This window comes from bacterium (assembly GCA_030693205.1).
Taxonomy (GTDB): domain Bacteria; phylum Patescibacteriota; class Minisyncoccia; order JAHIHE01; family JAHIHE01; genus JAHILZ01.
In genome coordinates, this window is record JAUYBG010000010.1 from 1 (window position 1) to 114,150 (window position 114,150).

Annotated in this window: 125 protein-coding genes, 6 tRNA genes, 2 rRNA genes and 1 pseudogene (1 of these 134 only partly in view); 110 read left to right on the top strand and 24 right to left on the bottom strand. The window is 39.7% G+C overall.

The genetic code is table 11. From position 1 onward, the window contains the following. The 60 genes and pseudogenes from radC to Q8N37_02100 form a co-directional block, all read left to right on the top strand. A partial coding sequence (radC, locus tag Q8N37_01805) for a DNA repair protein RadC (GenBank protein ID MDP3057238.1) occupies positions 1-1,851 on the top strand: 1,851 nt, incomplete at its 5' end. Positions 1,852-1,855: 4 nt separating this feature from the next. Beyond that, a complete protein-coding gene (locus Q8N37_01810) occupies positions 1,856-3,091 on the top strand; it encodes a hypothetical protein (protein MDP3057239.1) in 1,236 nt (411 codons plus the stop codon). Next, positions 3,076-3,531: a hypothetical protein gene (locus Q8N37_01815; protein MDP3057240.1), complete on the top strand. Its 456-nt coding sequence runs from the start codon at positions 3,076-3,078 to the stop codon at positions 3,529-3,531. Before Q8N37_01810 ends, Q8N37_01815 begins: the two co-directional genes overlap by 16 nt. A gap of 305 nt (positions 3,532-3,836) precedes the next feature. Then, positions 3,837-5,036 (top strand): elongation factor Tu, encoded by a 1,200-nt coding sequence (gene tuf, locus Q8N37_01820; protein MDP3057241.1) that lies wholly within the window; start codon positions 3,837-3,839, stop codon positions 5,034-5,036. Positions 5,037-5,140: 104 nt separating this feature from the next. Further along, the gene (rpsJ, locus tag Q8N37_01825) at positions 5,141-5,509 is read left to right on the top strand and encodes a 30S ribosomal protein S10 (GenBank protein ID MDP3057242.1); all 369 of its coding nucleotides are present in this window, start codon (positions 5,141-5,143) and stop codon (positions 5,507-5,509) included. A 202-nt stretch (positions 5,510-5,711) separates the two neighbouring features. After that, complete coding sequence (gene rplC / locus Q8N37_01830; GenBank protein ID MDP3057243.1) at positions 5,712-6,323, top strand: 50S ribosomal protein L3; 612 nt, start codon at positions 5,712-5,714, stop codon at positions 6,321-6,323. Positions 6,324-6,340: 17 nt separating this feature from the next. Next, positions 6,341-6,970 carry a 50S ribosomal protein L4 gene (rplD, locus tag Q8N37_01835; protein ID MDP3057244.1) on the top strand — a complete coding sequence of 210 codons (630 nt, stop codon included), beginning with the start codon at positions 6,341-6,343 and terminating at the stop codon, positions 6,968-6,970. 136 nt (positions 6,971-7,106) lie between these two features. Continuing rightward, a complete protein-coding gene (gene rplW / locus Q8N37_01840) occupies positions 7,107-7,385 on the top strand; it encodes a 50S ribosomal protein L23 (protein MDP3057245.1) in 279 nt (92 codons plus the stop codon). A 33-nt stretch (positions 7,386-7,418) separates the two neighbouring features. Further along, positions 7,419-8,243, top strand: a complete 825-nt coding sequence (rplB, locus tag Q8N37_01845; GenBank protein MDP3057246.1) for a 50S ribosomal protein L2 — start codon at positions 7,419-7,421, stop codon at positions 8,241-8,243. A gap of 10 nt (positions 8,244-8,253) precedes the next feature. Further along, positions 8,254-8,616, top strand: a complete 363-nt coding sequence (gene rpsS, locus Q8N37_01850; protein MDP3057247.1) for a 30S ribosomal protein S19 — start codon at positions 8,254-8,256, stop codon at positions 8,614-8,616. A gap of 34 nt (positions 8,617-8,650) precedes the next feature. Further along, positions 8,651-8,980: pseudogene (gene rplV / locus Q8N37_01855) on the top strand (50S ribosomal protein L22). Between the two features lie 135 nt (positions 8,981-9,115). Beyond that, entirely contained in the window at positions 9,116-9,808 is a 693-nt protein-coding gene (gene rpsC, locus Q8N37_01860) for a 30S ribosomal protein S3 (GenBank protein MDP3057248.1), read from the top strand. A gap of 26 nt (positions 9,809-9,834) precedes the next feature. Further along, positions 9,835-10,257: a 50S ribosomal protein L16 gene (rplP, locus tag Q8N37_01865; protein MDP3057249.1), complete on the top strand. Its 423-nt coding sequence runs from the start codon at positions 9,835-9,837 to the stop codon at positions 10,255-10,257. Positions 10,258-10,276: 19 nt separating this feature from the next. Further along, a complete protein-coding gene (gene rpmC / locus Q8N37_01870; GenBank protein ID MDP3057250.1) occupies positions 10,277-10,477 on the top strand; it encodes a 50S ribosomal protein L29 in 201 nt (66 codons plus the stop codon). A 41-nt stretch (positions 10,478-10,518) separates the two neighbouring features. Beyond that, entirely contained in the window at positions 10,519-10,806 is a 288-nt protein-coding gene (gene rpsQ, locus Q8N37_01875) for a 30S ribosomal protein S17 (protein ID MDP3057251.1), read from the top strand. A gap of 23 nt (positions 10,807-10,829) precedes the next feature. Continuing rightward, positions 10,830-11,198 carry a 50S ribosomal protein L14 gene (rplN, locus tag Q8N37_01880; protein ID MDP3057252.1) on the top strand — a complete coding sequence of 123 codons (369 nt, stop codon included), beginning with the start codon at positions 10,830-10,832 and terminating at the stop codon, positions 11,196-11,198. 22 nt (positions 11,199-11,220) lie between these two features. Beyond that, complete coding sequence (gene rplX / locus Q8N37_01885) at positions 11,221-11,529, top strand: 50S ribosomal protein L24 (GenBank protein ID MDP3057253.1); 309 nt, start codon at positions 11,221-11,223, stop codon at positions 11,527-11,529. Positions 11,530-11,555: 26 nt separating this feature from the next. Then, complete coding sequence (gene rplE, locus Q8N37_01890) at positions 11,556-12,098, top strand: 50S ribosomal protein L5 (GenBank protein MDP3057254.1); 543 nt, start codon at positions 11,556-11,558, stop codon at positions 12,096-12,098. A gap of 8 nt (positions 12,099-12,106) precedes the next feature. Then, positions 12,107-12,292 (top strand): type Z 30S ribosomal protein S14, encoded by a 186-nt coding sequence (locus tag Q8N37_01895; GenBank protein MDP3057255.1) that lies wholly within the window; start codon positions 12,107-12,109, stop codon positions 12,290-12,292. Positions 12,293-12,334: 42 nt separating this feature from the next. Further along, the gene (gene rpsH / locus Q8N37_01900) at positions 12,335-12,727 is read left to right on the top strand and encodes a 30S ribosomal protein S8 (protein ID MDP3057256.1); all 393 of its coding nucleotides are present in this window, start codon (positions 12,335-12,337) and stop codon (positions 12,725-12,727) included. Between the two features lie 18 nt (positions 12,728-12,745). Beyond that, positions 12,746-13,294 carry a 50S ribosomal protein L6 gene (rplF, locus tag Q8N37_01905; protein MDP3057257.1) on the top strand — a complete coding sequence of 183 codons (549 nt, stop codon included), beginning with the start codon at positions 12,746-12,748 and terminating at the stop codon, positions 13,292-13,294. Between the two features lie 34 nt (positions 13,295-13,328). Further along, on the top strand, positions 13,329-13,727 hold the full coding sequence (rplR, locus tag Q8N37_01910) for a 50S ribosomal protein L18 (protein MDP3057258.1): 399 nt from the start codon (positions 13,329-13,331) through the stop codon (positions 13,725-13,727). 137 nt (positions 13,728-13,864) lie between these two features. Next, positions 13,865-14,410, top strand: a complete 546-nt coding sequence (rpsE, locus tag Q8N37_01915) for a 30S ribosomal protein S5 (protein ID MDP3057259.1) — start codon at positions 13,865-13,867, stop codon at positions 14,408-14,410. A gap of 46 nt (positions 14,411-14,456) precedes the next feature. Then, on the top strand, positions 14,457-14,879 hold the full coding sequence (locus tag Q8N37_01920) for an uL15 family ribosomal protein (GenBank protein MDP3057260.1): 423 nt from the start codon (positions 14,457-14,459) through the stop codon (positions 14,877-14,879). A gap of 121 nt (positions 14,880-15,000) precedes the next feature. Continuing rightward, positions 15,001-16,272, top strand: coding sequence for a preprotein translocase subunit SecY (secY, locus tag Q8N37_01925; GenBank protein MDP3057261.1), 1,272 nt, complete (start codon positions 15,001-15,003; stop codon positions 16,270-16,272). A 91-nt stretch (positions 16,273-16,363) separates the two neighbouring features. Next, positions 16,364-17,035 carry a nucleoside monophosphate kinase gene (locus Q8N37_01930; protein ID MDP3057262.1) on the top strand — a complete coding sequence of 224 codons (672 nt, stop codon included), beginning with the start codon at positions 16,364-16,366 and terminating at the stop codon, positions 17,033-17,035. A gap of 1 nt (position 17,036) precedes the next feature. Beyond that, positions 17,037-17,681, top strand: a complete 645-nt coding sequence (locus Q8N37_01935) for a nucleoside monophosphate kinase (GenBank protein MDP3057263.1) — start codon at positions 17,037-17,039, stop codon at positions 17,679-17,681. Between the two features lie 94 nt (positions 17,682-17,775). Then, positions 17,776-18,549 (top strand): type I methionyl aminopeptidase, encoded by a 774-nt coding sequence (gene map / locus Q8N37_01940; protein MDP3057264.1) that lies wholly within the window; start codon positions 17,776-17,778, stop codon positions 18,547-18,549. A 53-nt stretch (positions 18,550-18,602) separates the two neighbouring features. Continuing rightward, a complete protein-coding gene (locus Q8N37_01945) occupies positions 18,603-18,980 on the top strand; it encodes a hypothetical protein (protein ID MDP3057265.1) in 378 nt (125 codons plus the stop codon). 96 nt (positions 18,981-19,076) lie between these two features. Continuing rightward, positions 19,077-19,790 (top strand): hypothetical protein, encoded by a 714-nt coding sequence (locus tag Q8N37_01950; protein ID MDP3057266.1) that lies wholly within the window; start codon positions 19,077-19,079, stop codon positions 19,788-19,790. Positions 19,791-19,903: 113 nt separating this feature from the next. Next, a complete protein-coding gene (locus tag Q8N37_01955; GenBank protein ID MDP3057267.1) occupies positions 19,904-20,107 on the top strand; it encodes a hypothetical protein in 204 nt (67 codons plus the stop codon). Between the two features lie 347 nt (positions 20,108-20,454). After that, on the top strand, positions 20,455-20,745 hold the full coding sequence (locus tag Q8N37_01960) for a hypothetical protein (protein MDP3057268.1): 291 nt from the start codon (positions 20,455-20,457) through the stop codon (positions 20,743-20,745). A gap of 8 nt (positions 20,746-20,753) precedes the next feature. Continuing rightward, positions 20,754-21,446: a hypothetical protein gene (locus tag Q8N37_01965; protein MDP3057269.1), complete on the top strand. Its 693-nt coding sequence runs from the start codon at positions 20,754-20,756 to the stop codon at positions 21,444-21,446. A gap of 5 nt (positions 21,447-21,451) precedes the next feature. After that, entirely contained in the window at positions 21,452-21,979 is a 528-nt protein-coding gene (locus Q8N37_01970) for a hypothetical protein (GenBank protein ID MDP3057270.1), read from the top strand. A gap of 21 nt (positions 21,980-22,000) precedes the next feature. After that, a complete protein-coding gene (locus Q8N37_01975) occupies positions 22,001-22,144 on the top strand; it encodes a hypothetical protein (protein MDP3057271.1) in 144 nt (47 codons plus the stop codon). Between the two features lie 23 nt (positions 22,145-22,167). Then, positions 22,168-23,211 (top strand): AI-2E family transporter, encoded by a 1,044-nt coding sequence (locus tag Q8N37_01980; GenBank protein MDP3057272.1) that lies wholly within the window; start codon positions 22,168-22,170, stop codon positions 23,209-23,211. Between the two features lie 304 nt (positions 23,212-23,515). After that, positions 23,516-26,251 carry a UPF0182 family protein gene (locus tag Q8N37_01985; GenBank protein ID MDP3057273.1) on the top strand — a complete coding sequence of 912 codons (2,736 nt, stop codon included), beginning with the start codon at positions 23,516-23,518 and terminating at the stop codon, positions 26,249-26,251. 68 nt (positions 26,252-26,319) lie between these two features. Beyond that, the gene (locus Q8N37_01990) at positions 26,320-27,780 is read left to right on the top strand and encodes a ribulose-bisphosphate carboxylase (GenBank protein MDP3057274.1); all 1,461 of its coding nucleotides are present in this window, start codon (positions 26,320-26,322) and stop codon (positions 27,778-27,780) included. A 206-nt stretch (positions 27,781-27,986) separates the two neighbouring features. Next, on the top strand, positions 27,987-29,033 hold the full coding sequence (locus tag Q8N37_01995) for a hypothetical protein (GenBank protein MDP3057275.1): 1,047 nt from the start codon (positions 27,987-27,989) through the stop codon (positions 29,031-29,033). A 499-nt stretch (positions 29,034-29,532) separates the two neighbouring features. Beyond that, positions 29,533-30,366, top strand: coding sequence for a restriction endonuclease (locus Q8N37_02000; GenBank protein ID MDP3057276.1), 834 nt, complete (start codon positions 29,533-29,535; stop codon positions 30,364-30,366). 15 nt (positions 30,367-30,381) lie between these two features. Then, complete coding sequence (locus Q8N37_02005) at positions 30,382-31,320, top strand: NAD(P)H-binding protein (GenBank protein MDP3057277.1); 939 nt, start codon at positions 30,382-30,384, stop codon at positions 31,318-31,320. Between the two features lie 10 nt (positions 31,321-31,330). Further along, positions 31,331-31,825, top strand: coding sequence for a DUF192 domain-containing protein (locus tag Q8N37_02010; protein ID MDP3057278.1), 495 nt, complete (start codon positions 31,331-31,333; stop codon positions 31,823-31,825). Positions 31,826-31,896: 71 nt separating this feature from the next. Continuing rightward, positions 31,897-32,298, top strand: a complete 402-nt coding sequence (gene ruvX, locus Q8N37_02015; GenBank protein MDP3057279.1) for a Holliday junction resolvase RuvX — start codon at positions 31,897-31,899, stop codon at positions 32,296-32,298. 135 nt (positions 32,299-32,433) lie between these two features. Beyond that, positions 32,434-33,183: a glycosyltransferase family 2 protein gene (locus tag Q8N37_02020; GenBank protein MDP3057280.1), complete on the top strand. Its 750-nt coding sequence runs from the start codon at positions 32,434-32,436 to the stop codon at positions 33,181-33,183. A gap of 84 nt (positions 33,184-33,267) precedes the next feature. Continuing rightward, positions 33,268-34,260 (top strand): galactose-1-phosphate uridylyltransferase, encoded by a 993-nt coding sequence (gene galT, locus Q8N37_02025; protein ID MDP3057281.1) that lies wholly within the window; start codon positions 33,268-33,270, stop codon positions 34,258-34,260. A 137-nt stretch (positions 34,261-34,397) separates the two neighbouring features. Continuing rightward, on the top strand, positions 34,398-35,165 hold the full coding sequence (gene tpiA, locus Q8N37_02030; protein ID MDP3057282.1) for a triose-phosphate isomerase: 768 nt from the start codon (positions 34,398-34,400) through the stop codon (positions 35,163-35,165). 103 nt (positions 35,166-35,268) lie between these two features. Continuing rightward, on the top strand, positions 35,269-36,129 hold the full coding sequence (locus tag Q8N37_02035) for a class II fructose-bisphosphate aldolase (protein ID MDP3057283.1): 861 nt from the start codon (positions 35,269-35,271) through the stop codon (positions 36,127-36,129). A 34-nt stretch (positions 36,130-36,163) separates the two neighbouring features. After that, a complete protein-coding gene (locus Q8N37_02040; GenBank protein ID MDP3057284.1) occupies positions 36,164-36,601 on the top strand; it encodes a hypothetical protein in 438 nt (145 codons plus the stop codon). A gap of 33 nt (positions 36,602-36,634) precedes the next feature. Further along, positions 36,635-37,306, top strand: coding sequence for a hypothetical protein (locus tag Q8N37_02045; GenBank protein ID MDP3057285.1), 672 nt, complete (start codon positions 36,635-36,637; stop codon positions 37,304-37,306). Between the two features lie 763 nt (positions 37,307-38,069). Then, positions 38,070-41,663, top strand: a 23S ribosomal RNA gene (locus Q8N37_02050). 234 nt (positions 41,664-41,897) lie between these two features. After that, positions 41,898-42,239 (top strand): hypothetical protein, encoded by a 342-nt coding sequence (locus tag Q8N37_02055; GenBank protein ID MDP3057286.1) that lies wholly within the window; start codon positions 41,898-41,900, stop codon positions 42,237-42,239. Positions 42,240-42,364: 125 nt separating this feature from the next. Next, positions 42,365-42,477, top strand: a 5S ribosomal RNA gene (gene rrf / locus Q8N37_02060). A gap of 282 nt (positions 42,478-42,759) precedes the next feature. Next, positions 42,760-43,248 (top strand): hypothetical protein, encoded by a 489-nt coding sequence (locus Q8N37_02065; GenBank protein ID MDP3057287.1) that lies wholly within the window; start codon positions 42,760-42,762, stop codon positions 43,246-43,248. A gap of 192 nt (positions 43,249-43,440) precedes the next feature. Then, positions 43,441-44,055, top strand: coding sequence for a hypothetical protein (locus Q8N37_02070; GenBank protein ID MDP3057288.1), 615 nt, complete (start codon positions 43,441-43,443; stop codon positions 44,053-44,055). Between the two features lie 433 nt (positions 44,056-44,488). Continuing rightward, positions 44,489-44,740 carry a hypothetical protein gene (locus Q8N37_02075; GenBank protein MDP3057289.1) on the top strand — a complete coding sequence of 84 codons (252 nt, stop codon included), beginning with the start codon at positions 44,489-44,491 and terminating at the stop codon, positions 44,738-44,740. 261 nt (positions 44,741-45,001) lie between these two features. Next, on the top strand, positions 45,002-45,856 hold the full coding sequence (locus tag Q8N37_02080) for a hypothetical protein (GenBank protein ID MDP3057290.1): 855 nt from the start codon (positions 45,002-45,004) through the stop codon (positions 45,854-45,856). A gap of 30 nt (positions 45,857-45,886) precedes the next feature. Then, positions 45,887-47,008, top strand: a complete 1,122-nt coding sequence (gene rodA, locus Q8N37_02085; protein MDP3057291.1) for a rod shape-determining protein RodA — start codon at positions 45,887-45,889, stop codon at positions 47,006-47,008. 213 nt (positions 47,009-47,221) lie between these two features. Beyond that, the gene (locus Q8N37_02090) at positions 47,222-47,551 is read left to right on the top strand and encodes a hypothetical protein (GenBank protein ID MDP3057292.1); all 330 of its coding nucleotides are present in this window, start codon (positions 47,222-47,224) and stop codon (positions 47,549-47,551) included. Positions 47,552-47,593: 42 nt separating this feature from the next. After that, positions 47,594-48,304: a 50S ribosomal protein L25 gene (locus Q8N37_02095; protein MDP3057293.1), complete on the top strand. Its 711-nt coding sequence runs from the start codon at positions 47,594-47,596 to the stop codon at positions 48,302-48,304. 13 nt (positions 48,305-48,317) lie between these two features. Further along, positions 48,318-49,673 (top strand): lytic murein transglycosylase, encoded by a 1,356-nt coding sequence (locus Q8N37_02100; GenBank protein ID MDP3057294.1) that lies wholly within the window; start codon positions 48,318-48,320, stop codon positions 49,671-49,673. A gap of 117 nt (positions 49,674-49,790) precedes the next feature. Here Q8N37_02100 and Q8N37_02105 read toward each other — a convergent pair whose 3' ends face one another. The 3 genes from Q8N37_02105 to prfA all read right to left on the bottom strand — a co-directional run bounded on the left by Q8N37_02105 (position 49,791) and on the right by prfA (position 52,611). After that, positions 49,791-50,369: a hypothetical protein gene (locus Q8N37_02105; GenBank protein ID MDP3057295.1), complete on the bottom strand. Its 579-nt coding sequence runs from the start codon at positions 50,367-50,369 to the stop codon at positions 49,791-49,793. A gap of 39 nt (positions 50,370-50,408) precedes the next feature. Then, the gene (gene prmC, locus Q8N37_02110; GenBank protein ID MDP3057296.1) at positions 50,409-51,344 is read right to left on the bottom strand and encodes a peptide chain release factor N(5)-glutamine methyltransferase; all 936 of its coding nucleotides are present in this window, start codon (positions 51,342-51,344) and stop codon (positions 50,409-50,411) included. A gap of 202 nt (positions 51,345-51,546) precedes the next feature. Further along, positions 51,547-52,611 (bottom strand): peptide chain release factor 1, encoded by a 1,065-nt coding sequence (prfA, locus tag Q8N37_02115; GenBank protein ID MDP3057297.1) that lies wholly within the window; start codon positions 52,609-52,611, stop codon positions 51,547-51,549. A gap of 312 nt (positions 52,612-52,923) precedes the next feature. On the opposite strand from prfA, the gene Q8N37_02120 reads away from it, so the two are divergent. From Q8N37_02120 to Q8N37_02130, 3 genes are read left to right on the top strand one after another with little or no spacing between them, the layout of a single operon-like run. After that, positions 52,924-53,367, top strand: coding sequence for a hypothetical protein (locus tag Q8N37_02120; protein MDP3057298.1), 444 nt, complete (start codon positions 52,924-52,926; stop codon positions 53,365-53,367). A 6-nt stretch (positions 53,368-53,373) separates the two neighbouring features. Beyond that, positions 53,374-53,967: a hypothetical protein gene (locus tag Q8N37_02125; GenBank protein ID MDP3057299.1), complete on the top strand. Its 594-nt coding sequence runs from the start codon at positions 53,374-53,376 to the stop codon at positions 53,965-53,967. A gap of 20 nt (positions 53,968-53,987) precedes the next feature. Then, the gene (locus tag Q8N37_02130) at positions 53,988-54,821 is read left to right on the top strand and encodes a Bro-N domain-containing protein (protein MDP3057300.1); all 834 of its coding nucleotides are present in this window, start codon (positions 53,988-53,990) and stop codon (positions 54,819-54,821) included. Positions 54,822-54,882: 61 nt separating this feature from the next. On the opposite strand, the gene rpmE is transcribed toward Q8N37_02130, so the two are convergent. Beyond that, positions 54,883-55,200 carry a 50S ribosomal protein L31 gene (gene rpmE, locus Q8N37_02135; protein ID MDP3057301.1) on the bottom strand — a complete coding sequence of 106 codons (318 nt, stop codon included), beginning with the start codon at positions 55,198-55,200 and terminating at the stop codon, positions 54,883-54,885. Positions 55,201-55,420: 220 nt separating this feature from the next. Between rpmE and rpsB the strand changes: the two genes are divergently transcribed. From rpsB to gatB, 28 genes are all read left to right on the top strand, one after another. After that, the gene (gene rpsB / locus Q8N37_02140; protein MDP3057302.1) at positions 55,421-56,092 is read left to right on the top strand and encodes a 30S ribosomal protein S2; all 672 of its coding nucleotides are present in this window, start codon (positions 55,421-55,423) and stop codon (positions 56,090-56,092) included. 112 nt (positions 56,093-56,204) lie between these two features. Beyond that, a complete protein-coding gene (gene tsf, locus Q8N37_02145; GenBank protein ID MDP3057303.1) occupies positions 56,205-56,795 on the top strand; it encodes an elongation factor Ts in 591 nt (196 codons plus the stop codon). A gap of 56 nt (positions 56,796-56,851) precedes the next feature. Further along, positions 56,852-57,667 (top strand): regulatory iron-sulfur-containing complex subunit RicT, encoded by an 816-nt coding sequence (gene ricT / locus Q8N37_02150; protein ID MDP3057304.1) that lies wholly within the window; start codon positions 56,852-56,854, stop codon positions 57,665-57,667. 8 nt (positions 57,668-57,675) lie between these two features. Further along, positions 57,676-58,404: a hypothetical protein gene (locus Q8N37_02155; protein MDP3057305.1), complete on the top strand. Its 729-nt coding sequence runs from the start codon at positions 57,676-57,678 to the stop codon at positions 58,402-58,404. Positions 58,405-58,545: 141 nt separating this feature from the next. After that, a tRNA-Thr gene (locus tag Q8N37_02160) sits at positions 58,546-58,617 on the top strand. Positions 58,618-58,619: 2 nt separating this feature from the next. Further along, positions 58,620-58,702 (top strand) — tRNA-Tyr (locus Q8N37_02165). Between the two features lie 33 nt (positions 58,703-58,735). After that, positions 58,736-58,808: transfer RNA gene (locus Q8N37_02170), tRNA-Thr, on the top strand. Positions 58,809-59,082: 274 nt separating this feature from the next. Further along, positions 59,083-59,601 carry a hypothetical protein gene (locus Q8N37_02175; GenBank protein MDP3057306.1) on the top strand — a complete coding sequence of 173 codons (519 nt, stop codon included), beginning with the start codon at positions 59,083-59,085 and terminating at the stop codon, positions 59,599-59,601. Positions 59,602-59,617: 16 nt separating this feature from the next. Further along, positions 59,618-59,773, top strand: coding sequence for a 50S ribosomal protein L33 (gene rpmG, locus Q8N37_02180; GenBank protein ID MDP3057307.1), 156 nt, complete (start codon positions 59,618-59,620; stop codon positions 59,771-59,773). Between the two features lie 37 nt (positions 59,774-59,810). After that, positions 59,811-59,881, top strand: a tRNA-Trp gene (locus Q8N37_02185). Positions 59,882-59,983: 102 nt separating this feature from the next. Beyond that, positions 59,984-60,703, top strand: coding sequence for a polyprenyl diphosphate synthase (uppS, locus tag Q8N37_02190; GenBank protein ID MDP3057308.1), 720 nt, complete (start codon positions 59,984-59,986; stop codon positions 60,701-60,703). Continuing rightward, positions 60,672-61,346 carry a protein-L-isoaspartate O-methyltransferase gene (gene pcm / locus Q8N37_02195; GenBank protein ID MDP3057309.1) on the top strand — a complete coding sequence of 225 codons (675 nt, stop codon included), beginning with the start codon at positions 60,672-60,674 and terminating at the stop codon, positions 61,344-61,346. The genes uppS and pcm overlap by 32 nt, the downstream gene beginning before the upstream one ends. Positions 61,347-61,373: 27 nt before the next feature. Beyond that, complete coding sequence (mltG, locus tag Q8N37_02200) at positions 61,374-62,405, top strand: endolytic transglycosylase MltG (GenBank protein MDP3057310.1); 1,032 nt, start codon at positions 61,374-61,376, stop codon at positions 62,403-62,405. Between the two features lie 14 nt (positions 62,406-62,419). After that, positions 62,420-63,061 (top strand): MFS transporter, encoded by a 642-nt coding sequence (locus tag Q8N37_02205; protein MDP3057311.1) that lies wholly within the window; start codon positions 62,420-62,422, stop codon positions 63,059-63,061. 172 nt (positions 63,062-63,233) lie between these two features. Then, on the top strand, positions 63,234-63,431 hold the full coding sequence (gene secE, locus Q8N37_02210) for a preprotein translocase subunit SecE (protein ID MDP3057312.1): 198 nt from the start codon (positions 63,234-63,236) through the stop codon (positions 63,429-63,431). 1 nt (position 63,432) lies between these two features. After that, the gene (gene nusG, locus Q8N37_02215) at positions 63,433-63,975 is read left to right on the top strand and encodes a transcription termination/antitermination protein NusG (GenBank protein ID MDP3057313.1); all 543 of its coding nucleotides are present in this window, start codon (positions 63,433-63,435) and stop codon (positions 63,973-63,975) included. Between the two features lie 9 nt (positions 63,976-63,984). Then, positions 63,985-64,413, top strand: coding sequence for a 50S ribosomal protein L11 (gene rplK / locus Q8N37_02220; GenBank protein MDP3057314.1), 429 nt, complete (start codon positions 63,985-63,987; stop codon positions 64,411-64,413). A 65-nt stretch (positions 64,414-64,478) separates the two neighbouring features. Continuing rightward, on the top strand, positions 64,479-65,171 hold the full coding sequence (rplA, locus tag Q8N37_02225) for a 50S ribosomal protein L1 (GenBank protein MDP3057315.1): 693 nt from the start codon (positions 64,479-64,481) through the stop codon (positions 65,169-65,171). Between the two features lie 18 nt (positions 65,172-65,189). After that, a complete protein-coding gene (locus tag Q8N37_02230; GenBank protein MDP3057316.1) occupies positions 65,190-65,585 on the top strand; it encodes a DUF4430 domain-containing protein in 396 nt (131 codons plus the stop codon). Between the two features lie 270 nt (positions 65,586-65,855). Next, the gene (locus Q8N37_02235; protein MDP3057317.1) at positions 65,856-66,521 is read left to right on the top strand and encodes a hypothetical protein; all 666 of its coding nucleotides are present in this window, start codon (positions 65,856-65,858) and stop codon (positions 66,519-66,521) included. Positions 66,522-66,601: 80 nt separating this feature from the next. Further along, positions 66,602-67,141 (top strand): adenylyltransferase/cytidyltransferase family protein, encoded by a 540-nt coding sequence (locus Q8N37_02240; protein MDP3057318.1) that lies wholly within the window; start codon positions 66,602-66,604, stop codon positions 67,139-67,141. Positions 67,142-67,232: 91 nt separating this feature from the next. Then, positions 67,233-67,676: an HIT domain-containing protein gene (locus tag Q8N37_02245; protein MDP3057319.1), complete on the top strand. Its 444-nt coding sequence runs from the start codon at positions 67,233-67,235 to the stop codon at positions 67,674-67,676. 202 nt (positions 67,677-67,878) lie between these two features. After that, the gene (locus tag Q8N37_02250; GenBank protein ID MDP3057320.1) at positions 67,879-68,748 is read left to right on the top strand and encodes a deaminase; all 870 of its coding nucleotides are present in this window, start codon (positions 67,879-67,881) and stop codon (positions 68,746-68,748) included. Positions 68,749-68,791: 43 nt separating this feature from the next. Further along, positions 68,792-69,388 (top strand): hypothetical protein, encoded by a 597-nt coding sequence (locus Q8N37_02255; protein ID MDP3057321.1) that lies wholly within the window; start codon positions 68,792-68,794, stop codon positions 69,386-69,388. A 48-nt stretch (positions 69,389-69,436) separates the two neighbouring features. After that, complete coding sequence (locus Q8N37_02260; protein ID MDP3057322.1) at positions 69,437-69,949, top strand: NUDIX hydrolase; 513 nt, start codon at positions 69,437-69,439, stop codon at positions 69,947-69,949. Continuing rightward, positions 69,936-71,411 carry a thymidylate synthase gene (locus Q8N37_02265; protein ID MDP3057323.1) on the top strand — a complete coding sequence of 492 codons (1,476 nt, stop codon included), beginning with the start codon at positions 69,936-69,938 and terminating at the stop codon, positions 71,409-71,411. The genes Q8N37_02260 and Q8N37_02265 overlap by 14 nt, the downstream gene beginning before the upstream one ends. A gap of 101 nt (positions 71,412-71,512) precedes the next feature. Continuing rightward, entirely contained in the window at positions 71,513-72,094 is a 582-nt protein-coding gene (locus Q8N37_02270; protein ID MDP3057324.1) for a hemerythrin domain-containing protein, read from the top strand. Between the two features lie 9 nt (positions 72,095-72,103). Beyond that, positions 72,104-73,660: an Asp-tRNA(Asn)/Glu-tRNA(Gln) amidotransferase subunit GatB gene (gene gatB / locus Q8N37_02275; protein MDP3057325.1), complete on the top strand. Its 1,557-nt coding sequence runs from the start codon at positions 72,104-72,106 to the stop codon at positions 73,658-73,660. Here gatB and miaA read toward each other — a convergent pair. Next, the gene (gene miaA, locus Q8N37_02280; protein ID MDP3057326.1) at positions 73,657-74,664 is read right to left on the bottom strand and encodes a tRNA (adenosine(37)-N6)-dimethylallyltransferase MiaA; all 1,008 of its coding nucleotides are present in this window, start codon (positions 74,662-74,664) and stop codon (positions 73,657-73,659) included. The two genes, gatB and miaA, sit on opposite strands and share 4 nt — an antisense overlap. Positions 74,665-74,705: 41 nt before the next feature. Between miaA and Q8N37_02285 the strand changes: the two genes are divergently transcribed. After that, complete coding sequence (locus Q8N37_02285; GenBank protein MDP3057327.1) at positions 74,706-74,984, top strand: hypothetical protein; 279 nt, start codon at positions 74,706-74,708, stop codon at positions 74,982-74,984. Positions 74,985-75,013: 29 nt separating this feature from the next. On the opposite strand, the gene Q8N37_02290 is transcribed toward Q8N37_02285, so the two are convergent. The 5 genes from Q8N37_02290 to Q8N37_02310 all read right to left on the bottom strand — a co-directional run bounded on the left by Q8N37_02290 (position 75,014) and on the right by Q8N37_02310 (position 85,424). Next, on the bottom strand, positions 75,014-76,474 hold the full coding sequence (locus tag Q8N37_02290; protein ID MDP3057328.1) for a MiaB/RimO family radical SAM methylthiotransferase: 1,461 nt from the start codon (positions 76,472-76,474) through the stop codon (positions 75,014-75,016). A gap of 172 nt (positions 76,475-76,646) precedes the next feature. Further along, positions 76,647-78,152 (bottom strand): DUF5667 domain-containing protein, encoded by a 1,506-nt coding sequence (locus tag Q8N37_02295; GenBank protein MDP3057329.1) that lies wholly within the window; start codon positions 78,150-78,152, stop codon positions 76,647-76,649. Between the two features lie 111 nt (positions 78,153-78,263). Further along, entirely contained in the window at positions 78,264-79,709 is a 1,446-nt protein-coding gene (locus Q8N37_02300) for a phospholipid carrier-dependent glycosyltransferase (protein MDP3057330.1), read from the bottom strand. 1 nt (position 79,710) lies between these two features. Beyond that, the gene (gene thrS, locus Q8N37_02305) at positions 79,711-81,486 is read right to left on the bottom strand and encodes a threonine--tRNA ligase (protein MDP3057331.1); all 1,776 of its coding nucleotides are present in this window, start codon (positions 81,484-81,486) and stop codon (positions 79,711-79,713) included. Between the two features lie 392 nt (positions 81,487-81,878). After that, positions 81,879-85,424: a DNA polymerase III subunit alpha gene (locus Q8N37_02310; GenBank protein ID MDP3057332.1), complete on the bottom strand. Its 3,546-nt coding sequence runs from the start codon at positions 85,422-85,424 to the stop codon at positions 81,879-81,881. Positions 85,425-85,658: 234 nt separating this feature from the next. Between Q8N37_02310 and Q8N37_02315 the strand changes: the two genes are divergently transcribed. Then, positions 85,659-85,979 (top strand): hypothetical protein, encoded by a 321-nt coding sequence (locus tag Q8N37_02315; GenBank protein ID MDP3057333.1) that lies wholly within the window; start codon positions 85,659-85,661, stop codon positions 85,977-85,979. Next, positions 85,979-86,236: a hypothetical protein gene (locus tag Q8N37_02320; GenBank protein MDP3057334.1), complete on the top strand. Its 258-nt coding sequence runs from the start codon at positions 85,979-85,981 to the stop codon at positions 86,234-86,236. The genes Q8N37_02315 and Q8N37_02320 overlap by 1 nt, the downstream gene beginning before the upstream one ends. 150 nt (positions 86,237-86,386) lie before the next feature. Here the strand turns inward: Q8N37_02320 and Q8N37_02325 are convergent, their stop codons facing one another. Further along, a complete protein-coding gene (locus Q8N37_02325) occupies positions 86,387-87,139 on the bottom strand; it encodes a PrsW family intramembrane metalloprotease (GenBank protein ID MDP3057335.1) in 753 nt (250 codons plus the stop codon). 210 nt (positions 87,140-87,349) lie between these two features. Between Q8N37_02325 and Q8N37_02330 the strand changes: the two genes are divergently transcribed. Genes Q8N37_02330 through Q8N37_02340 form a run of 3 tightly spaced genes read left to right on the top strand, consistent with a single transcriptional unit; the run spans position 87,350 to position 93,427 of the window. Next, positions 87,350-91,969 carry an Ig-like domain-containing protein gene (locus tag Q8N37_02330; protein MDP3057336.1) on the top strand — a complete coding sequence of 1,540 codons (4,620 nt, stop codon included), beginning with the start codon at positions 87,350-87,352 and terminating at the stop codon, positions 91,967-91,969. A 33-nt stretch (positions 91,970-92,002) separates the two neighbouring features. After that, on the top strand, positions 92,003-92,626 hold the full coding sequence (locus Q8N37_02335) for an FN3 associated domain-containing protein (GenBank protein ID MDP3057337.1): 624 nt from the start codon (positions 92,003-92,005) through the stop codon (positions 92,624-92,626). 9 nt (positions 92,627-92,635) lie between these two features. Then, positions 92,636-93,427, top strand: coding sequence for a hypothetical protein (locus Q8N37_02340; GenBank protein ID MDP3057338.1), 792 nt, complete (start codon positions 92,636-92,638; stop codon positions 93,425-93,427). On the opposite strand, the gene Q8N37_02345 is transcribed toward Q8N37_02340, so the two are convergent. Further along, positions 93,393-93,794, bottom strand: coding sequence for a hypothetical protein (locus Q8N37_02345; GenBank protein ID MDP3057339.1), 402 nt, complete (start codon positions 93,792-93,794; stop codon positions 93,393-93,395). The genes Q8N37_02340 and Q8N37_02345 overlap by 35 nt on opposite strands. Positions 93,795-93,970: 176 nt before the next feature. Between Q8N37_02345 and Q8N37_02350 the strand changes: the two genes are divergently transcribed. The 3 genes from Q8N37_02350 (at position 93,971) to Q8N37_02360 (ending at position 96,574) form a co-directional block, all read left to right on the top strand. Next, positions 93,971-95,173 (top strand): S8 family peptidase, encoded by a 1,203-nt coding sequence (locus tag Q8N37_02350; GenBank protein ID MDP3057340.1) that lies wholly within the window; start codon positions 93,971-93,973, stop codon positions 95,171-95,173. 63 nt (positions 95,174-95,236) lie between these two features. Next, positions 95,237-95,491: a GIY-YIG nuclease family protein gene (locus Q8N37_02355; protein ID MDP3057341.1), complete on the top strand. Its 255-nt coding sequence runs from the start codon at positions 95,237-95,239 to the stop codon at positions 95,489-95,491. A 255-nt stretch (positions 95,492-95,746) separates the two neighbouring features. Beyond that, positions 95,747-96,574, top strand: coding sequence for a hypothetical protein (locus Q8N37_02360; protein ID MDP3057342.1), 828 nt, complete (start codon positions 95,747-95,749; stop codon positions 96,572-96,574). 62 nt (positions 96,575-96,636) lie between these two features. Here Q8N37_02360 and Q8N37_02365 read toward each other — a convergent pair whose 3' ends face one another. Next, positions 96,637-97,215: a PsbP-related protein gene (locus Q8N37_02365; protein ID MDP3057343.1), complete on the bottom strand. Its 579-nt coding sequence runs from the start codon at positions 97,213-97,215 to the stop codon at positions 96,637-96,639. Positions 97,216-97,557: 342 nt separating this feature from the next. Here Q8N37_02365 and Q8N37_02370 point away from each other — a divergent pair, with 342 nt between their 5' ends. The 8 genes from Q8N37_02370 (at position 97,558) to Q8N37_02405 (ending at position 105,813) form a co-directional block, all read left to right on the top strand. Next, positions 97,558-99,270: a NosD domain-containing protein gene (locus Q8N37_02370; GenBank protein ID MDP3057344.1), complete on the top strand. Its 1,713-nt coding sequence runs from the start codon at positions 97,558-97,560 to the stop codon at positions 99,268-99,270. Between the two features lie 193 nt (positions 99,271-99,463). Further along, positions 99,464-99,676 (top strand): hypothetical protein, encoded by a 213-nt coding sequence (locus Q8N37_02375; protein MDP3057345.1) that lies wholly within the window; start codon positions 99,464-99,466, stop codon positions 99,674-99,676. A 49-nt stretch (positions 99,677-99,725) separates the two neighbouring features. Further along, positions 99,726-100,796, top strand: a complete 1,071-nt coding sequence (locus Q8N37_02380; GenBank protein MDP3057346.1) for a polyprenyl synthetase family protein — start codon at positions 99,726-99,728, stop codon at positions 100,794-100,796. Between the two features lie 277 nt (positions 100,797-101,073). Then, on the top strand, positions 101,074-101,505 hold the full coding sequence (gene mraZ / locus Q8N37_02385) for a division/cell wall cluster transcriptional repressor MraZ (GenBank protein MDP3057347.1): 432 nt from the start codon (positions 101,074-101,076) through the stop codon (positions 101,503-101,505). Positions 101,506-101,536: 31 nt separating this feature from the next. Beyond that, positions 101,537-102,502: a 16S rRNA (cytosine(1402)-N(4))-methyltransferase RsmH gene (gene rsmH, locus Q8N37_02390; GenBank protein MDP3057348.1), complete on the top strand. Its 966-nt coding sequence runs from the start codon at positions 101,537-101,539 to the stop codon at positions 102,500-102,502. A gap of 18 nt (positions 102,503-102,520) precedes the next feature. Continuing rightward, the gene (locus Q8N37_02395) at positions 102,521-102,841 is read left to right on the top strand and encodes a hypothetical protein (protein ID MDP3057349.1); all 321 of its coding nucleotides are present in this window, start codon (positions 102,521-102,523) and stop codon (positions 102,839-102,841) included. 30 nt (positions 102,842-102,871) lie between these two features. Further along, on the top strand, positions 102,872-104,608 hold the full coding sequence (locus tag Q8N37_02400; GenBank protein MDP3057350.1) for a penicillin-binding protein 2: 1,737 nt from the start codon (positions 102,872-102,874) through the stop codon (positions 104,606-104,608). Positions 104,609-104,613: 5 nt separating this feature from the next. Beyond that, on the top strand, positions 104,614-105,813 hold the full coding sequence (locus Q8N37_02405; GenBank protein MDP3057351.1) for a hypothetical protein: 1,200 nt from the start codon (positions 104,614-104,616) through the stop codon (positions 105,811-105,813). Between the two features lie 23 nt (positions 105,814-105,836). On the opposite strand, the gene Q8N37_02410 is transcribed toward Q8N37_02405, so the two are convergent. Further along, entirely contained in the window at positions 105,837-106,889 is a 1,053-nt protein-coding gene (locus Q8N37_02410; protein MDP3057352.1) for a peptidoglycan bridge formation glycyltransferase FemA/FemB family protein, read from the bottom strand. Positions 106,890-106,957: 68 nt separating this feature from the next. Beyond that, positions 106,958-107,935 carry a peptidoglycan bridge formation glycyltransferase FemA/FemB family protein gene (locus Q8N37_02415; protein MDP3057353.1) on the bottom strand — a complete coding sequence of 326 codons (978 nt, stop codon included), beginning with the start codon at positions 107,933-107,935 and terminating at the stop codon, positions 106,958-106,960. Between the two features lie 157 nt (positions 107,936-108,092). On the opposite strand from Q8N37_02415, the gene Q8N37_02420 reads away from it, so the two are divergent. Beyond that, positions 108,093-108,164, top strand: a tRNA-Glu gene (locus Q8N37_02420). A 92-nt stretch (positions 108,165-108,256) separates the two neighbouring features. Then, positions 108,257-109,000, top strand: a complete 744-nt coding sequence (locus Q8N37_02425; protein ID MDP3057354.1) for a peptidylprolyl isomerase — start codon at positions 108,257-108,259, stop codon at positions 108,998-109,000. A gap of 105 nt (positions 109,001-109,105) precedes the next feature. Here the strand turns inward: Q8N37_02425 and Q8N37_02430 are convergent, their stop codons facing one another. The 9 genes from Q8N37_02430 to Q8N37_02470 all read right to left on the bottom strand — a co-directional run. Beyond that, the gene (locus Q8N37_02430) at positions 109,106-109,279 is read right to left on the bottom strand and encodes a hypothetical protein (protein MDP3057355.1); all 174 of its coding nucleotides are present in this window, start codon (positions 109,277-109,279) and stop codon (positions 109,106-109,108) included. Further along, positions 109,280-109,438 carry a hypothetical protein gene (locus tag Q8N37_02435; protein MDP3057356.1) on the bottom strand — a complete coding sequence of 53 codons (159 nt, stop codon included), beginning with the start codon at positions 109,436-109,438 and terminating at the stop codon, positions 109,280-109,282. It abuts the gene before it with no gap. A 70-nt stretch (positions 109,439-109,508) separates the two neighbouring features. After that, positions 109,509-110,501, bottom strand: a complete 993-nt coding sequence (locus tag Q8N37_02440) for an integrase core domain-containing protein (GenBank protein MDP3057357.1) — start codon at positions 110,499-110,501, stop codon at positions 109,509-109,511. A 133-nt stretch (positions 110,502-110,634) separates the two neighbouring features. Then, positions 110,635-111,048, bottom strand: a complete 414-nt coding sequence (locus tag Q8N37_02445; protein ID MDP3057358.1) for a hypothetical protein — start codon at positions 111,046-111,048, stop codon at positions 110,635-110,637. Between the two features lie 855 nt (positions 111,049-111,903). Continuing rightward, a complete protein-coding gene (locus tag Q8N37_02450) occupies positions 111,904-112,626 on the bottom strand; it encodes an RsmE family RNA methyltransferase (GenBank protein MDP3057359.1) in 723 nt (240 codons plus the stop codon). Between the two features lie 10 nt (positions 112,627-112,636). Further along, a complete protein-coding gene (locus Q8N37_02455) occupies positions 112,637-113,176 on the bottom strand; it encodes an ORF6N domain-containing protein (protein ID MDP3057360.1) in 540 nt (179 codons plus the stop codon). Between the two features lie 48 nt (positions 113,177-113,224). Then, a tRNA-Leu gene (locus Q8N37_02460) sits at positions 113,225-113,308 on the bottom strand. A gap of 102 nt (positions 113,309-113,410) precedes the next feature. Then, entirely contained in the window at positions 113,411-113,863 is a 453-nt protein-coding gene (locus tag Q8N37_02465; protein ID MDP3057361.1) for a dTDP-4-dehydrorhamnose 3,5-epimerase family protein, read from the bottom strand. A gap of 5 nt (positions 113,864-113,868) precedes the next feature. Further along, on the bottom strand, positions 113,869-114,150 hold the final stretch of the coding sequence (locus Q8N37_02470; protein MDP3057362.1) for a hypothetical protein. Its footprint extends 777 nt past the window's final position; 282 of the gene's 1,059 nt are visible here — the last part of the coding sequence; the start codon falls outside the window, past its right edge; the stop codon is at positions 113,869-113,871.

Consider the following 114,150-nt stretch of genomic DNA (forward strand, 5'->3'; position numbering starts at 1 on the left):
GAAAAAGGAGCTGATGCGTTATCCGATAGCGAACTTTTGGCTATTCTGCTTGGTAGTGGGATTAAAGGAACAAACGTAAAAGTTTTGTCGCAAAAGATTCTGAAAAAATTCGGGGATAATTTATTAAACGCTTCGGTTGACGATTTAATGCAAATTTCAGGAATCGGGCAAGCGAAAGCACTGCAAATTTCATCCGCAATTGCATTGACGAGGAGAATTTTTGACAAGCAAAATTCTTTGGACAATTTGATTTTATCAGCACAAGATACCATTGCTTTAGTTTCGGATTTGAAAGATAAAAAACAAGAACAGTTAGTTTGTCTTTATTTGAACGCACGCAATGCTTTGTTAAAAAAAGAAACAGTTTCAGTTGGAATATTGGATAAAAGTATTATTCATCCGCGAGAAATTTTTGCTCCTGGATTGGAACTGCGCGCTGCAGGCGTGATATTGGTTCATAATCATCCTTCCGGTGATTCAAACCCAAGCGAACAAGACAAACAAGTAGCTAAAAGAGTAATCGAGGCGGGACAATTGATGGGTATTAATGTTGTTGATTTTCTTATTATCGCAAAAAACGGAGCACATAGCATACTCGGCGAAATAAAAAAAACTGAATTGACAAACACGGAATATGTTGCCGATGGTTCGCAAGCTTCTTTGTTTGATTTGCTTGTTGATTATAATGTTAGTTATAAATTGGATATAGATTCTAAAGTAAGCATTGGGGATAAATCCGTTAAGGTTGAGGAAAATGGGTATTATTGGCATGGTGATCCAATTTATAAAAAAGGGACTTATGTTAGTAGCAATAATCCCGTTATTGTAGAACTTTTTTCCGGATGTGGTGGAACATCATTGGGATTTGAAATGGCGGGATATCATGTATTAGTTGGTTGTGATATTCATGGGCCTTCAATAGAAACGTTTTCAATAAATCATCCTAGAGCTTCTACGATTTTAGGTGATGTAAAAAAAGTTAATCCGAATAACATACTTGAGCTATTAAATGGTAGAGAGATCGATGTTTTAATAGCAGGAGTACCATGTCAAGGTTTTTCACTTAATAATCGAAAAAGGCATGTTGGAGATGAGCGAAATTTACTCTACAAAGAATTTATTCGCTTTGTTAAGACCCTAAAACCAAAAGCAATATTGCTTGAAAATGTTTCTGGTATGAAAAGTGCTGGTGATATCGTTAAAACAATCGAAAAAGAAATTAGCGAAGCTGGGAATATGACCGTAAAAAGCAAACTGTTATATGCCGCTGATTATGGTGTACCTCAAAAAAGAACAAGGCTTGTTTTTGTCGGTGTTCGAGGTAAAGAATTTGATTTTAATGATATTAAAAAAACACATGGACCTGGTACAAAAAATCCTTTTGTCACCGTCAAGGACGCGATAAGTGACTTACCTCGATTACAACCAGATGAGATAGCGGAAAAGTATACGAAGGAACCATCTAGTGAGTATCAAAGATTGATGAGGAAAAATTTACGAAGTAATCAATTGACTAATCATAAAGCACCAAATCACCCACAAGATACAATTGATAAAATAAGAAACACAAAGCCGGGGTTACCGATGTACCCTAAATTTAAGCAAAGAATAAGACTCGCATGGGATATACAAAGTCCAACTCAGGTTTCTGGTGGTATTAGGCCACAATTCCAATTCGGACATCCGTCAGATTCGAGAGGACTAACAATCAGAGAAAGGTGTAGATTACAAAGTTTCCCCGATCATTTTGTCGTAAGAGGGGGCATTGTTCAAGGCAGAGTACAAACAGGAAATGCCGTGCCGCCGTTTTTAGCGAAAGCGGTTGCTTTAGCATTAAAAAATTATTTATAAAATTATGAATTATAGAATTTGGTATAGTACGGAAAGTTTTGCAGATTACATAATTGGAAACACTAATTTACAGAGTAAATCTTTCACAAAAAAGAAGATGTACGAAAGTGACGCAAATAATGCAAAAAACTTTCATACAATGCCTGATCATATCAAAAAGATTCTTTATCTTGACGCTCCAGATATTATTATTGAGATTAACTTAGAACCGATTTTTTCCATAGAGGTGTCTACTGAGGCAGGAACTGGTCACAATGCATTTCAAAGATTCGCAAGATTAGCCGCTTCTGTGGAAAATAATGTACCAGCATTTTATATTTACCCAGAAGCAGCAATAATTACAAGACAAAATACTCCTCCGTCTTGGGATAAAATAAATCCGCTAGTTTTTAAAGCGTTAGATGATGTAATGTCTATTTATAAGATTCCAGCACTTTTGTATTACTTCCCGTCTGATTTTCGAGGAAATATTAACAATGCAGCGACATCGCCAAACTTACGCACAAAGGGATTGAGGTTTGATTTAAACCGTCAATTTGCAGGAAGTCCTGACAGTACAGACTCTGAAATGCAGAAAATGTTTTTAGCTATAAATGAAATTATTGAGGTTGTCGAAGATGACGGAGTTATAAATGGGCGTGAAAAATTGCTCAGCAAAAGAACACTTATAGATAGAAAGAATTTCATGCAAAATGAATATTCTAGTAAGGGTGGTAATACAAATATGTCGCCACTTTCCGCAACAGTCAAAATTCCCACTCAGTACCTGCTGAATTATTTATCAGATTTTGAAAATAGCGATTATCAAATAGGTGAATTATTGCGAAGTCGCCAAGAAACAATTGTTTACAAAATCGATGCCGCCTTTCGAGGCGACCCATATCCAGGTGCATTGGCAGCAATTGATTATTTGGCTTGTCGAGAAGGCAAATCTTTTGAAGAAAGGAAATATAATCTAGTGTTAGCATGGGGTGAATTTTCTATTGATGAACAAAATCAAACAATCGTACTTGGCGGCACTAAGAGTGATGTAAATGACTTTGTAGATGCTGTAAAAGCTAGTGAAAATAAAAACTTACTAACAAAAAATTACTCGGATTTATTAAGCTCGGAAATCCCTCGCTACTATATGCAAGTTAGATATGGTTCTACTTTTTCTAAAGTGAAACATGTAAGAGTATTCTCCTACTTTGCTGACGCAATCTTATTTCCTAATGGATCATTATGGAGAGACGCATAAGTGAAGAAAGTGTAACAAAAACAATTATTTCTTGGCTTGAGAAAAATGGCTGGAGCATTATCTGCTTTGATTTTCCACAAAGCGGAACAGGGAAAGTTTTGCATTCAAATAATCGTGCGGGGTTAAAAAATAAAGATTCAATAATTCCAGATATTGTTGCTATAAAAAATGGTGTCGTGATTTTTTGCGAAAATAAAGATAGGTTTTCTTTTTCCGACTTTCAGAAGGTAGAAAGTATAAAAAAAGAAAATAATTATTCGGACTCTATAAATAAACTCCTTTCGTCTTATCAATACACTTCTATTTACTACGGAATCGGTTTGCCAATTACCCCTCAAAATAGAGAAAAAATAAACGAAAGCAGGACACAAGTTGATTTTGTTATTGAATCTAATGGTGGCAATACAAGAGTTGATTATCAAATTAAAAATATTTTTTAATTTCCAATTTTTTCCTCCCGCCTCTTGCCAAAACTTTCCCTTTAGTGTATGATTAAAAAGTTGTTTCAGAAGAATCTGAATGTTTTGTTTTGACTCCGGGAAAAGATTGATTTTGGATGAAATTTTGAAGTGATTATTTCCTCAAAAACAACACAAAACTAGCCCATTTTTTTTATTTTGTCTGAAGCGAAACTGCGTATTTTTAGCGAAAATCGGGGTAGGGGCTTGACTAATTTCCGATACTGTTATAATATATTTAAATACAATATATAATTCATAATTATAAAACAAAATAATATAATACTATGGCAGAAAAATTTGAAAGAGTAAAACCGCACGTTAATGTCGGAACTATCGGACATGTTGATCACGGCAAGACCACTTTGACCGCGGCAATTTTAAAAAATTTGACAGCAGCTGGAATGAAAGCGCAAAACAAAGGCGTGGAAGATTTGGATAAGGCTCCGGAATCAAAAGAGCGCGGCATTACTATTGCCACCGCTCACGTGGAATATGAAACCAATGCCAGACACTATGCGCACGTGGATTGTCCGGGACACGCAGACTATATTAAAAATATGATTACAGGCGCCGCCCAAATGGACGGAGCGATTTTGGTTGTCAGCGCGGTTGACGGCCCGATGCCACAAACTCGAGAACACATTTTGTTAGCTTATCAGGTTGGTGTTCCTCAGGTTGTGGTCTTTTTGAATAAAGTTGACCAGGTGGACGACAAAGAATTGGTTGATCTGGTGGAAGAAGAAGTCCGGGAATTGCTCACAAAATATCATTTTGCCGGCGATAAAGTCCGATTTATCCGCGGATCCGCTTTGCAAGCTCTGGAACACAGCTGCGGCAAGATAGATTGCCCGAAATGCGGTCCGGTCATGGAATTAATGAAAGCTTTGGACGAATCTATTCCTGAACCGGTTCGAGATGTCGATAAGCCGTTATTGATGCCGATCGAAGATGTCTTTTCTATTGAAGGAAGAGGCACGGTCGTTACAGGAAGAATTGAAAGAGGCCGAGTGCATATTGGCGATGAAATCGAGATCGTTGGCTTGAAACCGACCACCAAGACTGTCGCTACCGGCATTGAAATGTTCAATAAATCCCTTGATGAAGGTTTGGCTGGCGATAACGCCGGAGTGCTTTTGCGCGGCACCAAAAAAGAAGATGTCGAGCGCGGACAAGTTTTGGCCAAGCCCGGATCGATCACTCCTCACACCGAATTTGAAGGCGAAGTTTATATTTTGACCAAAGAAGAAGGCGGACGACATACTCCATTTTTCAACGGCTACAGACCTCAATTCTATATCAGGACCACTGACGTCACTGGAGAAGCGACTTTGCCAAAAGGCACTGAAATGGTCATGCCTGGCGATACTGTCACAGTCACGGTGAAATTGATCTCCCCGGTCGCGCTGGAACAAGGAATGAGATTTGCGATTCGCGAAGGCGGACACACTGTCGGCGCCGGAGTAGTTACTAAAACAATCAAATAAGAGCTCAGCCCTGCACTAAAACTGCAGGGTTTAGAGTGTTTTTACGAGTGAAATCGTAATAATTAATAAAATAAAAAGAAAGTCTAAAAGATTTTTACATTAAAATGACAACGACTGCCAAGAAAGATTCTGGAATAATCAATTCCTCTACAACTAAAGACGAAGAAGTTAAGCCAAGAATTAGAATTAAAATTAGAGCTTACGACAGTAAGATCATTGATGAGTCCGCAAAATTGATTGCTGAAACTGCCTTGCGCGGAGGCGCCGAGATCAGAGGACCATTGCCGCTTCCGACCGAAAAGAAGAAATACACTGTCAATAAATCAACCTTCGTCCACAAGGATGCCAGAGAGCAGTTTGAGATCAGGGTTCACAAGAGATTGATCGATATTATCAATCCGACCCCGAGAATTATTGATTCATTGACGAATTTGTCCTTATCAGCCGGAGTGGATATCGAGATCAAGATGTAATGTTTAGAGAGCGGAGAGTGGAAGGTAGAAAGTAGCAGAGTAAAGAAATTTTAAAATTCAGTACGTGATGATTCAAGTCCCAGATTTTAATATAGATAGCGCGGGATACTGAATTGGTCAGAAGTTAAAGAAACCGAGATTACGGTTTGTGCATAACTTACGACTCGGTTTTTGTTTTTGAAAAAGCATATAATAATAACATATGGTAAAATTCATTTTAGGAAAAAAACTCGGAATGGCAAGAGTGTTTGAAAAATCAGGAAAATCTGTTCCAGTGACTGTATTGGAAGCGGGTCCTTGTGTCATTTCGCAAATTAAGACTGAAGCGAAAGACGGATACAATGCCGTGCAGATCGGATTTGGCAAAGAAAAGAAAGTTTCAAAACCGAAAGCCGGACTTTTAAAAGGTTCGCATCTGGCTAAACATTTGAGAGAATTCGTAACCAAAGATGTCGCTTCTTACAAAGTAGGTGATAAGATCGATGTTTCGATCTTTGCCGAGGGAGATATGGTAAAAGCCAGCGGCGTCACCAAAGCGAAAGGTTTTGCCGGCGTTATGAAAAGACATGGTTTTTCCGGCGGTCCCGCTTCTCACGGACAGAAACACAGCGCCAGAGAAAGAGGCTCAGTCGGTCCGAGGTTTCCGGAACACGTCGTCAAGGGAGTCCGAATGCCGGGTCGGATGGGCGGAGTGCGCTCGACAGTCATCAATTTGCCGGTATTATCGATTGACAAAGAAAATAATTTGATCGCTCTGAAAGGCGCGATTCCGGGCAACAAAGGAGCTTTGATCGAAGTAGTCAGCATTAAATAGAACGGATAATTATACATATGATCAAGACTAATTTATATAATCAAGAGGGAAAGGTAGTGGGAGAAATGGATCTGCCTGAGAATATTTTTGGACTGAAACCCAAGAAAGACTTGATGCACGAAGCGGTGGTCGCTCAAGAGGCGAATAGCCGGATAAAATACGCTCACACCAAGACCCGCGGAGAAGTACGCGGAGGCGGAAAAAAGCCATTTGCCCAGAAACACACGGGACAAGCCAGACAAGGTTCGATCAGGTCTCCGATTTGGAGGCATGGCGGAATAACTTTCGGTCCTACCGCTGACGCTTCCTATGGGAAAAAGATCAATTTGAAAAAGAAAAGATTGGCGTTGCATATGGCTCTGGCTTCCAAGCTGAACGATAAAGTCTTGTATATTATTGACGATCTGCGCCTTGCCGATGCCAAGACAAAAACTTTCGCTAAGATCCTGAAAAATCTCGGCGTAGCCAAGACTGCTTTGATCGCGCTGCCCAAGACGGATAAAAATGTCTATTTGGCCAGCCGCAATATTCCCGGAATAAAATCTATCCTAATCGGATCTTTGAATATAGTGGACGTATTGCGATACAAGAACTTGATAATGCCGAAAGAATCGATAGCCGCAATCGAGAAAACATTTAAGATATAAAATTCATTAAAAGCATATGACAATTCTTGATAAAGTTAAAAACATCGCCAAAAAACCGGAAGCGGAAAAGGCTGCAAAAGTTGAAAAGAAAAACGCCGGAAAGGATTTTAAGAAGAACAAGATATCGAAAGATAAGATCAGCGCGATTATTTTTGAGCCGCTTTTCACGGAAAAAATTTCCAATTTGATGCCGTTGAATAAATATGCTTTCAAAGTGGCGAACGGAGCCAATAAGATTGAAGTGAAAAAAGCGATCGAAGGGCTTTATGAAGTGAATGTGACGAGCGTTAATATGATAAAAACCTCAGCTAAGCCGAAAAGAGTCGGAAGACGGGAAATGGTCAAGCCGGGATTTAAGAAAGCGATCGTGACGCTAAAAGCGGGCGAAAGCATCGAGCCGGCAAAGACCAAGTAAAAAGTTTTAAAATTTTATTCACAGAGAAAGAATATGGCAATAATAGAATATAAACCAACAACCGCCGGAAGAAGAGGCGCGTCAGTGGTAAAAAATGATTTCGTAACGACAGCCAGGCCTGAAAAATCCTTGACGCTTGGTCACGCAAAAAAATCAGGACGGGCCAAAGGCAAGATCTCGACGCGGCACAAGGGCGGCGGAGCAAAAAGATTGTACAGGATCATTGATTTCGGACAGGATAAGGTCAATATTCCGGCCCGGGTCGCTTCGATCGAATATGATCCGAACCGCTCGGCTTATATCGCGCTTTTGAATTACAAAGACGGCGAAAAAAGATATATTTTGGCCCCGGAAGGATTGAGAGCGAATGATGAAGTTATCGCTTCGGCCAATGCTCCGGTAAAAACCGGCAACAGATTGATTTTGAAAAATATTCCGGTTGGCACCAATATACACAACATCGAACTGACTCCGGGAAAAGGCGGGCAGATCGTCCGCACGGCAGGCGCTTTGGCCATAGTAAGAGCCAAGGAAGGCGGCTATGTGCATCTCGGTTTTCCTTCAGGCGAAATAAGAATGCTCTCGGAATTATGCTGGGCTTCGGTCGGACAGATAGGCAAGGCGGAATTTCGGATGAGAAATTTGGGAAAGGCCGGAAAATCCCGATGGCTGGGCAAACGCCCGGGCGTGCGAGGTTCGGCGATGAATCCGGTTGACCATCCGCACGGCGGAGGCGAAGGACGCCAGCCGATCGGTTTGAAGCATCCGAAAACTCCCTGGGGAAAGATCGCGATGGGAAAGAAAACTAGAAATAAGAAAAAATTATCAGAAAAATTTATTATTAAACACAGAAGATAAAATAATTTATATGTCAAGAAGCACTAAAAAAGGTCCTTTTGTGGACGAAAAATTGATAAAGAAGATCGAGAAGCTGAAGATCGGCGACAAGACGGTTATTAAGACTTGGAGCAGAGATTCGACGGTTATTCCTCAAATGATCGGTTTTACGTTTGGCGTGCATAACGGCAAGACGCACATTCCTGTGCTGGTGACGGAAGATATGGTAGGCCACAAATTGGGCGAATTTTCTCTGACGCGCAAGTTTAGCCGGCACGGCGGAAGAATGCAGAGAGAACTCGAAGCGGCTGCCAAGGCGGCTGAAGCGGCCAAAACCGCTCCGGCGGGCGCCGCAGCTCCGGCGGCCAAAGCTGCTGAACCGGTCAAGAAATAATAATTAAAGCAATATAAATTAGAAATTTTAAAATATGCCAGTAAAAGTTTACCTAAAAAATTTAAGAACAGCTCCCCGCAAAGTCCGGTTGGTTGCCGATCTCATCAGAGGATTAAGAGTTGATGAAGCGATGGAACAATTGAAATATATTCCCAAAAGAGCGGCTGTGCCTGTAATGAAACTCCTGGAATCGGCAGTGGCGGCGGCGGAGAATGATTTTAAAATGAAAAAAGAAGATCTGTTTATTTCAAAAATAACCGTTGATGACGGCGCGACCCTGAAAAGATCCATGCCGCACGCGATGGGCCGGGCTTTCCCGATATTGAAAAGAACGAGCACTGTCACTATCGAGCTCGATAAAAAAGCCGTAGAGCTGGAAGCGCTGGAAGAAAAAAAATCGGAAGAATCTCGGGAAGTTTTGGCAGGGGAAGCGAAAGAAGAAGCGCTGAAAAAAAGAAAAAGTAAAAAACAAGAATAATTAATCCATTTTAAACTTGCTATGGGACACAAAGTAAATCCGTTATTATTTAGACTAGGCTACACTGTCAATTGGACGAGCCGCTGGTTTGGCGACAAAAACTTTCCGGAACTTCTGAAAGAAGATTTTGGCATTCGAAAGATCCTTATGGAAAATTTGAAAAAAGCGGCAGTGGAAAAAATTATCATCGACAGGGCGTCTAACGTTGTCACGATCTCCATTCTTTCCGCGAGGCCCGGAGTCATAATCGGACGGGGCGGAACCGGCATCGAGGATCTGAGAAAAATGCTGAAAACGAAGCTTGGATTGAAAAAAGAAGTTAAACTTGATGTGCTCGAAGTGAAAGATCCGGAATCCAGCGCGGCGATCATCGGGCAGGAAATTGCCAGTCAGATCGAGCGGAGGATCGGCTGGAAAAGAGCCCTGAAAAGAATGCTGGAAACGGTAATCAGCAAAAAAGGAGTTCAGGGAATAAAGATCGCGATCTCCGGGCGGCTTGATGGGGCGGAAATGGGCAGGCGAGAATGGCTCGCCAAAGGAAAAATTCCCTTGCACACGCTTCGAAGCAATATTGATTTTACCAGAGCGACGGCTTTTACGACTTATGGCGCGGTAGGGATAAAAGTTTGGGTGTATAAGGGCGAAGTGTTTGACGAAAAAGCGGAGGCGAAAAAAAGCAAAAAAATAAATAGTACTTCTACTCCAATTAAATAGTTCAGTACAAGCAAATAAAACTAAATATGTTGATTCCAAAAAAAGTAAAACACAGAAAACAGCAAAAAGGCAGACGGAGATTTTCCGGCGTGGCCAGCCGCGGCACTGATCTGAATTTTGGCAGCTACGGAATTAAAGCTCTCGAGACTTCGTGGGTTTCCGCCAGGCAGCTCGAAGCGGTAAGAAGGGTTTTGACCAGATACACCAAGCGCGGCGGAAAAATATGGATCAGGGTTTTTCCCGATAAGCCGATAACGGTCAAAGGATCAGAAGTTCCGATGGGCGGAGGAAAAGGCTCTACTGATCATTTTGTGGTCGCTATCAAGCCAGGAAGAGTTTTGTTTGAGATCGACGGCGTAACCAGAGAGGAAGCCCGGGAATCGATGAGGCTTGCTTCGCACAAACTTCCCATTAAAGTGAAATTTATTGAAAAGCAGCACGCTAACTAATACTTTATAAACCAAGATCATGAAAGCCAAAGAATTAAAATTAAAAACAATCGAGGAATTAAAAAAGATCATTGCTGAAACGAGAGAAAATACTTTATCTTTGAATATGGAAAGAGCCAACAGGAAGCTGAAAAAAGTATCGCAGTTCAAGAAAAACAGGCAGTTGATCGCGAGAATTCTAACGATCATCGGAGAAAAAGAAAAAACAATAAAGCAATAATTTAAAAACAAGAGATTTAAAATTTCAATTTAAACAAAATCATGGAAAAAAAAGTCAATAAAACAATTTCTAAAGAAGGAAATGAAAAAAAGAAAAGTATCCGCCATTTGGTCGGAACAGTGGTCAGCGCCAAGATGCAGAAAACGGTAGTTGTGGCTGTTGATAAATTGAAATTGCATGAAAAGTATCGAAAGCAATATAAAGTAACCAAGAAATACAAGGCGCATGACGAGAAAGGCGAATACAAAGCCGGAGACAGGGTGATCATTCAGGAGACGAAGCCGATGAGCAAAGAAAAACGCTGGATAGTGATAGGTAAAGCAAAGTAATTTATAAATAAGACAATAGAAATATGATCCAAGTATTAACAAATTTAAAAGTTGCAGACAATAGCGGAGCCAAGATAATCCGATGTTTTAGGATTTTGGGCGGAACGCGCCACCGCTACGCCAAGATCGGCGATATTGTCGTTGCTTCGGTCAGGCAGGGAGATCCGAAAGGCGTGGTAAAAGAGCATGAAGTCGTGAAAGCGGTGATTGTCAGGCAGAAAAAAGCTTTGCGCCGGACAGACGGCACTTATATCAGATTTGACGACAACGCGGCAGTGATCATCGACGAGAACAAAGAACCCCGGGGATCGAGAATTTTTGGTCCGGTTGGAAGAGAATTGAAAGAAAAAGGCTTTAGTAAAATTATTTCCTTGGCTTCCGAGGTATTGTAATAAATTATATCCGAATAAAAATATGAAGATCAAAAAGAATGACAACGTATTGGTGATAAAAGGAAAAGACAGGAACAAGACCGGTAAGGTTGTTGGAATTTTGCCTGAAAAAGGAAAAGCTGTCGTCGGCGGATTGAATATGATCAAGCGCCACCAGAAGCCGAAAAGAAGCGGACAAAAAGGCCAGATTTTAAGCGTTGAAGCTCCTATAAGGATCGAGAATCTTATGGTGATCTGCCCGAAATGCGGCAAGCCGGCCAGAGTAGGATACAAGAAGCTGGAAAACGGAGAAAAAGTCAGGATTTGCAAAAAATGTAATCAAGAAATTTAAAATAAACCAGTTATCAGTTTAAATATATGTCAAGATTAAAAGAAAAATTTATAAAAGAAGTCATCCCGGCTATGAAAAAAGAGTTCGGTTATAAGAACGACATGGCTGTGCCGCGCATGAAAAAAGCGGTTATTAACGCCGGAGTAGGCAAGTCTTTAGATAATAAGAAGCTTTTGGATCAGATAGTGTTTGATATCGCCGCGATCACCGGACAGAAGCCCGTGTTGAAGCTGGCCAAAAAATCAATTTCGAGTTTTAAGATCAGAGAAGGAATTCCTGTTGGCGTGGCAGTGACGCTCAGAGGCGAAAAAATGTATGAATTTATCGACAAGCTTATCAATATCGCTTTGCCCCGGGTTCGTGATTTTCGCGGATTGCCGGACAATTCTTTTGATGGACGAGGCAATTTTTCCTTGGGAATTCGCGAGCATTATGTTTTTCCTGAAATTAACGCCGATGTGACCTCGAGTATTTTTGGATTGCAAGTGACGGTAGTGACCGACGCGAAAAGCGACAAAGAAGCAAAGAGTTTATTAATTCATTTGGGTTTTCCCATTAAAAAAGAGTAAAAAATATTATGCCAAGAAAAGCCTTAGTTGTAAAAGCATTAAAAAAACCTAAGTATATGACCCGCACGATCAGGCGCTGCTGGAAATGCGGACGCAAGCGCGCTTTTATGCGAGATTTTGGACTTTGCAGGATTTGCTTCAGGGAAATGGCTTCGATCGGAGAGATACCTGGCGTAAAAAAATCTTCGTGGTAATTTAAATATTAAGAGAATCAAATTTACATTTAATTATATATTATGACAGATCCAATAGCCGATTTATTAACAAGAATTAGAAACGCTCAACGCGCCGGTAAAGAAAAAACCGTAATTGAGCCCGCCTCCAACATAAAACTGGATATTTTAAAGATATTCAAAAAGGAAGGGTATTTGGAGAAAATCGGCGTAAAGAGCGTTGACAATAAATCTTTTGTTGAGGTTGGCTTGAAATATGTAAACAATAAGCCCGCTTTTTCCGGCGTGGTGCGAGTGAGCCGGCCCGGGCAAAGAGTTTATGTCAAGAAAGACAAGGTGCCGTATGTGCTTCAGGGATTCGGATTGGCGATCATTTCCACCTCCAAAGGATTGATGACTGACAAAGAAGCGCGAAAACAAGGACTGGGCGGAGAATTAATTTGTAAAATTTGGTAAAAATCTAATTAAAATATTATGTCTAAAATCGGTAAAAAACCAATTATTATTCCGGATGGCGTCACGGTAAAAGTGACCGGCAAGGAAGTTCACGTAAAGGGTTCGAAAGGCGAGCTGTCTTTGATAGTTGATGGCGCTATTAATATTGAAATGAAAGACAAAGAGATGGTTCTTTCCATCGGAGAAAGCACTAAAGAAAATAAATCAATTTGGGGAACTACCAGAATGCTGATCGCCAATATGATAAAGGGTGTCACGGAAGGTTTTGAAAAACGCCTCGAGATCCAGGGAATTGGTTTTAAAGCGGCTTTGCAAGGCAAGAACAAGGTAATTTTGAGTGTCGGATTTACGCACCCGGTGGAATTTACCGCGCCGGAAGGCGTGGAATTCAAACTTGAAAAGAATTTCATCATAGTTTCCGGCATTGATAAGCAAAAAGTCGGGCAGATCACGGCGGAGATAAGAGCTTCCAAGCCGCCTGAACCGTATTTGGGAAAAGGGATTCGCTATGTCGGCGAGGTTGTAAAGAGAAAAGCGGGAAAGAAAGTCGTATCAGCAGCGAAGTAAAATTAAAATTAAAAATTTAGAATTATTTAAGAATATGTCAAAAGAAAATGTAAGTTTTAAAAAATTGAAGAAAGACGCCCGCCATTTGAAAATAAGGGCAAAAATCAAAGGAACAGCCGAAGTTCCGAGATTGGCCGTGTTCAGAAGCAATGCTCATATTTACGCGCAATTGATCGATGACGAGAGCGGCAAGACTTTATTGAGCGTTTCGGACAAAGAAATAAAAACAGCTCGAGCTAAATCTTCCGGCAAGGACGATAAGGGTGAAAACGGCAGAAGGATCGCTGTCGCCAAGCAGGTGGGTTTATTGGCGGCCGAGAAAGCAAAAAAGGCCAAGATCGAGAAAGTTGTTTTCGACAGAGGCGGATTTAAATATCATGGAAGGATAAAATCAATTGCCGAAGGCGCCAGAGAAGGCGGAATGAAGTTCTAGACGGTAATTTATCAAGTTGGATAAAGTAAAATTTTATAAAAAAGTATTATTCATAAAAATTTCAAGAATTATGATTTATGATTAAAGATTTAAGAATAATTCGTAAATCATAAATCTTAAATCGTAAATCAAACAATATGGTTTTTAGAGACAAAAGAGAAAAAAGCGAATATGATCAAAAACTTCTGGAAGCTAGCCGCGTGGCTCGCGTGGTTAAAGGCGGAAAGCGCTTCAGTTTCAGGGCTTTGGTGATCATCGGAAACCGGAAAGGAAAAGTTGCAGTCGGAGTCGCTAAAGGCGCTGATCTTACCGATGCTACCCAGAAATCCGTGACCAATGCCAAAAAATCGATCATTGTCGTGCCGATTACGAATGGCAGCATTCCTCATGAAGTTTATCAGAAATATGGAGCAAGTATGGTTTTGATAAAACCGGCTCCCAAAGGAAGCGGTATTATTGCCGGCGGAGCGGTTCGCACGATTTTGGAATTAGCCGGAGTGGCAAATGCTTCCGGTAAAATACTCGGCTCTACTAATAAGCTGAATTGCGCGCGAGCGACAATAATCGCATTGGGAAAATTTAAGTCCAATACTCGCCCTGTCAATATGCAAGCCAAGAAAATCGCGGAAGCGCCGGCAAAAGAGGCAAAAGGCGTAACGGAAGAAAAAGCTAAAAGCAAATAATAAATAATATTATAGTTAAATTTTTGAGAAAGATAAGTTAAACTTTATGCAAATTCACGAACTTACATTAAGCAAAAAAAGAAAAAGAGGGCAAAGAGTCGGCCGAGGCGGCAAGCGCGGCATTTATTCAGGCCGCGGCAATAAAGGCCAAAAAGCCCGAACAAATCACCGATTGAAATTAAAGAGGATCGGCTCCGGTTTGGCGCGCCATGTGCCGAAATTAGGCGGGTTTGTCAGTCTTAGCCCCCGATCAACCGCAGTTGATATTAAGAGATTAGAGGAAAAATTTTCCAACGGCGAATTGGTCACTCCTGTTTCGCTGAAAGCCAAGGGGATCATTAAGTCCATTAAAAACCCCGTGAAAATCGTCGGAAATACCACACTTACTAAAAAATTTACAGTTAAAGATTGTCTGACAACCGTTTCTTCTAAAAAAAGCATAGAAAAAGCCGGGGGAATAATAAAATAATTATCAATTTTCAATTTACAATGAATTTTCAATGAAATAATTTTCAAACAAAAGGTTTAAAAATTAAAGAATTAAAAATTTAATAAAAATTAGAAATTAGAAATTGAAAATTTAAATCCATATGTTTGATAAAATTTTAAAGATTTTTCAAATAAAAGAGCTTCGCAATAAGATTCTGTATGTCCTGGGGATAATGATCGTTTTTCGGTTGGCTTCGCATTTTCCCGTACCGGGAGTCGATACTGAAAAATTGCGGGCTTTTTTTGAGAATAACCAGCTTTTTGGCTTGCTTAATTTATTTTCCGGAGGCGGACTTTCAAGCCTTTCAATCGTAATGCTTGGAGTGGGTCCGTATATCACCAGTTCCATTATTATGCAGCTTTTGACAATGATCTTCCCTTCTTTTAAGGAAATGTATCACGAGGGTGGAGAAGCGGGAAGGCAAAAATTTAATCAATATTCAAGAATTTTGACAGTGCCGTTGGCTTTGCTCCAGGGATATGGAATGATAAAATTATTTCAGAATCAGGGAGTTCTTGATATTATGAGCAATCAGACGATGATCTATACCTTGGTTGTGATTACCGCTGGAACAATATTTTTAATGTGGCTGGGAGAATTGATCACTGAACAAGGCATTGGAAATGGCATATCTTTGATAATTTTCGCCGGAATTGTTTCGCAAATGCCGGAAACAGCGATAGGGAAGCTTACTTTAATGGACGCGAGTCAGATCCCGGGATATATAATATTCTTGGTTTTTTCGGTATTAGTTGTCGCCAGCGTCGTTTTGGCCAACGAAGCCCAGAGAAATCTTCCCGTTTCTTACGCCAAAAGGGTGCGGGGCGGAAAAATGTACGGCGGGGTGAATACTTATTTGCCGCTGAAGGTAAATTCTGCCGGAATGATCCCGATAATTTTCGCGATGTCGATAATGCTTTTTCCCGGCATGATCGGTTCTTTTTTGGTTACATCCAAATATCCCGCGGTCGCATCCGCCGCCGTTTACATTGTTGCATTGTTTGAAAATCAAACTTTTTATGGAGCGATGTATTTTATCATGGTAGTGTTGTTCACATTTTTCTATACGGCGGTAGTTTTCGAACCGCATACGGTCAGCGAGAATTTGCAAAAACAAGGCGGTTTTATCCCGGGGATCAGGCCGGGAAATCCGACCAAGGAATATTTATCCTACGTGATCAACAGGATCACTTTGGCCGGCGCGGTTTTCTTGGGATTGATAGCGGTTTTGCCGTTTATCGGGCAAGCGTTCACGGGGGATACCAGCTTAGTATTGGGAGGCGCGGCGGTATTGATCGTCGTTGGCGTGGTGCTTGATACGGTCCGCCAGATCGAAGCGCAGATCGTAACCAAAGATTACGAACAGTATTAAACGCAAGTTCAATAAAACCGTAAAAATATAAAGTTTTTATCAGGTTATTTAAAATTTTAATTTTATAATCTTAGGGATTTTATAAAATCTTATGTCTCCATTTGTTATTACTATTATCGGTCCTCCGGGTTCGGGCAAGGGCACGCAAGGAAAAGTCGTTGCTCAAAAATATAATTTAAATCACATCGGTGTTGGAGATCTCGTAAGACAGTTGATCGTTCTTGATACGCCGCTAGGCAAAAAAGCAAAAGATAATTATGATAAAGGAGTTCCCCAGCCGGATGAAATTATTATTCAGGCTGTTAAGGAAAAAATAGAAAAAATGTCCGCGAGTCAGCGGAAAAAAGGTTTTCTTTTTGATACCTTTTTGTCTTTTAATCAGGCGAAAGCGTTCGATGAAGTTTTAAAAAATTATGATTTGCCGGGAAGTTTAGCTATTTATTTGAATATTAGCGCCGATACTGTCATTGAAAGAACCGAGAAACGGCTCATTTGTTCAAAATGCGGCGCTGTTTTTTTGTCCAAAGATCCGGCTTATAATACTGGGAAGTGTGACAAGTGCGGCGGGGATCTGATGGTCCGAAGCGATGATAAGCCCGAAGTGGTGCGTCGAAGGATTGAAGAATATAAATCAAGAATGCTGGATCTGAAAAAATATTATCAGGACAGAAAAAGGCTGATCGTCATTAATGGCGAGCCTGCAATTGAGGAAATTCACAAGGATATTATTAAAAAGATAAATGAATTTCACAAAACCAAATAATTTGATCATTTTAGGCCCTTCCGGCTCGGGCAAGGGAACTCAAGCTGAACTTTTAGCGCGGAAATTTGATCTGAAAATGGTGGATGGCGGAGAATATTTAAGAAGCATTCTGGCCTCAAAAAGCGGTGCTTTTAAAAAATTGGCGGAAAAAATGAACAAAGGCAATCTGGCTCCTACTGATATAATCAGAGATTGGATAAAGAAGCAGGTTTTCGGAAAACCTATCAGCCGCGGATTGATCTTTAGCGGACAGCCCAGGATGATCGGCGAGGCAAAACTGACATTGAAATGGTTTCGGGAAAGCAAGCGGGGAGTGCCAGTAGTGATCTTTTTAAAAGTTTCAGCGCGAGAAGTGCTGAAGCGTCTGGCAAAAAGATATATTTGCGAAAAATGCAAAAAAGTATATACTTTAAATGAATTTCCCAAGAAGCCTTGCGGAGCTTGCGGAGGAAAAATTATCAAGCGCGCCGACGATACGCCGAAATTGATACGGAACAGATTGGCATATTTTCGCGAACAGGTGGCGAAAACTTTGGAATTTTTTAAGAAAAAAGGAATTTTGATCGAGATAAACGGCGAGCAAGGAGTAGCTTTAGTAAATCGGGAAATACTAAAGAAAATTAGCGATCATTTCCGTCGTAATTAATTTGAAAGGTATGCAAGATTTATGATTAACGATTTAAGATTTATGAGTAAGGCTCGAACTATAGCCGTATTCTTAAATCATAAATCAAAATATCGTGATTTATATCAAAACTCCCCAAGAGATCGCTTTGATCCGTGAAGGCGGGAAAATCCTCGCGCAAATATTGGAGGATCTGGGTCAGTCGGTAAAGCCGGGAATGAAAACAATTGAACTGGATAGGCTTGCTGAAAGCCTTGTTTTTAAATATGGCGCGGCGGCGGCTTTTAAAAATTATAAGCCCGATTTTAATCATGACGGCCAGGGTGGTTTTCCGGCGAGCGTTTGCGTGTCGGTGAATGAAGAAGTGGTGCATGGAATTCCGGGAGAACGGGTGTTGCAGGAAGGCGATATCGTGAGTTTGGATATGGGAGTTTTGTACAAAGGTTATTTTACGGATGCGGCGATCACGGTTGGCGTGGGAAAAATTTCGCCAGAGGCCCAGAAATTAATCGCGGTGACAAAAAGATCCCTGGAGCTAGCGATTGAGAAAACCAAGATTGGCAATCATTTGGGCGATATCGGTTTCGCGGTGCAATCTTACGCGGAAAAAAACGGTTTTTCAATAGTGCGGGATCTGGTGGGGCATGGAGTGGGAAAATTTATCCACGAAGAGCCGGAGATCCCTAATTTTGGCAAGCCGGGCACGGGGTTAGAAATAAAAGAGGGAATGGTTTTGGCTTTTGAGCCGATGGTAAATGTTGGCGGTTATAAAGTTAAAACTCTGGTTGATGGCTGGACTTATACGACTTGCGATAAAAGTCTTTCGGCGCATTTCGAGCATACGGTGGCGGTGACGAAAAACGAAGCGGAAGTGCTGACGAGGCTATAATTTATTGACAAAAAACGCAACAATAGTTAAGCTATGGCTAGGAGGAATGATGAATGGCTGAAAATAATGGGAATTCGGAAAGGTGTTTAGGGCCGATACCCCACACTGAAAATATTGAAAAATTAAATTCAGCAATTGTCGCGCTTAACGGATGCCGCGGTAAAAAGCTTAAAAACGCGCTTGCCAAGGTCGAGGGATTCAGCGATATTCGTGTCGCCAAAGATATTGTCGTGTACGGTATCAAGTATTGGCGAACGATTTCTTTTCTAAAAAAAGAAGGAGATTGCGTAAATATTTCGATTCCCTACGATAATGGTTCCGGCTTGGAAAGGCCGATCGCTATTTTCAAAGACAGTATCGTCGGCATTGATACTGTTGAAGCGCTTGTCGGAAGAATTTCCGAAGAATTAACCAAAGAAAATCAAATTTAAGGGCATAAACCGCCCTTTATTTTTTTGCATTGACTTTTAGCCAAGTTATGTTTAGTATGTATTTAATCGATTGCTCTTTAAAGCAAGGAGGAAGAAATGAAAAGAATATGCTTAAAGGTAAAAAGTCTGCGGTTAGTTTCCCTTAAAAGCGATTTAGGGGAAGAAAAAACAGTACGGGCGACGCTAGAACTTGGTAATGCGCTTAATATCGCGGGCGTTCAAGCCGGATACGAAAAGGAAGGCGGATCATTCCATCAAAACTTGTCTATGGCATCGCTAAGATTGATGGACACCCCCTTTCTACACAGAAAAGAGAAAGAGAAAAACACGCCGTTGCATTTGCTTGAAGAGATCATATGCGAAGCAATTTGGTTTTTCTTCAAACAAAACGAGGTGCGAATGCGCGATCTATTGGGACAGAAATTAGACGATTTCGATCTCGAAGAGTTTTTTCCGGAATGGAATGATCGCGAATTGGCAATACCGGTTGAGTTTATCAAGCTGAGTAAGTTTGATTGCCGCCACCAAAACGGAGACGTAAGCGCTGACATTCAGCTCGGGCATCACTTTATCGTTTGGGGTGTAAAAATATATGACGGAAGGGGCGTTTTTGAACTTTTTGATGAAAACATCAGAAGCAGGGAATTAAGGAAAGTCATCCGTGAAATGATAAAAAGGAATGCGGAATTGCAAGAGCACGTCAAATATCTTTCCAAGCACGGAATTAGCGATATGGGCGAAGAAGTATTTATTGACAAAACCGAAGGGTGCGATCCCAAAAGCTTGCCGCCGCCAGTAAGCTTTTGTTGAAGAATTAAAATATAAAACCAGTTGAGCCTCAAACTCGCTGGTTATTTTTTTGTTTTTTTATTCTTGATTTAATGCCAAAAATGGCATAGAATCAATTAAAGTAATAGAATTTTATGATTCCTTATCAGACAAAAATTAAAAAACTTCCCGGCACAAGTTATAACGAACCAAGTGCAAGGGAAAATCCAAATAAAAGGAATGAGACCTTTTATCGTTTTGCCGGTTTAACCAAAGATAAGGAAATATTTTACGCGCAAGTCAAGGAAGATAAAAAGAACGGCAGAAAATATTTTATGTCTTGTTTCTCGCCCGAATAACCGTAATAAAAAAATCCCCCGCCCATGTGGAGTGTATAAACTCCTGGCCGAGGATCCTATAGTTAATATACTACTGACTAGGTACCTTGTCAATGGCTTGATAGCTTTCTGTGGATAAAATGCATCTTTTATAGCCCTGCCCGCCCTTTGGCGGGCTTGCTTTTAGCTTAAAAAGGGCATAGAATTAATTAAAGTGAATTAAAGGATTTTGGGGGTGAGAATTTGGGGTAAATATGCATAAAAGGAGGATAAAAGCCTCTTTTTTGTATCTTTTACTCTTGCGTAAAATTTATTTTAATATACAATTACTGTAAGCGTAAATCAATAAAACAGCCTGTTCTAAAAATATGAGTTTTATAGAAATTAATATAAATAATTCTTTTAATAAAAAAGAAAATCACGAAGTGGGAAAAAGTAGTATTCCTAATAAGTTTCCGATTCTAAATCAAAATTTTAACAAAGTGAATACTGAAACTAATTCTCTGAGTGCAGTTTCTGTTACAAACAGTGCTTCGAGCGAATTAGTTAATAATTGGTTGAAGGGTATAAAACCATCTATTATGAGAGATGTGCTTGTTGGAGCTACCAGTGCCACAATAGGTGCGATTATTACTTATTTAATTTTAGGTATCAAATAATTAAAAGTATGAAAAAAGAAATTAAAAAAATTCAAACAGCTATTTTTTATAAAAATTTCCAACTGGGAAATACCTACGATAAATCAAAAATTCTTCTAGAATTGAGAGAAAAAGTTGGAAGTATATTTGACGGCGAACCAATAATGTTTCCTATACCATTTGGTACGCCACCAGAAATTCCGAGAATTATTTTAAATAGTAAAGATGGAATTTATTCATGCCATGTAGCGTTAGATAGAACCTATGTTTTTTATAACGCAACCGAAAATTTAGAAAACATAGATAGAGTATTAAGTAAACAAAAGGATAATTCTTTAAAATTATTTGATTTTTTAAAATCTAAAAATTCTATTATAAATAGGGTTGGTTTTATAATAGAATTTGAAATTACGATAGATGATGAAAATGGATCTGAATATTTAAAGAAAGAATTTTTTTTAGATAGTAAATTTACAGATCCAAAAGAGTTAACATTTAGATATAATAAAGCGGATAAAACTAAAGGTGAGACAGGAATGAATAATTTAATTACAGTTTTAGGAAAAGCTGATAGAGTGGTAAAAGTACAGTTAGATATTAATAGTATTGCTGAAACAATGGATAACTCTGATTTTACAAAAGAAAATTTTACGGAAATTATTGATTATGCAATTATTAAAATCCCACCAATATTAGAAAAATTTCCAATTTTTGAATTATAAATTTTATGTCTAGGAATAATAAAAATAAACTTAAGCAAATTAAATCGGTTGAGACTGCGCAGGAAAATTTAGGTTCTTCTGCCGAAACACCAAAATCAGAAATGACTACTGTATTAGAATTAGCCTCATCGGTAAATAAACACGAAGAGAGAATTAAAAACTTGGAAAAGGATATAAATAATCCAGAATGGGTACAAAAATTAGTTCATTCACAATTATCCCAATCTCATATTATAAAGTTTATATTAATTATTTTTTTGATAATTTTATTATTCTCAACTCTTCTTTTTTATATTTTAATAATTTTTAAAATAAATAATTTGATTACCATTTTTGAGTATATTAAAAATGATAAAGTTTTAAATATTGATAGTAAATTAATGGATAGTTTTAATCAATTATTTTATGAAACAAAGATAACGGTTAATTTTATTGCTTACATTTTAGGAGGTATTACGACTGTTGGTATTTTGGGAATATTATTAAAAAAATTATTAGAAAAATTTATTGAAAATCTATCTATTAAAAAGTAATAATTAAATAAAACAATTTTTATGCAAACACAAAATCTAATCAAGCAAATTGAAAAAGCAAGAAATTCAAAGGTAATTACTTATATCACTAGCGATAGGCAGGGTCCGATTCAAACGCCTCAAGAGCAAGTAATGTGGCGGGTGGTCGGGCAGGGGTGGAAATAATTCGCGCATAAATAAATATCACCATGAATCGCCAAAAATCAGAACTTTATTTTTTACTTATTCTCCTTGCGGGAATCTTTATCCTCGCCTTTTTTATTTTCAGTCCTTTTCTCTATGCGTTGATCTTGGCAATTGTTTTTGCAATTGTTTTTGAATCACTGCATAAAAAATTACTTACTATGACGCGAGATAGAAAGAGCTTGTCGGCGTTTCTCGCTACTATCTCTGTTTTTACCGTTGTTGTTGCGCCTCTCGCGCTTTTAGGCATACAGATTTTTCAGGAAGCAACCGGGCTTTACTTTTCTCTCATTGAGAATGGCGGCGCAACCGATCTTTCTCGCATCGTGAATGACGCCATACAGAACCTTAAAAGATTTTCTCCTGTGCCGATAGAATTTTCCGTTGATGTTAATCAATATTTAAAGCAGGGATTAAGCTGGCTGCTCCAGCATCTTGGTCCGCTCTTTGCGAATATTGCTAAAGTAATGGTGGGCGTTTTTATATTTCTCATCGCTCTTTATTACTTGTTTAAAGATGGCTGCAAACTGAAAAGAGCTATCATCGCTTTAAGTCCTTTGCAAGACATTCACGATGAAGCGATTTTTAATAAACTTGCCTTGGTAATTAATTCCGTCGTCAAAGGGAGTCTCACGGTGGCGCTCGTTCAAGGCATACTGACCGCAGTCGGGTTTGCTATTTTCGGAGTTCCCAATGCGATTCTATGGGGCAGTGTTGCGGCAATAGCCGCGTTAATGCCCGGCATTGGAACATCGCTGGTGATCCTACCGGCTATTCTCTACTTATACTTTAGCGGAGAGACGCTTTTTGCGGCCGGTCTTTTTATTTGGGGAATGACAGCGGTGGGGCTTATTGATAATTTTTTAGGTCCTAAGCTGATTGGGCGCGGCACGCATTCGCACCCCTTAATTATTTTCCTCTCGGTCATTGGCGGCATTGGATTTTTTGGACCCATTGGTCTCTTGCTGGGACCTCTCACTATAAGCCTGCTTTTTGCCCTTTTGGATATTTATTCCTCTTTGACAAGGAAAGAAAAATCTATAATGTGAATCTACGATTAAAAAATATGCTTCCCGACAAACAAAGTAAAATTAAAAGAGTAATCTTTATCAGCATTATTATTTTGCTTCTTCTGTCACTTGTTTTGCCTTTAGCGGTTGGTTATTAAAAATAAGGATGAAAGCTGGAGAGGAAAACCGCCGGCGTAATTTTTATTGATTTATTAAAGAAACATTGCTATAATTGGCAGCGAGAGAGAAATGGAAAAAGCTACTGCTTTTACATTTCGAACGAGCGAACCAATTATATTGTATTCAGTTATATAATTGCTCTATAATTATTTAATATTAACCTATGAATATTTCAAAATACCTTATGCAGTTCTCCTTTGTCGGGATTTTTGCCACCTTTATCCTTTTCTCAAGCATTATCGCCTTAGTTACTGATTGGTGGTGGTTTTCTGAAGTGAGCCATACGCAAATTTTTATTAAATCTCTAACCGCTAAAATAGCGCTGTTTTCGGCAGCGGGGATTTTTACCGCCATTTTTTTGCTTGCCAACTTCTCTTTGGCGCTTCGCTCGAAAATTTCTTGGACAGCAATGTTGCCGGAGTCGTTGATCGGCCAGCCGGTGAATGTGGATAATCGCATTGTTAAAAGATCAGCCGTTATTTTTAGTTTGGCAATCGCGTTCTTTTTCGGACTGGTAGCCGCGGCTAATTGGCAGGATGTTTTAAAATTTATTTCCGGCGCGGCTTTTGGCTCGTCAGACCCCATCTTTAATAAAGACATCGGATTTTATATTTTTTCTCTTCCGGTCTTTCAGACGGGGTTAGGCCTAATAAAATTTCTCGTTTTGTTATCGCTCGCCGGCTGCGCGATCATATATTTTTTGCGGGGCAGCCTTAATGTTGCAAATTTGCGATTACTTAAGCAATTGCAAATTGAACGCGGGGCTAGAATCCATCTTGGCATCTTGCTTGTAATTTTTCTCGGAACCATTGCCGCCGGTGTCTATCTTTCCCGCTTCGAACTGCTCACAAGCCAAAGCGGCTTAGTTTTTGGCGCGATGTATACAGACACAACCGTGAGAATATTTATGCTTTGGATTTCAATAACTGCGGTGGCGCTTGCGGCAGTTTCGGCCGCCTTTTGGGCATGGAAAGGAAATTTGTCGCTGCTTGTCGGAGCAGTTTCTTTGTATGTTGTCGTAGGATTCGCCGGAGCGATAATTCCGTCTCTTGTTCAAAAACTGGCAGTTGCTCCCAATGAGCTCGTGAAAGAAACGCCGTTTATTAAGCATAATATCGCCGCTACCCGTCAGGGGTTTGCGCTTGATAAAATAGAGGAGCGGGAAATCTCGGGAGATAAACCCATCACCGCGGCTGATATCGCGAACAATAATCTCACGGTCAAAAATGTGCGGCTTTGGGATAGAAAACCCCTTCTGTCAACTTTTTCCCAGATACAAGAAATCAGAACCTATTACGAGTTTGCCGAAGTTGATAATGATCGTTATATCATAGACGGAGAAATTCGCCAGATCATGCTTTCTCCGCGCGAGCTCGCTTCAGCCAGTCTGCCGAATAGAAATTGGATTAACGAACGGCTCACCTTTACGCATGGATATGGCGTGGCGGCCGGACCGGTGAACCAAGTTACCCCAGAAGGCTTGCCGGTTTTGTTTGTTAAGGACTTGCCGCCCAAGTCGGATGTGAAAGAGCTTGAAATTACGCGTCCGGAAATCTACTTCGGCGAGCTTTCAAACGATTATGTCATTACCAAAACAAAATCCCGCGAGTTTGATTATCCCAAGGGCGAAGAAAATGTCTACGCGACATATGAGGGCAAGGGCGGGGTGGAGATAAACTCGTTTTTAAGGCGTGTCTTTTACGCAGTGAAATTCCAGTCGCTTAAACTGCTTTTGTCCAACGACATAACCAGCGAAAGCCGTATTTTGTATTACCGCACTATTGCCGAGAGGGTTGCCAAAATCGCCCCGTTTTTAGTATTTGATAGAGACCCCTATATTGTCATTGCCGACGGCAAGGTGTATTGGATCGTCGACGCCTATACCACGAGTGACCGTTATCCTTACTCGGAACCTATACGGTTAAATGGCGGAAAGATAAACTATATCAGAAACTCGGTAAAGGCGGTGGTTGACGCGTATAATGGCAGTGTTGTTTTCTATCAGGCGGATGCAGAGGATCCGATTATAAAAACATATGCCAATATTTTCCCCGGAACATTCAAACCAATGTCAGAAATGCCGGAGAGCTTGGTTTCTCATTTGCGTTACCCCGAAGATATTTTTACTCTGCAGACTGCCGCGTATTCGGTCTATCACATGGATGATCCGCAGATTTTTTACAACAAGGAAGATCAGTGGGAGATTCCGGCCATTGCGGCAGAAGGAGAAGGGGCGTCACGCGCAGGTGGAATTCCGCCGATGCAACCGAGGCATATTATCATGAAGTTGCCCGGAGATAAAAAAGAAGAATATGTTTTGATGTTGCCTTTTACTCCACGGGCAAAAGACAATTTGTCTGCATGGATAGTCGCTAGGAACGACGGAGAAAGCTACGGTAAATTGTTAGTCTATCGTTTTCCTAAGGACAAGCTCGTGTTCGGACCCAAACAGATCATAGGCCGAATTAATCAAGACTCCGAGATTAGCCAGCAGATCTCGCTTTGGAGCCAAGGCGGGTCGCAAGTAATCCAAGGTCCGCTTTTGGTCATCCCGATTGAAGAATCGCTTTTGTATGTGCGCCCGCTCTATCTCAAGGCTGAAGCCGGAAAAATTCCGGAGTTAAAACGAGTGGTGGTGGCGTATGAAAATAAAATTGCCATGGAAGAAACGCTGGAAGAAGGATTAGTGAAAATCTTTGGCAGCGGAGCGGGAGTACGACCACAGGGAACCGCGACAGCAAAACCATCCGCTTCAAGCAGAATACCATCTCAAGATATTCAGGAGCGCATACAAAGAGCATTGGGAACATATGAAGAGGCGCTTCGAGCGCAAAGGGATGGCGATTGGGCGCGCTATGGCGAAGCCATCAGACGATTGGGAGATATTCTTAAGCAATAAAAGATTATTAAGCCAAAAATGATAAACTAAAGTTATAGGTAATCCAAAAAGAGGGAATTATTATGATTATGCCAAACCTTAAGCAATTACTTAAAACGCTTAATCTAAAGCAACAAGCTTATGTAAATTTGAATTTGCCCGATTCTAAAAATGGAGAATATCTTCTTGCCGCTTTTCATTTAGTATCCGGGGGAAAGTTAAACATTCTGCAGGCGGCGGCGGAAATTGCCGCAGAATCTTCCACCGGCACAACTTTCAAAGTAAACACGGAAACTTCCTTTTCCAGAGAAATGAACGCGCTCGTTTATCAGCTTGATCTAAAAAGAAACCTTGTTTGGGTTGCCTATCCCTGGAGACTTTTTGACAGAAGAGGAAATGTGCAGAATATCTTAACCTATATTGCTGGAAATATTCTTGGAATGAAAGAAGTGAGCGCTTTAAAATTATTAGATGTCTGGTTCCCTCCGGCAATGCTTGAACAGTATGATGGTCCAAGCTATACTCTTGATGATATGCGAAAATATTTGAATGTCTATGGCAGGCCGATTTTAGGAACAATCATAAAACCCAAAATGGGATTAACCTCGGCGGAATACGCGGAAGCCGCTTATGATTTTTGGTCCGGTGGCGGAGATTTTGTCAAGAACGATGAGCCTCAGGCGGACCAGGACTTCTGTCCATACGATAAAATGGTAAAGCATGTAAAGGAAGCGATGGACAAAGCCGTCAAAGAAACCGGAAGGAAAAAAGTCCATTCGTTTAATGTTTCGGCGGCTGATTTTGACACAATGATCAAAAGGTGCGAGATGATTAGAAATGCCGGTTTTGAACCGGGAAGTTACGCGTTTTTAATTGATGGCATTACGGCGGGATGGATGGCAGTACAGACATTAAGAAGAAGATATCCCGATGTATTCATTCATTTTCACCGGGCGGGACACGGCGGTTATACCAGACCGGAAAACCCAATAGGATTTACAGTATTGGTTTTATCTAAATTTGCAAGATTGGCGGGAGCTTCAGGAATTCACACAGGAACAGCCGGCGTGGGAAAAATGAAAGGAAGTCCGGAAGAAGATGTTGTTGCCGCGCGCAATATTTTGCGTTTTAAAAGCAAAGGGCATTTCTTTGAACAAGAATGGGCGACAATACCCGAAACGGACAAAGATGCCATAAATCTTGTTCATAAAGATATTGCTCACAGGGTTATTTTAGAAGATGATAGCTGGAGAGGCATGAAGAAATGTTGCCCGATTATTTCCGGGGGTTTAGATCCGACATTGCTAAAGCCGTTTATTGATGTGATGGGAAATATAGATTTTATTACAACAATGGGCGCGGGATGCCACGCGCATCCAAAAGGAACCGCTGCCGGAGCAAAAGCATTAGTTCAAGCGTGCGAGGCCTATAAAAAAGGGATTGATATTAAAAAATATGCCAAAAAACACAAGGAACTGGCAGAAGCTATAAGGTTTTTCTCAAAGGGGAGAGAAGAAATAAAACAAGCAAGGAATACGGAAAGGAGTTAGTTTGGCAGTTATCCTTCTTCGGCCGATTATATCAAAAGTACCCTCCTAATTTTATAAAAAAATCGTGAAATGCCATCAGATTTGGCATGGATTATTTACAAATCCAAATACTGCATTATTTAGATTACATTCGTTAGAAGTTTTACCACCTACACTTCTGAGAACAGAAGAAATATTAAAAAAATAGAACAAAAAAAAATTTTAAAATTAATTCAAAAACAATTCTTATGCAAACACAAAACCTAATCAAGCAAATTGAGAAATCAAGAAATTCAAAAGTAATTACTTATATCACTAGTGACAGGCAGGGGCCGGTGAATGCCCGGATTGCCATGGATATAATTCCGATTGTCAGCGCGCAATTACGGAAGATCGGACGAGTGCCGAAGATAGATCTATTTTTATACAGCTCCGGCGGAGATACGATGGTGCCGTGGCGATTGGTTTCAATGATCCGCGAATATTGCGATACTTTTAGCGTTTTAATTCCTTATAAATCCCATAGCGCCGCGACAATGATCTCGCTCGGAGCGGATGAAATTGTAATGACGGATCTGGCGGAGCTCTCACCGATTGATCCTTCGACAGCCAATGTTTTTAATCCTACTGATCCGGCGAACCCGCAAAGCAAAATTCCCATTTCCGTGGAAGACGTGATGGCATATTTTGACCTCGCGAAAAGCAAGTTTGGCATCAAAAGCGATGCGGAACTGGCAAAAATATTCAATAAATTCGTGGAAGCCAATCCGCAAATTCATCCTCTCGCGCTTGGCAATGTCAACCGCATTCATAACTTGATCCGGATGCTGGCCAAAAGTTTATTGAAAAGCCACAAGAAAAGAATGACCGATAATGAGATTGCCACGATCGTGGATTATTTCACGGAGAAACTTTATTCCCATCAATATTTTATCGGCCGGCGCGAAGCGAAAGATGACTTGGGTTTGAAAAATGTCGTTAATGCCGACAGCGATCTCGCGAAATTGATGTCGGAACTTTACGAAGAATACAAAAAAGAAATGGGTTTGGGCGCGAACTGGAACGCCGAAGCGGAGCTGGGCGATGGCAGGGCGATAAATACTAAAACCTATAAACTGGCTTGCATTGAAAATACCGATGAATCGAATTATTTTGAGCTTATTTTGGAATACCGGAAAGGCCAGGTAAATATTGTCCAGCAAACTCCGCAAGGCCCGATCCAAGTGCCGCAAGAGCAGGTGATGTGGCGAGTAGTAGGGCAAGGGTGGAAATAAATTATAAGTTATCAAGTTATAAAGTAGAAAGTTATAAAGTTAAAAATAAGGTAAAAAATAGCCGGCGGAAAATTAAATTCGTCGGTTATTACGGTTTCTACATAAGGTATTCGGCGGAGCCGAAACTTATCGTAAAATACCCACCCTGATACCCCGCAGTAAAGCTGCGGGGTTGGGTTTATTTTTTTATAAAAAGAAAAAAGAAGGTTTTAAATTATTTAATTTAAATTGCCTTCTTTGCGAGTTTTGTTTTTTAATAAGGGTGCAGTGATTATAAATCGTCAGTAGGGATTGGGGAGTGGGGGTTAATGGGCTTCGTTGCCCTATAAAAAAAGTTTCTGAATATTCTATCTATGCTTGCCTTAATTGGCTTGCCTTACTGACGACAAATAAAGTATAAATTATTAATTGTTATTTGTCAAGAGAGGAACATTTATGTTAAGATGTAGTTATGAATAAAGATTGTTACGTGATTTTTGCAAAAACTAATCATAATTTTATGCCTAAAAAAATTTTTATCACCAATATTCAGGGCGAGAAAGAATTGTTTTCGCTCGGGAAAGTTTTCAGGAGCGCCAAAAGAGTGGGCGCTTCGGATCAGGAAGCGAAAAAAATTTCTACTGCTATCGAGCAAGGGGCGTATTCCGGAATGAAAACCACGGAGATTTTTACGAAAGTGAGAGAAATGCTCGAGAAAAAAGACTTGAAGGCAGTTATGCGGTTTAATCTCCGGGAAGCGATGAGAAAACTCGGTCCGACCGGGTATTCGTTTGAAAAATACGCGGGAGAGGTTTTCAAAAGCATGGGCTACAAGGTTAGTCTGAATTTATTTATTCCGGGAAAATGCGTGACCTACGAAATTGATTTTTTGGCGGAAAAAGACGATTTTATTTATATCGGCGAATGCAAATACCACAAATTGCCGGAAGGAAAAGTGGATCTGCAGATAGCTCTTGCCAATTGCGCGCGGTTTCATGATATATTGGCGGCGGGAAAATTCGAAGGCAAAAAAGTAAAATCTATCTTGGTCACGAATACGAAACTTACCACTGAAGCGATAAAATTTTCCGAATGCAAGGGCATAGATCTTTTGGGCTGGCGGTATCCGGCGGAGCAGGGCCTCGAGTACTTGATCGAAAGCAGGAATCTCTATCCACTGACCATTTTACCGTCATTTTCCGGAAGATTGTCGGAATCTCTCTCTGCCCAAAAAACAATGCTGGTAAAAAATATATTGGAAATGAAGGATGCCGATTTTCCAGAGAAAAAAGAATTTTACGCCGAGGGATTCGATGCTTTGGTAAAAGAGGCGGAGATTCTTTTAAAAAAGTAAAAAGAGAAAAAATATATGATCTTGATTGTCGGAGCGACTGGCTATATTGGCAGGCGCGTTTTGAAAATTTTAGCCGAGAAAAATATTCCTATCAGATGTTTGATAAGAAAACCCACTATTCAAAAATTGGATGTTCTTGGGCTTGTAAAAGCGGAAAATAAAAATATCAGTTATGTCACAGGCAACGCGTTGGATTATGATTCGCTTTTAGCGGCCACGAAAGGCGTGAAAATCGTTTATTATTTTATCCATCATATGGACAGCAGCATTTCCGGCGGAGGGGAGAGATTTGACAAACTTGATCGGCTGGCGGCGGAAAATATGGCGCGCGCTTGCCGCGAGAACAAAGTGCAGAGGATCATTTATCTTGGGGCAATATGCGACCCAAAAGAAAAATTATCTCTGCATCTTAAAAGCAGGAAAGAAGTGGAAGATATTATTTCCAAAAGCGGCGTTGATTATACGATTTTTCGGGCTTCGGTTATTATCGGACGCGGAGCGGCCGCATTTGATCTTATTGACAGTATGGTAAAAAAAATTCCCATTATCCCGATCATTGATTCGGATGCGACTAAAGTACAGCCGATATTTTATAAAGACGTGATAAAATATTTAGTCGATTGTCTTGATAAAAAAGCCACTATAAACAAGAGTTTTGATATTGGAGGCAAGGATGTTTTGAGTTATGAAGAAATTGTCAGACAATACGCGAAAGAATTAAAAATTAAAAGATATTATTTCAGAATTAAAGGAAATTGGCGCCGGCTTGTGGCCAAGGGTTTAAGCATTATATCTCCGGTTAACGCGAATGTGGTCTATTGGCTAACCGAATCTTTGCGCAACACTATGGTGGCGAATCCGGATGATGCGGAGAAATTAAAAAAGATCTTTGGTTTTGAGCCGCGGGGGTTCAAGGAAAGCATCGGAAAAATTTTAAATGAAATTTCCACATAAAAACTAGAACATGAGAAAATATTATAAATTTTTTATCGTAATAACATTGTTTTTTGCTGTCGTGATTTTATTTTTTGCGAGCTATAAACCGGCATTGGCTCCGGAAAATCCGGAAAGCGTTTTTAGAGAGCTGAAGATCAATGGAAAAATAATCAACGCGGAAATCGCGGATACGCCTGAAAAACAAGTCAGAGGGCTTTCCGGCAGAAAAAATCTTTCCGAAAATCAAGGCATGCTTTTTATTTTTAATACTTCCGATCATCATTCTTTTTGGATGAAAGATATGAATTTCAGTTTAGATTTTATTTGGATAAGCGGGGATGAAATTATGGAAATAACTCGAAATGTAAAACCGGAAGATTATCAGCCCGCTTCGACTTCGGCGAATCGAGGCGAGCCACCCAGATCACTTATTTCGAAAAGCAAAGTTGATAAAGTTTTAGAGGTTAATGCTGGTGTAGCGGACAGTTTAAGTATTAAAGAAGGGGATAAGATAAAATTTTAATTTAGATTTTCTCAGCCATATCATCAAAATTACGATTTGTCAAGCGCGGGTTAAAATGCTAAAATGAATTTATGTCTAAGATCCTAGCCATTGATTATGGAGAAAAAAGAGTGGGGCTGGCCACGGCCATTGAGGAGCTGAAAGTAGCTTTGCCTTTTGGCATTATTGAAAACAAAGGGTATCTTGATCTGGTGCCGGAAATTATGGAAATTTGCCGGAAAGAAATGGTAACTAGAATTGTAGTGGGTATTCCCGCGGGTTTAAGCGGAAAACCGACCGAGCAAACCATAAAAACCAAAAAATTTATTGAGATATTGAGGGAAAAAACAGGCATTCCGGTAGAGGAACAAAGTGAAATTTTCACTTCACACGAAGCGAGAGGCATATTCAAAGATGCCGGAGTCAAAAAGAAGAGAATTGATGAATCTGCGGCGGTTCTAATCCTGGCGGATTATCTGGAAAGGCGGGGATAACCCGCCTTTTATAGTTTTGATAAATGTGGTATAATAAGGCAGGATTTAAGATTTATGATTTACGAATATTTTTTTACTTTTTCTTAAATCTTAAATCATAAATCAAAAACATATTTTAATTAATTAAACCAGCTTATGGATAATGAAACCGATAATTTAAAAAACAGCGTTTATCTCTCTGTCATTGTTCCCGCCTATAATGAAGAAAGTCGAATTAAAAAAACATTAGAATCAATTGCCGCATTTTTATCGCGGCAAAATTATCTGGCAGAGGTTTTAGTGGTTTGCGACGGGTCTATCGATAAGACTGCCGAAATTTCAAAATTATTTTCTGAGAAAATTTATAATCTTAGAGTTATAGAGAATAAAGAAAATCACGGCAAGGGATATGTAACGAGGCAGGGCATGCTTGAGGCGCGCGGCGCGTTTCGTGTTTTTATGGATGCTGACAATGCCACTTCGCTGGATCAAGTTGACAGATTTTTACCTTTTTTTAAAGAAGGATACGATGTGGTGATCGGCGACAGAGATCTGAAAGAAAGCAAAATCGCGGTTCATCAATCGCGCCTTAAAGAGCTCCTGGGTGATTTTGGAAATTTTTTGATACAAATACTGGCAGTGCCCGGCATAGAGGATACCCAGTGCGGGTTCAAGGTTTTTAGCAAAAAAGCTTCCGAAGAAATATTTAAGAAGATGACCATCGATAGATGGGGCTTTGATATTGAAGCTTTGGCGCTGGCTCTCAAACTTGGCTATAAAATTAAAACTGTGCCGATTGTCTGGGTTAACGATCCTAATTCCAAAGTAAATTTTAGCGGGTATATTAATACTTTTGTGGAATTAGCCAGGATAAAATGGAATTTAATGACGGGAAAATATAACTAATTCAAGTGATTTAAGATTAAAGATTTACGATTTAAGAATAATCAAAGATTCATAAATCATAAATCATAATTCATAAATCTTTTTATGTCTTCTTTATCTGAAATTCGCCAGGATCTAGTTAGCGGCGCGTGGGTTGTGATCGCCACCGGACGCGCTAAACGCCCCGACGATTTTAAGAACAAAAAAGATCAAAAACCCAACGAAAACGGGGGCGAATGTTTTTTTTGCGATATGTCAAAACAGGCCAAACCGGTTTTGGTTTACGAAAAGTCGAAAGGGGACTGGACAGTAGCGGTCGTGCCCAATAAATACCCGGCTTTTGATTACTCGAAGAAACTGGATAGGCGGACCGAAGGGCCTTTTTCAGTAGTCAATGGCGTCGGATATCACGAAGTTATAATTACGCGAGATCACGCAAAGCACATTGCACTTATGAGCACGGTTCAGGTTATGGAAATAATAAACGCTTATCAGGAGCGATACTTGAATTTAATGAATAAGAGATTTGTGGATTATATTTCTATTTTTCACAATCATGGCAAAGAAGCGGGAGCGTCGGTCAATCATCCCCATTCGCAACTGATCGCTATGCCGGTCATTGATCCGGATGTTTACCGGAGCTTGAACGGCTCTGATAATTATTGGCATCAGAACAAAGAATGCGTTCATTGCGTAATGATCGATTGGGAAAAAGAAAATAAAAAAAGAGTTATATTTGAAAATAAAGATTTTATCGCGTTTTGTCCTTTTGCCTCGCGGAGCGCTTTTGAAGCGCGGATCTACCCCAAATTTCACGCGCCGTATTTTGAGAGAATTACTCCGGCCGGCAAGATCCAGCTTGCGGAAGCGCTAAGGATAGTTTTGGCAAAGATCAATATAGGGCTGGATAATCCGCCGTATAATTTTTTCTTGCATACCGCGCCTTGCGACGGCAAAGATTATCCTCATTATCATTGGCATTTTGAAATTATGCCGAAAACTTCCATTTGGGCCGGTTTTGAACTAAGCACCGGAATCGAAATTTCCACTATTGAGCCGGAAAAAGCGGCTGAGTTTTTAAGAGAGCAAAAAGTTTAGTAGATCAAAATCACTGCATTTGTCATTCCGAACTTGTTTCGGAATCTATAATAGTATCTGTAGCGCTCAATAGAATCAATAAAAATATAAACGAGTATTAAAGATCCTGAAATAAATTCAGGATGACAAAATAAATTATGACCGATCGAAAAATCATTATTGCCAATTGGAAAATGAATCCGGAAACTTTTAGCGAAGCCAGGGAGCTTTTTAATGCTATAAAAAAAGAAACGAGAAAGACGGAAAACGCGGAAGTGATCATTGCTTCTCCCGCGCTTTGGCTTCCGCAATTGAAGATCAATGATGGCGATAATATAAGCATTGGAGCGCAAAATATGCATTGGGAGGAAAAAGGCGCTTATACCGGAGAAATTTCCCCGGTAATGCTTAAAGACGCGATGGTGAAATACGTAATTGTCGGGCATTCGGAAAGAAGAATGTATTTTGGGGAAACTGACAATACGATAAACGCAAAAATTTTAGCGGCTTTTAAAAATAAACTGATACCGATCTTGTGCATTGGCGAAAAACTTGAAGAAAAAAACGAAGAAAAGACTCAGGATGTTATTAAAAAACAGATAAATGACGCTTTCGCCAATATTACGGAAAACGAAGTTGAGGCGAATAAAATTTTTATTGTTTATGAGCCGATTTGGGCGATAGGAAGCGGCTTAATTCCGACTTTTGATGATATTTTAAGCTCCAAATTGCTGATCAAAAAAATGCTTGCTGGTTTTTATAGCCGGCAGGTTGCCGATAAGGTTCCAATTTTATATGGAGGAAGCGTCAGCAGCCAGAACGCGAAGGATATTATCAATAAAGGCAATATGGATGGTTTGCTGGTAGGAGGATCAAGCATTAAAGCAAATGAGTTCATAAATATAATAAAAGCGGTGTCAAATTAAATAAAAATTAAAAGTGAAAAATTAAAAACGATAGATAAAAATTAAAAATTTTAGATTTTAAATTATCATTTTTAGTTTTTCGTTTTAAATTTTTCATTTATATATGTTTTTTCCCGCAAAAAAATTACTGCTTGATGCCAGGCGGCGCGGTTACGCGATTGGCGCTTTTAATACCGGAAATCTCGAAATAACTCAGGCAATAATCAATGCCGCAGTGGCGAAAAAATCGCCGATAATTATTAATGTCTCGGAAGCGGCCATTGAATACGCCGGACTCGATGCTATCGTTTCCATTATAAGATCTTTGGGCGCTGATAGAGAGGCGAAAAAAATACCGATGGCGATCCAGGTTGATCATGGAAAAAAGATCGAGAGATTTCCCGATTATATTAAAGCCGGATTTACCGCGCTGATGATGGATGCCTCAAGGCTTTCTTACGAAGAAAATGTTTCTTTGACCGCAAAGACGGTAAAATTGGCGCATAAACATAAAGTTAGCGCGCAAGGCGAGCTGGGCGCTGTGCCTTATAAAGGCGAAGAAGCGAAATTCAATGTTTGGGAAAAAGCGATGACTGATCCAGAGCAGGCGAAAGAATTCGTGAAAAAGACGGGAGTGGATTATCTGGCGGTGGCGATCGGCAATGCTCATGGTTTTTACAAAGAGCGGGAAGATCTGGATTTTATTCGTTTGAAAAAAATATTTCAGCTTGTCAAAATTCCTTTGGTGCTTCATGGCGCATCGGATTTTCCGGATATCAAGATAAAAGACGCAATTCGGAGAGGGGTGGCATTGTTCCATATCGATACGGATATACGAGTGGCTTTTAGTTTTGCCATAAAAGAATATTTGGGAAAAAATCCGGCCGAATACGATCCCAGGAAGATCTTGGCTTTTGCCAGGAAAAAAACCCAAGACGCGGTCGAGAAAAAAATGGAAGTTTTCGGCAGCGCGGGAAAAGCGTGATCTTTGGCGGATAATTTTATTAATGTAATTTTTTATGTTCTTCCTCGATTTTTTCCGCCGCTTGAAAGACAAGCACGGACAAAAAGTTTCATTTCTTATTTTAGTGTCTTTTCTGTTCGCTTTCGTGGTGGCGAGAGTATATGCTTTGGTTGCTGCGCCAATTTTGGAAATAGGAGGAGTTCATATTCATCATTTGAATTTTGGCATCAGTTTATTGGCCATTTCCGGTTTGCTTGGATTTTATTTCTCCAATTCCAGATGGCGGAATAAAATAATCACTTTATATGGTATTGGCCTGGGGCTCACATTCGATGAGTTTGGCATGTGGCTTCATCTGGAAGATCACTACTGGACGCGCGTCAGCTATGATGCGATTATAATTATTTCTCTTATTTTATTGAATGCCATATTTTTTGGCGAACGCTGGTTACGGATTTTGAAATATATTTTTTCCGGAGCAAAAAATAAATAATTTTATAAAAAAATTTGAGAGGGGGTGACGATAATGTTGGCTTATGAAAATATAAATATCGAAGTGGCAACCGCAATTTGGGATAAAATGGTCGCTTTTTTTCTTAATTTGGCGCTGGTTTTCGGAATAATAATTTTTGGTTGGATTATTGCGGTGATCGTCGGAAGAATTGTCCGTCAAATTCTAAAAGCTATCAACATTGACAGTCTTTTGGTTGCAAGCGGATTGAAAGAAAGGTTTGAAAAATCCGGCATAAAAATGAGCTTGGTCAGGATTGGCGAAGATGCGGCCAAATGGATAATAATTTTGCTGACCGTTACTATCGCGACTGAATCCGTTGGATTGGGACAGGTTTCAAGTTTTTTGAACAATATCCTGAATTATATTCCGAATATAATAATTGCGGTAATAATTTTGGGTATTGGCATTTTGATAGCGGAGTTTTCTTACCGAATTGTCAGCGGCAGCTTCAAGACCGCGGCGTTCGGTTCGCCGAAAATTTTTGGCGAAATGGCCAAATGGGCGATAATAATCTTTGCGCTTCTAATCGCGCTTGACCAATTGGGTTTGCAGCTGGAGTTTGTTAAGATCTTGTTTACCGGAATGGTGGCGATGATCGCTATTGCCGGAGGCATTGCTTTCGGTTTAGGCGGAAGAGATATGGCTAAGGGAATTTTAGAAAAAACCAGAGAGAGAATGAAGTAAGATTATCATAGCTTGTGTTGCGCGTTAAATTATGCCTGATAATAAAGGCGGAGTATTTTGTATTTTTTAGGTTATATTTTTAATGTGGATAACACGCGTAAAAATATTTTCTTAAACATTGTCTTGTAATATTAAGCAATTTCAATTCTTAACTATGTTTGGCAATCTATTGCGTTAGATAACCTCTTTTTAAAGATAGATACGCAAAATGCTTCTGCCTGCCAAAGGTCTTGACAAGGTTATTGGATATGCTAGTATATATGGGACTTGACAAGATAATTTGATGTGGTAATATAAATAGGCATTTAGAGAGAAAAACCATCATTAAACTAATTATTAGGGACAGAGACGGAAACTTTTATTTTATAAATTATTTTATGGAATATTTAACGACAACCTACCAGGAAAGGAAGCGCAAAAGTTAAACGTCATTATTTTAGTTTTATTAATTGCCCGCTTCCAAGAGAAAGACGGGTTTTTTAGTTAAAAAAAATAAATTTGTGTGAAAATTGCAGTACATTAAAAATAATGTATCGCAATTTCTACACAACAGTTTGGGTAGAAAGTTCGCTTACAATTTATATTTATTATAGTCTTAAATCGTCAAGAGGATATTTATTTGCTCTGATCTGCCAATTTGGCGGAACAATGCGGGTAAGATATTCTAAAGTAAACAACCCCGAACCAATCTGCCAGCGAGCAGATGCTACGGGGTAAAAATCTTCAAAACTAGTAATCGCTGATTGCTAGTTAAAGTAAAAATGAAAAACTCATACTAAGAGTATATGGTGGATGCCTTGACATAAAAAGTCGATGAAGGACGTGGTGTAACTACGAAAAGCCTCGGTGAGCCGTTAACAGGCCGTGACCCGGGGGTATCCGAATGGGGAAACCCTTCTGAGTAAACCTCAGAAATTATTATCTGAATTAAGTAGGGTAATAAAGAGAACCTAGGGAAGTGAAACATCTCAGTACCTAGAGGAAAAGAAAAAAATGTTAATATTGATAACGGTGGCAGACATTATTTATTTAATGCCTACATCGGTATCGGTATTATTTATTCCCTGAGTAGTGGCGAGCGAAATGGGAAAAGCCTAAACCTCTCGATGCGTGACATCGGAATTTTCAAGCACCAATTTTCAAGCACCAAACAAAATTTAAATAACCAAAATTCAAAACTCCAAACAAATTGGAATTTAGAAAATTGGGATTTGGAATTTGATTGGGATTTGGAATTTGGGATTTGGAGCTTCCGCTGTTGCGCAGCGGGTGGTGTTGCAAGGTGGGTGCGTTATCGGAGTAATCCGGTACAGAGCTAACTAAATGTAATTTGATTAGTCAAATGTTCCTGGAAAGGACGACCAAAGAGGGTGATAGTCCCGTAGATGAAAATCATTACATGCTCTGAGTATCTATTCTTAAGTACCATAGGGCCAGAGAAACCCTATGGGAATCCGGCAGTACTACTAACTTTGTCGCAAGACAAACTGCCAAGGCTAAATACTTTTTATGATCGATAGTGAACAAGTACCGTGAGGGAAAGGTGAAAAGTAGCCCGTTTAGGGCAGTGAAATAGAAACTGAAATCATATACTTACAACGAGTGGGAGCCTTGCTTCGGCAGGGTGACCGCGTGCTTTTTGCAGAACGAACCAACGAGTTTGCTAGGTATTGCAAGTCTAAGCTCTTCGGAGCGGAGGCGTAGTGAAAGCGAGGGTTAAATACCCGTTTAGCAATACTTACAAGACCCGAAACCAGGTGAGCTAGCCATGAGCAGGATGAACCTCAACGAAAGTTGAGGGGAGGTCCGAACCCATTAGCCGTGCAATACTATGGGATGACTTGTGGTTAGGGATGAAATTTCAATCGAACTTGGTAATAGCTGGTTCTCTCCGAAATAGCTATAGGGCTAGCGTCCTTTGTTCCACTTTGGGGGTAGAGCACTGAATGGACACGGCTGGACTTTTGTCTACCTTGTCCAAACAAACTCCGAATACCAAAGTGCCAGAGAAGGGCAGTCAGAACGTGAGGGCTAAGCTTCACGCTCAAAAGGGGAACAGCCCAGATCGTCGTCTAAGGTCCCTAAATCTATGCTAAGTGATTTTAAGGAAGTGAGGTTTCTTAAACAGCTAGGAAGTTGGCTTAGAAGCAGCCATCTTTTAAAGAGTGCGTAACAGCTCACTAGTCTACTGAAATCTTGCGCCGAAAATGTCCGGGGCTAAGCATAGTACCGAAGACACGGGTTGTCATGTCCTCCGGGATGTGGCAGCGGTAGGAGAGCGTTCCATACGCAGTGAAGTCTGAGCGCGAGTAAAGATGGAGTGTATGGAAGTGAGAATGTTGGTATGAGTAACATGAATTATGGTGAGAAACCATAACACCGAAAGCTTAAGGTTTCCTGGGCAACGAAAATCAACCCAGGGTTAGTCGGTCCTAAGGCGAGGTCGAAAGACGTAGTCGATGGATAGCTGGTTAATATTCCAGCACTACTATATGTCATGATATGGAAGGACGCAATGTGGGAGGTTGGGCACATTATTGGATTTGTGTCAATATCTTGTAGGCTGATTCGCGAGGCAAATCCCGTGGATCTTTGAAAGCAATTTCATAAAAGCCGAGAGATGTTGGAACTTCTGCCTAAGGGCGGGAGAACCTAACTGGGGTCATGTTGCCAAGAAAATTTTCTAATTTATCATATAGTAACCGTACCGCAATCCGACACAGGTGAGCAGGCATCAGCGTGCCAAGGTGTACGGGAGAACTCTTGTTAAGGAATTCGGCAAAACAACGGCCGTAACTTCGGGATAAGGCCTGCCTATCGCAAGATAGGCTGCAATAAAAGAAATCAGGGCGACTGTTTAACAAAAACACAGGTCTATGCTAACCCGCAAGGGGATGTATATGGGCCGACGCTTGTCCAGTGTCAGAACGTTAAGGTTGGAAGTGAAAGCTTTCGGCTGAAGCGCTGATGAACGACAGCGGTAACTATAACCGTTCTAAGGTAGTGGATTTACTTAAGGAAGTGAATTCACTAGGATTGGAACGGCTATAGGGAGAACAGTCAAGGAAAAAAAGTAGCTGCCCATTTCTGTAAAAAGAAATGTCCATTTGGCCATATGCTGGAAACTCTGGTGAATCTGATGTTACTATGGTATAATACGCACATAGACAATATGAGAAAATATTATGCCGAGTAAAAATACATTCAGTGCAGACAATCAGCAGGAAAGGCCAGAAATATTATAATATTTCTGGAATCCTCAGAGATCAAACGCCAAAACCATTGATAGAAAGATGGTAAGATATGACCCTATCTCTATGGCGACATAGAGGGATATCAACAAATATCCATTTCGTTTAATGACGGAATAAAAACAAATGAGCGAAATTCCTTGTCACTTAATTAGTGACGTGCATGAATAGCGGAACGACCCTGGTACTGTCTCAACAAGTGACCCGGTGAAATCGCATTAACAGTGAAGATGCTGTTTACCTGCAGCTAGACGAAAAGACCCTATGAAGCTTTACTATAACTTGGTATTGAGCCAAATTTTGAAATGCTTAGAATAGGTGGGAGACTTCGATCCTTAATCTCCGGATTAAGGGGAGTCGCAATATGAAATACCACTCTTTTTACAATTTTGTTCTAACCTCATACCGTAATCCGGTATAGGAACAGTGCCTGGCGGGTAGTTTGACTGGGGCGGTTGCCTCCTAAAAAGTAACGGAGGCGTTTAAAGGTCGGCTAGGCGCGGATGGAAATCGCGCTGATAGCGCAAAAGCATAAGCCGGCTTTACTGTGAGACTGACGGGTCGAACAGTTGCGAAAGCAGAATTTAGTGATCCGATGTGTCCATGTAGGTGGCACAAAGCTCAACGGATAAAAGCTACTCTAGGGATAACAGGCTAGTCCAGTCCAAGCGTCCATAGCGACGACTGGGTTCGGCACCTCGATGTCGGCTCATCGCATCCTGGGGGTGAAGAAGCTCCCAAGGGTTTGGCTGTTCGCCAACTAAAGCGGTACGTGAGCTGGGTTCAAACCGTCGTGAGACAGGTTGGACTCCTATCTACTGCAGGCGTAGATACTTGCGAGAACTCTTTTCTAGTACGAGAGGACCGAAAAGAACGAACCTCTGGTGCACCAATTGTCATGCCAATGGCATAGTTGGGTAGCTAAGTTCGGACGAGATAAACGCTGAAAGCATATAAGCGTGAAACTCATCTCAAGATTAGGTATCATAGATTCCAGAGAGATGATCTGGTAAAATTCTGTCGCAAGACAGAACTGATAGGGTGCAGGTGTAAGTGTAGCAATACATTCAGCCGAGCACTACTAATGAATCATTGGAGTTTTTCATAACTTACTTTAACCGGCAATTAGCGGGTGTTATGAGAAGATAATGTTTATGATTGATTTGAATACTATATAAATATAAATTTAAGGGAATACGAATTTTAGGTATTTACCCCGTTAAATAAAATTTTAATAAATTTTGGATTGTTTTTTTTACAATTCATTTAATAGGGGTTGACATTTTATAAAATTAGTGATATTGTTATTCAGTAAATCATTAATATATAAAAATAAAATCATGGATTCAGAAAAATTTGTTCCAGAAGAAGCAAAAGAGGAATATAGAACAATTAAAATTGGTGGAAAAGAAGTTAAAATTAAAAAACCAAAAAGACCAGAAGTTGTAGAAGCGGAAGAAAAAGAACAAGGTGAGCCTTCAGAAACAGAGGTTATACCGGAGCCAGGTTGGGAAAACTATGGAAAAGATACAGCGAAGCGATTGAGTGATGAAGTTTCAGATTCGGCAGGAGAGCGTCTTATTGATTTTGATAAGTTGGATGATAACAAAGATAACGAAAAAACTCCTAAGACGGCAAAAGAAGCGATTGAATTATTAAAGAAAAGCAAAGAAGCAAAATAAGATTTGTTTTAAAATTATTTCATTGAAAATTGATTGTAAATTGAAAATTGAGATTTGTCTGGCTATGCCAGATCCCGCGTAGCGGGAAAAATTAACAACCTCAGTCCTAAAGGACTGGAATTTGCCCCGGTGCTATAATGGCGGTAATGTACCACCTCTTCCCATTCCGAACAGAGTCGTGAAAGTTACCAGCGCCGATGGTAGTTGGTTTACCAGCGAGAGTAGGCCAGTGCCGGGGCATTATCACTAAACCCCACCGAAAGGTGGGGTTTTTGCTTGCCCCACACCAATTCTTTAGTTAAAATTCACATAAAAAAATAAAGCAAGCCGGAGGCGATTCCGCGAGAACATTTTTTGTTTATAAATAAACTCTATTCGGAATTTGGTGCAGGGTGCATGGAGCTTGACTTTTTTCTATAATAAGATAAGATTATTAAACGATTGAAAAATCGTCAGGAGGAATAAAAATGAACAATAAGGAGGTGTTGTTTTGAGCTGTTCTTCTTCACACGCAAGAGATGTGAAACAAAAGCTAGATCTGGATTTACCTTTTCCAATAGGCGCACATTGGCAATCATACAAAAAAGATCAAGCGAAAAAGGATGAAGATGTCAACAATAGGATATTTGTCGTTTACTCTATAAGTACAGAACGATTATCCGATATTAAAGACTTGACTAGAAAGCGAGATGGTAAATATGGGCGAAAAGCGCATTTAATAGTTGTTCTAAAAATAAACAAAATTGGTTTAGGAAATATTTTGCAAGCAATTATTTTTGTGAAATCAGTTATTTTAGTCAAAGACATTGAATGGGTTGATGTTGGTGAAAAGATATTGAGATGTCTCGCTGATACTTTAAATAGCGCAGAAAAATCCGATTATGGCATTAAAAAATGGCATTTCAACAAGGATAATATAATCCTTGTTGCCCCATCAAAACTTATTCAGCATAATATTACTGAAAAAATAAAAGAATGTATGCAAAAAATCGCGTCGAATGGTAAATAATATTTAGAAGGGAAAAATCCCTTTTTTTTTGCTCAAGAAGAAAGAAATCGCCCCATTTTTTTATAGATCAATATTTCAGCGTTTTTCTTTGACAAATTTTTATATATCGAGTAATATAAAATCAATGGAGGAATGAACCCTTCAATTTTTTAAAAAAAGAGGTGAAAGAAATTGAGGAAGGACGAAAATTTTGTGGACTACGGAAAGTATCTTAAGTGCAGTATACCCAGATTTTGGAGAATACTTCAGGAGGAAAGAGTTAAGGGAACGATAAAGACTTGGCATCATGTATTTACCGGAAAATTAAAAAAAGGGGCATGGACGAAAAGAAACTGGAGTAAAAATCGGCTTGAGGAAGAGTTTAAAGATCACGGACTGGATATGGATGAGGGCGCGTATTTAGCCGCTTCAATACACTGTGTTCTTAATCAATTGCTTCGTAATAGTTCTCCGCCGGCAATTTTTGCAAACTTAAATTGTATTTTTGACAGTACATTTATTGATCGGAGTACGAAGGAATATTTTACGAAACTTGTATTGTATGTTGTGGAAGAGAAATTAGAACGGCGGATTCTGAATAGAGAATACCTCAGTCTGGAAAAAATAAATGAATTTGTTGAAAGCGTAAGCCGAAAATCTCTTGTGATCCATATGGATGTTAACGATGGTAACAAAAGAAATACTGAATATATAATGTCTTTATTCAACGTAACAAGAGAAGATATTGTCCATTTTCTTAATAGGAACTTTCTTCCAAAAGACTGGCCAAAATACCCCGAAGAATTATGGGACTTATATTTGCGATAAGTCCTTTTTTTATTCACCCCTTGACAAAATCCTATAGTGTGCTATACTGGATAGTCATGAATTAACTATGCAAAAGGCGTACATTTCAACAGCAGTTGATCCGCCGCAGGGGCGGAAAAACTCATATAAGAGGAGAGACATTAATTTTGGCTTACCCTTCGATAAAACTCAGGGCAAGTTTAAAGCAAAATTAGGCTGTTAACTAAAGGCGTACAGTCTGATATTCAGTAATTAATGAGTAAAATCGCTTTTAAGCGTATTAGGCATATATTATATTGATGGGCAGTTAAGAGATTTCCTCAAAATTGTAATTATTTATGAGATTGGGGTTATCTTTCAACTGCCTATTATTTTTTTCAAGTCTATATTTTTTGTAGATTTGGAAAAGCTTCTGAATCAAAGATTCGGAGGTGGAAAATAAAAGGTGATCAAAATGGACATAATAGAATGGGTTCTTGGAGCCGGACCAAAATGGAATATGCTTTTTGGCATAATTGTGGCTCTGCTCGGAGCATATGTGGCGATAAATGCCACAACAAGCTCGGTGAATTTATTCACCAAGGGGATAGATCAAGTGATAGGGTTGGCTATCGTAGGGCTCGGTTGCGCATATGCCGTAATATGGCATTACGAACAGCGCGAACAGCGCCAAGCTGCCAGACCAATAACGTCAAGCAGCCGCTAATCCCGCCAATCATTGATCCATTTCTTCTTTTTTTCTAAACCGTAACAGCAGTTATGCAGAATCTTGCCGTAGAGCAGAGATAAAAAGTTGGGGTTTAGAAAAAGGAAGAAAAATATTTCGGATAAAAATTTTTTAATCATCAAAACCTTTAGAAAAAACAATTATTTAAAGGTTTTTTTGATGTTCGATAATTTTTTGCTTTATGGAAGTATATTTGCTATAATTCAAACAAAGATATTTTTTATCATTAACCTTTTATATATGACCTTTTTTGGCAGAATTTTTCGCAAATTATTGTTTGGAGGAGTTTTTTTGTTTTTTATCGCCGGATCTTCGTACTATATTTATCAGGTATATTTTCCTACTTTGCCAAGCTGTAGCGATAATATTCAAAACCAGGATGAGGCCGGTGTTGATTGCGGCGGAATATGCGAAAACGAATGCCCTCCGTCTCCTCCGCCAGCCGATACCAAACCGATCGATGTGGCTTGGACCAGAGTGATCAATAGCGATGTCGGCGCGTATGACTTAGTGGCGAAAATAATCAATCCCAATTTATATTGGGGTGTTGCCGAGTTTAAGTATGATTTTATCGCGCGAGACAGCAATGGTACTGTGGTAATTGAACGAAGCGGAACGTCGTATCTTCTTCCCAATGGTTACGATTATTTAATCATTCCTTCCGTAAAAACAGATAAAATTCCCGTAAATCCGGCGGAATTGAATATTATAAAAGAAGGCCAGAAATGGGCCAGTGTCAGTTCGGTCTATAATAATTTATCGCTGTCGCTTCCTTTCAGGGGAAAAACATATACCGCCAAAGGCGAGAATGGTCTTCCTGTGGTTTCCGCAATTTTGACCAACGCCACCACTTTTGATTTTGATAAAATTGATATTAAGGTCGTTCTTTTTGACGAAAACAATGAACCGATGGGGGTGAATGTTTCGGATCGCCGAACAATGCGTTCCGGGGAAGAACAGAGTTTACGTTTATTTTGGAATACCGCGTTTCAAAAAGAAGTTTTTAATCAGGATTTTAAAGCCACGACAAACGTATTTGATTCGCAGAATTTCATGAGCCGTTTTGGCACCGGCGAAAAAATTCGCGAGTATTGATAATTCAAGGCTTTGAAAAATTTATTTAATATGAACATAGGATCTATAAAAAACATAGACTGGTTTTTGTGCGCTCTGGTGATTATATTGGTTGTTTTCGGGCTGGCGGCTATTTATTCTACCTCTTTTGACAGCGCGAAAATCGTAAATTTCGAAAAGCAGGCAATTTTTTCCGTTATCGGCTTTATTTTAATGGCGGCAATTATTTTAACGGTGGATTACCGGATGCTGAGGATCTATAGCGGAATTCTGTATTTGGGAGCGGTGTTATTCTTAATTTTAATAATCGCGACCGCTTCCAGTATCAGGGGAGTTTATAGCTGGTTTGATTTTGGAAGTTTTAGCCTTCAGCCGACGGAATTCATTAAAATAATTTTAGTGGTAAGTCTGGCTAAATATTTTTCAACCAGGGATATCGGCGATTTCAAACACGTGATCATTTCCAGCATTTACGCCGGGATTTTTATAATACTTATTGTCTTGCAGCCTGACGTAGGAATGGCGGCGATTTTTGTGATCATATGGGTTTCAATGAGTGTGGCTGCCGGATTAAAATTCAGGCATTTTGTTATTTTGGCACTGGCATTGATAATTTCGGGAGCTTTTTCCTGGGGTTACGTTTTTAAGGATTATCAAAAAGACCGCATCTTTATTTTTATAGATCCTTACAAAGATCCCCAGAAGAGAGGATACAATATTATCCAGTCAAAGATCGCGATCGGATCCGGAGGCTTATTGGGAAAAGGATTCGGCCGCGGCACTCAGAGCCAGCTTAATTTTTTGCCGGAAAAATATTCTGATTTTATTTTTGCGGCCTTGGCCGAGGAATCCGGATTTTTGGGAGTGACAATGCTTTTTATAATTTTTGCTTTTATTTTCCGGCAAATATTTTCCGTGATCAAAAAGATCAACGACTCTTTCGGCAAGTTATTGATCTTCGGCAGCGGGGTGATGATCTTCAGCGGTTTTTTCATAAACATAGCTTCAAACCTCGGCCTTTTGCCCGTGACGGGGATTCCTTTGCCTTTCATAAGCTACGGAGGAAGCTCTCTAGTCGCCACTTTGATGACCATAGGGCTGATCCAGAGCGTGATTGTCAGAAATGAAGAATCATACAAAATCAAAGACGATATAATTGACAGCTATCACTAAAAGTGTTAACATATTAATTACAAGCCGTCTAAAGATTGATTAAAGGGTTTTTAAAGCGGCTTTTCGTGATTTTAGCTATTTAGGTCTATTTTACCCCAGTCGCCAATTACCCGATATTTAAGCGAGTTAATCGGAACAATCATTTTGAAAAATACGTTTGAATGTCTTGAATATTGAATTATGGCAACGGGGTAAACGTAATACAAAAATATTATGGAAAGATTTTATCCTAATTTAGATTTAAAATTTTTCGCCAATTGTCCTCTTTGCAATAAGCAGTATAATCCCAAGGAAATAAGGATTATAGACAAAAAAGAAGGGCTAATCGTCCTATATTTTATTTGCTCGCACTGTAAAAGCGCTGTTATATCTTCCATTAGCGCCGGAGCTTTGGGAATAATGGCGGTTAGCATGATCACGGATCTAAGCGCGGCGGAAGTCGACATGATCAAGAGCGAAGAGACAATATCGTCAGATGATATTCTGGCCATTTATAATTCTTTTAAAAATCGATCAGTCAAGCAAAATTCACAGAAATTATAAAAACCCCGATCAATATTGATTAATAATAATTAAAAACATCATATGGAAAATTTTGTCCTGGAGGCGACATCAAGGGATGTCAAAAGTAAAAGCAAGAAATCAGCGAACAAGGAAAAAGTAATACCGGCGGTTGTTTATGGGCATGGTTTGAAAACCCAGTCAATAACGATTCCTCTCGTTAGTTTTGAAAAGATCTTTAAGAAAGCCGGAACTAATACCATTGTTTCGCTTAAACTGGATTCTGATAAAAAACAGGTTTTGATTTATGATTATCAGCAAGACCCGGTCAGCGATCAATTTATCCATGTGGATTTTTATGCCATCAAGATGGATGAAAAGATCGAAGCGACTATTCCATTGAAGTTTATCGGAATATCTCTCGCGGTTAAAGATAAAGGCGGAGTGCTGGTCAAGAACATGGAAGATGTCAAGGTCAAATGTTTGCCCGCGGATCTGCCTCACGAAATAGAAGTGGATCTGTCCGTTTTGAATTCATTTGAAGACAGGATCAGGATTTCAGACCTGAAGATCGGAGCCGGAGTGGAAATCCTGGTTGATGACAAGAAGCAGGTTGTGGCCAACGCGATTTTACCCAAAGAAGAAAAAGAAGAAGAAGTGGCAGGCAAGCCCGAGGAAAACGTCCAGGCGGTGGAAGGGATCAAGCCCAAGGAAGGTGAAGTCGTCGCGGAAGGCAGCAAGAAAGAGAAGAAGGAAGGGCAAAGAGAGGTCAAAAAAGAGCCAAAGAAGAAATAAATTAGCGAGTTTTATGTTAAAAAAATATTTTTTTTATATATTTTTTAGCAGATTAAACAAAAAAGTAATTGCAAGCGCCGCAATCGCTTTTTTGTTTTTGTTTTTTTCGGTTTCAGCGCCAGCAGCAAAAGGCGCGACCACTGCCGAGCAGCAAGCCGCGCTTGATGATAAGAAAGCCCAGCTCGAAGAGCAAATTGCCAACTTAAGAAAAGAAATAGAAAATTACAAGGTGGATATCGGCCAGAAAGAAAGCGAGAAAAAAACCATTACCAAAGAAGTAAATCTATTGACCAAAAAAATTAACGCTTTAAAGCTGGAGATCAACAGCACGGAAATCGAGATCGAGAAGATCGGCTATGACATCAAATCAACGGAAGAAAAAATATCAGCTAACGAGCAAAATCTGGCCAAACAAAAAGAATTTTTAAAAGAATTAATACGTTCGATCTATATGTCGCAAGATAAATCGCTGGTGGAAGTTTTATTGGGATATAGCCAGCTGTCTGATTTTTTAAGCGAGTTTCACAGGCTGGAAAAGATCAATGGTAATGTCAAAAATACGATCGAAAGCATTAAGCTTGCCAAGCAAGAATTGGAAAAAGACAAAGGAGAACTGCTTGACGTGCAGGAAGAGAAAAATAATTTATTGGTTTTGAGGGAGAATCAAAAACAGGATGTGCAAGTTAATAAAAACGAGAGGCAGCAGATTTTAAATTTGACGGTTAAGGAACAAAAAGCGCTTCAAGAGCAGCTTTCCAAAGGCGAAAAATTATTACCGGCGATGATCGCTCAATTAAGGTCTTTGCAAATTGCCGGGCAGGTGATCAACGCTGATACGGCTATTGCGGTGGCAAAATTTATTTCAAGCGTTACAGGAGTAAGAGCGGCTTTTGTTCTTGGCGTTTTAAAAGTTGAGACGAATTTGGGATCCAATCTAGGCAGCGGTTATTATAAGACGGATATGAGCCCGAAGCAGCATCCGACTTTTTTGGAAATAATAAATGAACTTGGTTTGCCGGATAACGTGCCGGTAAGCAGGAAGCCGGTAGGTTATACGGGCTGGGGAGGAGCCATGGGGCCGGCGCAAATGATGCCGACGACCTGGCTTGGCTATAAGTCGGGAGTTACGGCCATTACAGGGAATAACCCTCCTAATCCCTGGAATATTAGCGATGCGGTAGCTGCTATGGCTTTATATGTTTTAAAAACTCCGGGAGTCATTAATCACGATTATAATGCCGAATATGAAGCGGCGGCGAGATATTTTGCCGGAAGCAACTGGAAAAAGTATACTTGGTATGCTCAGAATTCCAGCGGAACGGGAGTTATGGATTGGGCGGCAAGATACGAGGAATTGCTGAAAGGATAAAATATAGATTAAAATATTTACAATCTAAAAGCCCTGCTTTTTTGCAGGGCTTTTAGATTGTTTTTTCCTCCATAAAGTTTTATTTTTAGAGAGTGCGTTGCATATTTAAATTTTATTTTAATTTAAATTTTTTACCAAGGGAACATATTTTGACAAATTTTCAATTTGTTTTTGATTCAATCCTTTCGCTTTTTCAATGCCTTGTTTGATCAAGTCGTTGCTGAATTCCACTTTTTCGCCTACCGCCAATACCTTGCTTCCAATTTTCTTTTTTAGATAATCTTCGGCGTAAATTTTTTGTTCGGCGCTTAAATTTTCTTGAGTGCTTCCCAAATATTCTTTAACCGCTCTTCTGGCCAAATGGGTGACTCCTTCTGATTTTGCCGCGATTTGCACGCTGGCGTTTTCATTTGTGCTGGCAATTGTTGCATCCGATTTTTTAGCTTGCGCCGTATTATCCGCGTTCTTTTCGGTGGTTTGAGTTTTTTCTTCCGGTTTATTTTGTTCGGATTCTTTGGATTGTTCCGCCTGCGGAGTCGGGGTTGGGGTTGCTTTGTTTTCCGTGGAAGATTTGTTGTCGGACCATGAAGAGTTCAGGGCGATAGCCAGGATTATTACCCCGACTATCAGTAAGCGCCAGTTTTGTTCGATAGTTTTAGTCAGAGTTGCAATTATTCCTTCTTTTTCTTCGCTCATTTATTTTCACCGCCTTTCTGTTTAGTTTTTTTAATTATTTCAAGCATCAATTTTAATTTTAGCGATTCTGTTTAATCCGCGCAAATCTTTTATAACAGTAATTTTATGTTTTGGCAAGTATTTTTTAGCTGAATTTTTTATTGCCGGAATTTGCCGCGGGTCGGATTCTAGGTAAATTTTGGCGTTTTTCGCCAGATATTCAGGTGATTGGCGGAAAAAATCTGTAAAACATTTTAATCCATCAGCGCCGGCCAGCAAAGCATTTTTTGGTTCATACTTGATTGTGTAAAATTCCGGCGATTGCCCGCTGTTTTTAAGACGCTTGTAATAATCTTTTCTTACATAGGGTAAATTAGCCAGTAAAAAATCTATTTTTGTGTTTTTCGGCAGCGCCTTCAGTAGATTGCCTTTTTTAAAAATAATATTTTTTTCACAATTATGATTTTTGGCGTTTTTTCTGGCTATGCGTAAAGCAGAAGAGGAAATATCAGTGGCGTAAATTTTTGCGTTTTCGATCTGTCCCGCATTTTTTAGGCTTTTTGCGATTGCGATAGCGATCGCGCCGGATCCGGTGCCAATATCCACGATTGTGGTCTTTTTCATTTTGGCGGTTTCAACGAGAATTTCTTTCAGGCTTTCTTCGACCATTATTTCGGTTTCTGGCCGGGGGATAAGGACGTTTTTATCGACATGAAATTCCAAGCCAAAAAATTCCTTTTTTCCGATTATATAAGCGATAGGTTCAAATTTTCCGCGGCGCTTGATAAAGCTATTAAATTTAATTTCTTGCGGTTTAGAAAGAGCGTAGTCGTTGTGTGCATAGAGCCAAGTCCGGTCGTTTCTGAATGATTTTGGCTTATTTTTGGATTTATTTAAGGTATATAACAGCAGTATTTCCGCATCAAGAGAGGATAATGTGACATTTTTATCGTTCAGTATTTTGGTGCCGATTTGGAGTGATTCTTTGATGGTCATTTTTAAATTTTTCAATATTCAACAATAATCTAACTTTTTAAAAATCAACCCGCAGGCAACTAACAAAGCATTCTTTATTATAAAATGTTTAAGTCGCTGAGGACTGAGTGAGGTTAGTAATAACAAACAACTTGAATAAAAGTAACTTCCGAACGTATTTTTAAGAAGTTAGATTATTGTTATTTCCTTCGGCGATTTAATCTTACTTTTTCTTTTCCAGTTCTTTTCTCAAAGCATCAACAATATTTTCAATATGCCCTTCCAGGATTTTGTCGAGATCTTGCCAGCTTTGCTTGATGCGGTGATCGGTGACTCGATTTTGGGCGAAATTGTAGGTTCGGATCTTTTCACTGCGGTCGGCCGTGCCGATCTGCTCTTTTCTCATCGCCCGATCCTCAATTTCTTTTTTTTCTATTTCCGCGGCAAGCAGACGGCTTCGCAAAACATTCAGAGCTTTTTCTTTGTTCTTGTGCTGGGATTTCTCGTCCTGGCATTTCACTACCAGTCCGGTGGGCAAGTGAGTAACTCTAATGGCGGATTCGGTTTTATTGACGTTTTGTCCGCCCGGACCGCCGGAACGGAATACGTCGAATTTCAAATCTTGAGGCCGGATGACGACATCGGCTTCTTCGGCGTGCGGCAAAACCGCCACCGAAGCGGTGGAAGTATGGATTCGACCGGCTTTTTCAGTGGTGGGAATGCGCTGAACGCGATGAACTCCGCTTTCGTATTTCATATAGCGATAGACATTTTCGCCGTTGATTTCAAAAGTGACGTCTTTGAATCCACCGCTGGCCGAAGCGCTGGAATCGATCAATATCGGCTGCCAGCCGTTTTTTTCGGCATATTTGGTGTACATTCGGAATAAGTCAGCGGCAAAAAGCGCCGCTTCTTCGCCGCCGGTACCGGCTCGGATCTCGACGATGGTGTCTCGGCTGTCGCGTGGGTCAGGCGGATTGATTTCGTCGGTCACTTCCGGTTCTAATTTATTTAGTTCTTTTTGAAGTTTTTTCAACTCGTCTTCGGTCATTTTGATCAGGTCGTTGTCTTTTTCGGTTTTCAGGATTTCTTCGTTTTCTCGGATTTCGGTTTTGACTTTGGCCAATCGTTCCATTTTTTTGATAGTTTCAGTGAGTTTTTTTTGTTTTTTCATCAGTTTCTGGGTTCTCTGGATATCAGAAAAAATCTCAGGGTTGCTGAGTTCAACGGTTAATTTCTCGTATTCTGTTTTGAAGTTTTTTAAGACTTCGTCGTATTGAACTTCCATGGTATTTTTGATTTGTGCGATACTTGTTTGTCATTGCGAGGAGCCGAAGCGACGAAGCAATCTAAATTTAAGATTTGAGATTGCCACGCTCCTTTTAGTCGCTCGCAATGACAGACGAGGGCTTTTTAGCGCAAAAAATAGCATTGAATATTTCGTTGTTCTATGCTATGTTTAATAGCGACAAGTAGTATTGTTATATCATAATTTGGCGAGGAAGACAAGTTTAAATGATATATAAAGATATTTTCGCATAATGACGAGTTAGGCGAAATTCATTTTTGGCCTAAACAAAATAATAAATAACTAAACACTATGATTATCATTCACATCCTAATATCAATAGTATTCTACTTTATTTTAATGTATCTAAGCATAAATCTGTTAGGGCTGCTCGCGAGAGGATTCTTTACCAATCCAGAAATCGATAAATTAAAAACTGAAACTAAACATGATTTTATTAAAGAGGAAATTAAAAAATCTGAACGTGCCGATAAATTGCTTAATGTAATCGCGTTTTTGGCAATTATTGGTTATCTTTATGCCACATTTCATTTTTGGAATATAGGAGTTACTGCTGTTGCATTAGTATTGATGTTAGTAAGACTCCCTGCTTTGCTTTGGGAAATAAAAACAGGGCAACATCTTAATCGTGTTGCTTCAGCTTTATCGATGCCCAAAAACGCTTTATATTACATCACCACTTTTTTAACTTTCGCAGCCCTACCAGCTTTATATTATTCCTTGTATCGTTTTTAAAATAAAATGATAATTTATTACAATAGTAAAGAAGAAAAATTACTTAAACAGCTCGAAAAAATGCACAGCAGTTCACAAAAAATTAACCTTAACAATTCTATTGGTGAACTTAAATGTATTTTACTAGATAAGCCACATTATTTAACGAGTGTTCAAGTGAACAGGGACGGACTGCTCGGTTCATTAAGAAGGATTGAATGCGCTTATCGTTGGTGTGAAAAAGCGCCGTTAAATTACGAAGGATCTGACAAAAGAGAAGCGTTAACATTAGTTTTTTTTCATAATTCAAAATGTTTCATAGAAATTTTAAAAAAGTGTTTTATAAAATTTAGTTCAAATAAAAAAAATAAAAAAGTATTTCATGAAATTACAACAATAAGAGATCTTTTTGCTCATTCATACGAAAAAGATTTTTTTGGAAAGAAAACTTTTATAAGAATTAATATTAATCATCAGTTTAACAAAGGTCTTTTTGAGTTAGAAGTTTTTAATTTTGATACTTCAAAAAAAATATATGGGATATTTTTTTCTCTTTCAGTTTTTTTATCAGAGATAGAGGAATTAGTTAAAGAATTAATTAATCATATAAAGAAAAATTAGATGAGTTAATAAAGTCTATTATGAACATAAAAACCCAAACCGCAAAAATCGCGATTTTTCAAAAAAAAGAAATTCGTAAAGTTATTTATAAAAACGAATGGTGGTTTGTAATTACTGATATTATTGTAGCGTTGACTGATTCTATTCAGCCGGAAGGATATATAAAAGATATGCGCCGCCGAGACGAAGAACTTTCCAAAGGGTGGGGGCAAATTGCCACCCCCCTTAAGATACTTACAAAAGGCGGTTTGCAAAATATGAATTGCGCCAATACTGAAGGTATTTTCCGCATAATTCAATCAATTCCTTCCCCTAAAGCCGAGCCATTCAAGCGTTGGCTGGCCAGAGTCGGTTATGAACGGGTAAAAGAAATCGAAGATCCGGAACTGGCCACCAAAAGAACCCGCGCGCTTTATAAAGCCAAAGGATATTCCAATGCATGGATCGAGAAAAGAATGCGCGGCATCGAAGTCCGCGAAACTTTGACCGATGAATGGAACAAGCGGGGCGTAAAAGAAGGGCAGGAATACGCGATTTTAACCGCTGAAATTTCCCAAGCGGCTTTTGGAATGACGCCAAGCGAATACCAGAAATTCAAAGGCTTAAAAAGAGAGAATTTGCGGGATCATATGGATGATTTGGAATTGATATTTACCATGCTTGGCGAAGCTTCAACCACTGAAATCGCCAAGAATAAAAACGCTCAAGGTTTTGTCGAAAATAAAGTTGCCGCCATAAAAGGTGGAAGCGTGGCTGGCAAAGCGCGAAAAGATTTGGAGAAAAAAAGCGGCAAAAAAGTTTCAACTAAAGAAAATTATTTATTAAAAGCGGAAGATAAAAAAAGATTAAAATAAACCAAAACAAAAATCGAGGTTTAACCCTCGATTTTAAAATATCTATATAAATTTTATGCGGTTAGACTTTCGCTTCAGTAACCGGTTCGGTTTTAGCTTTCGCAACTTCCGGTTTTTTAGCTTCAACTTTTTCAGCTTTCTTGCCGGTTTTTGCTTTTTTGGCTTTCGCTACTTTTGGTTTTTTCTTAGCCATTAATTTCTGGAATCTTTCAACTCGTCCGGTAGTATCAATGAGTTTCTTCTTGCCGGTATAGAACGGATGGCAAGATGAGCAAATTTCCACCAAAAGTTCCGGTTTGGTCGACATGGTTTCGAAGCTCGCTCCGCAAGCGCATTTTGCTATTGATTTGATATACTTAGGATGAATTTTCGGTTTCATAGAAATAGGTCTTAATTTAAATAGATTATAACAATAAAAGCATTCTAGCACGGAATAAGATTCTTGACAAGAGGGAGGTGATAAGCTATTATATGTATATTGTAAATTATTAATTTTTAACGATTAACCCATAGCTTAGATACGATATAGCTATTTTCATATACTATATGTACTATCCTGAAATACAGCGATAGAAAGGGTGGGTAGAAAGAAAAAACTTATGGAAATGTTAAAAGCGGGAGTTCATTTTGGACACAAGACTACGAAATGGAGTCCGAAAATGGCGCCTTTTATTTTTGGCGTGAGAAACGATACTCATATTATCGATTTGGAAAAAACCATTATTAAGCTCAATGAAGCTCTGGTTTTTGTCAAAAAACTTGCAAAAAACAACGGCGTAATTATTTTTGTGGGAACAAAAAAGCAGGCAAAAGCCTATATCAAAGAAGTTGCCATAAAGGCGAATATGCCTTATGTTGCTGACCGCTGGATCGGCGGCTTGTTGACCAATTTTTCGATAATTTCCAAACAGATCAGGCTAATGGAGCAATTGGAAGCGGATATGAAAAGCGGCGCTTTGGATAAATATACCAAGAAAGAAAGAGTGATGATAGAAAAGAAAATAAAAAAATTAAACCAGAAATTCGGCGGATTGAGATTGCTCAAGAAATTGCCGGACGCGGTATTTGTGACCGATATCAACGAAGACAGGATTGCGGTCAATGAAGCGAGGGATAAAAATATTCCGATCATTGCCTTGGCTGATACAAACGTGGATCCCGGTTTAGTAACTTATCCGATCCCGGCCAATGACGACGCGCTGAGTTCGATCAAAGTGATCGTGAATAAGATCGTGGAAGAATATGAAGCCAACAAGCCGGCAAAAAAGTAAAATAAATTTTACGGATATTTTTTGATTTAAGATTTACGATTTAAGATTTACGAATGAATGAATTAATTATATTCATAAATTATAAATCATATTTCATAAATCGTTTACAATCATGGAAGACGCAAAAAAATTAAAAGAATTAAGAGCGGAGACGGGCGCGAGCATTTTGGATTGCCGAAACGTGCTCTCGGAAATGAAAGGCGATATGGAAAAAGCGAAAAAGATCCTGGCTGAAAAAGGAAAGAGCAAGATCGGCAAAAAAGCCGGACGCGCGACGGGAGAAGGCGTGATCACTTCGTATATTCACAGCAACAAAAAGATCGGGGCTCTGGTGGAGCTTAGTTGTGAGACCGATTTTGTGGCTAACAATGAACAGTTCTTGCAATTGGCTCATGATATCGCGATGCATATTGCCGCGTCCGAACCTCTGTGCGTGGATAATCCGGAAGCGGATCCCGCGATCGCCAAGATGATCGAGGAAGAAAGAAAAAAAGCCATGGAAGAATTCAAAAGCAAGCCTAAGGCAATGATCGAGAATATTGTCGCCGGAAAGATCAAGAAATTTTCTGACAGCATAACCTTGGTCAAGCAACCATATATCAAAGATCCGGAAAAAACGATCGGCGATCTTCTCGGAGAAGCGATAGCGAAATTGGGAGAGAATGTCAAAGTCAAAAGATTTTGCAAATTCAAAATTGATTAAATAGATTTAATGATTTCGAGAAAGGCGATTACCCTTTATCGGGTTATTTGTTTTTTATGATCGGACGAATTAAAATATATCCTTGGGAAAAAGAGATCGAGATCGATTTGGGCAATTGCAATCTGAAAAAAGGCGATTACGTGATCATTAAGAACGCTGAAACGGAAGATGAAATGGAGGCGGTGCAGATCTTGGACGCGAAAGAAAGCGCGGATAGCGCTTCGAGACTGTCGAAATCAGCCGTTATGGTTAAAATTGCGGCCGCCAGCGATATTAGCGCGGTGAACAATTATAATTCAAAAAAAGAGGAAGCGCTGAACTTTGCCAAAAAACAAGCGAAAAAAAATGATCTGGACATCAAATTTATCGATGTTCAGTATAATTATGACGGTTCGCGGATCACGTTCGGATTTGTCGCTTCGCAAAGAATTGATTTCAGGGAGCTGGTGAAATCTCTCTCAAGGCATTTTCAGAAATCGATCAAGATGGTGCAGGTCGGATCTCGCGACGAAGCCAGGAATTTCGGAGGAGTGGGCGGATGCGGAAGGCGATTATGCTGCGCGAGTTTTTTGAAAAAAATAGAAAGTGTCACTCTGAATGACGCGAAAATTCAGCGCATGGATCAGCGCGGCTCGGCTCGGCTCAGCGGGATTTGTGGAAGGTTGAAGTGCTGTCTGGCCTTTGAATCGAAAACCTACGAAGAGCTGAACGCGAGTATGCCTTTTATGAACAAAGAAGTGGAAACGAGAAAAGGCAAAGGAAAAGTGGTCGATATCTATGTTCTTGAGAAGAGAGTAAAAGTTCTACATGCCGACGGCACTTATGATTTTTTTGAAATCGACGAGGTCAAATTAATTGAAAAAAAGAAGTAATTTAGCTTATGATCTACGATGTTTTTTTGCCATTTATAATAATTTTTTCTATTTTCAGCATCATCATAATTTTGGCGCGGAAAATACCGGATATTTCTCTGGAGACCGAACCGAAAAAAGACTGGCTTAGCGAGAAAGCGAAAAAGCAGCACAGAACGACGGTTATATTCTGCCGGGCGCTGTCGATCTCAGAAAAAACTTTGAGGCAATTGAGAATACATATTCTGAAGCTGGACGCTAAAATTTTCAGCTTGATCCAGTATTTGCGAAAAAAATCCGCGAAAAAACTGGAAGACCTCAATACGCTGTCCTATAAAACTTTCACTCCTGCGGTTGAGAAGAAGGCGGATAAGCCTCAATTTTCGCCGAAGCCGGCAGTTCAAGTCGTCGAAAGGGATATTTTGCCGGTAGCTCCGGCGCAGGCAGCACCTCTTGTCGTTAAAACTTCAGTTCCGCCGAAAAATACGTCGAAAACCGATAAGGCGCTCGGATACGCTAATAAGATCTCAGCAAAACTTCAGTATAAAATAGAGGAAAGAAAGCTGTTGCATATTATCGCCAAGAGCCCTAAAAATGCCGAAAACTATAAAAAACTGGGGATGCTTTATTATAAGAATGAAAATTATCTAGATACTGAAGCGGCTTTTATCGAATATTTAAAATTAAATCCTTCCGATGGTGAAATCAGGAAAATAATGGAAAAAGTTGCTCATAAAAATAGGGAAAAAAAATCTTGATCTCGGTTTGAATGTTTGTGTTTATGCCGATGTAGCTTCCTCCTTCGCTTGGATATTAATCCGAGCTTCGGAAGGATAAGCAGTGAAATTAATAAAATTATTAGCACTTCGTAGCTCTGGTTATTACCAGAGAGAAGTAGTGCCGATGTAGCTCAGTGGTAGAGCAACTGTTTTGTAAACAGTAGGTCGTCGGTTCAAATCCGACCATCGGCTCCGGGCGGATACCGAAGTAGTCAAACGGGGCAGACTGTAAATCTGCTGACCTAGGTCTTCGATGGTGCAAATCCATCTCCGCCCACAGATAGATTTTGGTTATTGAAAGCATAGTAGTGCCGTTGTAGCTCAGTTGGCAGAGCAATTCCTTGGTAAGGAGTAGGTCTCGGGTTCGAGTCCCGACAACGGCTCAAGAAAATACTGCCTTCCGGGGCAGTATTTAAAATTTATGGCAATCTTTAAAACGGACGAAAAGTCATTGATGAATTCGAAATAAGCTAAGATAAGGGAAAATATGGAATTTGCCGCGTAACCCTTGATAAAATATTTAGTTTGTGGTAAAGTTAAGATAATAATAGCTATTGAACAAAACTCTTAATGGGCGGCGCCAAAGAGGGTTTTCTGTTTTGGCATAGAAAATTTAAAAAAGGAAAATGCACACCGCGAATCGTTCCAAATAATTTAATGAAGAACTTTTTAATAAAAATTATCGCAGTTTCAATTATTGGATCTTTGGCGGGAGGGTCGCTGTTTTATCTTTGGAAAAATAAATACGCATTTTCCAAAGATCAGATCATAATCGAAGAAGACCTGAGCAATAAAATTGAAAAAAAAGATTCGCAAAAAATGGAAGACGACAAGAAAATTTCCGACGGAATAGCCGCGATAATCAATTATGTGGAAAAGAATATTAACAAGATTTCTCCTGAAAAGCCGGCCAGCGGATTAACTTGGCGTTCCGTGAAAATTTGGTTTATCGATGATAAGAATTTTTATGTGGATTACAATGATGAAGTACTGAATGCCAGAAGAGTCTTGATGTCCCAATCAGTTTCGGGACCGGCGGCGGAGTATAAGGTTCTGGGATTTTTTATTCCGGGGGAAAATGGCTGGATATTGAAATCAGGCAAAGATATCGGAGGGGCGACATCTCTTAAATTATACGAGAAGAACGAGACAAGCAGCGAATGGATAATTAAATAATTATTAAATAAAGATTATGTCACAAGAAAGACTAACAAAGATGAAATGCACGGTTTGCAAAAAAATCGGATATTTTACTTTTAAAAGCAAAGAAGCGGCGAAAGAAAAATTAGAATTGAACAAGTTCTGCAAATTTTGCCGAAAACATACTCCGCACAAAGAATCCAAGTAATTTCGTTTGGCGCTAAAAAGGTTTACGCAACCTTTTTAGGAGTGTAATTCAGTGGCAGAATGCCGGTCTCCAAAACCGGATACGGGGGTTCGATTCCCTCCACTCCTGCTAGAAAAAAAAGGGGGGGGGTGAGGGAGAGAACTGGGAAAGGGATCGGCAAACCAAGAAGATAATTTTTTATCAACTAAATAGCGCGGTCTAATTAAATATATGGCAGAGAAATTAAAAAATATTCCAAACCATATTGCTTTTATACCTGATGGCAACCGCCGATGGGCCGCGAATCATATGATGGAAGTTTGGAAAGGGCACGATAAAGGAACTTCAGTCGTTAAAGAGATGATCAAAGAAGCGGTCAGGATGAAAATTCCACATTTTTCTTTTTGGGGTTCTTCTCTGGACAATATTGCCAAGCGCTCAAAAGAAGAAGTTTCATATTTGTTTAAAATATTTAAAAATAATTTTACAGACCTGGCAAAAGACAAAGACATCCATCAGAACAAGATCAGGGTGAATGTTTTCGGCCGATGGCGTGAATTGTTTCCCGAAGATGTTAAGAAAGCGATTGAACACGCGATAGAGGTGACCAAAGAATACAATGAACATTTTTTTAATGTTTTTCTGGCATATAGCGGAATTGATGAAATGGAAGAGGCGGTCAGAAAAATATCGGAAGAAGCGATAAAAAATCCGAAAATAAAAATTACGGTTGAAACGATTAAAAACTATCTTTTTACCAGGCAATTGCCGAAGGTTGATTATTTGATACGAACCGGAGGAGATCCTCATTTGTCGGGGGGGTTTATGATGTGGGAAACTGCGGACACTCAGTTGTATTTTTTGGATAAATATTGGCCGGATTTTACGGTGGAAGATTTTCGCACGGCGATTGAGGAATATGGCAGGCGGCAAAGAAAATTTGGCGCATAAATATTTTAACGACCATATGAACTCATCAAAACAATTAATTGATGATCTGATCAATGAAGGGTATCTTATGACCCCGCGCATCATTGATGCGTTTAGAAAAATAGATCGCGCGGATTTCGTGCCGGAAGAATCAAAGTCGGAAGCTTATGTTAATGCCCCTTTGCCTATCGGATACGGACAGACGATCTCTCAGCCACTGACAGTGGCTTTTATGTTGGAATTGTTAAAACCGGAAAAAGGGGATAAAATACTGGATATCGGTTCGGGATCCGGCTGGCAGACCGCGCTTTTGGCCGAGATTGTGGGCGCAAGCGGCCAGGTATTCGGACTTGAGATCATCAAAGCGCTTAAAGAATTCGGGAAAAAAAACGTTGCCAAGTATGGTTTTATCGAAAAAGGAATCGCAAAGATCATTCCCGTTAATGGCTCCATAGGATTCGAAAAAGAAGCGCCTTTTGACAAGATCATCGTCGGAGCTATGTCATCCATCGCGCCCAAAACTTTTTTGGGGCAACTGAAGATCGGAGGCCGTCTCGTGATACCATACGCGGGGAGCGTGTGGCTTCTCGTAAAAAAATCGGAAAAAGAATTTGAAGAATATGAATATCCGGGATTCGTTTTTGTGCCGCTAGTTGCTAAGTAATTTAAGGATTTTGCTTTATTATTCATTATGTCTATACAGAAAATTAATTTTATTATAATAATTTTATTATTTGCTTCGGCGGCAATAACTGCCGGCATGTATTTTTATGTCGCGGATCAAGTTGAAAAGCCCGTCGAGAAAATAGGTTTTTACAGGAATTTTATAATTTCAACAGGCGAAAGCGCCAGGCAAATCGGCGAGAATTTAGCCAAGGAAGGCCTTATCAAAGATTCTTTTTATTTTAAATTCTATCTTTGGAAATCGGGACTGAAAAGTTCGATCAAGGCCGGCGAGTATAATTTGTCTTCGGCGATGAACATTCCCGGAATCGTGGATATCATTTCAAAAGGAAAAATTGTCGAGAAGGAAGCCACCGTTTTTATCCCTGAAGGGCTTACCAGCGCGGAAATAGAAGAAATTTTTGTTGAAAATGATTTATTAAAAAAAGGCCAGCTTGAAGAGGCTGTACAGGAAAAAAATTTAAAAAGGTATTATAAATATGATTTTTTGCTTGATAAGCCGAAAGGCGCGAGCTTGGAAGGATATCTTTTTCCCGATACTTACATTTTTTACAAAAAAACGACTTCGGAGGAAATTATCGAAAAAATCCTTAATAATTTTGACAAGAAAGTTGATTTGGAAATGCGAGCCGAAATAGCCAGGCAGGGCAAAACAATTTTTGAAGTCTTGACTCTCGCTTCGATCGTACAGGAAGAGGCCAACGGCGCCAGCGATATGAAGATTGTCGCGGGGATTTTTCAAAATCGCCTGGCTATGGGGAAAGCCCTGGAAGCCGATTCAACAATAAACTTTATTACCAAAAAGAATATGTCTCAGGCGCTTTATTCGGATCTGGAAATTTCTTCGCCGTATAATACTTACAAAAATATCGGATTGCCTCCGGGACCCATAGATAATCCCGGACTTGATGCGGTAAGAGCCGTAATTTGGCCGAAAAAGACTTCTTATCTGTATTTTTTGCACGCTCCGGACGGAAAGGCTTATTATGGCAATACTTATGAGGAACATTTAAAAAATCGGGCAAAATATCTTAATTAAAATAACGCGGAAAAATGCTTAAGTCGGTAAATAAAATTATTAAAGTTTTAGTGCTCGGAGACGCTTTTTTGAATAGCGGCTGGGGTTTGATAGCGCCTGTTTTTGCGATTTATATAATTCAAAATATCAAGGGAGGGGATATAATGGTGGCAGGTTTTGCCGCAGCGGTTTATTGGATCGTGAAAAGCATTATTCAGATGCCATTCGCGAAATATCTCGACAGGAACCATGGAGAAAAGGATGATTTTTATGCGGTATTTTTTGGCTTATTGCTGGTCAGCTTGGTTCCTTTGGGCTATATGGTTTCGACGCTGCCATGGCACATATACGCGTTTCAAATTTTGTACGCGATCGGGATGGCATTGGTGGTTCCTGCCTGGTTCGGGCTTTATACCAGGCATATTGATAAAGGGAAAGAAGCGTATGAATGGAGCGTTTATAGCACTTCTTTTGGTTTTATAGCGGGGATTTCCGGCGCTATTGGCGGAGTGATCGCGGCGGCGATCGGATTCAAGATTATTTTTTTACTGATCAGCTTTTTTACGATTATGGCGGCGACCATTTTTTATTCCCTTCGCGACGAGATCACAGCGGTTCATATTCATAATACCAGTGTAAAAGCGGTCGATGTGCCAGCTGAAAAATTGCGTTTTTAGGCTCTTAATTTATCATAAAACTCTTTATATTAAAGGTTGTTTGACAGGGTTGACATTAAATTGGCAATGAAGTATAATGGATTTAGATATAAAGTAAAACCCAAGCGAGGGTTTTTTAAAATCCCCCAGCTTTATAGTGGTTAGTTTGAGTCAGTAATGTAAAAAGAAACATATGAATATTATAGAAAAACCGATTAATTTTTTTAAGGAAGTAAAAATAGAGCTTACTAAAGTAACCTTTCTTTCAAGAGAGGACCTGATCAAGAATACCATGTCCGTTATTTTGGTCAGTATCGCATTTTCTATTTTTTTAGGCGGAGTGGATTATATTTTTATGTATTTAATCAAGACGTTTTTATTGAAAATTTAATATGTCAAAACAAGTACAACAAGGCAAGAATTGGTACGCGATCCATACTTATTCGGGTTATGAAGACAACGTGACGCGAAATTTAATGCAGCGCATTGAATCTATGGGTATGGAGGATAAGATCCTCAATGTATTAGTGCCAAAAGAAAAGAAGATAAAGATCAAAGCGGGAAAAAGAAAGATCATCGAAGAAAGAATTTTCCCCGGTTATGTTTTGGTGGAAATGATCGTCACCGATGATTCTTGGTACGTGGTTAGGAACACGCCGAATGTTACCGGATTTGTCGGTTCGGGCACGACTCCTACCGCGGTTTCGCCGGAAGAAATTGAAGTTATAAAAAAGAGAATGGGCGTTTCGGAACCTAAATACAAGATCGATGTGGCAAAAGACGATGCGGTAAAAATTGTCGATGGTCCTTTCAAGGGATTTGACGGCAAGGTAAGCGAAGTGGACGAAGAAAAAGGAAAGATAAAAGTTTTGGTTTCTATGTTTGGCAGAGAAACACCGATCGAATTAGACTTTTTACAAATTAAGAAAATATAAAATAAAAATATGGCAAAAGAAATAAAAACAAAAATCAAGCTTCAAATTCCGGCGATGAAAGCGACTCCGGCTCCTCCGGTTGGTCCGGCGCTCGGACAGCACGGGCTTAATATCCAGGATTTTTGCACGAAATTCAACGCCGCGACCAAAGCGATGGCCGGTGATATCGTTCCTGTTGAAATAACCGTTTTTGTCGACAAAACTTATACTTTTATTCTTAAAACCCCTCCGGCCGCCGAATTGCTCAAAAAAGCCGCGGGAATAGAAAAAGGTTCCGGCGAGCCTAATAAGAAAAAAGTCGGGAAAGTGACAAACGAACAGATCAGAGAAATAGCGGAGAAAAAAATGAAAGATCTGAATGCCAATGATATTGAAGCCGCGATGAAGATAATCAAAGGTACGGCGCGAAATATGGGAATAACAATTGCAGAAAAATAAATAATATATTAATTTAATTTGTGGGAGTTTTTTTAAAAAACGTTCGTACCACGAAAGGAAAAAATATGGCTCGATCAAAAAGATACAAAAAACTAGAGAGTAAAGTCGATAAAACGAAAATTTACGATATTGATGAAGCTTTCAAGGCTTTAAAAGATTTAGCCAGCGCTAAATTCGATGAAGCGGTTGAAGTTCATGTTAAATTGGGAATTGACGCTTCGAAAGCCGATCAAGCGATCAGAGGAATGGTCAGTTTGCCGAATGGAACGGGCAAGACAAAAAAAATCGCCGTATTCGCGGAAAGCGCGAAAGGCGAAGAGGCAAAAAAAGCCGGCGCTGATATAGTCGGCGGGGAAGATCTGATCGCGAAAATAAAACAAACGGGAAAGATCGAATTTGATATCGCGGTGGCCACTCCCGATATGATGAAAAAACTGGCTCCGATCGCCAAAATTTTGGGTCCCAAAGGCTTGATGCCTTCGCCGAAAACGGAAACCGTGACTATGGATATCGCGAAAGTTGTCGGCGAGCTTAAAAAAGGCAAAGCCGAATTTCGTTCCGATGATTCGGGAAACGTGCATATTTCTATCGGGAAGATATCTTTTGATCCGGCAAAACTCAGGGAAAATTTCATTGAATTCTTGAGTACTTTGAAAAATACCCGGCCTGCCGCCACCAAAGGCGAATTTATCAAGGGAGCGGCGATCTCGACCACTATGGGTCCGTCTTTAAAAGTTAATTTTTCAGTAAAAAAATAAACTTAAAATAAACCCATTATGTTTAAAATCAATTTAAAAAATGTTTTAAGGATTATATTGATAGGTTTGGGAATATTGCTGGTGATCATTGCTCTTGGAGTTATCAGCTCGAGAGTCGCAAGTAAGGATAGCAATATAAAAATTGAATACACGATTAGTGATACAAGCAGCACGACGGTTTTTGAAGCTTTAAAAAGCCATACTGAAAAGAATAAAATTGAATTAACATATAATTATAACTTTCCGAAGCTTGGCGTTCTGGTTGATAGTATTGTCGGAATAAAAAGCGGTACGGATAATAAATATTGGCAGTATTATGTCAATGATAAACTGGGCGAGGTGGCGGCGGATAAGAAGGAAATAAAAGCGGGCGATAAGGTGGAATGGAAATTTGAAAAAGTGCCGGAATTCTAATTTTGTTTAAAAATAGCTCTTAGGCAAATTTATTAAAACTAAATTTGTTTTTAAGCTGTTCTTAAATCGAGGCAAGGATAGCCGTGAATTGAGATATTGAGCGAGGAGAATCCAAATAAATGAGATTCGTTATCTTAATTTATGAATAGACTACAGATACTCGCATCTGAGGAAAATTTGAACCTTGAAAGGAAAGCGGTTGGATAATTATGCAATCAGGGAAAGCCATGAAACTGTGAGATAACAATATCCAACCGCCCATCTAATCTTATGAATAAATTAAACATAAAATATAGTTTAATCATTGGTTTGGGAATAATTATTTTTGGCGTGATTGCCAGATTTTTTTTGCTAAAATTCGTCGGTATTCCTAATTTTGAGATCATTACCGCGCTTACTTTGGTCAGCGCTGTTTTTTTGGGCCGGGCGTGGGGAATTGTCGTGCCGCTTTCGATCATTGCCATAACTGATGTTTTTATCGGCAATGGGCCGGTTATGGTCTTTACTTGGAGCGCATTCGCGATCATAGGGATTTTAGGAATGACATATAAGAAATATGAAACTCGATTTGTCATTGCGAGCGAATCGCCAGCAGGCGGTGAGTGCGGCAATCTCGTGCTTATAAAAAAAATCTTAGGATTGCTTCGTCGCTTCGCTTCTCGCAATGACAGTAAGAGAATCTTGGGACTGGCCGGAGTGGGAATTATTTCTTCGGTTTTTTTCTTTCTCTATACTAATTTCGGCTGGTGGCTGGTTTCCGGAATGTATCCGCATACTTTGGACGGATTGATCCAGTGCTATATTATGGGATTGCCATTTTTCAAGAATAATTTGATCGGAAATCTGATTTTCGTGCCAATGGCGAGCGGCGCGGCGATTTTAATCGGGAACCTAAAGACGAAGAGTTTTAAATTAAGCATGAAAAAGTTTAGCTAAAAATTGATTTGATTTTCCACTAAAATTTGCTATAATATTAAGACAGCAATGTCTTTTTTAAAACTTTAATATTAAAAACTATGGATAAATTCGACATGAGCTATAAGGTTATTACGGATTATAAAAAATTATCGGAAATAATCAATGCTTATAAAATTCTGGGTAAAAAGATAGTGTGCACGATTGGGTCTTGGGATATGCTGCATATCGGGCATTTACGGTATTTGCATAAGGCTAAAAGCGAAGGGGATATTTTGATCGTCGGCGCGGACAGCGACCGGGCGATCAAGCTTTACAAAAATAATCCTTTGAGGCCGGTGATCCCGGAAGACGAAAGAATGGAAATGTTGAGCTATCAGAATTTTGTGGATTATGTGACGCTTGTTGACGATGTGGACGATAAAGGCGCGTGGCAGATGAAACTTTTGAAAATGGCGCATCCGGATGTATTTGTGGCGGTTAAGGAAAGTTATCCGCCGAATCAGATCAAAGAGATCAAGAAATATGTCAAAACAATGAAAATTCTCAAGCGCCAGGCGGAAAAAACTTCCACCACGCTTATTATCGAGAGGACATTCAAAAAAAGACTGGAGTATGTTTTATCCAACGCTAAATTATAAGATATTTTGTCACCCTGAGCTTGTCGAAGGGTGATTAATTGCGTTTTTCATGGTTCGACAGGCTCACCATGACAGACAGTAAAGCCGTATTATGCTTAAAAAAGTTGTTGATCTGAGGTTCGCGAAAACCAAGGATTATCGGAAAACTCTGGAAACTATCCAGAAAAAAGGCAAGTGTCCGTTTTGTCCGGAAAATTTTATTTATCACAAAAACCCGATATTGAAAAAAAACGGCGATTGGCTGATTACCTTGAGCAGCTGGCCGTATAAGAATTCCGAATATCATTTTTTGATCATCAGTTTGCGGCATAAGGAAAAATTTAGCGCTCTTGAGCTGGCTGATTTTGGGAGCGTAATGAAGTTGGTAGTTTGGGCGGAGAAAAAATTTAAGATCAAGGGAGGGGGACTGGTTTTGCGTTTTGGCGATACGGCTTATACGGGTTCGACCGTCTGTCATTTGCATTTCCATTTAATCGTGCCAAAGTTAAACAAAAAAACCAAGCGGGCAAATGCGGTTTGGTTTCCGATAGGGTGAAATATTGTGTGTTAAATTTCGGCAGGATTAAATTTTTCTTAAAAGATGTTCGGCTGTGACAATAATTATTATACATTGATTTAAATTGCCTCACTCGAATTTTGGCGACATGAAACTTTAGATAAATTATTTTGTTAATATTGTCGCCAAAATGCGCTTTTTGCGAAAAATTTAATCCTGCCGAAACATTATTATTTACTATATGAAAAAATTTACAAATTCAATTTTAATTATCGGCGAGTTTTCGGTATTTCACAAAGGTTATGCCGATTTTTTGGCTGAAATGAGTCAGAATAAGCACAGTAAATTTTTTGTCGGGATTTTGGGGGATAATCTGATCAAATATCTGACCGCGCTTGAACCGGATATCAGGAAGGTTTCAGCGGAAGATGCCGAGCGGATAATAAATTCATTTTTAGGCGCGGAAAAATATTTTACGGTTGAAAAAGACAATTTCGCCGATATTATCAAGGAGATCAGCCCTGAAAAAATAATCATTTTAAAAGGCGACAAAAGCGAAAATTTCGCGGAAAAATATCTCGGAAATTATAAAGATATTATAGAATATTTTGATATTAGATTGCGATGGAAAGATTCGCGCGTTCAGGAATTTAAAAAAGAAGTTTCGGATATTCCTCCAAAAGAATTAGCGGAATATCAGGGCTTTATGACCGAAGCTCAAGCGGAAGCGGAAAAATCCAAATGCTGGTGGCGGCAAGTCGGGGCGGTGGCGGTAAAAGACGGAAAAGTGATATTTAAGGGATTCAACAGGATGATGCCCAATGACGATGAATGTTATAAAATCGGCTGTATTCGCGACCCTATCGCTCCAGGAAAAAGCCCGGAGATTTGCAGTGTTACTCATGCCGAGGCAACGATCATTTCTTTGGCGGCCAATGAAGGCGCGTCTTTGAAAGGCGCGACATTGTTTGTCACTCACTTTCCTTGTCCGGCTTGCGCGAAATTGGTAGCTTTGTCGGGGTTTAAAAAACTTGTCTATACCCGCGGTTCATCGGTTTTCGACGGGGAAAGAGTGATGGCCAGCGGGGGAGTTGACATAATTAAGATTTAGTATTAGTATTTTGATATAAGAGACCTTAAAAGTCTTTTTAAAATTGAATAAAAATAGAGGAGGAATAGAAACGAAAGAAAAGAAGATTATTAAAAATGGCATACTTGCAGATTCATCTATAATATATGGAAAAAAGATGAAATGGTTGCCGCTATTAGCTTATTTGTTTGCCAATATTTGTTTGGTAACAAAGTCTGGAGAAGTCATATTGGTTTTGACCGAAGAAAGGAAGAGTAAAAATATATACGTTATCCCAGGTGGAGAACTTTTATATTCATTATCGGAAACCTTTAAGACTGCGGTTATAAGAGAAGCCGGAAAAGAGGAAATGGGCATTAAGCTAAATTCTAAAAAGATAAAAATCTTTGATGCTCAAATAGGGTATCCGATAAAAGGCAGTCCCTATGAAGAAAAAGGCATAACTTCTGTGATAGTTTCGTATCTGTATTTTATTACAGACAAAGAACTTAAAAAGATCAGAATAAATGCTGTTCCGGAAAAAGGATGTGATATCGTAAAAGTTTTAGTGAAACCCGTACCAGACATTTTGCAAGATATTGAAGATGGAAAAATAAATGTATATCCTGCTTTAAAGGAAACATTAGCTAAACTGGATTTATTTTTTAGAGAAGGAAATTAACCCTTCTTTTTATTTGAAAAAAAATCTTAAATATGGTAAATTTAAGCAATGAAGAAGAATAACAAAAAACTGGAATTTCCGCCGCAAAAAACTTATTTTGTTGCTTCAATGGTATTGATAAACGAAGAAGGACAGCTTTTACTGACCAAAGAAAAAAATAATCGCAATATTTGGACTGTTCCGGGCGGGGAAGTTGATTATAAGGCAAAAGAGCAATTTTTGGACGCGGCTATCCGTGAAACGAAAGAGGAGGTTGATGTTTCGGTTGATCCTCGCGAAGCGCAATTGATCGATGTCAGGATCTCTTATGCCGAAGGAGATAATCCTTACAAAAAGCATAATATTTTTATTTTGATTGCGACTTGCATAGCGCATTTTTCCCCAAAGCAAAAAATAACGCTTAAAAGATCTTTTGACGCTTTGGAGCGTAAATATGACGTGAAAGATTTTATTTGGATCGCGCCGGAAGAGATCTCGAAGAAAAAAATAAAAGTGCATAAAAATTTTATCAAAACGATTCCGATAATCAACCAATGGATCGAAAAATATGGAAAAGGATAAGCAAAAAACAAAATTCGCTTGCGCCGGCGATATCGGCTGGCCGATATATTATTCGGATAGCCTGATCAAGGGTAATCCGGAAAGCGAAATTGGAATTACTACTCTTTGGACGCCGGCGAAATTAATCGCGGACAAGATCGACCCAAAGCTTTTTTCCGTGGTCGGTCAGCTCTATTCCAAGGAAGGCATAAATTTTATTTTGCGGAATATTCTGGCAAATCCGCGCATTCGCTATATAATTGTTTGCGGCACTGAACTTTCCGGATCCGGCAAAGCGCTGGTGGATTTTTTTGCCAAAGGCGTGGACAAAGACAATAATATTATCGGCAATGATTTTGCCGCGATCCATAAAGAAATTCCGCTTGAGGCGATCGAAATGGTGAGGAAAAATGTCAAATGCGAGAATCTTATTGGCGTCGCCGATGCGGAAAAGATCATCGAAAAGATCAAAAATTATAAGCCGGAAGGAAAACCTTTTTCCGAGCCGCAAACATTTCCTGAACCTAAAAATGATCTGGCGGTTTCTTTCCCCGGCGAAGATACCGTGTTTCCTATACGCCATAAATATATCGGCGGAGCGTGGCTTGAAATACTCAAGCATATCCAGCGCTTCGGTACGATCCGGAATAATTTTTATGGCGGCAGTGTGCGGGAAATTTTTAATATCGCGGCGGTCGTTACGGACGAGGATTCTTTCAATCCGAAAATATTTCCTTATATGCAAGTTTGCAAGAAAGAGATCGAGAAATATTGCCAGTATATTTTGAATGGCAATAAAGGGGATGAGGTTTATACTTATGGCGAGCGGCTTTGGAATTATAAGGGAATTAATCAAGTGGAAGACGTGATCATTCCATATTTAAAAAAATATCCGACTGATCGGGCGGCAGTGGCTATGATGTTTGATCTGGCGGTTGATCACAAGGCAAGCCGCGCGCCTTGTATGTGTATGGTGCAGGCCGCGACGCTCGGCGATAAATTGAATCTGACCGCGTATTTCCGAAGCCATGCGGTGTTTTCCGGTTGGGTGTTGAATGCGTTTGGCTTAAGGCGGTTGCAGAAATATATTGCCGATAAGCTAAATTTAAAAATTGGCACTTTGACCGTATTTTCCAATTGCGCGCATATTTACGATAATGAGTGGAGTGCGGCGGAAAAAATAGTCAAAGATCATGGCAATAATTTCGAGGTTATACTGGATCCGCGCGGATATTTTATGATCTCGTTGGATAAAAAAGAGATCGTGGCAAAACATTATTCGCCGGATGGAAGATTTTTGGAAGAATTCAGGCAGGACGGCATGATCCCAAAATCGGCGATGGCGCTGTATGCGAAGCTTGCCGCCGCCAATACTGTTTCCGTAATATCTCACGCTTTTGATCTTGGCGTAGAGCTGGAAAAAGCGGAATTCGCGATTAAATTGGGATTAGAATATTCGCAGGATAAAGAATTAAAATTTTAAACAAATCAATTTTATGAGCGCTTTAGGGGTTAGAAGCTTTGACAATTCTTCCGTTTAACGCTAACATTACTAGTAATATAATAATTTATAAATAATTTTTTATGACTAATTATAAGACCCAGAAGCCAACTGATATTTTAAAAAAAGACCACAAGATCATCAAGGATATTATTAAAGTGCTGGAGGCATGCGCCGGTTCGCTTGAGAAAGGCGGAAAATGCGATTTAGACATATTGAACGGCAGTATGAATTTGATCAAGAATTTTAATCATAAATATCATCGGCGGACGGAGGAGAGCGTTTTGTTTAAAATCGCTGAGAAAAAAGAAGCGCCTTGGAGCGGAGGAGATATCAGTTCGATAATCAGAGAGCACGAGGAAGGTGCGGAACAAGTGCGGCGTGTCGCGGATCTTCTCAGGGAATCGGTCGCGGCGGGCATTTTCAGTAAAAAATCGAAAAAGGCCGTAGTAAAAAATTTATATGCCTATAGCTCGCTTTTGGGCAGCCATCTTATGCAGGAAGAAAAAACCCTATATCCGGTGATCGAGAGCTTGCTGACCAATCAAGAGAAAAAAAATATTTTACAAAGCTTTGAAAGACTGGCGCAAGAAATGAAGGAAATTGGAGACAAAGAACGATACACAAATTCGATCAAAGAGTATAAAAAAAGATTAGCCATTTAATATTTATTTATGGTTTATAAACCTACTATCGGTTTGGAAATTCATGTTGAACTAAAAACAAACTCAAAAATGTTTTGCGGTTGCGCCAATAACGCGCTGGAAAAAAGGCCGAATTTTAATATTTGTCCTGTTTGCACCGGCCAGCCGGGAACTTTGCCCTTGGCAAATAAAAAAGCGATAGAGCTGGTGGTCAGGGCGGCTTTGGCTTTAAATTGTAATATAAATAAATTTTCAAAATTCGACCGAAAAAATTATTTTTATCCGGATCTGCCGAAAGGTTATCAGATCTCGCAATATGACAAGCCGTTGAGCAAAGAGGGATATCTTGATATTAATATCACAGATTATAATGGTGATATTAATAAATCCCAAATCCCAAATCCCAAATCCCAAATAAATTCTAAATTACAAACTGCAAAAGTTAAACGGGTGCGAATTACTAGAATACATCTGGAAGAAGATACGGGCAAATTATTGCATCCCGATAATGCCGATTATAGCTTGATCGATTATAATCGGGCCGGCGCTCCATTGATGGAATTGGTGACTGAGCCCGACATTGCTTCGTCCGGCGAAGCGAAGAAATTTTGCCAGGATCTTCAGCTGATCTTTCGTTATTTGGATATTTCCGACGCTGATATGGAAAAAGGGCAAATGCGCTGCGAGGTAAATATTTCTTTATCAGACAGCGATAAATTGGGAACAAAAGCGGAAATTAAAAATCTCAATTCTTTTAAAGCGGTGGAAAAATCCATTGAGTATGAGATTGTTCGCCAGAGAAAAGCGCTTACAAAAGGCGAAAAAATTGTTCAAGAAACTCGCGGTTGGGATGAAAACAAAGGCGTAACTTTTTCCCAGCGTGCCAAAGAAGAAGCTCATGATTATCGGTATTTTCCCGAACCCGATTTGCCGCCGATCGATTTTGAAAAAAACACAGTAGCCGATATTGAAGCGATAAGAAATCAGCTGCCGGAATTGCCGGAAATAAAAAGAAAAAGATTTTTTGAAGAATATAAATTGCCGGCCAGCGATATTGAAGTTTTGGTTTCAAATAAAAAATTCGCGGAATATTTCGAGGAAGCCGCTTCCGAATTGGATTCTTGGATCGAAGATAAAAATCTTCCAATAAAAGGCAAAGAGCATCTCCGAATGATCAAAATGGTCGTTAATTATTTGATTGGCGACATACAATATTTATTGGCGAATTCTAAAACGGAAATAGGTTCTATCAAGATCACGCCGGAAAATTTTGCGGAATTTGTCACTCTTGTTTTTGAAGGAAAAATTTCTTCAGCGGCGGCCAAGACGGTTTTGGCGGAAATGTTTGCCAATGGTTCGGATCCGTCGAATATTATTGAAGCAAAGGAGTTGGCGCAGGAAAGCGGGGAAGATTCTCTGGGCGCGGCGGCGGATGAAGCAATAAAAAATAACCCCGGTCCGGCGGGGGATTATAAGGCAGGCAAAACTCAGGCTTTGCAGTTTTTGGTGGGGCAGGTAATGAAGATCAGTAAAGGTAAGGCGAATCCCAAAATTGCAATGGAGTTGCTGAAGAAAAAATTGGGTTAATTATTTAAAAACCGTTTACAGGTTTTAACGATTTTGCTAAACCCGTTTTTGCTATCCGGTTTTACCCATTTTATTTTTTTATCTTTCTTGAACCAGGTCATTTGGCGCCGCACGTAATTATGCGTGGCAAATTTTATTAATTCTTTGGTTTTTTCGAGTGTAATTTCGCTTTTCAAATACATTCCGATTTCTCTGTATCCGATGCCGCTCATTGCCGGAAGCTTCCATGAATATTTTTTTGCCAGACTTTTTGTTTCATTGACCAATCCGGTTTTAAACATTTTTTCGACCCGATCGTCGATTTTTTTGTATAATTTTTCACGAGGAATATCAAGCCCAATTTGCAAACAATCAAAAAGCGGCGCGCCTTTTTCTTTTTGAGCGGAAAACGGTTTGCCGGTAGAGATGGCCACTTCCAGGGCGCGGATTATGCGTCTTTTGTTTTTTTTATCAATATTGATAAAAGCAGCTGTATCTAATTTTTTAAGTTGTTTTAGCAATACAACAAGGGATTTATTTTCTAATTTTTTTCGCAAAGATAAATTTGGTTTGACTTTTGGAATTTCAATATTATCCACTATCGATGAAATATAAAGTCCGGTTCCGCCGGTCAAGATCGGGATCTTTCCGCGGCGAGTAATATCGCGGATTATTTTTATAGCTAATTCTTTATATTTAGCAACAGAGAATTTCTCACCAGGTTCTATAATATCTATTAAATAATGCGGAGTTTTTCTAATTAAAATATATTTTAACTTTTTATTTTTTGATTTTTTGGCGAGTCTGCCGTTGAGGCGGATTAGTTTTTTGTCTTGTGGCATTTTAGCGGTTCCAATATTCATTTCTTTATAGATTTGGCGCGAATCTGCCGAAATGATCTCACTATTGAATTTTTTGGCCAATTTCAAAGCTAGTTCCGATTTTCCGGAAGCAGTGGGGCCGAGGATGATAATAAGAGGTTTTAGGGCTTCTTTGGCATTTAAATTTTTATTTTTAGTTGACATTTTGATTATAAAAGCTTATTTTATATACAGGAGGACAAAATATGAACGGAATGATTTTACCAACACTAATTGTTTTAAGTATATTTCTCGTTTTTCTTAATTTTTCGAAAAAAAACGAGGATATAATAAGCATAATATTGTATGGTATACTTGGTATTTTGAGTATGTATTGGCTTGCTCAAATAATTTATAGTGATTTGGGGATGCCGCATGAATGGTGGAAGGAGGCTGTAATATTGCCTGGTTTTATGATAGTTTTGATCGTTTGGTCGGCTATTGATGACTTTGGAATTATGCTTAAATTATTCAAGGCGTCATAGTGCTATTTGTTTCACATCTAGCACTTTTTTTATTCTACAAATTTTCCTTCCAGTCCCCAGGCGCTTGCCTGGGTTATTTTTATTTTAGCGAATTGGCCCACAGTAAGTTTGCCTTCCAAGGACTCCCCTTGGAAGTTTCCAAGGGGAGTCCTTGGAAGGGAGAGAATAGCAATCCTCACATTTTTAAAAGTTCTTGTTTTTCCGGCTGCAAATCCGCCATCCAATTTTTCTATTAAAACCTCAACTATTTTCCCGACATATTTTTTATTATTCGCGAGGGCGGTTTTTCTGAGAATGTCATTAAGAAATTCTTTGCGGCGTTTTTTTTCGGTAATTGGCACATTATCTTTCAGCTTTGCCGCGGCAGTGCCGGTGCGAGGGGAATATTGGGCTAAATAGGCCATGTCGTATTTTACGCTTCGCATGATTTTGGCGGTGTTGGCGAATTGCGCTTTGGTCTCTCCCGGGAATCCGACAATAATATCGGTGGAAATCGCGATTGGCGGATTCCAAACACTCGACTTGTCATTGCGAGCGTTAGCGAAGCAATCTCTTGTGCTATTCTTATGTTTTGAGATTGCTTCGTCGCTTTGCTCCTCGTAATGACGGAATTGGTATGTTTTTTTAATTTTATTTATTAATTTCAGATATTGCACGCTGGTATAGCGCCGGTTCATTTTTTCGAGGATTTTATCATCTCCGGCTTGGATCGGCAGATGCACATATTCGCAGATTTTTTTGGATTTTGCCATTATTCGGATCAATTCGTCGCTCATATCTTTCGGATGGCTGGTAAGGAAGCGGATCCAAAAATTGCCGGGAATAGCATTGATTAATTTTAAGAGCTGGGGAAAAGTAACGGGTTTTTTCTTATTCTCTATTGATTTATAAGAATTTACATTTTGCCCCAGTAGTGTGATTTCTTTATATCCTTTGCCGATCAATCTTTTCACTTCTTTGATTATTTCTTTTGCCGGCCGCGATATTTCCCGTCCCCGGGTATAAGGCACGGCGCAATAAGAGCAAAAATTATTGCAGCCGGTCATAATCGGAATATATGCGCTAAAATTGCTTTGGTATTGGGGATTGATCCTGAAATAATCGGTATAATCAAAAGCTTTGAATTCTTGTTCGCTCGCATCGGGGTTCAGGAGTTTGAGCAGTTTTTTAAGTTCGTCGTTCTTGGGACTGGTTAATTCTTTAATATCGATGATCAGGTCAAATTTATCTTTGAGTTTCTTTTTATCCGATTCAAGAAGGCAGCCGGTCAGAATAGTTTTGCCGGATTTATTTATTTTCCTGAAATTTATCAGTTGTCCGTATATTCTATTGATGGCGGATTGGCGGACAGAGCAGGAGTTTATTATAAGCAAATCGGCTTCATTGATATTTTTTGCCGGCATGATTTTTGCCAATTTCAAGATCGCCGCGATTCTTTCACTATCGCTTATATTCATCTGACATCCATATGTTATGATAAAATATTTCATAATATAAAGTAATAATAAGCCGCTTGCCTCGCGTCGATGAGCTTTGCGAGTCGAGGCGGGTAGGTAATGATATGATATTTCATAAGTTCATTTTAACATAGTTTTATTTATTTTCAATCCAAAAACCCGCTTTTGGCGGGCATTTGGATATTGATAAAGAAAGAACTTTTATTTAGTATAGATCTTTGGAGTCAGTGCCAGTTCCGGATATTGGACATTTGTCTACTTTTCTCCAATTAGCTGGCACATCGCAGGGTGTGGGAAATACTTTACAGATTCCTTCCGGACTGATTGCCGGTGTGATCACTTGAATACAGACTGCTGGTTTAGGAGTAATGCTTACAGTAGGTGGAATTTCCGGTATACTTATGTCCGGTGGGATTTTTGGTATGCCTGTAATAGGCGGAGTTTCACAAGTTCCTTTCCGAATTATTTCCATTCCGGCCGCTTTGGCAAAACACTCATTAGAATAAGTTTTACCGTTTTTACCGCAAACCGGATTCCATATCTCAATACAAGCGGGGCCAACATTCAAAACAGGAGGGGTATTTGGGGGAGTAACGCCTGTATCGGGAGTAATGATTCTATTGGGTGGAACCACCACATCGCCCGTGACTATACATATGGGTTGCGAAGGACAGCCTTTTATGTCCGGGCCAAAAACCACTCTTCCGTTTTTGCAAAAATCAGAGGCAACGCCCCAAGCCGCACAGCCGATTCGCCGCCCTTCCTCGTTTATTTTTTTTAAAATATCCGCTTTTCCCGCCTCCAGTTTTTCTTGCAGCCGGGGAGTCTCAACTGTCGCGGTTCCCGCTTTTATTCTCGCTTTCAAATTTTCCAATATTTCCAGTTGTGTTTTTTTGACGCCGGAAATTGTTCCGATATAGCCTTTAAATTTTTCCTGATCTTCCGGGCTCATTTTTTCCAGATCCCTCTGCAGTCTTTTCAGAGAATTTTCTTCGGCTTTTTGGATTGCTCCTCTTGCCTGTTCCGGTAATTTTTCTCCCAAATTTTTTAAAACTTCCAAATTTTTGAATTCTTTAAACTGGCTGCCTGCCTGTTTATCCAGGGCGCTATCAAGCTTTTCGGTTATTTTTTCCGGCCTGTCTTCCAATTTTTGCATTACGTTATTAAATCTTTCCAGCTGCGCGTCTTTTGCTTCTTTTATTTTTGCGAGCGCTTCCGATGGAACCTGGGTTTCCAATTTTTGAAGAAGTTTTTGGTGCAGGGCTTGCTGGCCGATGAATTTATTAAGGAAAGTTTCCACTTGAGGATTTTCTTTGGCTTTTTGATTTATTGCGTTGGCTGCTGTTTTCAGCTGTTCGGCTTCTTTTTGGTAATTTTCCGTTGCCTTTTTAATCGCTTCTTGGTTTTTATTTTGTTCGATCGTTTTTTTCAGTTCCAGTAATTTTTCATTGGCAAATTTCTCTTTTAGCTCAGTTTTGGCGATAGAGCTAAAAGTGAAAAAACTCTGGATTCCTCTTTGCCAGTTTTTTAGAAAATAAAATGAGCTATCCGGCAGAATTACTGGTTCGCTGATCCCCAGATCGCTTGCTTGTATATTTTCATCGAGATTCACGGCGGCTGCCGTTTCTGGCGCTGTTTCCTGGGCTAAGGCCGTCAATCCAAAAATAAAAATCATCGCTAAGCTTAAACCGAAGATTTTTAAACTTTTCATATTTTTTTATTGATTAATTATTTATAATTTATATTTTTATTGCTTTAATTTTAGTCTTTTTTAGAAACGCTGTCAATTTTTTCAATGCTAATTTTCATCTTGACCGTTCATTTAGCTCAAAAAATCAATTATTCCCATTTCAAATTTATCCAGTTCCGGCGTCATTGGCCAGCCATACGAAAGAGGGGTAAGAATGGCGAAGCTTATGGCGATTAAAATCAACAACGCGGCGAAAATCTCTTTGTCTTTTTGGTAAATTTTTTCCAGATAAATGCTTAAAAGCAGAATGGCAAACGTGGCCGAGAGCAGGTAATGATAAAGAAAAGCCACGCGTTTGACCCCGATGAAAGGCAGGATATTGGCAAAATACGCCAAAACCAGCAAATACATAAACGGTGTAATTTTTTGCCGTTCTTTTTTACTGACTATTAAAATCAAAGTCAGAGCGATCGCTCCAAACGCGAGCCCCCAGAGGACAGGATTTCCGAGAAAATAAATTTTTCCGATCTTTTGTCCATTGTCGGGAGTCGGCGCTTGATACCAATAATATATCGGTTTTTTATCAGAAGGCCATTCGTTCCATACACTGCTAAAAGGATGAGTGGCGGTCAGTCCGGCGCTGGCGCCGTACATTGTGGCATTTAACTCAATGAATTTTTCCCAAAAATTAAGCGGATCGGGAGTATCTTCTTTTCCGTTTTTGAGTTCGGACTGGAAAGGCGCGCTCATAAACGCGTCGCCCTGTCCGGACTTGGTCAGAAGATCGAAATGGATATAAAACGGGATCAAATAAATCAGGAATCCCGTCACGAAAATGATCACAATGCCGGCGATAGCTTCTTTGATTTTGATCATTATAGAAACGGCATGATTTTCCGGGCTTAGCCAATCGGACATTTTTCTGCTAATAATTTTAATCAATAAAATTGTTACAATAACGCCGATTGTCGCGAGTCCTGTCCATTTTATTGAAACAGTTAATCCGAAACTAACGCCGGTTAGCGCCAGAAAAGCAAACCATTTCTTGCTGAAGATTTTTTCTTTTTGATAAAGCAGGAAAAAGCAGAAAGTCAGGATCTCAAAAAACACGAGGAAGATATCAATAGCGATTATTTTTGATTGAACCAGGAAGGCGTTATCGAGTAGGATCAGCACTCCGGCGATCAGGGCAATCTGTCTTGAGCGGGTGGCAAGGTACGCGAACCACGAAAAAAGCAATACGAATAAACTTCCGAACAAAGCCGGCAGAAATCTTAAGGTGAAAAATAATTGCGAGTTTGCCGCTTCGCCGATTTTGTCAAAGTTAAACACAAGATCGAAATTCATTAATTTTGCCCAGCCGGCGATGATAAGCTTTCCCAGAGGCGGGTGGATGTCAAAATAATATTGGTGGTTGAAATAAGCCGCGGCAAATTTACCAAAGTATATTTCGTCAAAAATTGTCTGATTGGGGTAGGCGAGGAAGGCGAAATGAACAATGAAAGCCGATATTGCCAGAATAACGAATAGATAGTTTGTTCTGAGAAAATCTTTTAGCCAAATTATTGACAAATGCATATTATTTTTTTTCTTCGATTTCTTTTTTAATCATTTCAATGAACTTTTTAATTTCCAGAGTTTCGGTTTTTTTATCGCCGCGAGTCCGGACATTGACGGATTTGGATTCTATTTCTTTATCTCCAACCACAAGAAGATAGGGGATCTTTTGCATTTCTCCGGCGCGGACTTTTTTGCCAAGAGTTTCATTGGTTTCGTCAATTTCAACCCTTATGTCATTATTCAGAAGTTCTTTGTGGATTTTTTTGGCGTAATCCAGGTGTTTTTCAGTGGATATCGGAACGATTCGCGTTTGTACAGGCGCGAGCCAAGCGGGAAAAGCTCCAGCGGTCTGTTCGACCAAAAAAGCGAAGAATCTATCGAAAGAACCCATTATTGCACGGTGTATTATAACCGGTTTTTCTTTTTCACCTTTTTCATTGATAAAAGACAGATCAAACCTGTCGGGCGAATAGAAGTCTAATTGGCAAGTTGCTATCGAGTCTTCTTTTCTTGCCACATTTTTGATCTGGACGTCGATCTTTGGTCCGTAGAACGCCGCTTCTCCCACCGCTTCCACGAATTTTACTTTAAGTTTTTTTAAGACCGACCTTACTATTTCGGACGATTTCTCCCATAATTCTTTATTCTCGATATTGCCATATTTTTCTTTATTATTAAAGTCAGGGAGAGACAGCCTGAACCAATATCCTTCGATCCGGAAATCCTCGTAGACTTTTTGGAAAAGGGCGATTACTTTTTCCAATTCTTCTTTTACTTGCTTTTGAGCGCAATATATATGGGAATCGTTTTGTGAAAAACATCTTGCCCGGATCAGTCCGGTTAAGACGCCTGATCTTTCAAACCGGTGAAGCAAGCTGAAGTCGGATAATCTTAAAGGAAGGTCCTTATAACTTTTAAGCCCATGTTTGAAAATTATATGATGATGCGGACAATTCATCGGCTTCAGATAATATTTTTCTCCCTCGATGTCAATAGGACTGTACATGTCGTCTTTATAATGCGCAAGATGTCCTGAGGTTTTGTATAATCTTTCATGAGTTAAGGCGGGAGTATAAACGAAACTATATCCGTTTTTTTTCTCCAGCTCATACATATAATCTTCGAGCCTTTTTCTGATAAAAGCGCCTTTGGGAAGCCAGAGAGGAAGTCCTTTGCCGACTTCTTCAGAAATCATAAATAGATCCAGTTGTTCGGCTAATTTCCTGTGGTCTCTTTTTTCCGCTTCTTCCTGTTGTTTTAAATACTCTTGAAGAGCTTTTTTGTCCTGAAAAGCTACGCCGTAAATTCGCTGGAGCATTTTATTTTTTTCGTCTCCGCGCCAATAAGCGCCGGCGATTTTGGTGAGTTTGAAGCTGGTAGCGTCGATTTCGCCGGCAGAATCAATATGCGGCCCGCGGCAAAGATCCACGAAGTTTTCGGTTTTATATACGGTTACTTTCGGTTCTTTGGCCTCGGTTGCCAGTATTTCTATCTTATATTTTTGCATCGCCTTATTGAAATGAATAACCGCTTCTTCGTGTGAAATTTCTTGTCTTTCAAAAGGCAGGTTTTTATTGATTATTTTTCGCATTTTTTCCTCCAGTATCGGCAAATCTTCGGGGATCAAAGTTCGCGGCAGATCGAAATCATAATAAAATCCATTTTCGATATTCGGTCCTACGCCGAATTTCGCTTCCGGAAACATATCGAGAACGGCGGAAGCTAAGATATGCGCTAATGAGTGGCGTTTGATTTCAATATCATAATTTTTCTTATTTTCGTTGTTTTTGTTCATAGTATTTTTGTCATTCCGAGCGGAGCGAGGAATCTCTTGGGCTCAATAAAATAATAATAAGTCTAAGAGATTTCTCAGTCGTTGCTACTCCTTCGAAATGACAAATAAAATTAGCGATTTATTTAATAAAAAAAGCACTATTAATTTAGTACTTCAGGGCGTAAATAACTCATAACCAATGACCTATAACTGATAACAAATAAAAGTTATGGGTTATAAGTTTTTAGTTATTAGTTGTTTTGCGCGGTTCCACCTGTATTTATGGCTCGTGAATTGTCTAGAAACTTAGTCTGCCGATGAGGCAGGTTCCTTGCGGAAAAAGGCTTGGTAAGCCCTTCAATCGTTTCTAAATATATAATAGGAGATTTTAGGAAGCGTGTCAAATGTTGGCGCTATTCAATTCTAATATTCTCTTTTGCCACTATTTTTTCCAGCGTTTCTTGCAGCGCCGGCGTATAATTCACCGAATACGGCGTTTTGAGGGTTTTTGTTCCGCTAGCGGATTCAATATTGAGAATGACTTGATTGATTCCTTTTTCCGCGCCGGCAATCATATTTTTCAATTCAGTCATTTTTTCCTTATTCCAATCAGCGCTGATTTTGATGAAAATCTTTGGAGCGTTTGGAGGATTATATATTCCATCTCGATTGTTTGCTTGATCGCTGCCAGAAGAGCCATTGCCGCCCGAAGCAGTGTTGTCAGAATGGGATTTTAATTTTTCTTCAGTGATGATATTTGCCTCGTCCACCAAAATTTTTGTTTCATTGTCGCGAAAATTCACTTTGCCGGTTATGATGACGATATTATTTTCCGTCCAGACCAGCGGATTTTTGTCCAGAACTTTGGCAAAAACCACCGCTTCGGTTTTGCCGGTAAGGTCTTCTATTTCCGCGAAGACCATCAGGCGATTGGTTTTGGTCATAATTTTTTTGACACTATTGATGATCGCGCCGATCTTTACCGGAGATCCTTCGCTTTTGTGCTTTAGGTCTTTGATCGGAATTCCGATCTTTTTAAAATATTGGCTGTAGCGGGCGAGAGGGTGGCCGGAAACATACAAGCCCATTAATTCTTTTTCCCAGTTCAAATACGCCGTCTTATCGTCGGCGGTCAGTTCGCGGGAAGGCAAGTTCAAATGACTTACGGAAAAAGCGGCATCGCCGAAGAGGCTTGCTTGCATACTGCTTTTATTTTTGTGGAGTTCGTGGGAATATTCAAGGATTTTTTCAATATTTTCCACAATCGTATGGCGGGGCAGGAATTTATCGAAAGCTCCGGTTTTTGCCAGCGCTTCAATGGATTTCTTGTTTAATTCGTGAGGGTCAAGCCTTTCCAGAATGTCTTCGAAGTTTTTAAAAGCGCCATGAGCTTTTCGCTCCGCGACCAGATTTTCGACAAATTTTTCGCCGATATTTTTTATCGCCAAAAGTCCGAAGCGGATAGTTTTTTCGTCAATGTAAGTGAAGTTTTTCAAGCTTTCGTTGATATCGGGAGGCAAGACTTTTATGCCCATATTTTCGCATTCTTCCACGGCTTCGGCGATCTTTTCGGTATCATCGGATTCCGCAGTCATTACCGCCGCCATAAATTCCGCTGGGAAATTGGCTTTCATATAAGCGGTATAATAGGCGACATTGGCATAGCTCGCGGCATGGGCTTTATTGAATCCGTAAGCGGCAAAAGGCTCGATCAGAGTAAAAAGTTCCTGGGCTTTTTGCTTTGTCATTCCTCCGGCGATCGCTCCATCAGTGAATTTTATTTTTTGGCGCGCCATTTCCTCGGCGATTTTTTTGCCCATGGCTTTACGGAGCTTGTCGGCTTCTTCCCAAGTATAGCCGGCGATATTGATGGCGATAAGGAGCACGTCGTCTTGATAGGTGATGATTCCGTAAGACATGTCGAGAATACTTCTCATTCGCGGATCAAGCACTTTGATCAAAGTCGGGTTATGCTTTCTCGCGATGAATTCCGGAATGGAATTCATCGGGCCCGGGCGGAAAAGCGCTACCATGGCCATGATATCGAAAATAGTCGTGGGTTTTAATTCTTTGAGATAGCGCGTCATGCCGGATCCGGAAAGCTGAAAAACTCCCATAGTTTGGCCTTTGGTCAGGAGGTCGAATGTTTTTTTGTCGTCCATGGGAATAGCCTGAAAATCAACCGTGATGCCTTTGGTGCCTTTGACGATTTTTACCGCTTGTCCCAAGATCGACAGATTTCTTATTCCCAAAAAGTCCATTTTTACCAATCCCACTTCTTCCACGGCGCCCATTTCATATTGAGTGATCACTTTTTCTCCGCCAGGATCTTTTTGAAGCGGCAGGTAATCAGTCAGGTCGGTAGGCGAAATAACCACTCCGGCAGCGTGCACTGACGCGTGGCGCGCCACTCCTTCCAGTTTTTCCGCCAAATCCAGTATTTTTTTCACTTCCGGGTCGTTTTTGTAGGCGGCTCCGAGCGATGGCGTCATTTTTTTTGCCTGATCGATCGTCATAGTGGAGCCCTGGCTTCCCATCGGGATCATTTTGGCGATCGAGTCGGATTTGGTATAGGGAATGCCAAGCGCCCGGGCTACGTCTCGCACGGAAGCTCTCGCGGCCATGGTTCCAAAAGTGACAATTTGCGCGACTTTGTCTTTGCCGTATTTTTGGGTGACGTATTCAATTACTTTATCGCGCTTGTCATCGGCAAAGTCCATATCAATATCCGGAGGAGAGGGGCGAAAGGGATTCAAAAATCTTTCAAAAGGCAGATTGTATTTCAGGGGATTGATATTCGTGATCGCCAGGCAGTATGAGACAAAGCTTCCGGCAGCCGAACCTCTGGTGGTAGAAATTATTCCTTCCGTTCTTGACCAGTTGACGAAATCCGCCACAATGAGAAAATAAGCCGAATATTTTTTTTGGAAAACAATGCCTAATTCATACTCGATTCTTTCTATTTCTTTGGGGTCAACTTTTCCATGGAGAGCTTCGGGGAAAACATCTTCCGGTTTTACGGCAATATTATTTCTTCCAGCCAATCCTTCATAGGTTTTTCTTTTTAAATACTGATCGACAGTGTAATTTTCCGGCAAAGGAAAGGCGGGAAAATGCCGGGCGGTAAGTTCGATCGCGAGATCGCACATCGCGGCGATTTTTTCAGTATTTTCGATCGCTTCAGGCGTTTCTTTCATTGCTTCGATCATTTCTTCCGGCGTTTTGAAGGAAAAATCTTCTCCCAGCATGCTCATCCTGTCTTTTTCCGTGACTTTCCGGTTCATTTGGATGCAAAGCAGAGTATCCTGCGCTTCGGCGTCTTCTTTCAGCAAATAATGCGCGTCGTTTGTCGCTACCAGAGGAATATTCAATTTTTTGGAAATTTCAATCAGAGCTTTGTTGACTATCAGCTGTTCCGGCAGATTTGGATGGGGTTCAATTTCAAGATAAAAATTTTCATGGCCGAAAATATCTTCATATTCTCGGGCGAGTTTTTCGGCTTTTTCCCGGTCGTTGCCGAGAATTGCCTGGCCGATCTCGCCTTTAATGCAGGCGGAAAGGCCGATAATGCCTTTGGCATATTTTCTCAAAATTTCCTTGTCAATTCTGGGCTTATAATAAAATCCGTCCAAATGGGCAATGGAATTCAACTTGATCAGATTTTTGTAGCCTTCCTGGTTTTTGGCCAGAAGCACCAGATGATAGCGGATATCATCAACCCTCGGCTCTTTATCAGAGAGCTTTCTTTTGGCGACATAGCTTTCCATGCCGATTATCGGCTTAATGCCGGCGGCTGTGGCTTTTTTGTAAAATTCTATCGCGCCATACATTGAGCCGTGATCGGTGACGGCAAGGCTGGTCATTCCGAGTTTTTTGGCGCGTTCAATCAAAGGATCGATCTGGATCATCCCGTCAAGAAGGCTATAGTGAGAATGGACGTGTAAATGCGTGAATTTCATAGGGTTGTTTAGTACACCTATTCTAACAAAAAAACGGAATTAGGCAACCCCGTCGAATTTTAAAGAATAATATAATTTTAATTAAAAAATATTTTGTTTACTGTGTTAAAATTTTATTTAACGCGGTGGATAACTTTTTTTGACAGAATTCCGTGATTAATCTATTATTACTTTGCAAGCTTGACATTTTAGGGATATAGGCTATAATTTAAAGTCTAATACTAAATAAACATTATGCTTAATCAAATATTTCGCTTTATTTATCCGCCTCTCTCTTCATTTGAAATAAGAAGAAAATATAATATTCCTGATAAATTTAATTTAACCGTTGAATTAACTGTTGATGGCTTTTTTGTCTTAACTTCCGAGGAATTGCCCGGACTTATAACGGAAGCGAAAGACGGAAAAGAGCTTATTAAAATGTTCAACGATGCAGTGCTTACTTACTATGATGTTCCAAAACGCGAGGGCGATATTGCTTTTGAAAGATTAAACCTTGACGGCTATGGGACTTTTACCTTAAAAGCCGATAATCGAGTTAAACAAGAAGCATAATGGGCAAACTTGATTTTAATCGAGATCAATGTATTAGAGCATTGATAAAAATAGGATTTAGAGATGGAAATAATCGTCGTGGCAATCACGACAAATTTTTAATACCGAAACATCTTGAAGGCACCAGAAACCCCAGCCAACCTCCTTTTATTGTTGTCCCCAGAAGCAGACAATTGCATTGCCAATTCGCGATAATAAAAGAATTAAAGAAGCTTGGCGGTGAAGAACTGGCAGATAATTTTTTAAAAAACATTTAGAAAAAATTAATTTTGTCTTAATAAAAAAAGCGATTCAAAAAGGAGGATCGCCTTTTGTTTTATTGAAGATATTTATTTAAAATTCATCCTTCATTGTTTTAGCAGACTATTAAGAATACGGTGGGAACAGCATTAGTCCGCAAAAAATGATCAGCTGTTATTGAATTTTCGCGGCGAAATTCCCTGGAGAATTTTAAAATCTTTTGAAACAAAAACCGCGATGATCATCAGGGGAATGCTGAAATAGATCGCCGAGGTTTCTTTTGAAACGATGATAAAATAATTAAAAACGCCGTGCAAAATTATGGCAAAGGCGAAACCTTTGGCTATCAATAGACGCGGGTTTGCCGGGCATTGGTCGCGCTTGCAGAGCGAAAGAGCGTAATAGAATCCGATGATGGCTGACGCCAAAGTATGGAGAAAAGTGGCTCCAATAAAGCGAATTCCCAATATATAAAGAGGCAGAGCCGGGTCAAAGAAAAAAGCCGGCGAGAACAAAAGCATTACCATGATATTTTCCACTGCCGCGAATCCCAGAGCCGCGACGATCATATAGATCATCGCGTCTTCGGGCTCGTCGAAAACAGGATTATGCTTCATTGCCAGGCGCACGACCAGATATTTGAAAAATTCTTCTATTGCCGCGATGCCGATAAAAACAATCGCGAGATTTTTCGCGAAAGAGTTGAAGAAATCCGGCAAAGCTGAATTTAGAAAATTGAAAAATCCGATAGCTTGCCATTCAATGATGATCACCAAAGGCACGATGGCCATTCCGGCCAAGAATATCAGCAAAAGCCATTTTTTGGGCTCGGGATGGATATCTTTCCGCAAATAAAAAGCGAGCCAGACGATGCTGGGCAAAATTCCCAAAATAATCGCAAGAAAATAATTATATGGCATAAAATAATTTTAACTCCGCCAGTTGGCGGATTAACGCTTTAATATTTTAACATAAAAATTAACTAATGGACAATGAATTTGAAAAAATCTGGAAAAAATTCTTGACAAAAAATACCGTTGTGATAGTATTATTCACAAACAGTAAATTTAATAAATTATTAATAATTAACCTGCCTTCGCTGAAGCTTCGGCGAGGCAAGCAATAAAAATATGAATACCCCCCCCGTTAGTTTAAAGAATAAGGTTTACCGAATTTTTAAACAATCATTTTTTATTATTTTCGCCGCGGCATTTTTAATGGGCGGTTTTTTTGTTGCCGATAGCGCATTGGCAACTGGCGGAACGGTTTCGGTTATTGCGCAAAATTCGCAAGTAAACGTTTCAGCAGATGCCGTTAGCGGTTCAAGTGTCAGCGTAGGAACAATTACAATGACCGAAGGTAATAACGGAGCTTTTCAGTTGGGCACTATAACTTTGACGCCCCCGACAGGTTTTATATTTGATATAACGTCTATTGTAGACATTGAAATTATTGGCGATTCTTCTTTCGCTAATAATATTAATAATGCAGTAAGTGGAACGCATTTCTCAGCTTCTACCGTAGCATCTTTAATAAGTTTTAATATTATCGCGCCAAGCGCTAACAATAAAGCCGGCACATTGGTATGGTCAAATATAAAAGTAAAGCCGACATCTGGATCGCCTTTAGTTTCAGGTAGAATAACAATTGGCGGAACATCCGTGGCATCCCCTAACGCATATAATAATGTTTTTCCAATTTTATTAAATGAAGTTGCCGGTTATCCAAGTGTAAGTAATTCAACTTTTGTCTGCAATCCTACAGTGCAAGCTGCAGGCGGTATATCTACTTGTAATATCACAGTAAGAGATCAGTTTAATAATTCAATATCAAGTGCTTCAGTTCTACTTTCGTCTACTGGTTCGGGTAATAATTTTAGTACCAATCCAGCTTTGACCGACGCAAATGGCAATACTACGATAACTTTGGGATCAGGTACGGCAGAGACTAAGATTGTTACTGCAACTATTGACGGAAGTGTGATTCTACCGACGCAATTGATCATATTTTATGTTAGCACTCCAACCCAAGCACATATTGTTGCAATTCCAAATACTCAAGAAGCAAGTTTAAGTGGTAGCAGTGTTAATTTAACTATCAGTATTACTGATCAGCATGGTAATCCAGCCAATGATGGTATTGTGGTAAATGTCTCCGGTATTCCGAGCACGTTAGGTACCGTTACAGTTACTGGAAGTGGAAATACAGCAAGTGGTCAGGTAACACGTGTTTTAACTTTTAATAATAAAGGCGATATTACTTTGACAGTTAATATTTCATCTATAGGTAATCTTGCCTTGACTGGTGATAGTATTGTTCATTTTGTTGATACAATCAAACCGGTAATTACTATTATACTTCCAAATCCAGCCGAGGTTGAATATCGCGGCACGTATTCAGATGCGGGCGCTACAGCTTTTGATAATATAGATGGAAATATTACCAGCAGTATTATGGCTATCAATCTAGTTAACCCAAATACTATAAATGTAGTACCGAATTCGATTACAAAAATCGTTGGAGTTTATACGGTTACTTACAATGTTTCTGATAGCGTTCCAAACGCCGCTGATCCCGCAGTAAGAACCGTCAATGTATTGGACAGAATTGCTCCGATAATTACTTCCATCACTTCTGACGCTACGGCAGAAGGAGCTTTAAAAATTGGCAATACGATTACTTTTACTCTTACCCCAACTCCCGCAGAACCAGTTGCTACAGTAAGCGGTTCCTACAATGGACATTCTTTAACCTGGTCTACTGTTAATAGCGGGGTAACCTATACCGCAACTTATACTGTAATTGAGGGTGACACAGACCGAATTTCGCCATGGCAAATTACCGGCGTGATAATGACCGATGAAGCTGGCAACATAAGTGTTTCTGCAAACGGCACTGATGTAGTAAAGACGATTGATGCGAATACTCCTTCAATTCCGAGTGTGTTGGTTGCCGCTGGTCCGTACATCAACGCCGCAGAAGAATTGGCGGGATTTACGACGATGGTTTCTTACAACACGACACTTTCCAACGGCGCCAAAGCAGGCGACACGCTCGAGTTGTGGCTCAACGGTGCGCCGTTTATGATTGCGAAGACTGTCGTACTTTCAGCGAGCGACATTACTGCAGGTTCGTATAGTTTCACTATCATTACCGACGAGTTGGGCGCAGACGGCGTAAAGTTGCTGACCGCACGGCTCACGGATGTTGCAGGCAATGTGGGATTATGGAGTGCGTCTCTCGTTCTCACGCTCGACACAGGTATTCCGTCTGTACCCTCGGCACCGGATCTCGATGCGGCATCAGACCTTGGTCTATCAGATACCGACAATATTACCAACGACAACACGCCGTCCTTTAACGGCACGGCTGAAGCAGGTTCAACAGTGAAGCTCTACGATGGCGCAACTGAAATCGGAAACGGCACGGCAACGGGAGGAGGGGCGTGGAGCATCATTTCTACTCTTCTTGTGGACGGTGCACACACCATTACCGCGACCGCGACGGATGCCGCAGGCAACACGAGCGGTGCGTCTGAATCACTTTCTGTCACGATTGATACGGAACTTGTCGCGCTCTCCTTGACCTCCACTGCACCAAATCCGACAAAAGCATCTCCGATTTTGATAACCGCACAATTTACACAAGATGTAAACGGTTTTGAAGTTGGTGATATTGTCGTTACTAATGGAGCGGTTGGTACTTTTGTCAAAGTTAATGCTAGTACCTATCAGTTTGATGTAATACCCGCTGGACAAGGCGCGGTGACGGTCAATATCGCGGCAGGAGTCGCACATGATACAGCTGGCAACGGCAATACAGTAGCGACCGGACTCTCTCGCATCTACGACACGATAAACCCGACGGTTACATTGGTGGCGCTCTCTGATCTCGACGCGCTTGTGAAGCAAGGTGATACGCTAATAATCACGGCGACATTCAGCGAAGACATGGCGCTCTCGCCGGTGCCAACGATAGAACTTACTGGCACCAATACAGTTGCACCTGTCGCAATGACGCGCACTAGTGCGACCAACTACACTTACTCTCACACAGTCGGCGCCGGAGATGGTTTAGTAACTATCATTATTGCTGGTGGCACTGACCTTGCGACAAACACATTGATTATTAACTCCGCCACGACATTTACCGTAGACAATACCCTGCCGGTGATTGCGTCGAGCGATCCGATAAATACTGTTGCAAATGCGATAGGAGGCGCGACTGTTTTTTATACGACTCCGATTGCAACTGACCTTTATCCTGTAAATCCTGTAGTCACTTGTCTGCCTGCATCGGGTGCATTCTTTGTTCTTGGGAATACAATCGTAACCTGCAATGCAACTGACCAAGCGGGAAATATCGCAATTCCAATGACATTTAATGTTATGGTTAATCCTGACACAGTAACGCATATAATTTTGATTGCCTCACCGACGAGTTTAGCTTTCAGCCAGACAAGCTTAATCACTATTACGGGAAAAGATCAATACGATAATACAGTAACTAATAACGATTCAACCGTAATTGTTCTTTCCGCTGACGGTGGCGGAAGTCTTGGCGATACAATTTTAACTTTATCAGAAGGTGTGGCAACAACAAACCTTTCTAAAGATTCAGTTGGTATAGTTCACGTTACAGCATCCAGCGTTGGATTAAGTCCGCAAGCAGTGACAGTTACATTTACTAAAACCGATACCAGCAGTCCATATGTGGAAAGCCATACTCCAGTTAATGGAGCTACAGGCGTCGCTTTAAATATTCATCCGGTTTTAATATTTTCTGAACCACTAGACACTACCACAGTAAGTTCAGCCAATATTCAATTACGTAAATACAGTGATAATTCAGTGATACTAGCAAACGTTTCTCCTGCAGAGGGAGACAGACAGGTAATTATTACTCCAGCAAGTTCTTTGGATTTTAGCACCTCATACTACCTTGCAGTTTCAGCTGGCGTAACAGATAAAGTGGGCAATCCAGCAGTAGTGTTAGACAATAGCACCAAAGGCAATCATATGTTTACCACGCTAGTTGATAACACTGTTTTAGCGGTAACATATATTTCTGCGGTTGCAAACGCACACGGCTCAACAGGATTTGCCATAGCAAATAACACCTTTGAGGATGGCTGGGCGTGGATATTCTATATCACTGTCCCTACAAATGAGACTGCTTTCGCAATGAAATTTGCTGATTGGACAAGCGTTTTGCCAAATACAATTCCTGTTGCCAATAATGTCAGATATTCTTCAGTACAGGCGAGTAATGGTCCATTTGAAATTACCGAAGCAAATGAGCTTGGTGGATATCTAAATCTGACAGGCGATTTGTTCCCTGGAATTGCAGGCAGGCAAATTGAAATTTTAGTTGAAGCAAAAATACCGCTACTTTCGGCTGGAGGATCTTACTCAACAAGCTATGGCATACAAACAAATCCTGCAATTGCTCAAGCCACGGACGCAGAAAATGTCGCTGCCGCCCAAGCCGCTGTGACCGCACTGGCACAACCTTGGTCCCCAATCTATAATAATAATCGGAATATTATCACGGACCTGCAGGCGATAGTTGACGCAGTTTCAACCGGCGTAACAGTAACGATTAAAACAACCAATAACTCGCAAATTTCAATAGATGGTGCCATTGCATACCCGGGAGTGGCAGTTACCGGAAACGTAATATTTACCTTAACCAAAGGCACAGAAATTGTAGATCAGACAATTTCAGTGATTATTTATCCTCTCGGCTAATGGAGATTAAAAGTGTAACAAAAAACTACAATTATGAAAAATTTAATAAAAATTATATCTGTGATATTTCTGGCGTTGTTTTACGCGGTTAATTTTGCTTCAGCTTCAACAACAGGCGGTAATTTAAACACAGGAATAGACACGGGAATTGGTGGAACTGTTATTGTAAATCCAACTGCAAATGTGCCGTCTGGAATATATACATCGGTGCAATATGTCAGCTTGGCGGCAATAGGTTCTTTAAGCGTTTACTATACAACTAATGGAGATGCGCCCATTTGTTTAGCCTCAAGCATTTATTCAGCTCCGATAGTTATTTCCGCAACGTCAACCTTAGAAGCAATTGCTTGTTATGCAAATAGTATTACATCAAGTATCTCTTCGTTTCCTTATGTGATTAATTTGCCTACTACTCCCACGCCTAGCCCAACTCCCACGCCAGTACAGCAATCTTCAGGTGGCGGAGGAGGTTCATATACCCCTCCCCCAACATCCAAAACGGGCGACATTGATGGCAATGGCAAAGTTGATAAATATGATTTTGCTATGCTGATGGCATCTTGGGATCAAACCGGATCAAATTCATCTGATTTAAATCACGATAATAAAGTTGATAAATATGACTTCGCTTTATTAATGTTAAACTGGGGTAAATAAAACAAAAATATGAAAAACACCAAAACAAAAATTATATTATCAGCGATTATCTTTTTGTCAGTTGCCGGTTTTGCCGGAATAGTTGCCGCCGCGGGTTCTTCCGTGTATGTTTCCCCGGCAAGCTTGACCAAAACCGTCGGGGACATTTTTAGCGTGTCCGCAGGAGTTAGCACTTCGGGAAGCAAAGTTTGCGCTGTTGAGGGGAGATTAGTTTTTAACAATCTGTCTTGCCAAAGCATAACTGTGGACGGAAATGTCACTCCGCAATCTGTGCCTACTTGTTCAAATCCATATTTTTTAATTGGCGTGCCAAGCTGTTCAACAGCAGATAAGGTATTGTTTACAGTGTCAGCCAAGGCCGGAAGCGCCGGCACAGCCTCTATTAGCTTCACAGGCGTTGATATAATAGGCGAAGGTGTGTCAGTTGGCACAGCTTCGGTAAGTGGAAATTATACGATCAATGCTATTCTAACAGCAACCTTAACACCAGCGCCGACAACTGCGCCAAAAACCGCATCAACACCAACGCCCAAATCTATGCCCAAATCAACGGTCACGCCGACTTCTACGCCTACTCCGGTTTCAGACGAACAGCCTTCTGTATTAACTCCAACCCCGACTCCATTACCTCAAACAGTGTCAAACGAACAGCCTCCGAAACAATCTTCGTTCATGGCGGCAGTTAGTAGTGTCTTCACTCTGGGAACTGGAAATATCTGGGTAAGTCTTTTAATTCTATTGATCATCGGCGGTGTAATTTATTACTTTATTCGAAGAGAGCGCCGCAAGAACTTGGAGTAAACTCGTTATAAAAAACTCCCGCGATCAATATTGCGGGAGTTTTGATTTGTCGATAACCCCTTGCTTTTTTACGGAAAAGTAGTAAGCTATGTTTATTGTTGTACGCAACAAAAGGAGGTAATAAAGGTACGGCAATAAAACTAAAACATTCCTTGAGGCTTATGGCACTATTAAGCCTCGGTTTATTCTCACTAACATTAAATAATGTTGAAAAAGTTGAGAAAATACCCATTTCCGTATATCCTATTGTGGGATTATTAATTATGTATGGTATATATATTAACGGAAAAAAAAGTCCTGACACATGCGCTGAAAAAAAATAAATTTCAGCGCTGTTTTTTTTGCGATTAAAGATTTTTCTATACATATATAAAGATAATATAACTAAGCGGATATTGCAAAATATTTGATATTATAATCTTCCTGTGTTAGAATGAAAATATAATTGTTAAAATAATTTATTAATTAAATTTACCCCGGTTAAATAAATTGCTATGCAATTTAAAATTCTAGTGAATTTTATTTAACGGGGCAGGAAAAACTATGAAAAACAAAATCAAAGTTTTTATTGCCGGCGGTGCGGCAATAATCGCAATCCTTGGCTTAGTTTCGCCGATTTTCGCTTCACAGTCTAATAGTGAACCCTCGCAAAGAAAAATTGTAGTTTTCAAGCAAGGAGTTTTAAGCGAATCGGAGAAAGACGCTTTAGTTGATAATTCAGGCGGAGCAAGAATTAAAGATTTAAAATTAATCAATGGCAAGGCGGTTATTTTGTCTCCAAGAGCGGAAAAAGCCCTGGCAAAAAGACCGGAAGTTTTAAGAATTGACGACGATGCGGTGGTTGAAGCTTTAGTAAAAGGCGGTATTTCTGCCAAGCCTGCTCCTGCTAATCCTGCTGAAATTTTGCCTTGGGGAGTGGATAGAATTGACGCGGAAAAGGTTTGGAGCGCCACCACTGGCGATCCGATTAAAGTCGCAGTGCTTGATACGGGCATTGATATTTATCACCCTGACTTAAAAGCCAATTTAAAGGGAGGATTTAATACCATCAATCCTTTTAAAAGCTATAACGATGACAACGGACATGGCACTCATGTGGCGGGCATTATCGCAGCGGCGGACAATGAAATCGGCGTAATCGGCGTGGGACCAAAAATTGATCTTTATGCGGTTAAAGCGTTGGATCGCAATGGCTCCGGTTATCTTTCCGATATTATCGAAGGCCTTGATTGGGCGATTGCCAACGGCATGCAAGTGGTAAATATGAGTTTGGGAACAACGGCCGATGTGCAATCTTTTCGAGAAGCGGTGCAAAAAGCGAATGCCGCGGGAATTGTGCAGGTAGCGGCTGCGGGCAATAACGGAGTATCTGTAATTTATCCCGCCGCATATTCGGAAGTAATCGCCGTTTCGGCAACTGATAAGACGGATGTTGCCGCTTCTTGGTCTTCTCGCGGGCCGGAAGTTGATTTAGCCGCGCCGGGAGTTTCCATTTATTCAACCTACAAAGGCTCAACATATAAAACTTTAAGTGGTACTTCTATGGCTTCTCCTCATGTCGCTGGCGTCGCGGCCCTGGCTTTGACAACCTCAATTGGTACCTGGGATTTAGACGGTGACGGTGTTTGGGATCCGGTGGAAGTTCAGAATAAGTTGGAGCGAACCGCGGAAGATTTGGGCGCGGAGGGCAGAGATAATTTATACGGCGCAGGGCTGGTTGACGCGGAAGCGGCGGTATTAAGGTAAAACTAAATATGAAAATTAAGAAAATATTCACCCCGTTAAATAATTTTAAATTTTAAAATTCTCATGTATTATGTTTATGTGCTGTTAAGTGAAAAAGACAATAAAAAGTACATAGGTTATACTAAAAATTTAAAATTAAGATTTGAGCTTCACCAGAAAGGGAAAGTGGATTCTACTAAAGACAGGTGTCCTCTGAAATTAATTTATTATGAAGCCTGTTTAAGTCAACATGATGCGACACATCGTGAGAAATATTTAAAAACCTATCATGGGAGTATGTTTATAAAAAATCGGCTCAAATCTTATTTAACTGGGTAAAGAAAAATGAACATCCAAAAAATTCTATCCAATTTTATTTACCGCGGCTATGTTAGCAGTCCTGTTATATTTCGGTTATCGGTCGAAAAATAAAAAAGCCGAATCTATTAAAAAATAAATTTCAACGCTATTTTTTTGCGATTAAAAAGTTTCGCTATACATATATAAAGATAATATAATTAAGCGGATATTGCAAAATATTTGATATTATAATCTTCTTATGCTAAAATGAAATTATAATTGTTAAAATAATTTATGGCTGAAAATAAATTACCATCTATAAAATCACTTTTAATTTTTATCATTGTTTTGTTTGCCCTTATCGTAGCGCTGATTACGGCTATTAATTTTCCTGCGCTTAAAAATTATCCGCCGGTTGTTGTTCAGCCGACAGTAGCTCCAACAATTACGATGGCAGTTCCGACGCTCAAGCCGACAGTAACTTCTATTATTGAAGTAATGAAATGGATAACCTATAGAAATTCAGATATAAGCGTAGGGTTTAAATATTCAAGTACATTGGGAACACCTGAAATTTTCCAAACCGATAATACTAACAAAAAACCTGAGAATGTTTTTGCAGGAAAGAAAATCGATGTTTATTTTAAAGATGCAGACTATAATTGGTTTTCATTTGCAGCTTATACATCTGATTATCAAAGTTTTAAAGATTTCTTTATTTTTAGAGGTAGTGATGATATCAATACAGAATGTCCAAATCCGTTTATATATAACAATAAAGGCGAAGCTTGCAAGATAATAGAAGTCGCAGATAATAAGGTGATTTGGAAAAATTACTTTAATGAGGATGAGTGTTCTCCTGTCTTTGAAAGTCAAATATATTTTAATAATAAAAGTCAATCAATTTATAAAGGATTATCATTTACATTTAACTTAAAAGATGCTGAGAAAAAAGTCACCGATCTTTATAGTTGCATTGATGATAAAGCAACAGAACTGGCATATTTAGAGGCGGTTACTCAGTCAAAAAATATTATGGAAAGAAAAAATTTGTCTGAGAATGACTTACAGAGACTTGATATAATAGATGAAATTTTGGCCAGCTTTAAATTTATCAAATAAATAATTTAAAAAACAACCCGCAAAAGATTGTTTTTTTTATTTTAGTTAGATCGTTTTTTCTATTATTGTTTGTTTAAAAACTTGAATGTGGAAAGAATTTGTTTAAATTGTTCATCGTTTTTACCAACGGGTGCCGAAATTCGATATACATTATCATTTTTAAAGACAAAAACTACCTCAATATCTGTACCCATAGTTACTGGGTCGTGTAACAAAAAAGTTTCAGTTCCGGCAATGGTTATATCCTCTATTTTTTGATACGGAATATCATTTCGATCGTTTTCTGCTTTTCCCGTAACCCAATCATAAATATTTTTATTATTGCTTTTTATCGTTTTTATACTAAGAGGGTTGATAAAAGGAGAATCGAGGAAATCTTTATATTTTATGTCTGACCATTGTATCAAAGATATATCTGTTGAATTTATATCCCAGTGACTAGGATATTTAATTTCATATCCATAGTCTTCGTTCTTGTAACTCTTCAAATTTAATGTATCAATATTAGGAGTAATAATAGGCGTAGAGCTAGGAGTAGCTACTGGTGGTATTTTTTTTCCACTTTCATATACAGCATAAAATATTATGGCTAAAATTATTCCCACCAATAGTAAAGCTTTTGCAATAATAGTTAATTTCATATAAATTTTTATTTATTTATTTTAACATTATAAAGTTATCATAATTAATCTTTTAAGTCAAATTATTGCTTTGATAACTATGCGCGTAAATTATTGACAAATTAGCTAAGATATACTAATCTATATAGGTTCACTTTAAACAAAAAGTGATAGAAGGAAGCTAAAATGCACACTACAATCGAAAGACAAAAAACAAGGAATCTGATAGATTTCCAAGGTATCAACAGAGAAACAAAAAACAATATAGGAGAAAAGTGATCGGAAATGAAAGAAAAAATTAGAAATATATCGAGCGCATTGCTTACGTTTGGAATAATAGTGGTACTATTTTCTAGCGTAGTAATGGCAGCAGATAACACTTTCCAATACCCGCTTGATGTACCATGGAATCCATCCCGTAATTTTAGTGAATGGATAAATAACTGGGATGGAAATGGATCCAATGGTTACCATTTGGGTGTAGATATACCCGCAGATCCACTTATAAAAGTTAAAGCCGCTTCTGACGGTATTGTCATATTTGCCGGTCCAATGATAGGATACGGAAATGTAGTTATAATCAAACACCCAAATAGTGATGTAACTACTCTTTATGGCCATTTGGGCAAAAGTCTCAATGTAAGCAATAAAGATTCTATAAACAAAGGACAAATAATTGGATACATCGGAAACAGTTCAGAAAATGGTGGATGGTTGTTTACGCACTTACATTTTGGTATACGTAAAGGGCTAGACAAAACAACAGCTTTGATTTGCGGTAATTGGCCATATGTCGGGTACTCGCAACCATGTAAAAAATTTACTCATGAACAACAGGTTGACATGTGGTATAACCCATCAGAGTTTATTAAAGAACATCTTCAACCCCCAATCCCGCCAAAACAAAAACTCACAGTTCTCTCTCCCAATGGCGGAGAAAACTGGCCGGTTGGAAGCGAGCAAAAGATCCAGTGGAAGTTTACGGGAAAACAAACAACATCAGTAAAAATTGAACTTCAAAAAAGTTCTTCTTCCTTGTTCACTGAACTCATTGCTATATTTGTTCCAACAGACTATAACGGCGATGGTTCGTATCTTTGGACTATTCCTGCCACTCATGAGACAGGAACTGACTACAAGATAATTGTTACGAGCATAGAAAACTCAAAACGTACTGACACGAGCGATGGATATTTCACCATCAGCGCGCCAGCACCGCCTCCAACCCCCACCGAACCTGTGCATAATGTCAATAAAAATACTGACTACACATCTGTTCAGGGAGCCATAAACGATGCGAATATCGGAGATGAGATCGATGTTTACAGCGGCACGTATTATGAGAACGTGAATGTAAATAAGCAGTTAATACTGGAAGGAATTGGAAATCCTATCGTAGATGCCCATAGCAATGGAAGCGCGATCACGCTTTCCGCGAACGGAATTAGGCTGGAAGGATTTACTGCAATCAATGCCAGCTCTTCAGGAGCAGGAATCTGGATTGCTTCCAACAACAACACGCTGATTGAAAATAATGCCGGCCCGAATAATCACTTCGGTATCTATATGGCCTATTCCAACAATAATACATTGAACGGGAACAATGTAAACTCGAATAATTATCACGGCATTCTGATGGAAGGCGGAAACAATAACAACACATTGATCGGTAATAATATCAGTTCAAACAATATTGATGGCATCTTCCTGTATTCTTCCGGCAACAACACTTTGACTGGCAACAATGTATCGGATAACCACCGTAACGGCATTTATATATGGTATTCCAGCAACAATAACACAGTGAACGGCAACAGCGCCTCGAATAATAGTTATGGGATCGTTTTGGAAGCTTCTATCTACAACAAAGTTTACCAAAATAATCTTGTTAGCAATAGCTATAATGGTTATGATTCAAGCATCGACAATCAATGGGACAATGGCACAGTAGGCAACTATTACAGCGATTATACAGGCATAGACCTGAACGGCGACGGTATAGGTGATACTCCATATCCAATACCCGGAGGCAGCAGCAGAGACAGATACCCGCTGATGAATAAATGGCAAAACTAGAAATTAGCAGAGGTGAAAAATAAAAAACCAATTAGTAAAACCAATAAAAATAAACATTTAAGAAGCTGAATTAAAAGAACATTAATTTCGGCTTATTTTTTTGCTTAAAAAGCTAAAACAGGAAAATATGGATTTTGGCTTTTTTGGTTTTTGGGTGTATAATATAAGAAATAAGTTTTAATATTATCAAATCATGCCCCAAGAAGATCCGGATAAAAAACCGCCGATGAAGCCGGAAGAACTTAATACGATTTTGATTATCGGAGGAATTTTATTTTTGTATATTGTTCCTACGATCATTTTGATGATCTTTCACGCCGGAGCCAGAGAATATCTGGTGGCGTTCACTATATTTATGATCTTGGGAATGATCTTTTGGCACGCGGGAGCCGTACTTAGAGACTAGAAGCGTTTTGTATTTTATGGTTAAATCCATTTTTTTGTTTTTTTAATTTATGATCATTGAGCAAGAATTAAAAAATTTTAAAACTGTTTTTGATAAAGAAATGGAAAAATTTTTGGACTTGAAAATTGTTCAAGCCAAAAAAATATCGCCGGAGGCTTCTGGTGCGGTTCAAAATCTTAAAAATTATGTTTTAGGTTCCGGCAAAAGGATCAGGCCGGCGTTAATGTATTACGCATATTTAGCTTTGGGCGGGAAAAACAAAAAAGAAGCCTTGAGGCTGGCTATGGCATCGGAATTTATCCATGCTTTTTTAATTATCCATGACGATGTTATAGATAGGGATGATTTCAGAAGAGGAATGCCGTCGATCCATTGTATTTATAAAAAAATAGCTCTAAAAGATCATTATTCCGTCAGCGCGCCGCATTATGGGAATTCGCAGGCGATCTCTATCGGCGATATGTGTTTTAGCTTTGTCGGCGAGATTATTTCTCAAAGCAAATTTAATCGCGGCATTAAAGATAAGTTATTAAAAAAAATAAGCGATATTGTATTCAATACGACGATAGGGCAATTCCACGATGTATTCGCGGCGGCGGTGAAAAATGGAATTGACGAGAAGCACGTGTTGACGATTTTGGAATATAAAACAGCCCGCTATACCGTAGAAGGCCCGCTTCATTTGGGAGCGATAATGGCTGGCGCCAGCGGCAGAGTCTTAAAAAGTTTAAGCGATTTTTCAATTCCTCTGGGAATCGCTTTCCAGATCCAAGATGATATTCTTGGTGTTTTCGGATCAAGCCAAGAGACGGGAAAACCGGTTGGCGCCGATATTCGGGAAGGCAAAAAAACATTATTGATCGTCAGAGCGCTGGAGCAGGCAAGCGCGAACCAGAAAAAAGATCTGCATCTTGCCTTGGGAAACGATAAGGCTGGCAGAGAACAGATTGAGAGAGCAAGAAAAATTATTATTGATATCGGGTCTCTCGAATATTCAAAAAGATCCGCGGAAAAATTAGTCAATGCTTCGCGTCTCGTGCTCACGCGCAGCAATTTGAACAAAGAAAGCAAAGAATTTTTTTCCGCCGTAGCGGAGTTTATGATCAAGAGAGATCATTGATTTTTTCATAAATTTTTTGTGAAGGAAAAAATATGAGAGAATGTGGATAAAATGTGAATAAGTTGTAATCTTTTTAGCCCCGTTTTTATTGAAAAACCTTTTAAACAAAAGGTTTTTTGTTTTTTTAAAAAAAATATCAAAGTGTTTGACATAAGATTAAAGTGGGGTATAATTATATTACTGTGGTTGAAAGTGGATAATATTGGGGAAAAGTAAGAAAAACAGTGGAAAACAAAAAATAATTTTTAAGTTAAATTCGCCAGTTGCGCAAAGAATTATGTTTATCGGCCAATACTCGCATCTCATTGATCCGAAAAAAAGATTGGCAGTGCCGTCGAAATTTCGGAAGCAGCTAGGCTCTACCGTGGTTGTCACGAGAGGAATTGACAATTGTCTTTTTGTTTATACCCTGAAGGACTGGAAAGAGCTGGCGGAAAAATTAAGCCATTTGCCGATCTCGAAATCAAACACTCGCGCTTTTGGCCGTTTGATGCTAGCCGGAGCGATGGACGTGGAAATTGATTCACAGGGGCGAATTCTTGTGCCGGATTATTTAAAAGAATATGCCAAGCTCAAGGATAAGGTTGTTATCGCCGGCTTGTATAACCGGCTCGAGATCTGGGACGAAGAAATTTGGAATAATTATAAAAACAAAACTGAAAAAGAAAGCTCCAGCATCGCCGAACAGCTGGGAGAGTTGGGAGTTTAGTTAAAAATTTAAATTTAGATATTTTACAGATATGGCTCATGTACCGGTTCTATTAAAGGAGGTGCTTCAGTATTTGGATCCTAAACCGAATGAAAATTTTCTTGACGCAACGCTGGGAGACGGAGGGCACGCGAAAGAAATTTTGAAACTAACCGCGCCGGATGGAAAATTACTGGGAATCGATAAGGATATAAATTCGATAAAGATCGCCGAAGAAAATCTCGCGGAGTTTAAAGACAGGGTTATGATCGTTCACGGAAATTTTCTGGATATAAAAAAAATTGTTGCGGATAATCCCGAAGCGGGAAAGTTGAGCGGCATATTGGCGGATCTGGGATTGAGTTCCAGGCAGTTCGAGGAAAGCGGCAGGGGATTTTCTTTCCAGCGCGATGAGCCTCTGATCATGAGTATGTCTTGGCCCCTCAAGGAAGGGCGGAAGATAGCGCTTCAGATAATCAATGAAGCGAGCGCCAGGGAGCTCGAGGAGATCTTTAAAGAATACGGCGAAGAGCGCCTTGCGCGCCCGATCGCCGAAAGAATAGTCCGGGTGCGGGAAGATAAAAGGATCGAGCGGACTCTGGAACTGGCCGATATCGCCATCAGCGCTTATAAGAAGTTTTTTGGAGACAAGACATGGCATGTTCATCCCGCGACAAAGATTTTTATGGCCTTGAGGATCGCGGTCAATGAAGAGCTGGCGGATCTCGAAAAATTCTTGCCTGACGCTTTGAGCGTATTGCCGGAAAAAGGGAGGCTCGCGGTTATAAGTTTTCATTCTCTTGAAGACAGGATAGCAAAAAATTTTTTCCGGCGGGAGTCTCATGGCTGTGTTTGCACTAAAGATCAGATGGAATGCGTTTGCGGCCACGAGCGAAGTCTGAAAATAATCACCAAGCGGCCGGTTGGCGCAAGCGCGGATGAAATGGAAAAAAATCCCAGGAGCCGAAGCGCTAAATTGCGAGTAGCGGAAAAATTAAGCATATCAAACGATTATTAATATTTTTACAAGATCAATATGGAAGCTAACTATTGTTCAATCCGAGAAAAACCCAACTACACTTTTTTAGGCCTGGCTGTTTTCTTTTTGATCGCCGTCAGTTCTTTGGGTTATTTTACCCAGACGAATGCCGCGTCTTCTTTGGGCTATGAAATCAAGTTTTATCAGAAAAAAATAGACAAGCTGACCGGTGAAAATCAGAAGATGAAAATAACCATTGCCGAAAAGTCTTCTTTTAAAAAGATCAGTGAAAATGGCAGCGCGGAAAAAATGAATCTTGTCAGCGTATCGGATCAGCGCTATTTGCTGATATCGTCTTCAAGCTTAGCAAGCAGATAGATTTTGCGCTTTATTTATCTTTTAGAGATTATGGCTGAAAATACTAACAAGCGGATCAATTTTGCATTGCTGTTAATTTTTTTATTTTCCGGCGTGGTTCTTTACAGGATGTTCAATTGGCAGATACTCCGGCATTCGTTTTATATCGCTTTGGCCGAAGGCCAGCATAATTTTTTGGGCCAGCTTTTTCCGGACAGGGGAGAGATTTTTATTAAAGACAAATCAAGCTTAAGGCTTGTCGGGGATCGGACAGAATCATATTTTCCGGTGGCGGTAAATAATCGAGGCTATGTCGTTTATGCGGTTCCACGGGATATAAAAGATATTTCAGGCACAATAAAGGTTCTTGAAGGTTTTCTCGGCATTCCCGCCCAAGAGCTGGCGAAACGGCTTAATAAGCCGAATGATTCTTATGAAATACTTGCCCACAAGGTTCCGGAGGAAATGGTAAAGAAAATCGAAGAAGCGAAGCTTAAAGGCATAAAAAGCGAGGAAGAGGCGTGGCGGTATTGGCCGGAGAATAATTTTATGAGCCATGTTTTGGGGTTTGTGGGCTATTCCGGATCTAAAAGAGTGGGGCAATACGGGCTGGAAGGATATTACAATAGCAATCTTGAAGGCCAAAGCGGCTTAATCGAATCAGAGCAGGATGTTGGAGGCAAGTGGATTACTTTTGGAATGAAACAATATGTTCCGGCGCGAAATGGAGTGGATCTGATACTGACCATTGATAGATCGATACAATATAAAGTTGAGCAGGTTCTTAACAAGAAAGCGGAAGAGATCAAAGCCGTATCCGCTTCGGCGATAGTAATGGATCCGGCGACCGGAAAGATCCTGGCGATGGCCAGTTGGCCGAATTTCGATTTGAATAATTATTCGGCTGTAAAAAATTACGATACATTTTTAAATACGAATATCCAATCGAGGTACGAGCCGGGTTCGGTGATAAAATCTTTTACGATGGCCGCGGCGTTGAATGAAGGCAAGATCACGCCGGATACCGTATATGAAGATAAGGGAAAAATGATCATTGATGGCTGGCCGGTAAGCAACGCGGAAAATAAAATATATGGCCGCCAGACGATGACTCAGGTTTTGGAAAATTCTATCAACACGGGAGCGATCTTTGCTTCATCGAGGATCGATAAAAATAAATTTTTGGATTATTTTAAAAATTTCGGCTTTGATGTTCCGACCGGAATAGAATTGCAGGGAGAGATCGCGGGGGATTTGAGCAATTTGGACGCAAAAAAAGACGTGGCTTTCGCCAATGCTTCATTTGGACAGGGAATTGCCATGACCCCTCTGGAACTGATCACCGCTTTTTCGAGCCTCGTCAACGGAGGAAAATTGATGAAGCCGTATATTGTTGAAAAAATATTAGAGGGAAATAAAGTCGTTGAAGAGCATTATCCGGAAACGGTTCGCCAGATAATTTCCGAAGGAACTTCCGCCAAGATCATGTCAATGCTTGTGAGCGTGGTAGAGAGCGGACACTCAAAAGGAGCGAAAATAAATGGCTATTGGATCGGAGGCAAAACCGGTACGGCTCAGATCTCTTTTAAAAACAAGAAAGGGTATTCGGATAAGACAGTCCATACTTTTGTGGGTTTTGGTTCCGCTCCCGACCCGAAATTCATTATTTTGGTAAAGTTTGACGAACCGGAGATCGCGGAATACGCCAATGCGTCGGCAACGCCGGTTTTTAGCGAGATCGCAAAATTCTTGGTAAATTATTTGGAGATTCCTCCGAACAGAAAGTGAAATTTATGATAAAATTATTGGCAAAAAAGATCATTGAATTATATAAGCCGACGATCGTCGGGGTTCTTTCTTTTGATTCGGAGTTTGATCCTTCCAGCATCTCTCTCCTTGCTTTATCGAAAAGATTTATTATGGCAAAAAAATCCGTAGAGGTCAGGAACGCGGATGATGTTATCGGAGGGATCTTGAATATAGAAGCGGGTCAGGGTCCGATCAATAAATTTCTTGCGGCTTTGCATTGGCTGGTCTCGAAAAAAACCGATTATCCGGAAATAATTTTGTTTGACATTTCCAATCAATGGGTGCTCAGGGAGATGAGAAGCTTGGCTGATTTTTTGAAATTTAATTTTTTGATAATTTTGCCGCGATCTTCGAAAAAAGATATTATTGACCGGGAAAATATCAGTTTTTTTCTGGCCAAGAATTCAAAGCTTATTTTGAAATCGACCGACAGGAATATCTACGAATTTTTGAAAAAAAAGTGCGCGATCCTGACTTATTCTTCCAAAGACTCGGATATTTTCGCGAGTGATATGGTTCTTCAGTCTAACGGCGGGATAAAAGGAGCCGCCCGATGCGGGATCAGCTTCAAGATCAATTATAAAGGCAGCCTTTTGCCGGTAAGAATAAATTATAGCATAAACGAAAAAGAAGTGTGCAATGTTTTGATCGCCACTCTTTTGGGGCTTGAAATGGGGATGAATTTGGTGGAAATTGCCAGTTCTTTTTCCAATTATCGACCGGTAAACAGCATGAGAGTTCTTAACGGGATAAAGCACAGCGTGATCATTGATAATTCCGATAATTACAATTATGACAGCGCTCATACCGCTTTGGACCATTTTGAAAAAATAAAAGCCAGCCGAAAAATTATTGTGGCGGGCGATATTTTGGGTTTGGGCGTAAAATCGGAAGATCTGCACCGGGAACTTGCCAGAAAGATCTTTGAACAAGGGCTCGATCTGATCTTTTGCGTCGGCGGACGGGGTAATTTTATCTTTGATGAACTGAAAAAGCTTAATTTTCACTCCGACAGGCTTTACAAGTTTGATAGCGCGGGCGAGGTGGAAAAGATCCTTCAGCCCAAAATACAGGAAGATGACGTGATATTGATCAGCGGTTCAAAAGAGATCGGACTGGATCTGGTGGTCAGGCAGATCATGGCCAATCCCACGCCCAATGGCAGGCAGGCGCTGATAAAATAAAAAGTTTTTTTCAAAAAGTTTTTTTAGTAAAAAGCGTTTTTGGCGATTTTTTTATGAAGTTTGAGATACCAAGGTTCTAATTTTTGCCAGACGGAATAAGTCTGTTTTTTAATCGGCAGATCGAGGCATCCGACGAACTCGGTAATATCCGGATTGAATCCCGATTTAAATCGATAGAGTCCCCACCAAGGACTTTTTTCGTTGCGCTCTTTCAAGGGAGGCACGGCAACCATATCATAGGTTTCAAAGCCGTTTTGTTTTGCCCATCGCATCGCGGTCCATTGAAGAGCGTAAGGCGACATGGTTTTTTGGGAATTTCTGGAAGAACCGCCGTCTTTGTACCAGATTTTTTTGCCGAGATGGTAAGCAAATAAAGCCGCCAAAGGTTCGCCATTGAGCGAGGCGATAAAAATTTTTCCCGAGTTAGCCTCGATGCATTTTTTCCAATAACTTAAAATATATTCTTTGGGCCGGATAAAAAAATTCGCGCGGCTGCTTGTTTCTTCGTACAGTTCGTACATAATTTTTATCCCTTCCTGGGAGTTGTCTTCTTTGACAGCGACGCCGTGTTTTTGGGCGAGGCGGATATTGTAGCGGGTTTTTTGTTTGAATCCGGCCAAAATTTCTTCCTCGGTTTTTCGCAAGTCCACGAAAGTTGTGGCCTTGAACTGGAGGTCAAGTTGTGATTTTATCAATCCCAGCGACGCGTATTTTTTTATTTCTTTCTCGGTTTCAACGATCTCCGGTTCGATTTTTATAAGGAGAACGTTGTTTTTTTCGGCAATTTCCGCCAGAGATTTCAAAAGATAATGCCATTGATCGCATGAAAAGCTGGATAAGTTCGGGCCTTTGGGCGCGTACCAGATCCATCCAAAGGGAGTTTTTCTTTTCAAAATTTGAATGGCTAATTTTTTACCATCGTTTTCTTCCAAGATAAAGCGCAAAGGCTGCCATCCCCATTCCGCCTTGAACTCTCCCCACTGGGAAGATTGTAAAAAATGGCCGCCATCGGGATTGGCGACAATAAGTTCGTTCCAATGATTCTCTTCTTCTTTTGTGGCTGGGCGAAAAAGCATTAAATTTATTTAAATTTACCCCGTGAAATAAAATCCTGTAAGGATTTTAGAATGCTTTGCATTCTATTTCACTGGGTGAATTTTTTTCCTAATTTATAAAGTTTGAACCAGAAGCCGGAAAAAGGATGATCGTACGCTCCGATATAATGCGTTCTTTTGCCGCCAAAGCTTTCTTTGAATTTAGTCAGTCCGTGCCACGGATGTTTTTCATCCGCTCCGGCCGGAGAAACGCCATACATATCAAAATTTTCGCAAAGCTTTCTTTTCGCTTCTTTCATGGCGAACCAGACCAGCGCGTTGGCGGCGCGGTAAGAGCCGCTTGAAGCCGCGTGAATATATGAGGCGGTTTTTCCAAAATAAACCACGATGCATCCCGAGATTATTTCCGCGCCGATTTTGGCAAAAAACAGATCAACTTGGCCGGCGGGTTTGAGGGCGTTAATAAGCGTTTGATAGTAGGCGATCGGATGAGTCCGGAAAGAATCGCGTTTGGCGGTTTTTTCGAGAAGTTCCAGGAAATTTTTTATGCCCGCATCAGTCGAGTCAGTGCAAAGCGCCACATTTTTTTTGTCAGCTTGCTTGATCTCGTTTCGGCAGCGTTTCTCAAAGCTTTCGAAGATCTCGTGCTCCGCTCGAGAGATATCTATGATCAGCGAATTTTCGGGCTGAATGGATTTTTCGGCTTTTTTAAATCCTAAGTTTTGAAGAGCGGAAGCGATTTTCTCGTCGGACGTTTTCGGCTCTATTTTCAGGAAGATCGTATCATGATCTTTGGCGATGGATCTAATCTTATTCAAAAAATTTGCAAAGACGGTTTCCGCGTCGTTTTTTTGATTGTCAAAAACCGGGCCATATGGCGCGTAAAAATAAGTTTTTCCAAAGCGCAGGGGATTGATTATGATCAAAGCTTGCCAGTCGTTTTCTTTTAGGTACAGAACTTCTTTGCCGGCGGCTTTTTGAAATTGACCCCATGCCCAGGATTGCAAAAAAGAGCCGTCGTGGCTTAAAATAAACGAATCCCAGTTTTCGCGATTTAGTTCTGACATATTTTTAAATTCTCCAAAGCGCGTATTTTATTGTATAATTATATGGTATTTGACGAGTAGAGTCAATTTTAATTAATGAACTTTATAACTCGATAACTGCCGAGCTCTTGTTATTTTTCCATTTTATCGCTAGAATTATGTTATTGGTTATTTGCGGGGCCCTATCGTCTAGTGGCTAGGACAGGTGGTTCTCATCCACCAAACAGGGGTCCGATTCCCCTTAGGGCTACTAAATAAAATTAATAATTTAAAACCGAGAACGCTAAACGATAAATTCAAAATTTAACGTCGCAGACCCAGCGTTCAAAGTTTATACTATTTATGCAAGAGAAAAAACAGCAAGCGCCGCAGCAAGCGCAACAAGAAGTAAAAGTTACGGAAGATTTTAACAAAAACATCAAAGACCTGGGGTTGGTGATCCTGATCGTAGCCGTCGCCGGCTGGGCGCTTTTTAAGTATGACTCAAGAAATGAAAATAATAATTCAAATAATCAAACTAAAGAACAAACTATGGAAAAACCAGCGATAAAGCAAGTTGAAAAACCGACCAAAGAGGAAGCCGCGAAATATGACGCGATTGCGGACAAAAAAATCGTGGTTATCGAAACCAATAAAGGCGTAATAAAAGCGAAGCTTTATGCGAAAGACGCGCCTTATACGGTGGCGAGTTTTATGAAATTGATCGAAAACGGCTTATATGATGGCTTGATCTTTCATCGGGTAATTGCCGGTTTTATGATCCAGGGAGGCGATCCTTACGGAAATGGCACTGGCGGACCCGGCTATAAATTTGACGATGAACTGAATGCAAAAACTGTTTCTTACAAGGCAGGCTATAAAAAAGGCGTTCTGGCTATGGCAAATTCCGGTCCGAATACCAACGGCAGTCAGTTTTTTATTATGTTAGAGGACTATCAACTACCGAAGAACTATACGATTTTTGGAAAAGTTACCGTCGGCCAAGAAGTGGTGGACGCGATTGGCAAAGTGGCGACAGATAAGAGTAATGATAAACCTCTCGAAGACGTGAAAATAACAAAAGTTTATTTAGAGGATGTAAAATAGTCTCAATTCATAAAATATTTTAAAACGGCTCTCGCGAAGAGAACCGTTTTTTTGTAAAAAAAAGAGGCAGAGCAGCTATATCGCTGGTGCCTTATTGGGCAAGTTTTATTTTTTTACTACATGGTATCCGGTAACTGACATTCTACTGCCGCCAGCGGGATGGGTACCGACAACGGTAAGCAGATTGTCGTCTTGAGGGGTTACCTTTTCCACTATCAGGTTATAAATGTCTCCTTTTTTAGGCGTTTTAATTAATATATTTTGGCCTACTTCTGGCATTTACAACACCACGATCATTTGGTTGGTTCCGCCGTTGAGATTTACTCCTATAGTTGTTTCTGTGGATTCTCCTTTTTCCGTTTTTAAAATAACGGCATCGTTGATTTGTTTGCCACGTTTTGCGTTTGCTTGTTGCACAAAATCTCCTTTATTTGCCATATTTTTTCCTCCAATGTTCTTTTAAAGCTATTTTTGGCTTATATATTTATAGCACAAAAAAGTTATTTTGTCAATAAATTGTATAAGTCCACCCTTTTTTGCACTCCTCGTTAATTTTTAAATTTCTTGGCAAGGATAGGAGATATTGCACCGGCGATAATTTGTTTTGAAAAGCACAATGCGGTCTTTCGGTATTATACCATAAAAGATAATCAATAACTTTTCGGTTGAAATTGTCAGGATTTTCCAACTCTCCTAGATGGTAATCAATGAATTCATCTTGAATCGTGCGGTTGAATCTTTCAATATGCGCGTTCATTTTAGGAGTTCTGGGGTAGGTATGATAATGAATCAAATGCAAGCGATTTAATTCTTCGTTAAAATGCTTCTTGAATTCAGAGCCGTTATCGGTTAAAACGAAAGTAAAAGGAAACGGGAAAGCTTTCTGGCAGTAATCAAAAAAATCTTTAGCGGCTTTTGAGGCGTGGCTGGTGGTGGCCCAGGCAAAAGCAAATCTGGTGTGAATGTCTTCAAAGGTAATTATGTATCTTCTGATTCCGTATACGAATTTCTCTATGGAATCCAAAGCAACCAAATGTCCCGGATATTCTGCTTTAAAATCCTTTGGCTTACGCAATACTTTCTTTCTTTTAAGAGGTTTGATCTTGCCAAAATGAGTGACTTTTTGAGGAAATATTCTTAAGCCCCCTAAGTCCATAATCAGCCTGCCGATAGTGGAAGATTCGGGGCATCGTTGATTATGCTCTTGGCAGAACTTTTTAAGCAAAGGATGAATTTTATCTTTACCCAGATTGGGATGCTTGAATCTTAATCGTTTGATTTCAGAGATCACTTCTTCCGGCCACAATCTTTTTCTTCTGATTATTGGGGCTTTGGATTTCTCGTTCAGAGCTTCGGGCTTTCTGCCGCCGCTGATAAACTTGGCTTTCCAGCCATAGAGAGTTCTCTCCTTGGTCTTAAAGGCATCAAGCGCGGCTTCCAGCCCGTGCTTCTCCCAGAAAGCCAATACTCGAGCTTTATGCAATGCTTTGGCAGTGATCATATATTGGTATTTTAAGGCGTAATTATACAAGGTGATAAAACCTTTAATACCAGTATATTTAGAATGGATTGAATTGTAAAACTCCATTTAGGGTTTCATGGAGTGCAAGATGTATGTGAACTTATGCAATGGACTACTGCGGCAAAACACAGCCGGTTTTTTCTGCCAATTGGCTCATCGGCACCTCTCCTTCCTTTACCGTACCATCGGAAAATTTCCAAGTCGGATATCCTTTTATGCCGGCATCGTTGCAAACTTGCGCGAAAGTCCCAGCTTTGCCGTCTACGGTACATTCTTGATAATTCACATATTGAAAAGATGAACCAAACGCCGCTTTTTGATTTTTACAATATATGCATGTAAAAGCCCCATACATTTTTGCGCCTTTTTCGGTCAAACATTTGGCAAAATTATCATATTTTGACGGAGCAGACGAAGCTACCGTTGGATTAGGGTCTACATTTCCAAAACTGGCTTTATTCAAATAAACCGCCCCGACAATTATCAAAAAAAATCCCAGCACTCCGATTATTACGTTTTTATTCATAGTCGTAATGGATAAATTTAAAGTTATTAACACTTGCTACTTTGTATTATAGCTCATAAAAGAAAAAAACAAAAGCTTTTATGTAAAATTATTTTCATTTTATTATTATTATTTTTATCTTATTTAAAAATCAAAACTGCCGAATCAAATATATAACGCTCAATGGCTTTGTTTTGTGACACTGTATCAATAACTTTAAATAAAAAAAATAAAATCTACCGATGTTAAAATCCCTTGCTAAAGCTCTATTCCGTCAATGGTGGATTAAAAGTGGATAACTTCTCTTTATTAACGCGTAAACATTCCATTTTTAAAACCGACAGCTTGTCGTTTTTTGTTTTATCTAAGCCGTTATTTTTAATTATTGTTGTCAAAACATTGACACTCTTTTTGGGTATGCTATACTTAGTTTAAGATTATATAAGATAAGTTTGTTTAGTGGGTTTTTGGTTGGTGTATCCTTGATCTTTATAGAGGTCAGAGACACACCAACCAAACAAAACAAAAAATCAAAACAAAAAAATCGCCCTTCTGAAAGAATGGCACCAAAAAAACAAACAAACCCCAAAACAAACACAAAATAAAAAAATAAAATTATACTTATATAATCTCTCTCAAAGCATCGATTCACAGGAATCGATTTTTTGATGTCTTTTTTATTTTTAAATTTATAATCATAAACCGATATTTTAAATTTTAAAAGTGCATGTAAGCGCTTTAATAAGCTCAAAACAACATTTATCGACAGATATTAAAAGCTCGCCAATTTATTTTTGATTGTACAAGGGGGTTCAGGGGTTCCCCTATACAAGAAAAAATGATTGGCGAGCTTTGCCAAACACAATAGAGCATTAATTAAGATTGGGCCACAAACCACGAAGCCACTACTGCCGCGGTTTCTGCGCGCAATGTCAGCTTACCCAAACCAGCTGTTTTAAATTTATCGTTTTTTTCTATTTCATCTTTTACCAGTTTCAGCTCCTCCCCGCTCCAACCGCCTTCCGGGCCGATAAAAATTCCGATTTTTTTATTTTTCCCCACTTTTAACTCTTCTCTATCCAATAAAGGATAATTCATTTCAAAAAACAAATTCAGATCATTTTGCTCCGCGCTTTTCAGCGCTTCGTCGAATTTTTGCGGTTCGTACAAAATCGGTAAAATTCCTCTTCCTGACTGCTCAGCCGCTTCCTTGATAATTTTTTCCAATCTTTCTTTTTTGAAACCCAATTTTACGGTTCTGGCGGACACCAATGGAACAATTTCCTTTATCCCGCACTCAGTCGCTTTTTGGACCACCCATTCAAAATTCTCCCGCTTCAAGATCGAACAATATAAAACGCCGTATATTTCCGGCTCATTTTTGTTTATATTATGCTCCAAAATTTCCACTTCCAAAAATTTTTTATCCGATTCGATGATCTTCACCGAGGCCTCATTCAATTTTCCATCAGCCAAAATCAAACTGTCGCCTTTCCCGAGACGTAAAACGTTCCTAGCCTGATTTAAAATCTCCGCATCGTAGATTTTAAAGCGATTTTGTTCCAAACTAAAATTTCCGATAAAACGATGTAAACGCATAAAAATAAATTTATTTTTCTCCCCCAAAACCAATTCTCTTTTGAGGATTGTTTTCTTTTTCTTTAAAAAGTTTTCTTAAGGTATCAAAAACGATTTTAAAACTTTTATCATATTTCTTTTCCAGTCCTTCAATTTTAATTCTCAGTTCGCGATTAGTCGCAATCATTTCTTTTAACTTAATGAAAGTTTTGATAATTTGAATATTTACTTGTATTGCTCTTTTGCTATTCAAAACACTGGAGAGCATAGCAACTCCATGCTCAGTAAAAACCAAAGGCGCTTTTCTTGTTCCGCCCCAACTTGATGTCCCAATTTGGGATATCAAAAATTGCGATTGCCAAATTTCAACTTCTTTTTTATTAAGCTGAAACATAAATTCTTCTGGAAATCTATCCATATTTCTACGAACAACCCGATTAAGAATTCTCGTTTCCACCCCATAAAGCTCTGCCAAATCCCTATCAAATATAACTTTCTTGCCTCTGATAAAAAATATTTTACTCTCTATCGTTTCATTAACCAAGATAATTGATTGATCTTTTGACGGCATAAATTTTAAAAAATATTAAAATTAAAATTCGGCGCGCCCCGTACAAAGTGCTGGGAGGGAGATTTGAACTCCCAAGGGATTGCTCCCAATGGCTCCTAAGGCCATCGCGTATGCCAGTTCCGCCATCCCAGCACTTTAAACGGGGTAAATATGCCCTTTTCCGCCACGGGGGCAACTAATAACCCGCTCTATAGCGGGTATAATAGCAACTTTCCTGCAAATTATCAAGTAAAATTATTCGATCTTGAACGGACTTGCCGGGTCTTTTTCCCAGCGAATTTCGTCAACTTCGCTTTTTTTATCAACCCCTGCATAAAGTTTATCAGGCAAATTTACGCACCACCCGTCAACATCGGAAATACATTTATACCCATGCACTACTCCGGGAGGAACCAATACGGCTGTTTGATTATCTTGGCCGCCTTCTATTTCCAGTTTTTCTTTATAAGTCGGGCTATCGGCCCTATTATCCCATAAATATATCCTGAATTTGCCGGGTCCGATAAAAACAAACAGGTCCGATTGCTCTTTATGCTCATGCGGACCTCGCGCAACGCCCGGCTTTGTCGATGAAATATAGCTCATTGCCGGCGCATATTTTATTTCGTCATTGCGATAAATTTCCACCAGCCATCCCCGAACATCTTCATTCTTCTTCAATTTTTTGATTACCACTCCTTCGATCATATTTTTTAGCTCCCGATGACTTGGCGGATAAAATCCTTAAACTCATCAACTCCGATAAAAATATTGCCGGCCCTGTCTTTTTCATTAATAATATTTATTCCAATCATTTTGCCTTTATTGTCAACCAAAGGACCGCTGCCAAAATACGCGTCGGACGGATTATTGTCTATGCTGATTATTCCATTGGCGCCACGCTCGGAAATAATTCCGGAAAAAACATTATTTCCCAAAGCGACAACCCTTTCCCCGACTTCCGCGTTTATCGAATCGCCCAACGCCACCACCGG

Excerpts from the sequence above, each read along its gene's own strand:
- Q8N37_01810 (MDP3057239.1), top strand. The coding sequence starts at position 1,856 with ATGAATTATAGAATTTGGTATAGTACGGAAAGTTTTGCAGATTACATA.
- Q8N37_01815 (MDP3057240.1), top strand. The coding sequence starts at position 3,076 with ATGGAGAGACGCATAAGTGAAGAAAGTGTAACAAAAACAATTATTTCT.
- tuf (MDP3057241.1), top strand. The coding sequence starts at position 3,837 with ATGGCAGAAAAATTTGAAAGAGTAAAACCGCACGTTAATGTCGGAACT.
- rpsJ (MDP3057242.1), top strand. The coding sequence starts at position 5,141 with ATGACAACGACTGCCAAGAAAGATTCTGGAATAATCAATTCCTCTACA.
- rplC (MDP3057243.1), top strand. The coding sequence starts at position 5,712 with ATGGTAAAATTCATTTTAGGAAAAAAACTCGGAATGGCAAGAGTGTTT.
- rplD (MDP3057244.1), top strand. The coding sequence starts at position 6,341 with ATGATCAAGACTAATTTATATAATCAAGAGGGAAAGGTAGTGGGAGAA.
- rplB (MDP3057246.1), top strand. The coding sequence starts at position 7,419 with ATGGCAATAATAGAATATAAACCAACAACCGCCGGAAGAAGAGGCGCG.
- rpsS (MDP3057247.1), top strand. The coding sequence starts at position 8,254 with ATGTCAAGAAGCACTAAAAAAGGTCCTTTTGTGGACGAAAAATTGATA.
- rpsC (MDP3057248.1), top strand. The coding sequence starts at position 9,116 with ATGGGACACAAAGTAAATCCGTTATTATTTAGACTAGGCTACACTGTC.
- rplP (MDP3057249.1), top strand. The coding sequence starts at position 9,835 with ATGTTGATTCCAAAAAAAGTAAAACACAGAAAACAGCAAAAAGGCAGA.
- rpmC (MDP3057250.1), top strand. The coding sequence starts at position 10,277 with ATGAAAGCCAAAGAATTAAAATTAAAAACAATCGAGGAATTAAAAAAG.
- rpsQ (MDP3057251.1), top strand. The coding sequence starts at position 10,519 with ATGGAAAAAAAAGTCAATAAAACAATTTCTAAAGAAGGAAATGAAAAA.
- rplN (MDP3057252.1), top strand. The coding sequence starts at position 10,830 with ATGATCCAAGTATTAACAAATTTAAAAGTTGCAGACAATAGCGGAGCC.
- rplX (MDP3057253.1), top strand. The coding sequence starts at position 11,221 with ATGAAGATCAAAAAGAATGACAACGTATTGGTGATAAAAGGAAAAGAC.
- rplE (MDP3057254.1), top strand. The coding sequence starts at position 11,556 with ATGTCAAGATTAAAAGAAAAATTTATAAAAGAAGTCATCCCGGCTATG.
- Q8N37_01895 (MDP3057255.1), top strand. The coding sequence starts at position 12,107 with ATGCCAAGAAAAGCCTTAGTTGTAAAAGCATTAAAAAAACCTAAGTAT.
- rpsH (MDP3057256.1), top strand. The coding sequence starts at position 12,335 with ATGACAGATCCAATAGCCGATTTATTAACAAGAATTAGAAACGCTCAA.
- rplF (MDP3057257.1), top strand. The coding sequence starts at position 12,746 with ATGTCTAAAATCGGTAAAAAACCAATTATTATTCCGGATGGCGTCACG.
- rplR (MDP3057258.1), top strand. The coding sequence starts at position 13,329 with ATGTCAAAAGAAAATGTAAGTTTTAAAAAATTGAAGAAAGACGCCCGC.
- rpsE (MDP3057259.1), top strand. The coding sequence starts at position 13,865 with ATGGTTTTTAGAGACAAAAGAGAAAAAAGCGAATATGATCAAAAACTT.
- Q8N37_01920 (MDP3057260.1), top strand. The coding sequence starts at position 14,457 with ATGCAAATTCACGAACTTACATTAAGCAAAAAAAGAAAAAGAGGGCAA.
- secY (MDP3057261.1), top strand. The coding sequence starts at position 15,001 with ATGTTTGATAAAATTTTAAAGATTTTTCAAATAAAAGAGCTTCGCAAT.
- Q8N37_01930 (MDP3057262.1), top strand. The coding sequence starts at position 16,364 with ATGTCTCCATTTGTTATTACTATTATCGGTCCTCCGGGTTCGGGCAAG.
- Q8N37_01945 (MDP3057265.1), top strand. The coding sequence starts at position 18,603 with ATGGCTGAAAATAATGGGAATTCGGAAAGGTGTTTAGGGCCGATACCC.
- Q8N37_01950 (MDP3057266.1), top strand. The coding sequence starts at position 19,077 with ATGAAAAGAATATGCTTAAAGGTAAAAAGTCTGCGGTTAGTTTCCCTT.
- Q8N37_01955 (MDP3057267.1), top strand. The coding sequence starts at position 19,904 with ATGATTCCTTATCAGACAAAAATTAAAAAACTTCCCGGCACAAGTTAT.
- Q8N37_01960 (MDP3057268.1), top strand. The coding sequence starts at position 20,455 with ATGAGTTTTATAGAAATTAATATAAATAATTCTTTTAATAAAAAAGAA.
- Q8N37_01965 (MDP3057269.1), top strand. The coding sequence starts at position 20,754 with ATGAAAAAAGAAATTAAAAAAATTCAAACAGCTATTTTTTATAAAAAT.
- Q8N37_01970 (MDP3057270.1), top strand. The coding sequence starts at position 21,452 with ATGTCTAGGAATAATAAAAATAAACTTAAGCAAATTAAATCGGTTGAG.
- Q8N37_01975 (MDP3057271.1), top strand. The coding sequence starts at position 22,001 with ATGCAAACACAAAATCTAATCAAGCAAATTGAAAAAGCAAGAAATTCA.
- Q8N37_01980 (MDP3057272.1), top strand. The coding sequence starts at position 22,168 with ATGAATCGCCAAAAATCAGAACTTTATTTTTTACTTATTCTCCTTGCG.
- Q8N37_01985 (MDP3057273.1), top strand. The coding sequence starts at position 23,516 with ATGAATATTTCAAAATACCTTATGCAGTTCTCCTTTGTCGGGATTTTT.
- Q8N37_01990 (MDP3057274.1), top strand. The coding sequence starts at position 26,320 with ATGCCAAACCTTAAGCAATTACTTAAAACGCTTAATCTAAAGCAACAA.
- Q8N37_02000 (MDP3057276.1), top strand. The coding sequence starts at position 29,533 with ATGCCTAAAAAAATTTTTATCACCAATATTCAGGGCGAGAAAGAATTG.
- Q8N37_02005 (MDP3057277.1), top strand. The coding sequence starts at position 30,382 with ATGATCTTGATTGTCGGAGCGACTGGCTATATTGGCAGGCGCGTTTTG.
- Q8N37_02010 (MDP3057278.1), top strand. The coding sequence starts at position 31,331 with ATGAGAAAATATTATAAATTTTTTATCGTAATAACATTGTTTTTTGCT.
- ruvX (MDP3057279.1), top strand. The coding sequence starts at position 31,897 with ATGTCTAAGATCCTAGCCATTGATTATGGAGAAAAAAGAGTGGGGCTG.
- Q8N37_02020 (MDP3057280.1), top strand. The coding sequence starts at position 32,434 with ATGGATAATGAAACCGATAATTTAAAAAACAGCGTTTATCTCTCTGTC.
- galT (MDP3057281.1), top strand. The coding sequence starts at position 33,268 with ATGTCTTCTTTATCTGAAATTCGCCAGGATCTAGTTAGCGGCGCGTGG.
- tpiA (MDP3057282.1), top strand. The coding sequence starts at position 34,398 with ATGACCGATCGAAAAATCATTATTGCCAATTGGAAAATGAATCCGGAA.
- Q8N37_02035 (MDP3057283.1), top strand. The coding sequence starts at position 35,269 with ATGTTTTTTCCCGCAAAAAAATTACTGCTTGATGCCAGGCGGCGCGGT.
- Q8N37_02040 (MDP3057284.1), top strand. The coding sequence starts at position 36,164 with ATGTTCTTCCTCGATTTTTTCCGCCGCTTGAAAGACAAGCACGGACAA.
- Q8N37_02045 (MDP3057285.1), top strand. The coding sequence starts at position 36,635 with ATGTTGGCTTATGAAAATATAAATATCGAAGTGGCAACCGCAATTTGG.
- Q8N37_02055 (MDP3057286.1), top strand. The coding sequence starts at position 41,898 with ATGGATTCAGAAAAATTTGTTCCAGAAGAAGCAAAAGAGGAATATAGA.
- Q8N37_02075 (MDP3057289.1), top strand. The coding sequence starts at position 44,489 with ATGGACATAATAGAATGGGTTCTTGGAGCCGGACCAAAATGGAATATG.
- Q8N37_02080 (MDP3057290.1), top strand. The coding sequence starts at position 45,002 with ATGACCTTTTTTGGCAGAATTTTTCGCAAATTATTGTTTGGAGGAGTT.
- rodA (MDP3057291.1), top strand. The coding sequence starts at position 45,887 with ATGAACATAGGATCTATAAAAAACATAGACTGGTTTTTGTGCGCTCTG.
- Q8N37_02090 (MDP3057292.1), top strand. The coding sequence starts at position 47,222 with ATGGAAAGATTTTATCCTAATTTAGATTTAAAATTTTTCGCCAATTGT.
- Q8N37_02095 (MDP3057293.1), top strand. The coding sequence starts at position 47,594 with ATGGAAAATTTTGTCCTGGAGGCGACATCAAGGGATGTCAAAAGTAAA.
- Q8N37_02100 (MDP3057294.1), top strand. The coding sequence starts at position 48,318 with ATGTTAAAAAAATATTTTTTTTATATATTTTTTAGCAGATTAAACAAA.
- Q8N37_02105 (MDP3057295.1), bottom strand. The coding sequence starts at position 50,369 with ATGAGCGAAGAAAAAGAAGGAATAATTGCAACTCTGACTAAAACTATC.
- prmC (MDP3057296.1), bottom strand. The coding sequence starts at position 51,344 with ATGACCATCAAAGAATCACTCCAAATCGGCACCAAAATACTGAACGAT.
- prfA (MDP3057297.1), bottom strand. The coding sequence starts at position 52,611 with ATGGAAGTTCAATACGACGAAGTCTTAAAAAACTTCAAAACAGAATAC.
- Q8N37_02120 (MDP3057298.1), top strand. The coding sequence starts at position 52,924 with ATGATTATCATTCACATCCTAATATCAATAGTATTCTACTTTATTTTA.
- Q8N37_02125 (MDP3057299.1), top strand. The coding sequence starts at position 53,374 with ATGATAATTTATTACAATAGTAAAGAAGAAAAATTACTTAAACAGCTC.
- Q8N37_02130 (MDP3057300.1), top strand. The coding sequence starts at position 53,988 with ATGAACATAAAAACCCAAACCGCAAAAATCGCGATTTTTCAAAAAAAA.
- rpmE (MDP3057301.1), bottom strand. The coding sequence starts at position 55,200 with ATGAAACCGAAAATTCATCCTAAGTATATCAAATCAATAGCAAAATGC.
- rpsB (MDP3057302.1), top strand. The coding sequence starts at position 55,421 with ATGGAAATGTTAAAAGCGGGAGTTCATTTTGGACACAAGACTACGAAA.
- tsf (MDP3057303.1), top strand. The coding sequence starts at position 56,205 with ATGGAAGACGCAAAAAAATTAAAAGAATTAAGAGCGGAGACGGGCGCG.
- ricT (MDP3057304.1), top strand. The coding sequence starts at position 56,852 with ATGATCGGACGAATTAAAATATATCCTTGGGAAAAAGAGATCGAGATC.
- Q8N37_02155 (MDP3057305.1), top strand. The coding sequence starts at position 57,676 with ATGATCTACGATGTTTTTTTGCCATTTATAATAATTTTTTCTATTTTC.
- Q8N37_02175 (MDP3057306.1), top strand. The coding sequence starts at position 59,083 with ATGAAGAACTTTTTAATAAAAATTATCGCAGTTTCAATTATTGGATCT.
- rpmG (MDP3057307.1), top strand. The coding sequence starts at position 59,618 with ATGTCACAAGAAAGACTAACAAAGATGAAATGCACGGTTTGCAAAAAA.
- uppS (MDP3057308.1), top strand. The coding sequence starts at position 59,984 with ATGGCAGAGAAATTAAAAAATATTCCAAACCATATTGCTTTTATACCT.
- pcm (MDP3057309.1), top strand. The coding sequence starts at position 60,672 with ATGGCAGGCGGCAAAGAAAATTTGGCGCATAAATATTTTAACGACCAT.
- mltG (MDP3057310.1), top strand. The coding sequence starts at position 61,374 with ATGTCTATACAGAAAATTAATTTTATTATAATAATTTTATTATTTGCT.
- Q8N37_02205 (MDP3057311.1), top strand. The coding sequence starts at position 62,420 with ATGCTTAAGTCGGTAAATAAAATTATTAAAGTTTTAGTGCTCGGAGAC.
- secE (MDP3057312.1), top strand. The coding sequence starts at position 63,234 with ATGAATATTATAGAAAAACCGATTAATTTTTTTAAGGAAGTAAAAATA.
- nusG (MDP3057313.1), top strand. The coding sequence starts at position 63,433 with ATGTCAAAACAAGTACAACAAGGCAAGAATTGGTACGCGATCCATACT.
- rplK (MDP3057314.1), top strand. The coding sequence starts at position 63,985 with ATGGCAAAAGAAATAAAAACAAAAATCAAGCTTCAAATTCCGGCGATG.
- rplA (MDP3057315.1), top strand. The coding sequence starts at position 64,479 with ATGGCTCGATCAAAAAGATACAAAAAACTAGAGAGTAAAGTCGATAAA.
- Q8N37_02230 (MDP3057316.1), top strand. The coding sequence starts at position 65,190 with ATGTTTAAAATCAATTTAAAAAATGTTTTAAGGATTATATTGATAGGT.
- Q8N37_02235 (MDP3057317.1), top strand. The coding sequence starts at position 65,856 with ATGAATAAATTAAACATAAAATATAGTTTAATCATTGGTTTGGGAATA.
- Q8N37_02240 (MDP3057318.1), top strand. The coding sequence starts at position 66,602 with ATGGATAAATTCGACATGAGCTATAAGGTTATTACGGATTATAAAAAA.
- Q8N37_02245 (MDP3057319.1), top strand. The coding sequence starts at position 67,233 with ATGCTTAAAAAAGTTGTTGATCTGAGGTTCGCGAAAACCAAGGATTAT.
- Q8N37_02250 (MDP3057320.1), top strand. The coding sequence starts at position 67,879 with ATGAAAAAATTTACAAATTCAATTTTAATTATCGGCGAGTTTTCGGTA.
- Q8N37_02260 (MDP3057322.1), top strand. The coding sequence starts at position 69,437 with ATGAAGAAGAATAACAAAAAACTGGAATTTCCGCCGCAAAAAACTTAT.
- Q8N37_02265 (MDP3057323.1), top strand. The coding sequence starts at position 69,936 with ATGGAAAAGGATAAGCAAAAAACAAAATTCGCTTGCGCCGGCGATATC.
- Q8N37_02270 (MDP3057324.1), top strand. The coding sequence starts at position 71,513 with ATGACTAATTATAAGACCCAGAAGCCAACTGATATTTTAAAAAAAGAC.
- gatB (MDP3057325.1), top strand. The coding sequence starts at position 72,104 with ATGGTTTATAAACCTACTATCGGTTTGGAAATTCATGTTGAACTAAAA.
- miaA (MDP3057326.1), bottom strand. The coding sequence starts at position 74,664 with ATGTCAACTAAAAATAAAAATTTAAATGCCAAAGAAGCCCTAAAACCT.
- Q8N37_02285 (MDP3057327.1), top strand. The coding sequence starts at position 74,706 with ATGAACGGAATGATTTTACCAACACTAATTGTTTTAAGTATATTTCTC.
- Q8N37_02290 (MDP3057328.1), bottom strand. The coding sequence starts at position 76,474 with ATGAAATATTTTATCATAACATATGGATGTCAGATGAATATAAGCGAT.
- Q8N37_02295 (MDP3057329.1), bottom strand. The coding sequence starts at position 78,152 with ATGAAAAGTTTAAAAATCTTCGGTTTAAGCTTAGCGATGATTTTTATT.
- Q8N37_02300 (MDP3057330.1), bottom strand. The coding sequence starts at position 79,709 with ATGCATTTGTCAATAATTTGGCTAAAAGATTTTCTCAGAACAAACTAT.
- thrS (MDP3057331.1), bottom strand. The coding sequence starts at position 81,486 with ATGAACAAAAACAACGAAAATAAGAAAAATTATGATATTGAAATCAAA.
- Q8N37_02310 (MDP3057332.1), bottom strand. The coding sequence starts at position 85,424 with ATGAAATTCACGCATTTACACGTCCATTCTCACTATAGCCTTCTTGAC.
- Q8N37_02315 (MDP3057333.1), top strand. The coding sequence starts at position 85,659 with ATGCTTAATCAAATATTTCGCTTTATTTATCCGCCTCTCTCTTCATTT.
- Q8N37_02320 (MDP3057334.1), top strand. The coding sequence starts at position 85,979 with ATGGGCAAACTTGATTTTAATCGAGATCAATGTATTAGAGCATTGATA.
- Q8N37_02325 (MDP3057335.1), bottom strand. The coding sequence starts at position 87,139 with ATGCCATATAATTATTTTCTTGCGATTATTTTGGGAATTTTGCCCAGC.
- Q8N37_02330 (MDP3057336.1), top strand. The coding sequence starts at position 87,350 with ATGAATACCCCCCCCGTTAGTTTAAAGAATAAGGTTTACCGAATTTTT.
- Q8N37_02335 (MDP3057337.1), top strand. The coding sequence starts at position 92,003 with ATGAAAAATTTAATAAAAATTATATCTGTGATATTTCTGGCGTTGTTT.
- Q8N37_02340 (MDP3057338.1), top strand. The coding sequence starts at position 92,636 with ATGAAAAACACCAAAACAAAAATTATATTATCAGCGATTATCTTTTTG.
- Q8N37_02345 (MDP3057339.1), bottom strand. The coding sequence starts at position 93,794 with ATGTATAGAAAAATCTTTAATCGCAAAAAAAACAGCGCTGAAATTTAT.
- Q8N37_02350 (MDP3057340.1), top strand. The coding sequence starts at position 93,971 with ATGAAAAACAAAATCAAAGTTTTTATTGCCGGCGGTGCGGCAATAATC.
- Q8N37_02355 (MDP3057341.1), top strand. The coding sequence starts at position 95,237 with ATGTATTATGTTTATGTGCTGTTAAGTGAAAAAGACAATAAAAAGTAC.
- Q8N37_02360 (MDP3057342.1), top strand. The coding sequence starts at position 95,747 with ATGGCTGAAAATAAATTACCATCTATAAAATCACTTTTAATTTTTATC.
- Q8N37_02365 (MDP3057343.1), bottom strand. The coding sequence starts at position 97,215 with ATGAAATTAACTATTATTGCAAAAGCTTTACTATTGGTGGGAATAATT.
- Q8N37_02370 (MDP3057344.1), top strand. The coding sequence starts at position 97,558 with ATGGCAGCAGATAACACTTTCCAATACCCGCTTGATGTACCATGGAAT.
- Q8N37_02375 (MDP3057345.1), top strand. The coding sequence starts at position 99,464 with ATGCCCCAAGAAGATCCGGATAAAAAACCGCCGATGAAGCCGGAAGAA.
- Q8N37_02380 (MDP3057346.1), top strand. The coding sequence starts at position 99,726 with ATGATCATTGAGCAAGAATTAAAAAATTTTAAAACTGTTTTTGATAAA.
- mraZ (MDP3057347.1), top strand. The coding sequence starts at position 101,074 with ATGTTTATCGGCCAATACTCGCATCTCATTGATCCGAAAAAAAGATTG.
- rsmH (MDP3057348.1), top strand. The coding sequence starts at position 101,537 with ATGGCTCATGTACCGGTTCTATTAAAGGAGGTGCTTCAGTATTTGGAT.
- Q8N37_02395 (MDP3057349.1), top strand. The coding sequence starts at position 102,521 with ATGGAAGCTAACTATTGTTCAATCCGAGAAAAACCCAACTACACTTTT.
- Q8N37_02400 (MDP3057350.1), top strand. The coding sequence starts at position 102,872 with ATGGCTGAAAATACTAACAAGCGGATCAATTTTGCATTGCTGTTAATT.
- Q8N37_02405 (MDP3057351.1), top strand. The coding sequence starts at position 104,614 with ATGATAAAATTATTGGCAAAAAAGATCATTGAATTATATAAGCCGACG.
- Q8N37_02410 (MDP3057352.1), bottom strand. The coding sequence starts at position 106,889 with ATGCTTTTTCGCCCAGCCACAAAAGAAGAAGAGAATCATTGGAACGAA.
- Q8N37_02415 (MDP3057353.1), bottom strand. The coding sequence starts at position 107,935 with ATGTCAGAACTAAATCGCGAAAACTGGGATTCGTTTATTTTAAGCCAC.
- Q8N37_02425 (MDP3057354.1), top strand. The coding sequence starts at position 108,257 with ATGCAAGAGAAAAAACAGCAAGCGCCGCAGCAAGCGCAACAAGAAGTA.
- Q8N37_02430 (MDP3057355.1), bottom strand. The coding sequence starts at position 109,279 with ATGCCAGAAGTAGGCCAAAATATATTAATTAAAACGCCTAAAAAAGGA.
- Q8N37_02435 (MDP3057356.1), bottom strand. The coding sequence starts at position 109,438 with ATGGCAAATAAAGGAGATTTTGTGCAACAAGCAAACGCAAAACGTGGC.
- Q8N37_02440 (MDP3057357.1), bottom strand. The coding sequence starts at position 110,501 with ATGATCACTGCCAAAGCATTGCATAAAGCTCGAGTATTGGCTTTCTGG.
- Q8N37_02445 (MDP3057358.1), bottom strand. The coding sequence starts at position 111,048 with ATGAATAAAAACGTAATAATCGGAGTGCTGGGATTTTTTTTGATAATT.
- Q8N37_02450 (MDP3057359.1), bottom strand. The coding sequence starts at position 112,626 with ATGCGTTTACATCGTTTTATCGGAAATTTTAGTTTGGAACAAAATCGC.
- Q8N37_02455 (MDP3057360.1), bottom strand. The coding sequence starts at position 113,176 with ATGCCGTCAAAAGATCAATCAATTATCTTGGTTAATGAAACGATAGAG.
- Q8N37_02465 (MDP3057361.1), bottom strand. The coding sequence starts at position 113,863 with ATGATCGAAGGAGTGGTAATCAAAAAATTGAAGAAGAATGAAGATGTT.